This is a genomic window from Mycobacterium spongiae, assembly GCF_018278905.1.
Lineage (GTDB): Bacteria > Actinomycetota > Actinomycetes > Mycobacteriales > Mycobacteriaceae > Mycobacterium > Mycobacterium spongiae.
Map to the genome: position 1 here is coordinate 288,357 of NZ_CP046600.1, position 115,343 is coordinate 403,699.

Annotated in this window: 87 protein-coding genes, 1 pseudogene and 1 riboswitch (2 of these 89 cut by a window edge); of the genes and pseudogenes, 57 read left to right on the forward strand and 31 right to left on the reverse strand. The window is 64.3% G+C overall.

Features of this window, described 5'->3' with window-relative positions; all coding sequences use genetic code 11:
- Positions 1–261, forward strand: the 3' portion of a protein-coding gene (locus F6B93_RS01115; RefSeq protein WP_211697306.1) for an AMP-binding protein. Its footprint begins 1,395 nt before the window's first position; only the last 261 of its 1,656 coding nucleotides appear in the window; its start codon lies beyond the left edge, outside the window; the stop codon is at positions 259–261.
- Positions 262–272: 11 nt separating this feature from the next.
- Here the strand turns inward: F6B93_RS01115 and F6B93_RS01120 are convergent, their stop codons facing one another.
- Together F6B93_RS01120 and F6B93_RS01125 are read right to left on the reverse strand one after the other, a co-directional pair.
- Positions 273–5,096, reverse strand: a complete 4,824-nt coding sequence (locus F6B93_RS01120) for a cation-translocating P-type ATPase (RefSeq protein ID WP_246540956.1) — start codon at positions 5,094–5,096, stop codon at positions 273–275.
- A gap of 323 nt (positions 5,097–5,419) precedes the next feature.
- Positions 5,420–5,653 carry a hypothetical protein gene (locus F6B93_RS01125; protein ID WP_211697307.1) on the reverse strand — a complete coding sequence of 78 codons (234 nt, stop codon included), beginning with the start codon at positions 5,651–5,653 and terminating at the stop codon, positions 5,420–5,422.
- Between the two features lie 149 nt (positions 5,654–5,802).
- On the opposite strand from F6B93_RS01125, the gene F6B93_RS01130 reads away from it, so the two are divergent.
- The 3 genes and pseudogenes from F6B93_RS01130 to F6B93_RS01140 form a co-directional block, all read left to right on the forward strand.
- A complete protein-coding gene (locus F6B93_RS01130) occupies positions 5,803–6,657 on the forward strand; it encodes a rhomboid family intramembrane serine protease (protein WP_211697309.1) in 855 nt (284 codons plus the stop codon).
- A 51-nt stretch (positions 6,658–6,708) separates the two neighbouring features.
- The gene (locus F6B93_RS01135) at positions 6,709–7,170 is read left to right on the forward strand and encodes an SRPBCC family protein (protein WP_211697311.1); all 462 of its coding nucleotides are present in this window, start codon (positions 6,709–6,711) and stop codon (positions 7,168–7,170) included.
- Between the two features lie 359 nt (positions 7,171–7,529).
- Positions 7,530–7,967, forward strand: a pseudogene (locus F6B93_RS01140) (universal stress protein); the annotation flags it as partial.
- 160 nt (positions 7,968–8,127) lie between these two features.
- On the opposite strand, the gene F6B93_RS01145 reads toward F6B93_RS01140, so the two are convergent.
- Positions 8,128–8,916, reverse strand: a complete 789-nt coding sequence (locus F6B93_RS01145) for an SDR family NAD(P)-dependent oxidoreductase (protein ID WP_211697315.1) — start codon at positions 8,914–8,916, stop codon at positions 8,128–8,130.
- Between the two features lies 1 nt (position 8,917).
- Complete coding sequence (locus F6B93_RS01150; RefSeq protein ID WP_211697316.1) at positions 8,918–10,546, reverse strand: AMP-binding protein; 1,629 nt, start codon at positions 10,544–10,546, stop codon at positions 8,918–8,920.
- 385 nt (positions 10,547–10,931) lie between these two features.
- Between F6B93_RS01150 and F6B93_RS01155 the strand changes: the two genes are divergently transcribed.
- The 3 genes from F6B93_RS01155 to F6B93_RS01165 all read left to right on the forward strand — a co-directional run bounded on the left by F6B93_RS01155 (position 10,932) and on the right by F6B93_RS01165 (position 15,131).
- Entirely contained in the window at positions 10,932–12,104 is a 1,173-nt protein-coding gene (locus F6B93_RS01155) for a CaiB/BaiF CoA transferase family protein (RefSeq protein ID WP_211697318.1), read from the forward strand.
- Positions 12,105–12,410: 306 nt separating this feature from the next.
- A complete protein-coding gene (locus F6B93_RS01160) occupies positions 12,411–14,369 on the forward strand; it encodes an acyltransferase family protein (protein ID WP_246541185.1) in 1,959 nt (652 codons plus the stop codon).
- A gap of 77 nt (positions 14,370–14,446) precedes the next feature.
- A riboswitch (M-box (ykoK) riboswitch) is annotated at positions 14,447–14,617 on the forward strand.
- A 298-nt stretch (positions 14,618–14,915) separates the two neighbouring features.
- Positions 14,916–15,131 carry a hypothetical protein gene (locus F6B93_RS01165; RefSeq protein WP_211699679.1) on the forward strand — a complete coding sequence of 72 codons (216 nt, stop codon included), beginning with the start codon at positions 14,916–14,918 and terminating at the stop codon, positions 15,129–15,131.
- 95 nt (positions 15,132–15,226) lie between these two features.
- Here the strand turns inward: F6B93_RS01165 and F6B93_RS01170 are convergent, their stop codons facing one another.
- The gene (locus tag F6B93_RS01170; RefSeq protein WP_211697320.1) at positions 15,227–15,982 is read right to left on the reverse strand and encodes a L,D-transpeptidase; all 756 of its coding nucleotides are present in this window, start codon (positions 15,980–15,982) and stop codon (positions 15,227–15,229) included.
- Positions 15,983–16,462: 480 nt separating this feature from the next.
- On the opposite strand from F6B93_RS01170, the gene F6B93_RS01175 reads away from it, so the two are divergent.
- Positions 16,463–17,407 (forward strand): LysR family transcriptional regulator, encoded by a 945-nt coding sequence (locus F6B93_RS01175; RefSeq protein WP_211699202.1) that lies wholly within the window; start codon positions 16,463–16,465, stop codon positions 17,405–17,407.
- Here the strand turns inward: F6B93_RS01175 and oxc are convergent.
- The gene (oxc, locus tag F6B93_RS01180) at positions 17,391–19,181 is read right to left on the reverse strand and encodes an oxalyl-CoA decarboxylase (protein ID WP_211697322.1); all 1,791 of its coding nucleotides are present in this window, start codon (positions 19,179–19,181) and stop codon (positions 17,391–17,393) included. The genes F6B93_RS01175 and oxc overlap by 17 nt on opposite strands.
- Positions 19,182–19,590: 409 nt before the next feature.
- Positions 19,591–20,385, reverse strand: a complete 795-nt coding sequence (locus F6B93_RS01185; protein WP_246540958.1) for a bestrophin-like domain — start codon at positions 20,383–20,385, stop codon at positions 19,591–19,593.
- 689 nt (positions 20,386–21,074) lie between these two features.
- Between F6B93_RS01185 and F6B93_RS01190 the strand changes: the two genes are divergently transcribed.
- Entirely contained in the window at positions 21,075–22,766 is a 1,692-nt protein-coding gene (locus F6B93_RS01190; protein WP_211697324.1) for a FadD7 family fatty acid--CoA ligase, read from the forward strand.
- Here F6B93_RS01190 and F6B93_RS01195 read toward each other — a convergent pair.
- From F6B93_RS01195 to F6B93_RS01205, 3 genes are all read right to left on the reverse strand, one after another.
- On the reverse strand, positions 22,755–23,225 hold the full coding sequence (locus tag F6B93_RS01195; RefSeq protein WP_211697326.1) for a DUF2231 domain-containing protein: 471 nt from the start codon (positions 23,223–23,225) through the stop codon (positions 22,755–22,757). The two genes, F6B93_RS01190 and F6B93_RS01195, sit on opposite strands and share 12 nt — an antisense overlap.
- A gap of 34 nt (positions 23,226–23,259) precedes the next feature.
- Entirely contained in the window at positions 23,260–25,419 is a 2,160-nt protein-coding gene (locus tag F6B93_RS01200) for an elongation factor G-like protein EF-G2 (protein ID WP_211697328.1), read from the reverse strand.
- Between the two features lie 216 nt (positions 25,420–25,635).
- Entirely contained in the window at positions 25,636–26,067 is a 432-nt protein-coding gene (locus tag F6B93_RS01205; protein ID WP_211697330.1) for a TIGR03668 family PPOX class F420-dependent oxidoreductase, read from the reverse strand.
- A 58-nt stretch (positions 26,068–26,125) separates the two neighbouring features.
- On the opposite strand from F6B93_RS01205, the gene F6B93_RS01210 reads away from it, so the two are divergent.
- The 5 genes from F6B93_RS01210 (at position 26,126) to F6B93_RS01230 (ending at position 31,937) form a co-directional block, all read left to right on the forward strand.
- Positions 26,126–26,623 carry a nuclear transport factor 2 family protein gene (locus tag F6B93_RS01210; RefSeq protein WP_211697332.1) on the forward strand — a complete coding sequence of 166 codons (498 nt, stop codon included), beginning with the start codon at positions 26,126–26,128 and terminating at the stop codon, positions 26,621–26,623.
- Between the two features lie 110 nt (positions 26,624–26,733).
- Complete coding sequence (locus F6B93_RS01215) at positions 26,734–27,819, forward strand: S1C family serine protease (RefSeq protein ID WP_211697334.1); 1,086 nt, start codon at positions 26,734–26,736, stop codon at positions 27,817–27,819.
- 104 nt (positions 27,820–27,923) lie between these two features.
- The gene (gene treS, locus F6B93_RS01220) at positions 27,924–29,699 is read left to right on the forward strand and encodes a maltose alpha-D-glucosyltransferase (RefSeq protein ID WP_211697336.1); all 1,776 of its coding nucleotides are present in this window, start codon (positions 27,924–27,926) and stop codon (positions 29,697–29,699) included.
- Positions 29,700–29,801: 102 nt separating this feature from the next.
- Positions 29,802–31,181 carry a maltokinase N-terminal cap-like domain-containing protein gene (locus tag F6B93_RS01225; protein ID WP_211697338.1) on the forward strand — a complete coding sequence of 460 codons (1,380 nt, stop codon included), beginning with the start codon at positions 29,802–29,804 and terminating at the stop codon, positions 31,179–31,181.
- 51 nt (positions 31,182–31,232) lie between these two features.
- Positions 31,233–31,937: a YoaK family protein gene (locus F6B93_RS01230; protein WP_211697340.1), complete on the forward strand. Its 705-nt coding sequence runs from the start codon at positions 31,233–31,235 to the stop codon at positions 31,935–31,937.
- 159 nt (positions 31,938–32,096) lie between these two features.
- Here F6B93_RS01230 and ag85C read toward each other — a convergent pair whose 3' ends face one another.
- On the reverse strand, positions 32,097–33,131 hold the full coding sequence (gene ag85C, locus F6B93_RS01235; protein WP_211697342.1) for a diacylglycerol acyltransferase/mycolyltransferase Ag85C: 1,035 nt from the start codon (positions 33,129–33,131) through the stop codon (positions 32,097–32,099).
- Between the two features lie 210 nt (positions 33,132–33,341).
- Here ag85C and F6B93_RS01240 point away from each other — a divergent pair, with 210 nt between their 5' ends.
- Positions 33,342–33,797 carry a MaoC family dehydratase gene (locus F6B93_RS01240; protein ID WP_211697344.1) on the forward strand — a complete coding sequence of 152 codons (456 nt, stop codon included), beginning with the start codon at positions 33,342–33,344 and terminating at the stop codon, positions 33,795–33,797.
- Between the two features lie 71 nt (positions 33,798–33,868).
- Here F6B93_RS01240 and F6B93_RS01245 read toward each other — a convergent pair whose 3' ends face one another.
- Positions 33,869–35,164, reverse strand: a complete 1,296-nt coding sequence (locus tag F6B93_RS01245; RefSeq protein WP_211697346.1) for an acyl-CoA dehydrogenase family protein — start codon at positions 35,162–35,164, stop codon at positions 33,869–33,871.
- A gap of 212 nt (positions 35,165–35,376) precedes the next feature.
- On the opposite strand from F6B93_RS01245, the gene F6B93_RS01250 reads away from it, so the two are divergent.
- The gene (locus F6B93_RS01250) at positions 35,377–35,991 is read left to right on the forward strand and encodes a GNAT family N-acetyltransferase (protein ID WP_211697348.1); all 615 of its coding nucleotides are present in this window, start codon (positions 35,377–35,379) and stop codon (positions 35,989–35,991) included.
- A 327-nt stretch (positions 35,992–36,318) separates the two neighbouring features.
- Here the strand turns inward: F6B93_RS01250 and F6B93_RS01255 are convergent, their stop codons facing one another.
- A complete protein-coding gene (locus F6B93_RS01255; protein WP_246540959.1) occupies positions 36,319–36,993 on the reverse strand; it encodes a TetR family transcriptional regulator in 675 nt (224 codons plus the stop codon).
- Between the two features lie 70 nt (positions 36,994–37,063).
- Here F6B93_RS01255 and F6B93_RS01260 point away from each other — a divergent pair, with 70 nt between their 5' ends.
- From F6B93_RS01260 to F6B93_RS01275, 4 genes are all read left to right on the forward strand, one after another.
- On the forward strand, positions 37,064–38,149 hold the full coding sequence (locus F6B93_RS01260; RefSeq protein ID WP_211697352.1) for a ferredoxin reductase: 1,086 nt from the start codon (positions 37,064–37,066) through the stop codon (positions 38,147–38,149).
- A gap of 64 nt (positions 38,150–38,213) precedes the next feature.
- The gene (locus F6B93_RS01265; RefSeq protein ID WP_211697354.1) at positions 38,214–39,314 is read left to right on the forward strand and encodes a fatty acid desaturase family protein; all 1,101 of its coding nucleotides are present in this window, start codon (positions 38,214–38,216) and stop codon (positions 39,312–39,314) included.
- Positions 39,315–39,481: 167 nt separating this feature from the next.
- Positions 39,482–40,528, forward strand: a complete 1,047-nt coding sequence (locus F6B93_RS01270; protein WP_211697356.1) for an LLM class flavin-dependent oxidoreductase — start codon at positions 39,482–39,484, stop codon at positions 40,526–40,528.
- A gap of 161 nt (positions 40,529–40,689) precedes the next feature.
- Complete coding sequence (locus F6B93_RS01275; RefSeq protein ID WP_211697357.1) at positions 40,690–41,580, forward strand: alpha/beta fold hydrolase; 891 nt, start codon at positions 40,690–40,692, stop codon at positions 41,578–41,580.
- Positions 41,581–41,670: 90 nt separating this feature from the next.
- Here the strand turns inward: F6B93_RS01275 and F6B93_RS01280 are convergent, their stop codons facing one another.
- Positions 41,671–41,883 carry a TOBE domain-containing protein gene (locus tag F6B93_RS01280; RefSeq protein WP_211697359.1) on the reverse strand — a complete coding sequence of 71 codons (213 nt, stop codon included), beginning with the start codon at positions 41,881–41,883 and terminating at the stop codon, positions 41,671–41,673.
- A 313-nt stretch (positions 41,884–42,196) separates the two neighbouring features.
- Positions 42,197–42,823, reverse strand: a complete 627-nt coding sequence (locus tag F6B93_RS01285; RefSeq protein ID WP_211697361.1) for a TetR/AcrR family transcriptional regulator — start codon at positions 42,821–42,823, stop codon at positions 42,197–42,199.
- A gap of 127 nt (positions 42,824–42,950) precedes the next feature.
- On the opposite strand from F6B93_RS01285, the gene F6B93_RS01290 reads away from it, so the two are divergent.
- On the forward strand, positions 42,951–44,279 hold the full coding sequence (locus F6B93_RS01290; protein WP_211697363.1) for a cytochrome P450: 1,329 nt from the start codon (positions 42,951–42,953) through the stop codon (positions 44,277–44,279).
- A 64-nt stretch (positions 44,280–44,343) separates the two neighbouring features.
- Here F6B93_RS01290 and msrA read toward each other — a convergent pair whose 3' ends face one another.
- Complete coding sequence (gene msrA / locus F6B93_RS01295) at positions 44,344–44,871, reverse strand: peptide-methionine (S)-S-oxide reductase MsrA (protein ID WP_211697365.1); 528 nt, start codon at positions 44,869–44,871, stop codon at positions 44,344–44,346.
- A gap of 150 nt (positions 44,872–45,021) precedes the next feature.
- Between msrA and F6B93_RS01300 the strand changes: the two genes are divergently transcribed.
- From F6B93_RS01300 to F6B93_RS01310, 3 genes are all read left to right on the forward strand, one after another.
- Positions 45,022–45,528, forward strand: coding sequence for a nuclear transport factor 2 family protein (locus F6B93_RS01300; protein WP_211697367.1), 507 nt, complete (start codon positions 45,022–45,024; stop codon positions 45,526–45,528).
- Positions 45,525–46,568 (forward strand): NAD-dependent epimerase/dehydratase family protein, encoded by a 1,044-nt coding sequence (locus F6B93_RS01305; protein ID WP_211697369.1) that lies wholly within the window; start codon positions 45,525–45,527, stop codon positions 46,566–46,568. Before F6B93_RS01300 ends, F6B93_RS01305 begins: the two co-directional genes overlap by 4 nt.
- A 142-nt stretch (positions 46,569–46,710) precedes the next feature.
- Positions 46,711–47,091, forward strand: coding sequence for a DUF427 domain-containing protein (locus F6B93_RS01310; protein WP_211697372.1), 381 nt, complete (start codon positions 46,711–46,713; stop codon positions 47,089–47,091).
- On the opposite strand, the gene F6B93_RS01315 is transcribed toward F6B93_RS01310, so the two are convergent.
- Positions 47,072–47,494 carry a nuclear transport factor 2 family protein gene (locus F6B93_RS01315; protein WP_211697374.1) on the reverse strand — a complete coding sequence of 141 codons (423 nt, stop codon included), beginning with the start codon at positions 47,492–47,494 and terminating at the stop codon, positions 47,072–47,074. The two genes, F6B93_RS01310 and F6B93_RS01315, sit on opposite strands and share 20 nt — an antisense overlap.
- Positions 47,495–47,566: 72 nt before the next feature.
- Between F6B93_RS01315 and F6B93_RS01320 the strand changes: the two genes are divergently transcribed.
- Complete coding sequence (locus F6B93_RS01320) at positions 47,567–48,478, forward strand: DNA-3-methyladenine glycosylase family protein (protein ID WP_211697376.1); 912 nt, start codon at positions 47,567–47,569, stop codon at positions 48,476–48,478.
- Between the two features lie 104 nt (positions 48,479–48,582).
- On the opposite strand, the gene F6B93_RS01325 is transcribed toward F6B93_RS01320, so the two are convergent.
- Complete coding sequence (locus F6B93_RS01325) at positions 48,583–50,025, reverse strand: chloride channel protein (RefSeq protein ID WP_211697377.1); 1,443 nt, start codon at positions 50,023–50,025, stop codon at positions 48,583–48,585.
- Positions 50,026–50,195: 170 nt separating this feature from the next.
- On the opposite strand from F6B93_RS01325, the gene F6B93_RS01330 reads away from it, so the two are divergent.
- From F6B93_RS01330 to F6B93_RS01360, 7 genes are all read left to right on the forward strand, one after another.
- Positions 50,196–50,831 carry a TetR/AcrR family transcriptional regulator gene (locus tag F6B93_RS01330; protein WP_211697378.1) on the forward strand — a complete coding sequence of 212 codons (636 nt, stop codon included), beginning with the start codon at positions 50,196–50,198 and terminating at the stop codon, positions 50,829–50,831.
- Between the two features lie 84 nt (positions 50,832–50,915).
- The gene (locus F6B93_RS01335; protein WP_211697379.1) at positions 50,916–51,878 is read left to right on the forward strand and encodes a class I SAM-dependent methyltransferase; all 963 of its coding nucleotides are present in this window, start codon (positions 50,916–50,918) and stop codon (positions 51,876–51,878) included.
- A 48-nt stretch (positions 51,879–51,926) separates the two neighbouring features.
- Complete coding sequence (locus F6B93_RS01340; protein WP_211699204.1) at positions 51,927–52,859, forward strand: class I SAM-dependent methyltransferase; 933 nt, start codon at positions 51,927–51,929, stop codon at positions 52,857–52,859.
- A 153-nt stretch (positions 52,860–53,012) separates the two neighbouring features.
- Positions 53,013–53,762 (forward strand): maleate cis-trans isomerase family protein, encoded by a 750-nt coding sequence (locus F6B93_RS01345; RefSeq protein WP_281426122.1) that lies wholly within the window; start codon positions 53,013–53,015, stop codon positions 53,760–53,762.
- Positions 53,763–53,942: 180 nt separating this feature from the next.
- Entirely contained in the window at positions 53,943–55,454 is a 1,512-nt protein-coding gene (locus F6B93_RS01350) for an aldehyde dehydrogenase family protein (protein WP_211697380.1), read from the forward strand.
- Between the two features lie 69 nt (positions 55,455–55,523).
- Positions 55,524–56,384 (forward strand): SDR family oxidoreductase, encoded by an 861-nt coding sequence (locus tag F6B93_RS01355; protein ID WP_211697381.1) that lies wholly within the window; start codon positions 55,524–55,526, stop codon positions 56,382–56,384.
- A 6-nt stretch (positions 56,385–56,390) separates the two neighbouring features.
- Positions 56,391–57,359 carry an NADPH:quinone oxidoreductase family protein gene (locus F6B93_RS01360; protein ID WP_211697382.1) on the forward strand — a complete coding sequence of 323 codons (969 nt, stop codon included), beginning with the start codon at positions 56,391–56,393 and terminating at the stop codon, positions 57,357–57,359.
- A 32-nt stretch (positions 57,360–57,391) separates the two neighbouring features.
- Here the strand turns inward: F6B93_RS01360 and F6B93_RS01365 are convergent, their stop codons facing one another.
- From F6B93_RS01365 to F6B93_RS01380, 4 genes are all read right to left on the reverse strand, one after another.
- Positions 57,392–59,041, reverse strand: coding sequence for a PE family protein (locus F6B93_RS01365; RefSeq protein ID WP_211697383.1), 1,650 nt, complete (start codon positions 59,039–59,041; stop codon positions 57,392–57,394).
- A 153-nt stretch (positions 59,042–59,194) separates the two neighbouring features.
- The gene (locus F6B93_RS01370; protein WP_211697384.1) at positions 59,195–60,973 is read right to left on the reverse strand and encodes a PE family protein; all 1,779 of its coding nucleotides are present in this window, start codon (positions 60,971–60,973) and stop codon (positions 59,195–59,197) included.
- Between the two features lie 222 nt (positions 60,974–61,195).
- Positions 61,196–62,029 carry a tyrosine-protein phosphatase gene (locus F6B93_RS01375; protein ID WP_211697385.1) on the reverse strand — a complete coding sequence of 278 codons (834 nt, stop codon included), beginning with the start codon at positions 62,027–62,029 and terminating at the stop codon, positions 61,196–61,198.
- 2 nt (positions 62,030–62,031) lie between these two features.
- Positions 62,032–63,243: an acyl-CoA dehydrogenase family protein gene (locus F6B93_RS01380; protein WP_211699206.1), complete on the reverse strand. Its 1,212-nt coding sequence runs from the start codon at positions 63,241–63,243 to the stop codon at positions 62,032–62,034.
- A 147-nt stretch (positions 63,244–63,390) separates the two neighbouring features.
- Between F6B93_RS01380 and F6B93_RS01385 the strand changes: the two genes are divergently transcribed.
- From F6B93_RS01385 to F6B93_RS01400, 4 genes are all read left to right on the forward strand, one after another.
- The gene (locus F6B93_RS01385; protein WP_211697386.1) at positions 63,391–63,852 is read left to right on the forward strand and encodes a nuclear transport factor 2 family protein; all 462 of its coding nucleotides are present in this window, start codon (positions 63,391–63,393) and stop codon (positions 63,850–63,852) included.
- 109 nt (positions 63,853–63,961) lie between these two features.
- Positions 63,962–65,050, forward strand: coding sequence for a Re/Si-specific NAD(P)(+) transhydrogenase subunit alpha (locus F6B93_RS01390; RefSeq protein WP_211697387.1), 1,089 nt, complete (start codon positions 63,962–63,964; stop codon positions 65,048–65,050).
- Between the two features lie 14 nt (positions 65,051–65,064).
- Positions 65,065–65,388, forward strand: a complete 324-nt coding sequence (locus F6B93_RS01395; protein WP_211697388.1) for an NAD(P) transhydrogenase subunit alpha part 2 — start codon at positions 65,065–65,067, stop codon at positions 65,386–65,388.
- Complete coding sequence (locus F6B93_RS01400) at positions 65,385–66,812, forward strand: NAD(P)(+) transhydrogenase (Re/Si-specific) subunit beta (RefSeq protein ID WP_211697389.1); 1,428 nt, start codon at positions 65,385–65,387, stop codon at positions 66,810–66,812. The genes F6B93_RS01395 and F6B93_RS01400 overlap by 4 nt, the downstream gene beginning before the upstream one ends.
- Before the next feature lie 25 nt (positions 66,813–66,837).
- On the opposite strand, the gene F6B93_RS01405 is transcribed toward F6B93_RS01400, so the two are convergent.
- Positions 66,838–66,966, reverse strand: coding sequence for a hypothetical protein (locus tag F6B93_RS01405; RefSeq protein WP_211697390.1), 129 nt, complete (start codon positions 66,964–66,966; stop codon positions 66,838–66,840).
- Between the two features lie 212 nt (positions 66,967–67,178).
- Here F6B93_RS01405 and F6B93_RS01410 point away from each other — a divergent pair, with 212 nt between their 5' ends.
- Complete coding sequence (locus tag F6B93_RS01410; RefSeq protein ID WP_211697391.1) at positions 67,179–67,802, forward strand: TetR/AcrR family transcriptional regulator; 624 nt, start codon at positions 67,179–67,181, stop codon at positions 67,800–67,802.
- A 6-nt stretch (positions 67,803–67,808) separates the two neighbouring features.
- Here F6B93_RS01410 and F6B93_RS01415 read toward each other — a convergent pair whose 3' ends face one another.
- Together F6B93_RS01415 and F6B93_RS01420 are read right to left on the reverse strand one after the other, a co-directional pair.
- A complete protein-coding gene (locus F6B93_RS01415; RefSeq protein WP_211697392.1) occupies positions 67,809–69,308 on the reverse strand; it encodes a PE family protein in 1,500 nt (499 codons plus the stop codon).
- A 185-nt stretch (positions 69,309–69,493) separates the two neighbouring features.
- On the reverse strand, positions 69,494–70,990 hold the full coding sequence (locus F6B93_RS01420; protein WP_211697393.1) for a PE family protein: 1,497 nt from the start codon (positions 70,988–70,990) through the stop codon (positions 69,494–69,496).
- 537 nt (positions 70,991–71,527) lie between these two features.
- Here F6B93_RS01420 and F6B93_RS01425 point away from each other — a divergent pair.
- From F6B93_RS01425 to F6B93_RS01435, 3 genes are all read left to right on the forward strand, one after another.
- A complete protein-coding gene (locus F6B93_RS01425; RefSeq protein WP_211697394.1) occupies positions 71,528–73,051 on the forward strand; it encodes a DUF7159 family protein in 1,524 nt (507 codons plus the stop codon).
- Between the two features lie 35 nt (positions 73,052–73,086).
- Entirely contained in the window at positions 73,087–76,350 is a 3,264-nt protein-coding gene (locus tag F6B93_RS01430; protein ID WP_211697395.1) for an MMPL/RND family transporter, read from the forward strand.
- A 96-nt stretch (positions 76,351–76,446) separates the two neighbouring features.
- Entirely contained in the window at positions 76,447–77,799 is a 1,353-nt protein-coding gene (locus F6B93_RS01435) for an FAD-binding oxidoreductase (RefSeq protein WP_211697396.1), read from the forward strand.
- On the opposite strand, the gene F6B93_RS01440 is transcribed toward F6B93_RS01435, so the two are convergent.
- The gene (locus tag F6B93_RS01440; RefSeq protein WP_211697397.1) at positions 77,769–78,347 is read right to left on the reverse strand and encodes a TetR/AcrR family transcriptional regulator; all 579 of its coding nucleotides are present in this window, start codon (positions 78,345–78,347) and stop codon (positions 77,769–77,771) included. The two genes, F6B93_RS01435 and F6B93_RS01440, sit on opposite strands and share 31 nt — an antisense overlap.
- A gap of 261 nt (positions 78,348–78,608) precedes the next feature.
- On the opposite strand from F6B93_RS01440, the gene F6B93_RS01445 reads away from it, so the two are divergent.
- Positions 78,609–79,526 (forward strand): acyl-CoA thioesterase, encoded by a 918-nt coding sequence (locus tag F6B93_RS01445; RefSeq protein ID WP_211697398.1) that lies wholly within the window; start codon positions 78,609–78,611, stop codon positions 79,524–79,526.
- Between the two features lie 5 nt (positions 79,527–79,531).
- Entirely contained in the window at positions 79,532–80,452 is a 921-nt protein-coding gene (locus tag F6B93_RS01450; protein ID WP_211697399.1) for an LLM class F420-dependent oxidoreductase, read from the forward strand.
- On the opposite strand, the gene F6B93_RS01455 is transcribed toward F6B93_RS01450, so the two are convergent.
- Both F6B93_RS01455 and F6B93_RS01460 read right to left on the reverse strand, forming a co-directional pair.
- Positions 80,449–81,309, reverse strand: a complete 861-nt coding sequence (locus F6B93_RS01455) for a class I SAM-dependent methyltransferase (RefSeq protein ID WP_211697400.1) — start codon at positions 81,307–81,309, stop codon at positions 80,449–80,451. The two genes, F6B93_RS01450 and F6B93_RS01455, sit on opposite strands and share 4 nt — an antisense overlap.
- A gap of 31 nt (positions 81,310–81,340) precedes the next feature.
- Positions 81,341–92,533, reverse strand: a complete 11,193-nt coding sequence (locus tag F6B93_RS01460) for a type I polyketide synthase (RefSeq protein WP_211697401.1) — start codon at positions 92,531–92,533, stop codon at positions 81,341–81,343.
- A gap of 324 nt (positions 92,534–92,857) precedes the next feature.
- On the opposite strand from F6B93_RS01460, the gene F6B93_RS01465 reads away from it, so the two are divergent.
- Complete coding sequence (locus F6B93_RS01465; RefSeq protein WP_211699207.1) at positions 92,858–94,279, forward strand: condensation domain-containing protein; 1,422 nt, start codon at positions 92,858–92,860, stop codon at positions 94,277–94,279.
- A gap of 151 nt (positions 94,280–94,430) precedes the next feature.
- Positions 94,431–97,424: an MMPL/RND family transporter gene (locus tag F6B93_RS01470; protein WP_211697402.1), complete on the forward strand. Its 2,994-nt coding sequence runs from the start codon at positions 94,431–94,433 to the stop codon at positions 97,422–97,424.
- Positions 97,425–97,431: 7 nt separating this feature from the next.
- Here F6B93_RS01470 and pe read toward each other — a convergent pair whose 3' ends face one another.
- Entirely contained in the window at positions 97,432–98,577 is a 1,146-nt protein-coding gene (gene pe, locus F6B93_RS01475; protein WP_211697403.1) for an acyltransferase PE, read from the reverse strand.
- Positions 98,578–98,786: 209 nt separating this feature from the next.
- On the opposite strand from pe, the gene F6B93_RS01480 reads away from it, so the two are divergent.
- Entirely contained in the window at positions 98,787–99,956 is a 1,170-nt protein-coding gene (locus F6B93_RS01480) for a CaiB/BaiF CoA transferase family protein (RefSeq protein ID WP_211697404.1), read from the forward strand.
- A 56-nt stretch (positions 99,957–100,012) separates the two neighbouring features.
- On the opposite strand, the gene F6B93_RS01485 is transcribed toward F6B93_RS01480, so the two are convergent.
- The gene (locus F6B93_RS01485; protein ID WP_211697405.1) at positions 100,013–101,122 is read right to left on the reverse strand and encodes an alcohol dehydrogenase catalytic domain-containing protein; all 1,110 of its coding nucleotides are present in this window, start codon (positions 101,120–101,122) and stop codon (positions 100,013–100,015) included.
- Positions 101,123–101,136: 14 nt separating this feature from the next.
- Between F6B93_RS01485 and F6B93_RS01490 the strand changes: the two genes are divergently transcribed.
- Positions 101,137–101,631, forward strand: coding sequence for an acyl-CoA thioesterase (locus F6B93_RS01490; RefSeq protein ID WP_211697406.1), 495 nt, complete (start codon positions 101,137–101,139; stop codon positions 101,629–101,631).
- A 160-nt stretch (positions 101,632–101,791) separates the two neighbouring features.
- Positions 101,792–102,232 carry an SRPBCC family protein gene (locus F6B93_RS01495; RefSeq protein ID WP_211699208.1) on the forward strand — a complete coding sequence of 147 codons (441 nt, stop codon included), beginning with the start codon at positions 101,792–101,794 and terminating at the stop codon, positions 102,230–102,232.
- Here F6B93_RS01495 and F6B93_RS01500 read toward each other — a convergent pair.
- A complete protein-coding gene (locus tag F6B93_RS01500; protein WP_211697407.1) occupies positions 102,229–102,939 on the reverse strand; it encodes a GntR family transcriptional regulator in 711 nt (236 codons plus the stop codon). The genes F6B93_RS01495 and F6B93_RS01500 overlap by 4 nt on opposite strands.
- Before the next feature lie 138 nt (positions 102,940–103,077).
- Here F6B93_RS01500 and fadD5 point away from each other — a divergent pair, with 138 nt between their 5' ends.
- The 10 genes from fadD5 to F6B93_RS01550 form a co-directional block, all read left to right on the forward strand.
- Positions 103,078–104,748, forward strand: coding sequence for a fatty-acid--CoA ligase FadD5 (gene fadD5, locus F6B93_RS01505; RefSeq protein ID WP_211697408.1), 1,671 nt, complete (start codon positions 103,078–103,080; stop codon positions 104,746–104,748).
- A 215-nt stretch (positions 104,749–104,963) separates the two neighbouring features.
- On the forward strand, positions 104,964–105,761 hold the full coding sequence (locus F6B93_RS01510) for an MlaE family ABC transporter permease (RefSeq protein ID WP_211697409.1): 798 nt from the start codon (positions 104,964–104,966) through the stop codon (positions 105,759–105,761).
- 1 nt (position 105,762) lies between these two features.
- Positions 105,763–106,632 carry an ABC transporter permease gene (locus F6B93_RS01515; RefSeq protein ID WP_211697410.1) on the forward strand — a complete coding sequence of 290 codons (870 nt, stop codon included), beginning with the start codon at positions 105,763–105,765 and terminating at the stop codon, positions 106,630–106,632.
- A gap of 5 nt (positions 106,633–106,637) precedes the next feature.
- The gene (locus F6B93_RS01520; RefSeq protein ID WP_211697411.1) at positions 106,638–108,002 is read left to right on the forward strand and encodes an MCE family protein; all 1,365 of its coding nucleotides are present in this window, start codon (positions 106,638–106,640) and stop codon (positions 108,000–108,002) included.
- The gene (locus F6B93_RS01525; RefSeq protein ID WP_211697412.1) at positions 107,999–109,039 is read left to right on the forward strand and encodes a virulence factor Mce family protein; all 1,041 of its coding nucleotides are present in this window, start codon (positions 107,999–108,001) and stop codon (positions 109,037–109,039) included. Before F6B93_RS01520 ends, F6B93_RS01525 begins: the two co-directional genes overlap by 4 nt.
- Entirely contained in the window at positions 109,036–110,595 is a 1,560-nt protein-coding gene (locus F6B93_RS01530) for a virulence factor Mce family protein (protein ID WP_211697413.1), read from the forward strand. Before F6B93_RS01525 ends, F6B93_RS01530 begins: the two co-directional genes overlap by 4 nt.
- Positions 110,592–112,202, forward strand: a complete 1,611-nt coding sequence (locus F6B93_RS01535) for a virulence factor Mce family protein (RefSeq protein ID WP_211697414.1) — start codon at positions 110,592–110,594, stop codon at positions 112,200–112,202. The genes F6B93_RS01530 and F6B93_RS01535 overlap by 4 nt, the downstream gene beginning before the upstream one ends.
- 191 nt (positions 112,203–112,393) lie before the next feature.
- Positions 112,394–113,512, forward strand: coding sequence for a virulence factor Mce family protein (locus F6B93_RS01540; protein WP_211699209.1), 1,119 nt, complete (start codon positions 112,394–112,396; stop codon positions 113,510–113,512).
- Complete coding sequence (locus F6B93_RS01545; protein WP_211697415.1) at positions 113,506–115,053, forward strand: MCE family protein; 1,548 nt, start codon at positions 113,506–113,508, stop codon at positions 115,051–115,053. Before F6B93_RS01540 ends, F6B93_RS01545 begins: the two co-directional genes overlap by 7 nt.
- A 149-nt stretch (positions 115,054–115,202) precedes the next feature.
- Positions 115,203–115,343, forward strand: partial view of a hypothetical protein gene (locus tag F6B93_RS01550; RefSeq protein WP_211699210.1) — the 5' portion only. Its footprint extends 528 nt past the window's final position; only the first 141 of its 669 coding nucleotides appear in the window; it begins with the start codon at positions 115,203–115,205; its stop codon lies off the right edge, out of view.

Here is a 115,343-nt window from a genome sequence, read left to right on the forward strand (position 1 = left end):
TTCGGGCACCGGCTGGCCGCCTATGTTGTCTTACGCGAGGAGGCTGTCTCACACGAGGAGGCTGTCTCACACGAGGAGGCTGTCTCACACGAGGAGGCTGTCTCACACGAAGTACCTGAGGCGGACGCCGCGGCACTGCGGGAGTACCTCAAGGGCAAGGTTTCTCGTTTCGAGCAGCCCAGGGACATTCACTTCGTGACGAGCATTCCGCGAAATGCCGCCGGCAAGGTGTTACGCAGGGAGCTGGCGACCGAAATGTGAGCGCGTGAATCTCACTGCGGCTCAATCCCAATGGCACCAATGGTTTTAGTCAACCATTTGGGTGCCAACGCGGACACAGCCGTCGCTCCCGCGGTGGCGGTGAAAACACCGGTCCAGGCGACCGGTCCCAGCGGTGTACATCCGAAAAACTGGCTGAGAACCGGCGTTTGGACGATGCCGATCAAGGCACCCGCGCTGCCCAGGGCGGTCGCGACCACCAGCGGACTGTGGCTTCGGGTGAGTAGCGTTTGCCCCAGCTGCGTCGTTACCAATGCCGTCAAGCCCATTGTTGCCGTGCGCCTTTCGGAGCCCGGTGTCCACCTCCCGATGGCCCAGGCCGCAGTGGCACCGGCAGCCGTGACCACCCCGCGGTTGACAATCTGGCGCATCAGGGGTGTATCGAGCGACGGCGCCGGTTCGATCAGCACCGCGCGTTGACGCGCCCGCCGCGCCTGCTCCACTTCCTCGTCGGTGAGATCCCCATCTTCTTCGGGATCGTCATATTGGGAGGTGACGGCGATTGCCAATGCCGGGAACATATCGGTGAGCAGGTTCACCAACAGCAGTTGGCGGGTCCCCACCGGTGCTCGCCCGGGGCCAAATGCCGTGCCGATGATGGTGAAGAGCACTTCGCCCACGTTGCCGCCGACCAGGATCGTGACCGCGTCACGAACACCGGCCCACATGCTGCGGCCCTCGACCAGGGCATCGAGCAGCACGCCCAAATCGTCGTCGGTCAGGACGATGTCAGCGGCCCCACGGGCGGCCGACGAACCGCGACCGCTGACCCCGATGCCCACGTCGGCCATCCGAATGGCGGCCGCGTCGTTGGCGCCGTCGCCGACCATGGCGGTCACCCGGCCGGCGCGTTGCAGTGCGGCCACGATTTGGACCTTTTGCTCCGGGCTAACGCGAGCAAAGACCTGCACGTCGGCGACGAGTTTGGCGGACGCGTCTTCGTCAAGGCCGCTCAGCTCCGCGCCCGTCACCACGTGCGCATCTGCTGGCAAGCCCAATTGGCGGGCGATGGCTCGTGCGGTGGTCGGGTGATCTCCGGTGATCAACACGACGTGGCGGTCGGCGTCGAGGAGCTCTTCAATCAGTGGTCGCGCCGATTCCCGGGCGGTGTCTGCCAAGCCGACGTAGCCGAGCAATTCGAGGTCGTGCGCGGCGACATCGACGGCATCGGCGTCGGTCTCGTCATCATCGGTGGTTCCGTTGTCCCAAGGGCGTTGCGCCACGGCCAACACGCGCAGCCCTTGCGCGGCAAGGTCGTGCACCACAGATTCGGCATGTTCGACGTCGGCGTCGGGATCGCCGAACCGGCACCGCGGCAGGATCGTCTCCGGAGCCCCCTTGAGCATCAGTATCGGCGGCCCACTCGCGTTCGCCGTGCCGATCGCCGCGGCATAACCGCGACTGGATTCGAACGGGACCTCCGCCAGTAGCGTCCACTGCGCATCACCGTCTCCGGTCAGCGCATGAGCGGCCGTGAGGATCGCTTCGTCGGTGGCATGCGCATGTCCCCCGCCGTCGTGCGGCTGCGTCGAGGCCCGAGCGGCAGCGCGCAGCACCGCAGCGGATCGAGGATCGGTGGTGTCGGTAACCGGACTGGGCGCTTCACTGTTGCTCGGTACCGCCCGGACGACACGGAGCCGGTTCTCGGTGAGCGTGCCGGTCTTGTCGAAACATATGGTGTCGACCCGGCCCAGCGCCTCGACGGTGCGCGGAGAGCGGACCAGCGCGCCATGGGCAGTCAGCCGCTGCGCGGCCGCGAGCTGGGAGAGTGTCGCCACCAACGGCAGGCCCTCCGGGACCGCGGCCACGGCGATCGCAACGCCGTCGGCGACCGCTTGACGCAACGACGCCCGGCGCAGCAGCGCCAGAGCCGTCACCGAGGCGCCCCCGGCGAGCGTAAGAGGCAGGACCTTGCTGGTCAGCTCGCGTAACCGGGCCTGAACGCCGGCCGACGTTTCGACATGGGCGACTGCCGAGATGGCCCGCTGCGCTGCGGTGCCGACCCCGGTGGCCACAACAATCGCGCGGGCGTGCCCGGCGACGATCGTGCTTCCCTCGAACAGCATGCTGGCCCGGTCTGGGTCGTTGACGGCGACCGGGTCGGCCTGCTTGTCGACCGGCAACGATTCGCCGGTCAGGAAGGATTCGTCGACCTCGAGGTCCTCGGCCACCAACACGCGGGCATCGGCAGGCACGACCTCAGGGGCCGCAAGGTCGATGACATCGCCGACTCGCAGCGACTTCGCGGCAATCGTGACCGTACGGGTGGCGCGTCGCGCCGCATCCAGCCGACGCCGCGTCGTCGCTACCGCGGGGACGACCACACGGCGCACCAATTGGTCCTGCTCGGCGAATAGTTCAGCGGCCGCCGCTTCGGCACGCAACCGCTGTACCCCGCCGGTTATCGCGTTGACCGTCATCACGCCCGCGACCAGCAGCGCGTCGACATTGCTGCCGACGATCGCCGATGCGGCAGCACCGACCGCCAGGATCGGAGTCAACGGATCGGACAGTTCGTGCCGCGTGGCTACGGCGAGGCGTCCCAGGAAATCCGCGGGACCGCGCAGTGGCGACACCAGCGGCTCGTAGGACAGGTCGGACACAATGCGACGCCACGCCGGAGTACCGGGCTCCACCGCCAAGGGCCGTGCGCCACCGGCCAGGCGCGCGTAAACGATCTCGGGGTCCAGCGCATGCCAGGCGGTGAGCGGTTGGGGCGTGGGATCGGGCAACCGAACCACGTTGGTGGCCGACCACGATCCCGACACCAGCGCCGTAGCGGCGGCGGCGTTGACGGGATTGAGCCAGCGACGAAAACTGGCCGGGTTGGTGGTTCTGGCTTGCTCGCCGGTCACTAGAAGCAGCCCGGCCAGCGTCGTGCCGCCCTGGGCGAGGTGTACCGCCGATTCGCTCGCGGACCGGGCTACCGGGATCGCGGACAGGATCCGCACTGCCGCGGCGAGATCGGTGCCGGTAATGATGTCGGCGGTCCACGGTGTCGCGGCGCGGGGATCATCGAGGGCTACGCCGACGTCGGCGATGGCCAGTGCGGCCAAGGTATCGGTCGACGCGAAGTCGCCATGCACCGCCGTGATCAGCAAGACCGGTCCGCGATCCGCGCGCAGCTCGCGCACCAGCTGCAGCAGGGGTGTACCGGGCGGATGCATCGAACCGACGCTCGCAGAAAGATCTTCGGTGCCGGCGACATGGCGCAGAACCACACGAGACCCGGTTCGGTTCGCCGTCTGCAGCAGCGGGATCGCGTAGGGGTCGACCTCCCAGCCGACGTCAACACTGCCTACGCACTGTCCATCGACGACCAGGTCGGCGTGCTCGAGGCCCTGCGCCGGCGTTGCGGCCGGTCCTTGCGATCGAATCCACGCCAGCCGCGCGCCGGTGGCAGGCAGCTCATCGGGATCGGGTTCGGGTGCCTCCTCGCCATGCAGCAGCGCATCGGCAACTTCGTAGACGCGGTCGTCGTCCCAGCCGGGTTCATGACCCCACGCACACAAGACGGCGCGGTGGTCGCCCCGCAGCGCGGCGCCGTCGATGACGACCACCTGCACGCGGTCCAGGCGGCGCAGCGCGCCCGGGTCAAGAACCAGCTCGCCAGTCTGGGCGAGGCCACGACCTAGTACCGCCGCAAACGCCTGCCGGCCCATATGCGCCGCGCGTGGCACGCCGGCCAGAATGGCGCCGGCGGCGTCCTCGGTGCCACCGCCGGCCACCAACGCACTCGCCGCGGCGACCAACACCCCGTTCGCCGCCGAATCCGCGTATCTCTCCACCGGCCCGGCGATGGATCCCTTTTCGGTGTCGATTGCGGCGTCGACGGCACCACCGACTACGACGTGCGAAGCCTCCCCCGCCGCTGCGGCCGCCCAGCTGTGGCGCGGCTCCTGCGACTTCGCCCCGGCTGACGAGATGACGGGGACGACGGGAGCTTGTGGCCGCGTAGGCGAGGCCAGCTGAGGCTCCCGTTCCCGCCACACTCGGCGGTGCGCCGACGCCTCGGAGATCTGCAGGCTGCGCTGCACCAGATCCAGCAGCGGTGTGCCGACCGCTTGGGTGAGTCCGTTTGCCGCCGCGGTTGTCGCCGCCAGTGCTATGTCGGTGCCCACTCGACCGAGGCGGGACTCGAGCAGCGACACCATGCGGGGTTGATGGTTGATGAGAGCCGCCGCGGCCCGGGTGGTTTGCGGTGCCGCCGGCACTCGGGCAACCCAACCGGTGATTGACGCCCCCAGCGCGACCAGATCCATCGCCGCGGCGGTCAACGGCACCAGAATCGCCAACGGGTCACCAGGGTCGGCGAACGGCGCGGCCCTCGGCGCAGACGCCGACGGGCTCAAGTCGGTGGCTACCGAAGCGACTATGTCGCGAACGTCGTCCAACACAGCGTCGCTGTCCGCGTCGGCCTCGATCTCGACGACCAGCCGGCCCATTGCGCCTTCGACGTGCGCCTTGGCCACCCCCGGAATCCTGCGAACGGGTTCCTCGACCACCGCCGCGTGCTCTTGCCAGCGGGGGAATGGCAGCAACGGATCCAGATCAAAATGCACCCGCTGGCCGCTATGCCACCGCACCGGTGGTGCGGGTTGATCGCGCCTGCCGTCCGCGGAACTCCCCGTCCCGAGAAACCTGCCGGTGGTCTGCGCCACCGACTGCACCACCGGGGACGCCAGCTCCAGCACCGGGCTGGCTAGCGTCTGCACCGCGTCCGCAGCGCCAGCCGCGCCGTTCACCCCGGCCCGCAGGGCGTACGTCGCCCCGCCGGCGATCCCGCCGACGACGTCGGACACACCCGGAATCTTCACTCGGCTACCTCTCACCGACCGTTGCTCGGACCGTTTACGCGGACCGCTTCGCGCCTAATGATCCTGGCGTCTTGCGAAGCTGTCCACGCAAGGGCCCGGAGACAGACCGTGTTGTGACCTTCCGTATCCGGTGCCGCCACGAGCTTGCGCTGGCAGCATGCACCGTGACGCTGATCCGGTGAGCACGACCCGAAATGACCCCCGATGATCCTAGCGAGCCGCGGCCGCTGGGGAAGCGGACATGCAAATAGCTGGGCCGTTGGTAATCGCTGTGCGGCTCCGCGTCGCAATATCTGGCCGATTAATTCGGCATACAAGTTCGGTTATAGATAGCGGTGATTTGCCTTGCCGAAGTGGTAGCCCGCCGGGAATGACTTCTCGATGACCTGCAGCTGATGGTCCACCCTGGACTCCAGCTCGAGGACGACGCAGCTGTCGCCGACGGCCTTTGATTCCAGCACTATGTACCTCTGACCGCCACCGTTGACGTCGGTAACCGGGTCACCTGCGTGTAAATTCTCGACGGGCACCAATTCGGGGGTTCCGTTTGACTCCACGCGAATCACAGTAGGGCAATTCGGCCAACCAGGGAACACCCCGAGTCGGTGTGTGAAAGAGCGATCGAGATCGCACCGGCGGCGATCGAGCACCCGCGCCCGATGGCCGGGTTTGCACCGTGTCCGGCGGGCCAGGCGACAATGGTGCAATGAGTCGCCCCAGCTCACCGGATTCGCCGGCCTGCTTCCGACATCCCGGACGCGGCACCTATGTCCGCTGCACCCGCTGCGACCGCTACATCTGTGGGGAATGTATGCGCGCGAGTCCCGTCGGTCACCAATGCTTCGAGTGCGCGCGAGCCGGGGCCAAAACCATTCGACAACCTCGCACGCACTTCGGCGGGCTGCAGCGGTCGGCCACTCCGGTGGTCACCTACGCGCTGATCGCGGCGAACGTGCTGGCTTTCGTGCTGCAGGTGACGTTGGTGGGGGTGGAGCGCCACCTCGCCTTGTGGCCGCCTGCTGTCGCTGCCGGTCAGGGGTATCGGCTGGTGACTTCGGCGTTCATGCACTACGGCGTCATGCACCTGTTGTTGAACATGTGGGCGTTGTATGTCGTGGGCGCGCCGCTGGAGATGTGGCTCGGCCGGCTCCGGTTCGGCGCGCTGTATGCGCTGAGTGCGTTGGGTGGCTCGGTGCTCGTCTACCTCGTCTCGCCGCTGAACACGGCGACGGCGGGCGCGTCCGGGGCAGTGTTCGGTCTCTTCGGCGCCACCTTCGTGGTGGGACGGCGCCTCAACCTCGACGTCCGTTGGGTCGTCGCGCTCATTGTGCTGAACTTGGCGTTCACTTTCGTCGCCCCGGCGATCAGCTGGCAGGGCCACATCGGTGGGTTGATCACGGGTGCGGTCGTCGCCGCCGCCTACGTCTACGCGCCCAGACAACGCCGTGACGTCATCCACGCCGCAGCGACGATCGCGGTGGTCATGGTGTTCGTCGCGCTGATCTACTGGCGCACGGCTGATCTGCTGGCGATGTTCGGCGGACACATCTACCTGCGCTGAATCAGCCGCCGGCACACAGCGCCACCGGCGTGCTAAAGCTAGGTTGTCCCCATGGGCTGGTGGGTCGCGCACGCCGAGCGAACGCTGACCGAAGAGGTCCCCGCGCCACCTGCCGAGGTGCGCGATTTCTATGTGGACCTGGACAACCTGAAGCTCGTGCACCCGCTGATCGTGTCGGTCCGCGAGCTGTCGAGCGCCCAAACTCCCGACGGCTATCAACGGACCTATCGGGTTGTCGACCGAATTCCGCTGGGGCGGTGGACTGTGCGTGTCGGCTACCGGGCGCGTCTACGGGTGCCGGCGCGGGGCGAGGTGATCACCGAGGCCAATCGGTTCCCGGCGGTGCGGCTACGCGGAGCAGTCGCGTTCGCGCCCGTCGCCGCCGGCACCGCGGTGACCGAGCGAGTACGCATCTCGGCGCCCCGACCGCTGGCTGCGGTGATCATTCGCGAGGCGGTCACAGCGCATGTCGCGATGTTGGCCGGCATCCGGCGTCACTTCGAATCGTGCTGAGCGATCTTCCGCAGCGAGGTCAATACTCCCGGAGCCACTGCGTTGCAGTGTGAGGCGCACCATACTCCGCGTACATGCGCCGACTGAATCACACTGGCGTGCAATTCACGGCGTGCATGGGCAGACTTGCGGTCAAGAATGAATACATTGTTGGCCGGCCGACGTCAGACCCCGGTCAACGAGGTTGCTACCTAGCGGGTCCGAGCAACAAGACTCGCCCGCTTCGCCGGGCCAATGACCGCCAACATCGATGAAGAACCAGCGCGAGCACCGAGACGGGCCAACGCCCATGGAACGGCACTCGCTGCGCCCTTCTTTCTAGGGCTGCGCTGCAACGACACTCAGGAGGAACACGACACATGCCTGCCTATCAGACTGTCGTGGTGGGGACCGACGGTTCAGAGACATCGCTGCGGGCGGTCGACCAAGCCGCGGCGATTGCCGGCAAGTCCAACGCCGCGCTGATCATTGCGACCGGGCACTTCCCTGCTCCCGACGACCTGCGCGCGGCGGACTTGCTGAAGAACGACGGCTATAGAGTGTGCGGGCAGGCGCCGATCTACGAGTTATTGCGTGAAGCTAGCGAGCGGGCAAAGGCCGCCGGGGCGAAGAACATCGACACGCGAGCACCAGAGGGCAGTCCCACCAAAGTGCTGAAAAGGGTTGTGGACGAGGTCAACGCGGATTTGTTGGTAGTTGGCAACGTGGGACTTGACCGGACACTAGGTCGATGGCTGTCGATACCCGCGAACGTGTCCCGCAGAGCCAATTGCGAGATCTTGATAGCGAACACCACCGGCAAGGGCGGCGACTCTGTGTCCCAAAGGCGTTGGAGCGTTCGTGGGACCGCACCGGGCCCCAGTAAGCAGGCGTCGCTGACGAGTATCGGCCATTGGCCGCGGTGATCATTCGCGAGGCCGTCACAGCGCAGATCGCGATCGTAGCCCGCATCCGGCTTCAGTTCGAATCATGCTGAGCGATCGTCCACTCTGAGGTCAACGCGAAATCGGACAGGTATTTGGTGGAGCTCCAGCCGCCATCGACGACGATCGTCTGGCCGTTGATAAAGGCACCGCCGGGAGAGCACAGGAAGGCCACGGTGCTCGCCACATCGTCTACGGTGCCCAACCGCTGATGCGGCGTCATTTCGGTATTGATCCGCCGGAAACCCTTATCCTGCAAGCGTTGCTGGGTCATCGCGGTCTGGATGACTCCCGGAGCTACTGCGTTGCAGCGGATTCCCTCAGCGCCGTATTGACAGGCGATGTGGGTGGTTAGCGCGGTGAGACCACCTTTAGCGGCTGAGTATGCCCCGCCGCGCAGCCCGCCCACGACTGCGAACGTCGACGTGATGTTGATGATCGCCGAGCCGGGTTGCAGGTACTTCAGTACTTCCCGGGCTAGCCGGAATGGCGCGCGCAACATCAGATTCAACACGTAATCCAAGGACTCGTCGTCGGTTTCGTGGAGTGGCTTCGGGTTGCCTACGCCGGCGCAGTTGATCAAGAAGTCGATGCGGCCCCATCGATCGGTGGCGGCATCGGTGATCCGCGTGGGCGCGTCGTCATCAGTGAGGTCGGCGCGGTGGGTGGCCAGCCGATCGGGATCGTCGATGGTCGCGGCCAGTCGGGCGAGCTGGTCTTCGTTGCGTCCCGTCGCCAACACTGCCACGCCCATCTCGGCGAGCTTCGTCGCGCAACGGAAGCCGATTCCACCGGTTGCCCCGGTGATGATTGCTACCTGCATGTCACTGTTCCGCCTTCATGAGCGCCGCCTTGATCTGGTGTTTCAGAATCTTTCCGGCATCGTTCTTCGGGAGCGTGTCCCAGATGACCACCTGCTCGGGGACTTTGAAACGCGCCACGCCGGCATCCTCGAGAAAGCCACGCACGCTGCGTAGGTCTGGACCGGGCCTGGCTATGGGAACGATGACGGCGCAGGCCCGCTCACCCGTCTGCTTGTCGGGTACGCCGACGATAGCGATCTCCGCGACGCCTGGATGGGCGACGAGGATGTCCTCAATCTCTTTGGGCGAGATGTTTTCACCGCTACGAATGATGATGTCTTTGGCTCGTCCGGTAACCAGCAGGTAGTCGTCGTCAACCCAGCGCGCCAGGTCACCGGTGCGGAAGTAGCCTTCGGTATCGAACGACTCGGCATCATCGTCAGGGTGTTGGTAGCCCACCAGCATTTGCGGCCCGCGTACCCGGATTTCACCGTCGACGAGTTTGATGTCGGCAATTCCGGCGCGGCCGTCGGTGTCTGCGGCGTGCTGGTTGTGGTCGGGCGCCCCGATCGTGGTGAGCGGAACCTCGGTCGAGCCGTACACGCGGGTAACCACCGCGCGGTCGAAATGTGCTGCTGCCCGGCGTATCAGCGATGGCGACACCGATGCTCCTCCGCAGGCAAACACTTTTAGCTGCGGCAACCGGGTGCGATTGCGTTGGGCGGCAGCGAGCATCTGCTCGAGGAACGGTGTTGCTCCGGCCATGTGAGTGCACTGTTCGGTCTGCAAGAGGTGGACCGCGTCGTCGGCGTCCCAGGTATCCATCAGCACAGCGGTTGTGCCCAGCAGCAGCGGGCATTCGAACGCATAGATCGAGCCGCCGATGTGTGCGACCGGCGACGCGACAAGGAACGCGTCACCCGGCTCGACCAACCAGTGGTCCCGCATCTGACAGATGAGGGCGTGGATTGAGTTGTGAGTGTGCAAGACGCCCTTCGGGCGACCAGTGGTTCCGGAGGTGTAGAGCAGCATCCGTATGGCGTCGGGATCTATATCGTGCCGTGGTGTGGTGGCCTTCTGATCTACGAGCTGACCTCCGAGCTGATCTGCGAGCAACGACTCGAATGGAGTCTGACCGCCGGCGGAATTCCCCCGAACCACTACGACATCGGGTGGCGACTTCATTCCCGCGGTGAGCCGGTTCAACATCGAAATGTAGTCATGGTGGCGGAAGAGCGAGGGAATAAAGATCATCCGGCTATCGGCGTCTTCGAGGATGAAGCGGAGCTCACGATCCCGCAGTGACGGCAGGACCGGGTTGGCCACCATTCCGGCCAGGGTCGTGGCCAGGTAGATCAGCGCGGCTTCGTGCCAGTTGGGAAGCATGAATGTCACCACGCTGCCGGGAGGCATGCGCGCCGTTAGCGCCTGTGACAGCGTCATTGCGTGTTGGTGGAGGCTTCCACAATCGAGCCGCTGATCGGCGTCGACCAGCGCCACCCGACGGGGCGTCTGCTGCGCGGCCTCGCGCAACGAATCGGCCAGGGTGCGTCGGACCCACCAGCCCTGCGCGTAGGCATCGGCGGCGCGTTCGTCATCCCAACGAACCCATCGCCGGCCGATCAGCTTTCGGTTCCGATCCTCGGACATCGCTGCGCCTATCGCCCGCCCTCTCAGAGCATCGTGTCAGGAGGTCCCGTTCCGGCTGGTTCCGATCACCGGCCCACGCCACGCCGGCAATATCGCGGACCCCTATTCGCACTTCAGCTGCAAAAATACCGCCTCACCGGGTTCCACGTGCTGGCCGGGACGATCCGTCGGAACAGCCCGTGACAGCGGGGGCCTTCGCGCTGCCGCAGCAACCTACCCGACCGCGGCGAACGCCCAGTTGGTGTAATACTCCGTGTGACACAGCGCCGGGCCGGAGCCATCTGCGCCGCGCCTGTGCTCTTGCCCGCCGGCCCTGCCGGTCATGCCGGCCGTATGCTGGACGGCGTCCAGGTGGCCACGGGGACAAACCGGGAACGTGGGCGGGATGCCTAGCGTGGACGGCCGTGCGGGCCCCTTGGCAGGTGTGCGGGTCGTCGACCTCACCGCGATGGTGATGGGACCCTACTGCACGCAAATCATGGCCGATATGGGCGCCGACGTGGTCAAAGTCGAGCCCCCGCAAGGTGATGACATCCGGTACGTTTCGGTCGGACCGACGCGCGGCATGAGCGGCGTCTTCGTCAATGTCAACCGCGGAAAGCGCAGCGTCAGCATCGACCTGAAGTCCGACGCCGGCAAGACCGCACTGCAGGCGCTCGTTGCACAGGCCGATGTCTTTATCCACTCGATGCGATCGGAGGCGATCACCCGGCTCGGATTCAGTTATAGCGAGGTCGCGGCCATGAACCCGACGATCGTCTACACCAACTGCTACGGATTCAGCCGGCGCGGACCGAACCGGGCGCTGCCGGCCTACGACGACACGATTCAGGCGGCGTGCGGGTTGCCGTTCGTCCAGGAGCAGCTCACTGGTGAAGCCAATTACGTCGGAACGATCGTGGCCGACAAGGTGGCCGGCCTCACCGCGCTCTACGCCACGATGATGGCATTGTTCCACCGCGAGCGCACCGGGGAAGGCCAAGAAGTGGAAGTCGGCATGTTCGAGACGCTGGCGTCATTCATGTTGGTCGAGCATGCCAACGGCGCGATGTTCGATCCGCCGCTCGGTCCGGCGGTCTATCCGCGCTCGGTAGCTCCCAACCGGCGGCCGTACCGCACAAGTGACGGGTATATCGCCGTGCTGATCTACAACGACAGGCAATGGGCGGCCTTCATTGACGCGGTGCGTCCGGCATGGGCGTGCGATCTGTACTCCACGCTGGAGGGGCGCGCGAAACACATTGACAGCGTGTACGCGCGGTTGGCCGAGACGCTGAGCCAGCGGACGACCGGGGAATGGCTGGACCTGTTCCACGCGCTGGAAATACCCGCATCGGCGCTGTCCAGTCCATCGGCACTGTTCGACGATCGTCACCTCGACACCGTCGGCTTTTTTGAAACTGTCGACACCCCAAGTGGCCCGGTGCGATTCCCGGGCGTACCGACGTGGTTTTCGCGAACGCCGGGCCGGGTTGCGGGTCCGGCACCAGAGCTGGGCGCCGACACCGCGGAGGTGCTGGGCCAACTCGGGCTGGACGGCGGATCTGACCAGGGTTGATGGGAAACCCTCTGGCGATCCGGCATAGCCCGATATTCGCAAATCCGTTGCGTGTCTTCGCGTGTCTCGGCCAGTATCGCGCCGCGTCGCATCTAGGCTTGCTGGGGTCAAGAGGAGGGGCAGCGACGTATCGGCAGCAACGACGGCGCCAGGCGACGAGGTGGTCGGGGCGCACTAGCAGCAAGCGCTGAGCCGGGCGGGACGCATCCCGCACCGGCGCTTTCTGCGCGGCGGCGCCGATGGGTTGCCCCCGTTCGTCGTGCCGGTCGGCTCGCGGTCTGGGACCGCCCCGAGCGGCGCGCCGGAATTCCCGCCCTGGACGGCCTGCGTGCGATCGCGGTTGTCCTGGTGCTCGTCGGGCACGGCGGCATACCCGGGGTCGGCGGCGGGTTCATCGGCGTCGACATCTTCTTCGTCCTTAGTGGATTCCTGATCACGTCGCTGCTGCTCGATGAGTTGAGCCGCACCGGTCGTATCGACTTGACCGCGTTCTGGGTTCGCCGGGCGCGCCGGCTGCTGCCGGCTCTGGTCCTGATGGTGCTCGCCGTGGGTGCGGCGCGCGAACTTCTTCCCGACCAGGCCCTCGGTGGGTTGCGCGGCGATGCCCTCGCTGCGTTTCTGTGGGTGGCCAATTGGCGGTTTGTGGCCCAGCAGACCGACTACTTCACCCAGAGTGCCCCGCCCTCGCCGCTGCAGCACACCTGGTCGCTTGGCGTGGAAGAGCAGTACTACTTCGTCTGGCCGGTGCTGCTGATCGCGGTGACCTTACTGCTGGCATTTCGGGCCAGGCGCTACTTCCGACGCGCCACGGTGGGTGGGGTTCGGTTCGCCGCATTCGTGATTGCCACTGTGGGTGCGATTGTTTCCGCCACGGCTGCGATCATCTTCACCACGGATGCAACGCGCGACCGGATCTATTTCGGCACCGATACTCGCGCGCAGGCCTTGTTGGTCGGTGCCGCTGCGGCGGCGCTACTGATTCGGGATTGGCAATCGCTGAACCGGGGCTGGTGCCTGATCCGGACTCGGTGGGGCCGGCGGATTGCCTGCGTTCTGCCGGTTGTCGGGGTGGCAGGACTAGCGGCGTTGACGCACTACGCAACGGGCGGGGTCAGCGACTTCCGTCGCGGTCTATTGATCGCGGTGGCGGTTGCTGCTGTCGTCGTGATCGCCCCGGTTGCGCTCGAGCAGCGGTCGGCGGTTGCTCGCATCCTGGCCTGGCGGCCGCTGGTGTGGCTAGGCACCATTTCCTACGGAATCTATTTGTGGCACTGGCCGATCTTCCTGGCGCTCAACAATGAACGCACCGGCTGGACCGGGCTGAGACTATTCGCCGCTCGGTGCGCCCTCACGGTGGCCATCGCGGCTGCGTCGTGGTGGCTGATCGAACAACCCATCCGCCGCTGGCGGCCCGCTCGAGTACCGCTGTTGCCGTTGGCGGCGGCCACTGCCGCAACGGCAGCCGCGGCGACGCTGTTGGTTGTTCCGGCGGGAACCGGACCTGCGCTGCGCGAGGTCGGCGTTCCACCCGGGGTTTCCGCAGTGGCGGCGGTCTCCCCGTCGCCCCCGGGAGCGAGCCAGCGGGAGCCAACCGCTGCGCGGCGAGATCCGAACCAGCCGTTCACCGTTTCGGTGTTCGGCGACTCGATCGGATGGACTTTGATGCACTACCTCCCGCCGACACCCGGGTTCAGGTTCATCGACCACACCGTTATCGGCTGCAGCCTGGTGCGTGGGACGCCGTATCGGTACATCGGCAAGACCCTGGAGCAGAGACCGGAATGCGACACGTGGCCTACCCGATGGTCCACCCAAATAGGTCACGATCGCCCGGACGTCGCGCTGCTCATCATTGGGCGGTGGGAGACGGTCGACCGGGTCAACGAGGGAACCTGGACCCACATCGGTACGCCGACTTTCGATGCGTATCTCAACGCCGAGTTGCGGCGAGCCCTGAAGATCGTCAGTGCTACCGGGGTGCCGGTCGTGGTTGCCACCGCGCCCTACAGCCGGGGCGGTGAAAGGCCCAACGGGAAACTGTATCCCGAGGATCAACCCCAGCGGGTCAACCAGTGGAACACCATGCTGCGCAACACGGTTCGTCACCACCCGAACGTGCGGATCATCGACCTCAACAAGAAGCTATGCCCGGATGGCGTTTACACCGCCAAGGTCGATGGCATCAAGGTCCGAAGTGACGGTGTCCACCTCACTCCGGAAGGGGTCAAATGGTTGATCCCGTGGATCGAGGAGTCCGTACGGTAGTCGGCTATCGCGTAGCACGGCAGCGTGCGTGGGGGTCACGTTTGACGAATCGCGGCCTCGGTGGGAGCATGGAAGCGCAAGCACCTCGGTAGGTGAGGCGTCTGCATGGACACAGGCCACTGACCCCGAACGTCGAGAGACGCCCCGGGTCAGGACAGCTCTTCCCGGCCTAAGGGTTGAGCCCAAGTGGCTTTCGGGTAATCCGAATACGCCGTGCAGTGCCGAAGCTCCAACGAGAGGGGTGTTCGCCGGCTGGACGCCGGCTTTCGATACCTCTCCCGTGCAGGTGAATGTGGTGGCACCCGCTGGTGCCTTGGCATGAGGAGGTGAGGGCGAGATGAGCGACAGTAGTCCAAGCGGTAGTCCCTATCCGAAATCCGTCTTGTCCCGATCCGGTTCAGGCGTTCTTGCCAGGTCCACTGTGGGCTGAGCATTCTAGGGCGCTGGCGACTCGTGCGCTGATCGTGCTGCGGGTTGCCGAAGAGGTCCGGATGTCGTTTGCGTCGATGACGCACATCCCGATCGGGCTTCCGAGAGGAGGCAATCATGACTTTCGTTGTTGCGCACCGTTTTACCGGTGGCAAGAGGCTGGGCACACCGGCGATGAAGTGTGCTGGTCAGCGGTCGAAGAAGCGGTGGTTCGCACCGAAAAGGCTGACACCGCAAGAGCGGGCGAACCTCTACGTGTCGAGGATGCCGATCGCGGTGATCACGGCCTCGATGGGCGGACATCCGCCGCTCGGTGAGCGCGACGACCGCTAAATCCGTTCGGCGGCTGTCGATTCGGTGGCGGGCTCGCAATCTGTGTCCGCTAGTGGCGGCGTACACTCGGCGCACGCGGCGGTGATTGTGGACGACTAGTAGATGACCTCGATTGGATCGCCGACGGTTACGGTGTCGAAGTACCAAGCTGCGTTGTCCGGGCTCAAGTTGATACACCCATGGCTGACGTTCGCATAGCCTTGCGAATTCACCGACCACGGGGCTGAGTGCACGTACACGCCGCTCCAGGTGACCCGGACGGCGTAGTGGGCGGTTAGCAGATATCCGTCCCAGTGATTCAACGGGATGCCGATCGTCCGCGAGTCCATCACGACCGTGCGTTCTCGCGACAAAGCGCTGAAGCTACCGACCGGCGTGGGGCGGCTGGGCTTGCCCATGGACGCCGGCATCTCGCGGAGCACCTCGCCGTTTCTGCTGACGGTGAAGGTGTGCGCGGAGATGTTGGCCACGGCGACCAACGCATCGCCGGTTTCGAAGCCGGTCGATAGTTGCTGCACACCTACTGAGACACGGGTATGCGGTGGCCAATAGTGGTCCGGAACCCACTGCACGACGTTGGCGTCGACCCACTCGAAGCGACCGGTCATATTGCCCGGCGACGTGACTCTGATGGACCGTTGCGCGGCGTTGCGGTTGACGACCGGCGCATTGAAGGTCACCACCACCGGGTGCGCCACGCCCACCACCGCGCCATCGGCCGGCAACACCGAAGCAACGTCCGGAATCCGCGTGTCGACCGCGACTGCGGCCGTCACCAGGCTGCTCGACCCGGCCGCGACCATCGCCGTAATCGCGGTCATAACGAATAGATAACGAATCGCCCGACGCATGGCCCCCACCCTTCGAGATGGCGCGATCAACACGTTGACAGTCTAGTTGCTGTCGACGCTTCGCGGGCCATAGCAAACAATTCCGGCGCAACCAGGCGGTCGGTCGTGCGGGTGCGGCTGCCGGTGTCCACTCCGGCGAGTGGGGGCCGCCGGGCTCCGCGTCGCGCAGCCCGCGGGGGTCGTGCGCGCGCGGGGCGTGGGTGTGGGCGCGGGCGAAGGTGTAAATGGTGACCGACGCGCCCTGGTGCGGGTTCGTGCCCAGCCTGCTGAACGGATTGTGAAGGCAGAGCATCGGCCGAAGCAGTGGACACGCAATGCGGTTCGCCACCAGTGCGCCAGTGACACCCTGCGGGGTATTCTTGCACATCGTCCGAACGTGCCCGGATGTCGTCATCGGTCTGGTCGGACACCAGGTTGGCCCGCTCGGGCACTGACACGCCAACCCCAGTCCGATCGGTGCCCAGGACCGAGGAGGTGGGGGTGCTCTTCCGTCAGCTGGAGTACTTCGTCGCGGTCGCCCAGGAGCGACATTTCGCCCGTGCCGCCGACCAGTGCTACGTGTCGCAACCGGCGCTGTCGGCCGCGATCGCCAAGCTCGAACGCGAACTCAACGTCACCCTGATCAACCGCGGACACAGTTTTACCGGCCTTACTCCCGAGGGGGAGCGGTTGGTGGTGTGGGCGAAGCGGATTCTCGCCGAACACGATGCGTTCAAAGCCGAGGTGCTGGCTATGCGGTCGGGGATCACCGGAACACTGCGGCTGGGCACGGTACCTTCCGCCTCGACCACGGCTTCGCTGGTCCTCTCGGCCTTTTGCGCCGCGCACCCGTTGGCCAAGGCGCAAATTCGTTCCCGGCTGGCCTCTACCGAGCTCTACCGACGGCTGCGCGATTTCGAGCTCGACGCCGTGATCGTGCACCGTGCACCCGAGGACGCCGACGACGTGGACACCGTGCCGCTCTACGAGGAGCGGTATGTGCTGCTGGCGCCAACGGACATGCTGCCGCCGGGTACGCCTGGACTACGGTGGCCGGACGCGGCGCAACTCCCACTGGCGTTGCTGAGCCCCGATATGCGCGATCGGCAGATGATCGACGCGGCTTTTGCCGATCATTCCCTCACAGTCGCCCCGCAGGTCGAGACCGATTCCGTCGCTTCGCTTTTTGCCCAGGTCGCTACCGGCAATTGGGCGTCCATCCTTCCGCACACCTGGCTCTGGACCATGCCGGTGAAGGGGCCGGCCGGGAGCGAGATCCGCGCCGTCGAGCTTGTCGAACCCGCTCTTACGGCGCAGATCGCCTTGGCCACCAACGCTGCCGGTCCGGGATCCCCAGTCGCTCGCGCGCTCGTCGCCTGCGGCCAGGAGCTGAAGCTGGATGAGTTCTTCGACGCGCAATTGCTGGGGATCACCCCGCGGCGCTGACCGGCGGCGAAGACGCTGTGAGAGCGCTGGTGACGTTCCGGCTCGCGAGATGTCCGCTTTCCTGCCCGGCGGCTGGGTCCAGCTCACAGTCGATGATCGCCGGTCCGTTCGACGCGATCGCCTCGGTCAGGGCCGCTGTCAACTCGGACGGGGTGGTCACGTGGTATCCCTTGCCGCCAAACGCTTCTGCGATCAATTCATGCCGCGCCTGAGAGTTCAACACGGTGGGTGCCGGGTCGCTACCGCCGGGAGCGGCAGTGTTTTCGGCCGTGGTGACTTCGTCACCGCGATAGACGCCGCCGTTGTTGAGAATGACGACTGTCACCGGCAGTCGGTACCGGCAGATGGTTTCGATCTCCATGCCACTGAAGCCAAATGCGCTGTCGCCTTCAATGGCAACGACAGGACGCCCCGTTTCGACGGCGGCGGCGACGGAATAGCCCATACCGATGCCCATCACTCCCCAGGTGCCGGTGTCAAGCCGGTGTCGCGGCAGCTCCATGTCGATGACGTTGCGCGCAAGGTCCAAGGCATTCGCACCTTCGTTCACCACATAGACATCCTGATTTCGTTGCAGCACGGTGCGAATCGCGGCGAGTGCATTGTAGAAACGCATCGGGCGCGGATCCTCGGCCAGCCGGCTGCGCATCGTAGCGTCGTTACGGGCCTTGCGGGCGGCGAGCTCGGCGGACCACGTGGTCCACGACGCCGGGGCGACGGTAGTGTGCGCGGTCAGGCCGCCGACCATCGCTGACATCACAGAGCCGATGTCGCCCGTCAGCGGCGCCATGATTGGCCGGTTGCTATCGAACTCCGAAGGTGCGATATCGACTTGGATGAACTTCGCATCGGCTGACCACTGCGGCGACTCGCCGTGGCCGAGTAGCCAATTCAGCCGGGCGCCAACCAACAACACGACGTCCGCACGGGAAATGGCCAACGACCGGGCGGCGGCAACCGATTGTGGGTGCGAGTCCGGCAGCAGCCCTTTGGCCATCGACATCGGGAGAAACGGAATCCCGGTCGCCTCCACAAACCGCCGGATCTCGTCTTCAGCCCGGGCGTATGCCGCTCCCTTGCCGAGCACGATCAGTGGGCGCTGGGCCTGCGAAAGCGCATCCAGAGCGCGTTCGACCGCGTCCGTTGCCGGCAGTTGTCGCGGAGCTGGGTCGACCAGCCGCCAGATACTGTCCAAAGCGGCCGACGTCTCAAGAGTTTGACCCAGCACCGCGGCGGGGATGTCGAGGTAGACGCCGCCCGGGCGCCCCGAGATTGCCGTGCGGATGGCGCGGGCGACGCCGACCCCGATATCGGAGACCTGCCCGATCCGGTAGGCCGCCTTCACGAAGGGCCTCGCCGCGTTGAGTTGGTCGAGGTCCTGGTAATCGCCGCGCTGCAGGTCCACAACCGACCGGTCGCTCGATCCGGAGAGTTGAATCATCGGGAAGCAATTCGTCGTGGCGTTCGCCAGCGCCGGCAGGCCGTTGAGGAAGCCGGGGCCCGACGTCGTCAGACACACGCCGGGTCGCTGGGTGAGAAAACCCGCGGCCGCGGCGGCATTGCCGGCCGAGGCCTCATGGCGGAAGCCGATGTAGCGGATACCGGACGTCTGGGCAGTTCGAGCGAGGTCGGTGATCGGAATGCCAACCAACCCGTAGATGGTCTTGATCTCGTTCGCTTTGAGCGCGTCTACCACGAGGTGAATGCCGTCAGTCAGTGCAGTTCCGCTTGATTCGGCCGGCTCTTGACGTGCGTATGCCGAACGTGTGCTCATGGTGGCGGCTCCTCGTATGCGTATCGCGGATGGTTCTCGACGGTTGCTGGGCCGCCGGCGTCCCGGTCCTCACTGTGGCGTCGTGCCCCGCCGATGTCCAAGACCGAGTTGCTATGCAGTGATTCACGGTGTCTATTGACTGGAGAAGCCCGGCGGGACAACCCGCATAAGCGAGGTCACTGGCCAAGCGGAGTGTGCACAATGCACAACGGTGAAGCTATGGGCGGCGCACTGCGCTACTCCGTTGCCTCTTTAAAAGTCCTTGTGCCCCAACTCATTGTAAGGCTGCGGCGCGCAGGCTTTCGCACCGGCGATCGGTCGGTGGCAACCGCACAGTCTCCGGCTGCGGTGGGCCGGCGGCAACGTCGGGGACCGGCGGTGACGGCGGTCACTCGGGCAGACATCGCCGCTACGTCGGCGGCGTCGACAGCACCTCCACGACATGGTGCAGCGGCTGCGAGGACGTCGCAAATCTGCCGATGAATGGGTGTGAGAGTTCCAAGACGAGAAACAGGTTGGCCGCTACGAGCACGGCCACAGTCGCGACCAAAGGATAGTGCATTCTGGATTGCTCGACGCCGTAGATGATCGCACACGCGAGGACCAGCCCGCTGGTCAGCAAAATCACCACCCAAATTGACCAGGGCATACCGGTATCGATGCGTGCCTGGATGACTCGTTCGGTGCGGGCTTGGCTGATGCTGTTGAGGTTACTGAAAGAAGTTGTGAGGAAGGCTTTTTGGATATCGTTGCGCGGTCGCACTTCGCTGTACGCAGCGTAGAGGCGTTGTAAGGCTTTGTCGGCCTCGGGTAAGGACCTACCGCGTGCGGCTAGGGGCCATTCCGCGAGGGCCGCACGTTCGTACTCCAACAGACTCTTTCGGATTCGGTCTCTGTCGACCTCGTCGAACGCGTTGACGTCCCTGGCAAGCTGCACTCCGCCGGCACCCTCGATCCGCGCTTGAGCATCCTCGGTCTTTATGTGACTCCATAGAGCAGAAACGACGAAACCGATGAAGAATGCATACACGAATCCGACAACCCCGTATGCGAACCTAGTGACATCATTGTGGGCGTCCTGTTTGATCTGGGGGAAGCGATGCCGGACATAGGTCTGGATGACGAGTGCGCCGCCTACGATCAAAATTAGGAGTCCGAGTAGTAGCAGCCATAGTGGGATGCTGCTCACGAGCCAGCGACTCAAGATCAACTCCTCGCGACATCATGCTGGCGACCCTGTGCGGGATTGCCTGACCATGCCGGGCCGGTACGTGGCTGGGCCTTTTCGCATTTAGCGCTGACGCCGTGCCTCACGTGCACTTTACGCCGCACATTGCGGTACTGACCTAGCACGTGTGTTGATCGGCGATTATCAGCCCGACACGGTTGCAGACCAGCGACCCGGGACGGTCAATTGCGACGGAGGCTATAGCACGCCCGATTCCGGTCGTGCGGAAAAAACCATGGCCAAGGTGCGTGATTGCGCAACGGTCCTTGCCGTGGCCACGCGGTGGCGCATTGGCCAACGTCTGACAACTACTCGGTGCGGCCGAACCATGCTGGCTTCGAGGCCTCCGAACCCGCTGAGGACGTCGCGTGCCTTACCGCCATCCACCAAGCGCGAAGGCACGATCGTCCCTGGGTCTGCTGGTGGCCCGCCGGGCGTACACCGGCCCACCTGCCGGCGTGCCCTACCTGCGCGCCTGATACCTGAGCCAATGCAGCTCCGCTTGGTCCGCGCGTTCCCGCCGCTCACGGCCGTATCGACCCGGGTCGATAGGCAGTGCCTATTGACCGTTAGCGGAACGGTATTGGACGTCGCCCGCTGCGTCCCGGCATCGTGCTGACGGGGTGCCAATCTCGAACCCCGGATGCTTGAAGGGAGCGCACACAATGACACCGAACCCGACCAACAGTGGCCAGGCGGTGACTCACCAGATCGAGGCGTACCGGTCCCCCGAGACGCCCGCATCGCGCGGCCCGCGCATCGCCGACCTGGTGGAGGCGGCGGCAGCCGGGGTGCCGGAGGCGCCGGCGCTCATCGTCGCCGCTGAGCGCACGCCGATCGCCTACCGCGACATGGTCCGTCTCGCCGATGACCTGGCCGGGCAGCTGGTGGCCGCGGGCCTGCGGCCAGGCGACCGGGTGGCCTTGCGTGCAGGCAGCAATGCCGAATTCGTCATCGCCCTCCTGGCGGCGTCACGGGCACATCTGGTGGTTGTCCCGTTGGACCCGGCCTTGCCGGTCCACGAGCAGGGTGCCCGCTGCCAGGCGGCGGGAGCACGGGCACTGCTCGTGGACGGCGCCGCAAGGGACGATGGGGAAGAGCCGTCGATCCGGAGCTGGCCGGTCGCTGTCAGGGTCGGCCCCGACGGTAGCGCCGCGGACAGCCCGCTGTCTGTCCATCTCGGCCCGGTCACCGAACCACACCCGGTCACGTCGACGCCCGACGGACTCCGGGCAGACGACGCCATGATCATGTTCACCGGCGGGACGACGGGGTCGCCCAAGATGGTCCCCTGGACCCACGCAAACATCGCCACCTCCGTGCGCGCCATCATCGCCGAGTACCGGCTGGGGCCGCAGGACGCGACAGTGGCCGTGATGCCGCTCTACCACGGCCACGGGTTGATCGCTGCGTTGCTGTCCACTCTGGCGTCCGGAGGCGCGGTGCTGCTGCCCGCGGGCGGCCGGTTCTCGGCGCGCACCTTCGCCGACGACATGGACGCCGTTGGGGCCACCTGGTACACGGCGGTGCCGACGATTCACCAAATCCTGCTGGAGCGCCTGCGATCCGAGTCGGGCTCCGAACCCGCCCGGGCGAAGCGTGCATCCCTGCGTTTCATCCGCAGTTGCAGCGCGCCGCTCACCGCGGAAACTGTCCTTGCCCTGCAAAGGGAGTTTTCCGCTCCGGTGCTGTCGGCTTTCGGCATGACCGAGGCCACCCACCAGGTGACCACGACAGGCATCGAGGGGAGCCGAGACGGCGCAAACCCGGCGAGTGGTGCAAGCCTGGCGCTGTCACCAGGTCTCGTAGGCCATTCGACGGGTCCACAGGTCGCCATCGTGGGATCGGATGGAGTGACCCAACCAGCAGGCGCGATCGGGGAGATCTGGCTGCGTGGCGCGACCGTAGTGCGCGGCTACCTCGGCGATCCGGCGATAACCGCCGCGAATTTCACGAACGGTTGGTTGCGCACCGGCGATCTGGGGACTCTGTCGAAGGCCGGCGAGCTGAGTATCCGCGGCAGGATCAAAGAACTCATCAACCGCGGTGGCGAAAAGATCTCACCCGAACGCGTCGAGGGTGCACTAGCCGGCCATCCTGGCGTCATGGAGGTAGCCGTGTTCGGTGTTCCGGACCCGATCTACGGGGAGTCTGTCGCCGCAGTGATCGTGCCCCGAGCAGCCGCATCGCCTACCCTGGAGGAGCTTCAGGAATTCTGCCGGGACCGGTTGGCGGCCTTCGAGATTCCGGCTAGCTTCCAGGAAGCAGGCGAGCTACCCCACACCGCGAAAGGTTCGCTCGATCGCCGCGCGGTCGCCGAACTGTTCGGCCGACAGCCGCAGCAGTCACATAGCTGAGGCCGTGATTCCTCCCCAGGCCGCCCGCGCACCCGATTCACCGACGCGGTACGTCTGGACCAGTGTGGCGGCGGCGGCGGTGATCACCAACCCGACGATCAGTGCGTGCACGGCGAGTTTCACTGTGCGCCCGCGTGATTGTTGGATGTGGAGAGCCACAAGCAAGGCGACGGTAGCGACCAGCGCCGCCATCATGTAGACGAGGGTCTCGCCGAGTTCTATGTGGGTCTCGATGGCGGGGGTGGTGCCGATCTGCCCGGCTAACCAGGTTCCCGCATTCGTGGTCAGCGGGGTCAGGATCAGGGCAACCACCGACAAAAAAAGGACCGGCCAGATCAGTCGCTGCCGCGCTGCCGGCCACAGCGCACAGAGCATGGCCAGGATCGCTGCCAGCGGGCCTAGGACAATCACGAAGTGGTTCAACAGTATATGAGCGGGAAGTCCGTTGATGGTCGACATGATGGTGGCGTTCAGGCCGTGTTCAACGGCGCTATCACGCCGATGTCTTCACGCGGGTGGCCGCGGATTCCGGCATTGGTTCGTAGCGAATAAACGTACGGGTGAACGATGCGGCGCCGTGCGCCAGTGAACGCAAGTCGATCGCATACCGAGTCAGTTCTACCTGGGGAACCTCCGCCCTGACCAACGTGCGCTCGTTTCCGGCGGTCTCGGTGCCCGATACGCGACCGCGACGACTGGAGAGGTCACCCAACACCGCGCCGACGTAGTTGTCAGGCACGAGGATTGAGACTTCGTCGAGCGGCTCGAGCAAGGTGACCCGCGTCGCCGCCGCCGCCTCGCGCAACGCAAGCGCACCCGCCGCTTGAAACGCGAAGTCCGACGAGTCGACGCTGTGGGCCTTGCCGTCGAACAGCGTCACACGGATGTCGACTACCGGATACCCGGCGTGCACCCCTTTCTCCATCTGTGCGCGGACACCTTTCTCCACACTCGGGATGTAGTTTCGCGGCACCGCCCCGCCGACCACCTTGTCGACGAACTCGAACCCGGAGCCCTCCGGGAGCGGCTCCACCTCGATATCGCACACCCCGTATTGGCCATGTCCGCCGGACTGTTTGATGTGGCGGCCGCGGCCTTTCGCCTTGCCGGCGAACGTTTCCCGCAGGGGCACCCGCAGCTCCATCGTGTCTACGGTGACGCCATATCGGTTGGCTAACGCGTCGAGGACAACGCCGGCATGGGTCTCGCCCATACACCACAGCACGATCTGATGGGTCTCTTGATTCTGTTCGATCCGCAGCGTTGGGTCCTCGGCCGCTAACCGGCCCAACCCGACCGACAGCTTGTCCTCGTCGGCCTTGGCGTGTGCCTCAATGGCGATGGGCAGCAGCGGTTCGGGCATCGTCCAGGGTTTGAGCACCAGGGGTTCGGACTTGTCCGAGAGTGTGTCGCCGGTTTCGGCCCGGCTCAATTTGCCGATTGCGCAGATGTCGCCTGCCACGACGGCCGGGGCTGGGCGCTGCTGCTTGCCGAGTGGGAACGACAAGACTCCGATGCGCTCATCTTCGTCGTGGTCGGGGTGCGAGTGAGCGGCCCCGCCGCCATTGCCTTCAGGCCCCCCAAAAAAGGATGAGAAATGTCCTGACACATGAACTGTCGCGTCGGGCTTGATGGTTCCGGAGAAGACGCGTACCAAGCTGACGCGGCCCACATACGGGTCCGACGTCGTCTTCACTACCTCCGCCAGCAGCGGCGCGTCGACGTCACAGGCCAACTCTGCATGGGGAGCACCCTGCGGGGTAAAGACCTCCGGCAGTGGGTGTTCCATCGGGGACGGGAATCCGCGAGTCGCGATCTCCAACAACTCGATGGTGCCGACACCGGTGTTGCTGCACACCGGAATCACCGGGAAGAACGAGCCCCGGGCGACGGCTTTCTCCAGGTCTTCGATCAGCACGGATTCCTCGATCGCTTCGCCGCCCAGGTAGCGCTCCATCAGGGACTCGTCTTCGGACTCCTCGATGATTCCTTCGATCAGGACTCCGCGCGCCTCATCGATCCGGTCGGCGTCCGACGGGTCTGGCGATCGCGTGGTGCGCGCGCCGCGCTCATACTCGTACTGCGTCTGTGACAGCAATCCAATAAGGCCGTCAGTGATCGGCAAGTACAGCGGCAGAACCTTGTCGCCGAACGCGTCTTGCGCGGCTGTCAGTGCCTCCGAATAATTCGCCCGGGCATGGTCGAGTTTGGTGATCACCACGCACCGCGGCATGCCCACCTGGCTGCACTCTTGCCACAGAGACTTGGTGGGCTCGTCAACACCTTCGTTTGCCGCGATCACGAACAGCGCACAATCGGCGGCTCGCAGTCCCGCTCGCAGCTCGCCGACGAAGTCGGCATACCCGGGGGTGTCAATCAGGTTGACCTTGATGCCGTCGTGTGACAACGAGGCGACCGCAAGGTTCACCGAACGCTGTTGTCTGATTTCCGCCTCGTCGGAATCGCATACGGTGGTGCCGTCGACGACCGAACCCGGTCTGGATAACACTCCAGCAGCGACGAGCAGAGCCTCGACGAAGGTGGTCTTGCCGCCCCCTGAGGGCCCTACCAGAACGACGTTGCGAACGGTGTCGGGTCCGTCCGCGGTGGGAGCGGTCCCCGCGCCCTGGGAAGCAGTCGCTCTGTCGGCCATGACGTTCCTCCAGTTCTGCCCGGGGTTGTCCGCCTACTCCCGAACGCGGTGTCTTCCAGCCCACAGGACGCAGTAGCCCAACCTTTCCCCCAACCGCGGCTCAGCACAAGGGTCAGGCGGACCGGTGTGCACCGCCTGGGCATGCCGCTATCGCCCGCGGGCTCGACTGGTACGTCCGATCGCGTTGGTGGACAGGTGCCGATCGCCGGTCTCGGGTTAGGCGTGCCAGCTGGTCCACTTGCTCACGGCGACCGCAATAACCGGTCCGCTCAACGAAACACTTTGGTACTGACTATATTTGGTGCGCAGTAGGCGGTATCCCGCACGTGCTGCCTCGCCATCGCGGTATATCGTTGCCAGCCCGTCAGCCCGGATCCACCACAACTGTGTCCAGTTATCGGTGTAGTGGTCGACGAGCACGCTGACGTGGGGATTGTTCTCGATGTTGGTGAGGCGGCGCAGCCGCTGCGTCGTCTTCGGCTTCGCGTCGACAGCTGTATAGATGACGGCTTCACCGGCGGCGTCGCCGAGGTCATCGCCGACGGCGAACACCACTGGGACCAGGTGCGGTTTGCCGCCGGGCGTGATGGTGGCCAGCCGCGCCACCGGTGACTGGTTGAACATCGCTTTCGGATCGAATTGCCCCACCAAATCAGCTTAGGAGCCGGTCTGTGCCCACGGTCGGTTCGCGCGCTAACTTTGCGGCATGTTGGCGGAGACGCAGATCACTAACCTCCTCTATCGGTACGCCGAATGCATCGACACCGGCGATCTGGCGGGTGCCGCGGCCCTCTTCGCGCATGCCCGCCTCCGGGTTGGCGGCCCAGACCCCGGCGGCGAGACGATCGGTGCGGACCGGTTGCTGGGGATCTGGAAGTCGCTGATCGTGCTGTATCCGGATGGGACGCCACGAACCAAACACGTGGTCACCAATCCGATCATCGAGGTCGACGGCGCTACCGCAGTTTGTCGAAGCTATTACTCGGTTCTGCAGCAGACGGAACAGTTTCCCCTGCAGACCATCGTCGCCGGCCGTTACCACGACCGCTTCGAAGATGTCGACGGGCAGTGGCGTTTCGTCTATCGCGACTTGACACTTGTCGACATGGTCGGTGATATCAGTCACCATCTCACTATGCCCAGCACGGCCCATCGCGCGGGTTTAGCGAAATCCGCGCAGGATCCGCCGGAATTTGGGTTATGACGGCCGTCTGAGGTGGCTGTTTTGAGTTACGGTGATGGAGACAAATGCGTGCTGCCCAGAGCCTACTGCTGGGACAATTCGATGCTTATGCCGATGCAGGAGGTTATGGGATGAGCGAATCGCACCACCGAGCTACACGGTGGTCGTGGTTGATCGGCGTGCTAGCCGTCATTGGATCGGTCGTTGGGTTCAGCCTGGTCACGACGCTGCCACTGGCGCATGCGGCGCCGGTCACCTTTGCGCTCGATCGGTTCGCCGAGTACCCGGCGCCGCCGCTCGACCCGTCGGCGATGGTCGCCCAGGTGGGACCGCAGGTGGTCAACATCGACACCAGACTGGGTTACAACAACGCCATCGGTGCCGGCACTGGCATCGTGATCGATCCCAGTGGTGTCGTGCTGACCAACAACCACGTAATCTCCGGCGCCACCGAAATCAGTGCATTCAGCGTGGGCACCGGCCAGAACTACGGTGTCGACGTCGTCGGCTATGACCGCACCCAGGACATCGCGGTGCTACAGCTGCGCGGAGCCGCTGGTCTGCCGGCCGCCGCGATCGGTGGCGGTGTGTCGGTCGGTGAGCCCATCGTCGCGATGGGCAACTCCGGTGGTCAGGGCGGCACGCCTCGGGCCGTGCCGGGCCATGTGGTCGCGGTCGGTCAGACGGTCGAGGCGTCGGACGCCTTGACCGGAATTGTGGAGACGCTCAGTGGGCTGATCCAGTTCGATGCCGCCATCCAGCCAGGGGACTCGGGCGGGCCCACCGTCAACAGCATGGGGCAGGTAGTCGGCATCAACACGGCCGCTTCCGACAACTTCCAGCTCTCCCAGGGTGGACAGGGCTTTGCCATCCCGATCGGTCGCGCGATGGGGATCGCTGGCCAGATCCGATCCGGCGCCGGGTCGCCAACCGTCCATATTGGGCCCACGGCGTTCCTTGGTCTGGGCGTCGTCGACAACAACGGCAACGGTGCGAGCGTCCAGCGCGTCGTGGGTAATGCTCCCGCGTCGGCGCTCGGGATCTACAACGGCGATGTGGTCACCGCCGTTAATGGCAAGCCGATCAACTCGGCGGCCGCGATGGCCGATGCGCTCAATGCGCATCATCCCGGGGACACTATCTCGCTGACCTGGCGATCCAAGTCGGGCGCCACCCATACCGCCGACGTCACGTTGGCTCAGGGTCCGCCGGCCTGACCGCTGGCGGATCCGGACCATCGATGAGCACGCCGGCGGCTAGCCTCGAATCGGCGTGCGGCGCCTAGAGTTCCGCGGCGGATAACCGTGGCATCGTGGAGTTGATGAACGACGTACCGGGTTCCGTCGAGCACGATCCCGCGGCGGGCAGTCACGTCGAAGGAGGCGTGGTCGAGCACCCGAATGCTGCGGACTTCGGCAACGCGGCCGCGCTCCCGGCTGATCCGACGTGGTTCAAGCACGCGGTCTTCTATGAAGTCCTCGTCCGGGCCTTCTTCGACGCCAATGCGGACGGTTCCGGTGATCTGCGCGGACTGTTGGACCGCCTGGACTACCTGCACTGGCTGGGCATCGACTGCATCTGGCTGCCGCCGTTCTACGATTCACCGCTGCGGGACGGCGGCTACGACATCCGCGACTTCTACAAGGTGCTTCCCGAATTCGGCACCGTCGATGATTTCGTTGCCCTCGTCGACGCGGCCCACCGCCGGGGAATCCGAGTCATCACCGATCTGGTGATGAATCACACGTCCGAGTCGCATTCGTGGTTCCAGGAGTCTCGACGCGATCCCGACGGACCGTATGGTGATTATTACGTCTGGAGCGACACCAGCGAGAAGTACACCGACGCCCGGATCATCTTTGTCGACAGCGAGGAGTCGAACTGGACGTTCGATCCGATCCGTCGCCAGTTCTACTGGCACCGGTTCTTCTCCCATCAGCCGGACCTGAACTATGACAACCCGGCTGTGCAGGAGGCGATGATCGATGTCATTCGCTTTTGGCTGGGCCTGGGCATCGACGGGTTTCGCCTGGACGCGGTGCCCTACTTGTTTGAGCGTGAAGGCACAAATTGCGAGAACCTGCCGGAAACGCACGCGTTCCTCAAGCGGGTCCGAAAGGTGGTGGATGACGAGTTTCCGGGCCGCGTGTTGTTGGCCGAAGCCAATCAGTGGCCGGGCGATGTCGTCGAGTATTTCGGTGATCCCAACACCGGCGGCGACGAATGCCACATGGCGTTCCACTTCCCGCTGATGCCGCGCATCTTTATGGCCGTGCGCAGGGAGTCTCGATTTCCGATATCAGAGATCATTGCCCAGACACCGCCAATCCCCGACATGGCTCAATGGGGCATTTTCTTGCGGAACCACGACGAGTTGACCTTGGAAATGGTCTCCGACGAAGAGCGCGATTACATGTATGCCGAATATGCCAAGGATCCGCGGATGAAAGCGAACGTCGGAATCCGTCGTCGGCTTTCGCCACTGCTGGACAACGATCGCAACCAGATCAAGTTGTTCGCTGCGCTCCTGTTGTCGTTGCCCGGCTCGCCGGTGCTCTACTACGGCGACGAGATCGGTATGGGCGATGTTATCTGGTTGGGCGATCGCGACGGGGTGCGTACGCCAATGCAATGGACACCGGACCGCAACGCGGGCTTCTCGACGGCGAACCCGGGCCGGCTCTACCTGCCGCCCAGTCAGGACCCGGTCTACGGGTACCAAGCGGTCAACGTCGAGGCGCAACGCGACACGTCAACATCGCTGCTCAATTTCACCCGGACCATGCTGGCGGTCCGACGTCGCCACGCCGCGTTTGCGGTCGGGACGTTCGAGGAGTTAGGTGGGTCCAACCCGTCGGTATTGGCTTATGTGCGGCAGGTGGCCGGCGTTGACGGTGACACGGTGCTGTGTGTAAACAACCTGTCGCGGTTCCCGCAGCCGATAGAGCTGAGCCTGGAGCACTGGAACGACTACACGCCGATAGAGCTCACAGGGCAGGTGCGATTTCCACGGATCGGCCACCTGCCCTATCTGCTGACACTTCCGGGACATGGGTTCTACTGGTTCCAGTTGTCCGCATTGGGGGAGGGGCAGTGACTCCCGCCGGCGACGATGCAGCGCGCAGCGCTGAGGAGGAGTGGCGCCGATGACCCCCGCCGGCGACGATGCAGCGCGCAGCGCTGAGGAGGAGTGGCGCCGATGACCCCGCCGGAAAAGCTGCCATGGTCCGAATGGCTCCCGCAGCAGCGGTGGTATGCCGGACGCAGTCGTGAACTGGCTACCGCAGAGCCTGGCGTCGTGGTCTCGCTGCGAGATGGGCTCGACCTGGTGCTGGTCGACGTCGCCTATACCGATGGTTCCGCCGAGCGCTACCAGGTGATCGTCGGGTGGGATTCCGAACCGCTCTCCGAATACACCGCGAAGGCCACCATCGGCTCTGCCGATGATCACACCGGTTTCGACGCGCTGTATGACCTGGATGAGCCGCAATTTCTGCTGTCGCTGATCGCCGCGTCGGCCTCGCGTGCTTCGGCGGCCGGTGTGGTGACGTTCACCAGTGAGCCCGAGGTCGACCTGCCACCCGACTCGCAACCACGGGTCTTCGACGCCGAACAGAGCAACACCAGTGTGATCTTCGATCGCCGGGTCATCCTCAAGGTGTTTCGCCGCGTCAGCAGGGGCATCAACCCCGATATCGAACTCGGCCGAGTGCTCGCCCGCGCGGGCAACCCGCATGTGGCCCGGCTGCTTGGCAGCTACGACATAGCCATTAAAGACCCCGAAGACCCCGAAGACCCCGATGCTTCGCTACCCGACGATGTGGTGTGGCCGCTTGGTATGGCGACCGACTATGAGGCCAATGCGGCTGAAGGCTGGGCGATGGCGACCGCCAGCGTTCGTGACCTTTTCGCGGAGGGCGACCTGTATGCCCACGAGGTCGGTGGTGACTTCGCGGGCGAGTCGTACCGGCTCGGCGAGGCTGTCGCGTCCGTTCACGCGACGCTGGCTGACAGCCTCGGAACCGCACCGGCAGCCTTCCCAGTCGACCATATGCTGGCGCGGTTGTCGGCAACGGTGGCGATGGTGCCCGAATTGGGCGAGTTCACGGCAACGATCGAACAGCGGTTCCAGAAGCTGGCGACCGAGACCATCACCGTCCAGCGGGTGCACGGTGACTTACACCTGGGTCAGGTGCTGCGGACCCCGGAAACCTGGGTGCTGATCGACTTTGAAGGGGAGCCCGGCCAGCCCTCGGACCAGCGGCGGGCACCGGATTCCCCATTGCGCGACGTCGCGGGGGTGCTGCGGTCCTTGGAGTATGCGGCCTACGGGCCGCTGGTGGACCAGACCGCGGACAAGCAGCGGGCCGCCCGTGCCCGCGAATGGGTTGAGCGCAATCGCGGTGCGTTCTGCGATGGCTACGCCGCTGCGTCCGGAACCGATCCGCGAGACTTTACGTTGCTGCTCAACGCCTACGAACTTGATAAGGCGGTCTATGAGGTGGGCTACGAGGCCCGGCACCGGCCAGGGTGGTTGCCCGTGCCGCTGCGGTCGATCGCACGCCTGACGAGTGCCTGACCCTGGACCTCGTTTCTGCACCCGCGGCGAACATCTGCAAGCATTGTCGTTGTGGGAAATGAGATTTTTGACAGCGAAGCAAGGTTGTCGTGGTTGTTGGCCGGGCTTGCGGGGGTGCTGGGAGCTGCGGCTTTTACCCACTCGGCCGGCTACTTCGTGACGTTTATGACCGGGAATGCTCAGCGCGCGGTGTTGGGGTACTTCCGCCACGATGTGTGGCTATCGATTGCCGCGGGGCTGATCATTCTGTGCTTCGTCGCCGGAGTGGTGACCGCCTCGGTCTGCCGGCGGCATTTCTGGGTGGACCATCCCCACGGCCCTACCGTGCTCACCACCTTCGGTCTGATGGGGGCAACCGCGCTCGACATCCTCATCGGCGGATGGGACGAAGGCCAGCTTGATTTCTTGCCGATCGTGCTCGTTGCCTTCGGCATCGGCTCGTTGAACACGTCGTTCGTCAAAGATGGCGAAGTGTCGGTCCCCTTGAGTTACGTGACCGGCACCCTGGTCAAGATGGGGCAGGGGATCGAACGGCACATCGCGGGCGGAAAGGCTGCGGACTGGCTCGGCTATTTTCTGGTGTTCGCCAGCTTCGTGTTGGGCGCCACGGTGGGCGGAGTCATCAGCCTGGTGGTCAGCGGAACCCAGATGCTCGCGGCTGCCACGACCGTATGTGCGGCGACAACGGCCTACACGTACTTCCATTCCGATCGGCGGGCTCTGTTGAAGGAGCCCGCGTCGCAGAAGCGTCCCTAACGCGAGACCTCCTCGTCGCGCGCGGGGAGCTGACCCAGACAGGTCGCCCTATGCGATCGGCTACGGCGTGGTGCCCGCGAAGAACAACCCCGCGAGGGTGCCAGAAGAAGCATCGGCAGCAGCGCTGGCCGTTGCGCTGCTGCCGATGCTGGCTGATATTTACTGAGGTTGTTCTGTTGGCTGAGGCTGTTCCACAAGCGGAGTGGCTCCGACCGTGGCGCGGTTGAGCACCCGCTGCATGTCGGGCTTCATGGCCACCAGCTGCTGGTTCCAGTAGGGCCATGAGTGGGTTCCATTAGTCGGGAAGTTGAACACCCCGTTGCGCCCACCCGTTGCCGCGTAGGTGTCGCGGAAGGTCTCGTTGGTGCGCAGTGTCAGGCCTTCGAGGAACTTTGCGGGCATGTTGTCGCCGCCGAGGTCGCTGGGCGTGCCGTTACCGCAGTAGAGCCAAATCCGGGTGTTGTTGGCAACCAGGCGGGGAATCTGAAGCATGGGGTCGTTGCGCTTCCAGGCCGGGTCGGAGGACGGGCCCCACATGCTGTTCGCGTTGTAGCCGCCCGAGTCGTTCATCGCCAGACCAATCAACGTCGGCCACCAGCCTTCCGACGGGTTGAGGAAGCCCGACAGCGACGCGGCGTAGGGGAACTGCCGTGGGTAGTAGGCGGCCAGGATCAGCGCGGAACCACCGGACATCGAAAGTCCAACTGCCGCATTGTCGGTCGGGGTAACGCCTTTATTGGCCTGAAGCCAGAGGGGCATCTCCCTGGTCAGGAATGTCTCCCACTTGTAGGTGTAACCCTGTCCGTTGCCCTGTGAAGGCTGGTACCAGTCGGTGTAGAAGCTGGACTGACCGCCGACCGGCATGACTACCGAAAGCCCCGATTCGTAGTACTCCTCGAAGGCCGGCGTATTGATGTCCCAACCGTTGTAGTCTTCCTGCGCTCGCAGACCGTCGAGCAGGTAGACCGCGTTCGGTCCGCCGCCCTGGAACTGCACTTTGATGTCGCGGCCCATGGACGGCGACGGCACCTGTAGGTATTCCACCGGCAGACCCGGCTTGGAGAACGCCCCGGCGGTCGCCGAGCTGCCGACGGCACCAATTAGGCCGCAAAGCAGGGCAGCCCCGACGACCGCGATAGTCAGCCGATGCGGCACCTTTGCCGCTGCGCCGCGAAACTTTTCACCGAACTTCATAGCTTCTACCCATCCCAACTTTCATCTGTCGCTAGGTTGCCGCCAGGAGCGATCGAATCTGTTCTGGGCGAGTGAAACACAGCGGCAAGGCGCGGTCTGGCTGTCACGGCCGCAAAAGGACGTCGCGGTTGGCTAACGATTGAGAGTCGGCCTGGCATCGGCCCCGCCGAGGGGTTCTTCTATGCTGACCCAGGACCAGAGGAGAGACCTATGCGCGCCTTCGAGTCGGTTGCTGACCTCGCCGCCGCTGTGGGCGAGACTATCGGGCACAGCGACTGGGTGACCATCACTCAGCAGGACGTCAATCTGTTTGCCGATGCGACCGGCGACCACCAATGGATCCATGTCGATCCGGAGCGCGCGGCTGCGGGTCCGTTCGGCAAGACCATTGCCCATGGCTTCATGACGCTGGCACTGTTGCCGCGGCTGCAGCAGCAGATCTACCGGGTCAACGGGATCAAGCTCGCAATCAACTACGGCCTCAATAAAGTTCGTTTCCCGGCGCCGGTTCCGGTCGGCTCCAGGGTGCGTGCCACCAGCACGGTGGCCGCCGTCGAGGACCTCGGCGATGGTGCAGTGCAGGCCACGATGGCGACCACGGTGGAGATTGATGGGTCGGCTAAGCCGGCATGCGTGGCAGAGAGCGTCGTCCGCTTCATCTCTTGACGGTTTGGGCACCATGCCGCTAAACGTCAACTGCGGCTAGGATTTCCGGAAAATGCGGCGGCAGGCGTAGTTCAGTATTCAGCGATCGAGTGCTCTAGCTGTTCGGCCAGCCGGGCCTCGGCATCCGCGCGCCGGGTCGGGATGTGTTGGGACGGGAAAAGAGTTGTCACCGGCTGGTATTCACGCAATGTACGACGAGCTACCGTCATCTTGTGCAGCTCGGTGGCACCGTCGGCAATGGCCAATGATTCGGCGGCCACCATCATCTTGACGAACGGCATCTCGTCGGAGACGCCGAGCGCACCGTGGAGATGCATGGCCCGCTGCACAACGTCGTGCAGCACCTGAGGCATGGCGACCTTAACGGCCGCGATGTCGCGCCGAACCTTCTGGTAGTCCTGGTGCTTGTCGATCAGCCAAGCGGTGCGCAGTACCAGCAGCCGGAACTGCTCGATCTGGATCCAACTGTCAGCGATCTTCTCCTGGGTCATCTGAAGGTCGCTGAGCCGCCCATGCCGAGTCTGCCGCGAAATCGCACGTTCGCACATCATGTCGAATGCCCTGCGTGCCAATGCGATCGTCCGCATTGCGTGGTGGATGCGGCCGCCGCCGAGCCGGGTCTGTGCGATCATGAACGCCTGCCCTTCGCCCCCCAGCACATGATCGGCCGGCACACGCACATCGTTGTAGCGGACGTAGCCATGGCTTGCGTGCTTCCCTGACTCGGTCCCCACACCGACATTGCGCACGATCTCGATACCGGGCGTTTCCGCGGGCACGATGAACAGCGACATCTTTTCGTAGGTATGGGCTTCGGCATTGGTGACGGCCATGACGATGAAGAACGACGCGTGCTTGGCGTTGGTGGAAAACCACTTCTCCCCGTTGATAATCCAGTGGTCGCCATCCCGGGTAGCGGCGGTAACGAATAGGCCGGGATCAGACCCACCCTGGGGTTCAGTCATCGAGTAACACGAGGTGATTTCGCCGTCCAGCAGCGGCTGCAGGTAGCGCGCCTTTTGGTCGTCCGTGCCGAATACTGCCAGGATCTCTGCGTTGCCCGAGTCCGGCGCCTGACAACCGAACACCGATGGCGCCCATCGGGAGCGCCCGAGGATCTCATTGAGCAGCGCGAGTTTGACCTGGCCGAAACCTTGCCCGCCAAGTTCAGGTCGCAAGTGGGCGGCCCACAACCCCTGGTCTTTGACCTGCTGCTGCAATGGCCGCAAAACGGCCATTGTCTCGGCGTTCTTCTTGTCATAGGGATTGAGGGAGACCAGATCGAGCGGCTCGAGCTCGTCGACCATGAATTTCTCAACCCAGTCCAGCTTCGCCTGATATTCCGGGTCCGTTTCGAAGTCCCACACCGTCGCCAACCGTTCCCCGACGCGTCATTGCGCCGCCATAGATTGATGGAGCCAATCCATCGTAGATGTGATGTCGCGATCTGCAGGTAGAACGGGTTGACCGCGCTCCACTGAGGTGCGGACGGTACGGCAAGTCATGTCGTTCAACACGGCGGTCCTGCAGCGGCAACCCCGAGCAATTACCCTACTGGCAGGGCAATCGAAGGAGGTTCATGACTCAGGTCACCCCGGCCGTACGCCCAGCGCAGCGGGGCGATGTCCGAGAGCTATCGCGCACCATGGCCAGTGCGTTTTTCGACGACCCGGTGATGCTGTGGTTGCTTCCTGACAGCAAGACCCGTAGGAACCGTCTGTGTCGGATGTTTGCCACGATGACCCGCCACCACCACCTTGCGCTGGGTGGCGTTGAGGTCGCGTGCGCCGGGTCGGGCATCGGTGCGGCCGCGCTGTGGGACCCCCCAAATCAGTGGCGGGAAACACGCCGGGGGCAACTGGCAATGGCCCCCGCATATTTCCGTGTGCTCGGCTTCCGGGCGGGCATTGGACGTGCCGTTCAGGAAGCGATGAAGCAAGCACATCCGGAAGAACCCCACTGGTATCTGGCTGCCATCGGCAGCGACCCGGCGGTACGTGGGCGAGGCTTTGGTCAGGCCTTGATGCGATCACGGTTGGATCGCTGCGATGCCGAACACTGCCCGGCCTACCTCGAATCCAGCAAGCCCGAAAATGTGCCCTATTACGAGCGTTTCGGATTCACCGTGACCGGTGAGATCGTGCTGCCGCACTGTGGGCCGTCGATATGGCCCATGTGGCGCGAACCCCGGTAGCGCGGTCGTGGTGGCGTTGCCCCCAGCGGTGCAAGCAGCTCGTCGGGCAACAGCCGCGCCACGTCATAACGCCGACGGCACCAACACCGCCGGCCGAGTCGGCAAACACGATGACAGGACGCCAGGTGCGTAGCTACGGCGCAGAACGCTGTCCACGCCGTCATAGGCCGGCGCAGCTGAGGCTCGAGCGCAGAGCTATCGCGGGCTCGGCTGCCGCGGACTGCTGCGTGTAGAGCTGGTCCCGAGGTCAGGGGCTTTTAGAAACACGGCGGCGGAGCACCCAGCCGGCAAGCCGCGTATCGGACGCCGCGCGCGCCCAACAGGTGTTCAGGATCGGCTCTTCCACCCGGCGACACCGATAGCGATCATCCGCAGCTGCTTGACGGCGATCCGCCGGATCTCCTCTAACGCCTCGGCGCCCTGGGCATCCTCGATTGCCTCGGCGGTCACGATCATCGCGTTGACGAATAGGGTTGCCAGAACGTTGAGATCCTCGGTGCTCCACGAATTCAGCCGAGGGAACCGGGCCAAGTCAGTGGCCAGTTCGCTGGTGAGAAGTCGGATCTCGGTGCGGATGGCGTAGCGCAACACGCTGAGCCCGGTAGAGCGTTCGCGGACAATGAAGCGCCAATGCTCACGCCGGTCGGCGACACTGGCGACCAAGATTTCGACCGACGACTCGATCACGCGGTTCGGGTCGAGCTTGCCGGAGCGCGCCCCCCGCAAAGTATCGCGCAGGCTACGAAACGATTCGTCGATCAGGACCAGGCCTAGCGCTTCCATGGACTCGAAGTGACGGTAGAAAGCGGCGGGCACGATCCCGGCTTCCCGGGTGACCTCGCGCAGGCTCAAGCCGCTGAAGCTGCGGTCGTTGAGCAGTTTGAGTGCGGCGGCAATGATGGCGCGCCGCGTCGCCTCCTTGCGTTGCTCGCGCGAGGGGCTCTTTTGGCGGCGATCGTGGCCAGATCGCCGCGAGTGTGTGCTGGGAGTACGACCGTTCACTATGTGAACCGTAGCACATACCGGCGCTTTTCCCTTGACCACCCCCATTGGAAGACGTATTAGTGTACATATGTTCACTCAAACTCTTCCTCGGGCGCTCGCCCAGCGCGTGTTGGGTTCCGATCTGGTTGATCTGCTCACCGGTCCCCATGGCGTAGACCGCTACACCGAGCTGGTGACCCCGACATGGACCTTGGGCGAGGCCCGGGCCAAGGTCGTCGACGTGCGGCGGACGACGCCGCGCAGCGTCACCCTGACGCTCGCGCCCAACGCTGCGTTCGTTTCTCGCAACACCGTCAAAGCGGGTCAGTACGTCAACCTCACTGTCGAGATCGACGGGCGTCGGCACACCCGGTGCTACTCGCCGGCAAACGCAGAAGGCCGCTCCCATCTCGAGCTGACGATCGGTCGCCACGACGGCGGGCTGGTCTCGACTCACCTCAACGACCACGCGTACCGCGGCATGGTGGTTGGCCTGGCCGGTGTCGGTGGGGACTTCGTCCTTCCCGCGCGACGTCCGCGCCGGATCCTGTTCGTGTCCGGTGGCAGCGGCATCACGCCCGTCATGGCGATGCTGCGTACCCTGGTCGCCGAGGGTCATACCCAAACCCGTGGTGCCGAGATCGCCTTTGTTCACTACGCGCCGAGTCCGGCGGAGGCCTGCTATCGCGATGAGCTCGCCGCTATGCCCCGAGTGCGGGTCTTGCACGGCTACACCCGGTCGGGCGACGGCGACCTACTCGGCCGGTTCGGTGCGGAGCATCTTGCCGCGGCGATGTCGTCGCCGGATGTGGTGTTCGTTTGTGGCCCAAATTCTTTGGTCGAGGCGGTGCGGGAACACTGCGATGATGTGCGCTCCGAGAGTTTCGCGCCTCCCGTCTCCCGGTCGCGGGCGAATCCCACCGGCGGCCGAATAACATTCGCAGGCAGCGGTATTGACGTTGTCGATGACGGCCGCTCCTTGCTGGAACAAGCTGAATCAGCTGGTTTGAGGCCGCAGCATGGATGCCGGATGGGTATCTGCCACACGTGCACGCGGCGGAAGACCGCCGGCACCGTGCGCAACGTGATCACCGGGGCGGTGTCGACCCAACCCGACCAGGACGTCCAGATCTGCGTATCTGTGCCCGTCGGCGACGTTGATATGGCCCTGTAGGTGCCTTCGCGGAATAGCTGCCTGCGCTGCCGCCGATGCACCCAACTTCTTGAGAGGAAATGTTATGTCACAGAACAAGATCAGCCTTACCCCAGAACAAGCCGACGCGCTTGGTCGTGAGCTCGACGCCATCAGGGAACGCGTCATTGCCGACCTCGGCGACGAGGACGCCGCCTACATCCGCCGGGTCATCAAGACCCAGCGTGCGCTCGAAGTCGGTGGACGCGCTCTGTTGTTCGCCGGTGTGCTGCCGCCGGCCTGGCTGGCCGGCACCGCGATGCTCGGCCTGTCGAAGATCCTGGACAACATGGAGATCGGTCACAACGTCATGCACGGCCAGTACGACTGGATGGGGGACCCCGCTATCTCCGGCCGTTCGTTTGAATGGGACACCGCATGCCCGGCCGACCAATGGCGGCACTCGCACAACTACATGCACCACACCCACACGAACATCGTCGGGATGGACCGCGACATCGGCTACGGCATCCTGCGGATGAGTGCAGATCAGCCCTGGGAACCATACTTCCTGGGTAACCCGCTCTACGCGTTCTTGTTGATGGTGCTGTTCCAGTACGGCGTTGCGTTGCATGAGCTGGAAACCGAACGCATCCGTGGCCGCGAGATCAGGCTCGCCGACAAGCGTGAGGTTCTTCGGGCGATCTGGACGAAGACGCGTAGGCAGACGTTGAAGGACTACGTCGCCTACCCGCTGCTGGCCGGGCCGATTGCGCCGTTCGTCTTCACCGGCAATCTCTCTGCCAACCTGATGCGCAACGTGTGGTCCTACATGATCATCTTCTGCGGCCACTTCCCGGACGGTACGCAGGAATTCACCGTCGAGGAGGCCCGGGATGAGTCGCGAGGGATGTGGTACTTCCGCCAGGTCCTGGGTTCGGCGAATTTGACCGGAGGCAGGCTCTTCCACTTGCTGTCCGGCAACCTCTCGCACCAGATCGAACACCACTTGTTTCCGGACGTGCCGGCTCGCCGCTACGCCGACATCGCGCCCGAAGTGCAAGAGATCTGTGAACGCTATGGCATCCCGTACAACCGCGGCCCACTGCTGCGCCAGTTCGGCACCGTCGTCCGTAAGATTGTCAAGCTGACCTTTCCCGGGACCGCTTCGGCGACCAACGTCGCGCCACTCGCTGCTGCCGCATAGGGCGCACTGCCTAGCGCGGCAGAGCACAATGGGCCCATGAACTGGACTGGCTCGCGAAACACGGCCACCTCAACACCATCAGGCTCGACGTCCATCGACGTCGAGCCGCCCAGTGCATGGAGTGTCATCTCCGTGATCGCGCGGCTGGACGAACCTGGGGTTCAGTGATGCGAACCGCGACAACCGTCGAATTGTCGGGTGGACCGGATGTTGGTGAGTTCGTTGTCGAGGCTGAAAAGCTGGGTCTCGACGCCTGTTGGGTCGCGGAGGCATGGGGAGCAGATGCGCCGTCGGCCTTGGGCTACATCGCCGCGAGGACGCACCGGATGCTCTTGGGGTCCGGTGTCCTGCAGATCGGCACAAGGTCGCCAACACTGGTGGCCCAGACCGCGATCACGCTGTCCAACCTCTCGTCCGGGCGGTTCTTGCTCGGCTTGGGCGCCTCCGGCCCGCAGGTGATCGAGGGTCTGCATGGAATTGCGTTCAACCGGCCGGTAGCTCGGGTCCGAGAGACCGTCGACATCGTGCGAGAGGTGTTCGCCGGAGGAAAAATCTCTTACTCCGGCAAGGAGTTTCGCATTCCTCGGCCGGATAGTGAGGCGGTGCCGATGCGGGTGTCCATTCGGTCCGAGCATCCCATCCCGATCTATCTGGCCGCTATGTCGCCGGCAATGCTGCGGCTGACGGGCGCGATCGCCGACGGCTGGCTGGGCACCAGCTTCGTTCCAGAAGGAGCTGCGGACGCGTACTTCGCACACCTCGACGAGGGGCTGGCCGCCGCGGGTCGCAGTCGCGCCGATATCGACATTTGCCAAGGTGCCGAAGTCGCATTCGCTTCCGACGAAGATGAACTGCGCGCCATGGTTGCCGATCGCAAGAAAGAGCTCGCCTTCAGCCTTGGCGGGATGGGGTCGGCGAGCACCAACTACTACAACCAGGCCTATAGCCGGCAGGGTTGGACCGAGGTGGCAGCCGCCGTGCGTGAGCGCTGGCAACGAGGCGACCGGGAGGCCGCTGCCGGGCTGGTCACCGACGAGATGGTACTGGCCACCACCCTGATCGGGACTGAGGAGATGGTCCGGACGCGGCTTTCGGTGTGGCACGACGCAGGTGTGAACACCGTGCGGCTCTATCCCGCGGGCGAGACCTTGGCTGCCAAGCTGAACACGTTGGGACGGGCCATCGAACTCGTCTGCGAAACCGGTCCCCGCTGACTCGGCGCGGTCGTGGGCGCTCGGACACCAACCCAGCCCGCTTGCGACCATAAACACTGGCGAGATGTTCAGGCCGGATCTGGATACTCGGTGAACGCTTGATCCCGGACGTCATGCGGTACCTGGCATAGGTCGGCCGTGAGCCGCTACCTTAACGAAGCATGACTACATTGCCCGCCTTGGCAGGCGTCGAACACCGTTTTGTCGATGTCGCTGACGGTGTCACCATCCACGTGGCCGATGCTGGCCCGGCCGATGGGCCAGCGGTGATGTTGGTTCACGGCTTCCCGGAGAACTGGTGGGAGTGGCGTGAGCTGATTGGTCCGCTCGCCGCCGACGGCTATCGGGTGCTGTGCCCCGACCTGCGCGGCGCGGGGTGGAGCTCGGCGCCACGCTGCCGATACACCAAAACCGAGATGGCAGAAGATCTAGCGGCCGTGCTGGACCATCTCGGCGTCGCAACAGTGAAGCTCGTTGCCCACGACTGGGGCGGCCCGGTCGCGTTCATTATGATGCTGCGACATCCGGAAAAGGTGACCGGGTTCTTTGGCCTGAACACGGTGGCGCCGTGGATGAAGCGTGATTTGCGCATGGTGCGAAACCTGTGGCGAATGTGGTACCAGATTCCCATGTCGCTGCCGGTGATCGGCCCCCGCCTGATCAGCGATCCCAAGGCCCGCTACTTCCGCCTGCTCGCGTCCTGGGTCGGTGATGGCTTCACGGTGTCCGAGGACGATGTTCGCCTGTACGTCGAGCGCATGCGTCAACCCGGGCACGCAGTGGCCGGTTCTCGGTGGTATCGCACATTTCAGACCGGTGAGGCAATGCGCTGGATGCTCGGCGAGTACGACGATGCCCGCGTCGATGTCCCGGTGCGATGGCTGCATGGCACCGGTGATCCGGTGATCACGCCAGACCTTTTTGCAGACTATGCCTCCCACGCTGCCGATTTTGAGTTCGAACTGGTCGATGGCGTCGGCCACTGGATTGTCGAGCAGCGACCGGAGCTGGTGCTGGACCGGCTTCGGTGGTTCCTCAACACCGAGACCTAGACCCCGGGGTCGCGATATCCACGAGCCTTCGGTGTGGCTTTCTGTGTGTATCGGCTGGTACTCACAAGGCGGGTGTGGCCCTAGGAGTCGTCACTCGACGCCGATCGTCACCGCCGTCGACTTCACGTACACCGTGGCGGGCTGACCGACGGCAAGGCCGAGGTCGACTGCGGCGTCCTTGGTTACCGAGGATGTGACGATCTGGTCGCCGCCGTCGAGCCGAACCTTCACAATCGCCATCACGTTGCCGAGTTCGACCTCGGTGATGATGCCTGTGAGTTGGTTCCGGGTCGATAGCCGCATGGCAGACCTCCAATAGTCGACAGTTTGGGAATTGATGCTAGCCCGGCGACGATTCGGGCCGTAGGCCCGATGAGGAGTGGGCGAATTGGGGCTAGCCCGGCGACGATTCGGGCCGTAGGCCCGATGAGGAGTGGGCGAATTGGGGCTAGCCCGGCGACGATTCGGGCCGTAGGCCCGATGAGGAGTGGGCGAATTGGGGCCAGCCCGGCGACGATTCGGGCCGTCCGCCCGAGAGGCGCGGGTCTGCTGATGGGGGTACCGCCCGCTGGGGCGAGCTTGGCACCGGGGCCTCGCCGACGGTCCGAAGGAGAACCTAGTATCGCGGGCCGAGCAGTGCGATCGATGCATCCACCGCCGGTTCGACGATTTCCCGAACGTCGCGTTGATCTTCGACGGCGAGCGCCGCCAACTCCCGCAGACCTCCCAGCAAGATCACGGCCAGCGGTGCCGTTATCGGTGGCAGATCGGCCCGTTGAAACCCTGGGCTGGAGCTGAGACTCACCAGCAGATTGGTCAGCAGGTGCAGTCCTTGGCCCTGGACGGGACGAGCAGCAGCACCGAGTGAGGGGAGTTCTCGGATCCAGCTCAACGTGATGGCCGGGCGAGCCTCGATGTAGCCGACATAGGCCTCGACCGCTTGCCGAATCTGGTGGCGCCAGTCAGCCTCGGGATCGACCGCCTCCCGGATGGTCATGGCGAGATTCTCGGTATCGGCCCGCAACAGTTCCAGAAAGCACTGTTCCTTGCTGCTGAACTGGTCGTAGAAGGTGCGCTTCGAGGTTCGAGCGTGGCGAACGATGTCGGCGACGGTGGTGGAGCGGTAGCCCCGCTCACCGATCGAGGTGGCCAGGCCGTCGAGCAGGCGTAGCCGGAACGGTTCACGGTTGGCTGGGGGGCCGTCGAGAACCGAGCCGCCAGCAACTGCTGTCCCTGGTGTCATGGCGGGTGCACCCTTCGGGTGAATACAGAACCTTGTCAAAGCTTGGTACCACAGAGTACCGTACCAGGAAAGGCCAAACGGTACACCGTGGTACCACCCGTCTCGGGGCCAAATTTGGGAGCACGCCATGAGCGAAGTCATCAGCGCCGCACCTGCGCCGCCCGCTGTCAGATTGCCCGCGGCGGTCCGTGGGCCGAAGTTGTTCCAGGGCCTGGCCTTCGCGATGGCGCGACGGTGGCTGATGCGGCGGCTGGTGCGCAAGTACGGTACGACCTTCACGGTCAATATGCCGATGTACGGCCGAGTCGTCGTGGTCGGCGAGCAGCAGCTAGCCAAGCAGGTGTTCACCACCAGCCCGGACGAACTGGGCAACATCCAGCCCAATCTGAGTCGGATGTTCGGCTCTGGCTCGGTGTTCGGGCTCGATGGCGAGGATCACCGGCGCCGGCGCCGGCTGTTGGCGCCGCCGTTCCACGGCAAGAGCATGAAGAACTACGAGACCATCATCGAAGAAGAGACCCTGCGCGAGACCGCCAACTGGCCGGAAGGCCGGCCGTTCGCCACGCTGCCCTCGATGATGCACATCACGCTCAACGCCATCCTGCGGGCGGTCTTTGGTGCCGACGGCGCCGAACTCGATGAGCTGCGCCGGATCCTTCCGCCGTGGGTCACGCTGGGCTCGCGCCTGGCCGCGATCCCGAAACCCAAATGGAACTATGGCCGCTACAGCCCGTGGGGCCGGTTGGCCGAATGGCGGCGCCAGTACGACCTCGTGGTCGACAAGCTGATTGACGCCGAACGCGCGGATCCCGACTTTGCCGATCGGACCGACGTGCTCGCGCTGATGCTGCGCAGCACCTACGACGACGGTTCGGTGATGTCGCGCAAGGATATTGGTGACGAGCTGCTGACCCTGCTCGCCGCTGGCCATGAAACCACCGCGTCCACGCTGGGCTGGGCGTTCGAGCGGTTGAGTCGCCACAGCGAGGTGATGGCGGACCTGGTCGAGGAGGTCGATTCCGGCGGTGACGAGCTTCGTCAAGCGGCGATCCTGGAAGTGCAGCGGGTCAGGACGGTGATCGACTTTGCGGCTCGCCGGGTCTATCCACCCGTTTACCAGCTCGGCGAGTGGGCGATCCCCCAAGGGGATTCGATCATCGTCAACATCGCCCATATCCACAGCGATCCCGACGTCTTCCCTGACCCGGATCGCTTCGACCCGCAGCGCTTCATCGGAGGCAAGCCGTCGGCATTCGCATGGATCCCGTTCGGCGGCGGGACCCGCCGTTGTGTCGGGGCAGCCTTCGCCAACATGGAAATGGATGTGGTCTTGCGAACGGTGTTGCGTCAGTTCACCATCGAGACCACCACCGCGCCCGACGAGGCGTGGCACGGCCGCGGAGTTGCATACACCCCGAAGGACGGCGGGCGGATCGTCGTACATCGACGTCGCTGACGGCCGGCACCTGCGCTGACCGGATCCCGTGAGAATGTCGCCCCAGGTTCAGCGGTGAAGTCCCTCAGCCCAGATTGGCTGTCCGTCGCGGCAGCTTCCAGTTGGGCCGGACAAAGTGGCAGGTGTAACCGTTGGGGTAGCGCTGCAGGTAGTCCTGGTGCTCGGGCTCAGCCTCCCAGAAGTCGCCGGCCGGGCTGACCTCGGTGACGGCCTTGGCCGGCCAGAGGCCGGACGCGTCGACATCGGCGATAGTGTCGAGCGCTATTCGTTCTTGTTCGTCGTCCAGGTAAAAGATCGCCGACCGGTAGCTGGGTCCCGTGTCATTGCCCTGCCGGTTCTGGGTCGTCGGGTCATGTATCTGGAAGAAGAACTCCAGCAGCGTGCGGTAATCGGTGACGGCGGGATCGTAAACGATTTCAACGGCCTCAGCGTGGGTCCCGTGATTGCGATAAGTCGCGTTGGGGGTGTCGCCACCGCTGTAGCCGACTCGCGTGGAGAGCACGCCGGGCTGCTTGCGAATCAGTTCTTGGACTCCCCAGAAGCAGCCACCGGCAAGGAGAGCCCGCTGCGTCGCCTTGAGGTCATCAGCCATTTCGGTTCTCCCAATCTGCCGGCACGCCCGAGAATCCACGACGCCTTCAGGTTACACTCCGCCGATGAGGTGTAACGGGGCGCGAACGCCGGGCGTGGAACCGCGAGCCGGCCGAAACATGCGCTCTAGCTGCACATTCAGGGACCGCCGGTGAGCACCCCGAGGTTCTCCCGCGGCGAGCTGTCGTCGGCATTCGAGAAGTTCGAGCAAACGGTGGCCCGTGCCGCCGAATCACAGGACTGGGAGGCCTGGGTCGAGCACTACACGCCCGACGTTGAGTACATCGAACATGCGGCCGGCACCATGCACGGCCGCCAACAGGTCCGCGACTGGATTCGGCGAACGATGACGACCTTCCCAGGCAGCCACATGGTGGCGTTTCCCTCGCTGTGGTCGGTTATCGACGAATCCACTGCGCGGATCATCTGTGAATTGGACAACCCGATGCGCGACCCCGGCGATGGCACCGTGATCAGCGCGACGAACATCTCGATCATCACCTACGCCGGCGACGGCCAATGGTGCCGGCAAGAAGACATCTACAACCCGCTGCGGTTCCTGCGGGCGGCGCTGAAGTGGTGCCGCACGGCGGAGGCCCTGGGCACGATCGACGACGACGCCGCGCGGTGGATGCGCCAGTACGGAGGATCCGAATGAACGCACCCAAGCTGGTCATTGGTGCCAACGGCTTCCTGGGTTCGCATGTGACCCGCCAGCTGGTCGCCGACGGCTCTGGGCAGCCGGATCAGGTGCGAGCGATGGTACGGCCCACCGCGAATACCCGGACTATCGACGACCTGGCGGTCACCCGGTTCCACGGCGACGTGTTCGACACCGCCATCGTGCGCGAGGCGATGGCCGGCTGCGACGACGTTTATTACTGCGTCGTCGACACTCGGGCATGGTTGCGTGACCCGGCGCCGCTGTTTCGCACCAACGTGGCGGGCCTGCGCAACGTCCTCGATGTCGCCGTCGAGCAACCCAACCTGCGCAGATTCGTCTTCACCAGTAGCTACGCAACCGTGGGCCGCCGCCGTGGCCAGGTAGCGACCGAAGACGACCAGATCGATTCGCGCCGGCTGACGCCGTACGTGCAATCCCGGGTTCAGGCCGAGGACCTGGTGATGCACTACGTGTCGCACGCCGGATTGCCCGCGGTCGCCATGTGCGTCTCGACGACCTACGGCAGCGGTGACTGGGGGCACACCCCGCACGGCGCCTTCATCGCCGGCACAGTGTTCGGCAAGCTGCCCTTCACGATGAAGGGGATCCAGCTGGAGGCCGTGGGTGTCGATGATGCCGCCAGGGCAATGATCCTGGCGGCCGAGCGCGGGCGGATCGGCGAGCGGTATCTCATCTCCGACCGGATGATCTCGTTGCAGGAGGTGGTGGAGATCGCGGCGGACGAGGCCGGCGTGCCGCCGCCGCGACGGTCCATATCGGTATCGACGCTGTATGCCCTGGGCGCACTGGGCAGCGTGCGAGCCCGGCTGACGGGCAAAGATGCCGAACTCAGCCTGGGGTCGGTGCGCATGATGCGTGCTGAGGCTCCGGTCGATGCCAGCAAAGCGGTTCGGGAGTTGGGTTGGCAGCCTCGCCCAGTTGAGGAATCGATCCGGGAGGCCGCCCGGTTCTGGGCCGCGATGCGGATACCACGGAATAGCACCGAGAACACCGCGGCCTCGCCATCAGAATAGGAACGACTCGCCGCCCGAGTTCTCCGACGTCTCGCCGCCACCGGCGCGCCCGCGCACCCTGACGACTCATGCGCCAACATGGGAAGTCTGCACGGCCGGTTGGTGTTGAACCCCATACCTGCGTCTGAGAAAGGTATCAACCATGAGCCACCGCAAAGTCTTGGAACCTTCGGCTGGGCATCCGATCACCATCGAGCCGACGAAGGGACGGGTCCAGGTTCGAGTCAAGGGCGAGCTGGTCGCGGACACGACTGCGGCCGTAGCGTTACACGAGGCTACTTTGCCTGCGGTGCAATATATTCCGCTAGCAGATGTGGTTCAGGATAGGCTGACTCGCACCGATACCAGCACCTACTGCCCGTTCAAGGGCGACGCCAGCTACTACAGCGTGGCCACGGCGGCCGGCGAATCTGTCGAGGATGCGATCTGGACCTATGAGCAACCATTCCCGGCGGTGGCGGCGATCGCGGGGCGCGTTGCCTTCTACCCCAACAAGGCCGACATCACCGTTGTGCCTGCGTAGGCCAGGCGGCGGGGAGCACCTCTGCTAACGCCTGGGTGTCAGTGTATTCGCGCCAGGAGACGATCAGGCCGTCGCGCGTCTCGAAGATGCACGCAAAAGGGCTGTTGTATCGGACTCCGTCGGCCGTGGTGCCGTCGACCTGGCCCTCGATCACCGCGGTTTCTCCCTCGTTGACGCAGCGGATGAGCTCGATGGTCACCTCGAGAACCTTTTTGCGTTCTTCCACTGCCCGCCGCAGCGTCTCCTTGTCGAACTCGCGGCGAGTGACGATGCTCCAGTACGTGAAGTCGTCGCTGAGTAGGGCGAAGCCTTCGTCGACGTCCCCGCCTTCGCAGAGGCATTGCATGAACATCCATGCGAGTTCGGCCTGCGGGTCGTCGAACGGTGTCGTCACGTGGTTCATCCTGTCTCGCGACGTAGTTCGTGGTCAATTGGCGCGAGCGTCGAATGGCCGGTCAGGCTACCGAGCCCGCGGATGACGGCAGCGCGCACGATCACCTTCACGGGGGCCGGCGGGTTCGGCCACGCGATAGCCCCGCTGCGCCGCGGCCGAGGCGACCCGTGCTTTCGGGTCACCCGGGATGGCACGATTTGGCGGACCAGCCTGCTGTCGTCGGGACCGGTGGCCGCACGGATTAGCCGCACGGCTCCCGATGCCGCCCACTGCATAGCGTGGGGCAACGGTGCCGAAGAATTTGTCGACGTCGTGCCTGCGATGCTCGGCGCCGACGACGACCCCTCCGACTTCGTTCCCAGGGAACCGACAGTTGCCGCCGCGCACCGACGGCTTCCCAATTTGCGGCTGGGCCGCACCGGACACGTCCTGGAGGCCTTGATTCCCGCCGTGATAGAGCAGCGCGTGCCCGGGGCCGCTGCCTTCCGATCGTGGCGGGTGTTGGTCACCAAGTACGGAACGCCGGCCCCGGGTCCAACGCCGACCGGGATGCGGGTGCCGCCCTCGGCGCAGGTGTGGCGGTCCATCCCGTCCTGGGAGTTTCACCGCGCCAACGTTGACCCGGGGCGCGCTCGGACGGTGGTGGGCTGCGCGCAGCGGGCCGCCTCGCTGGAACGATTGGCAGCGCGACCCGCGCAGCAGGCCCAAAAAGCGCTGCAATCGCTACCGGGAGTAGGGGAGTGGACCGCGGCGGAGACGGTCCAGCGAGCCTTCGGTGACCCTGATGCCGTGTCGGTGGGCGACTACCACATTCCCAAAATGATCGGTTGGACGCTGCTGGGTCATCCTGTCGATGATGCTGTCATGCTCGAGCTGCTGGAACCCATGCGACCGCACCGACACCGGGTGGTGCGCCTGCTCGAAGCAAGTGGATTGGCGCGCGAACCGCGCCGCGGGCCGCGGCTCGCGGTGCAGAATATCCGTTCGCTGTAGGAACAGCGACAAAATATGGTGGGCAAGCGCTGGGCGTGATTCGTTCAGCTCGACGCGCCGGGCTGGTAGCAGCGGAGGTCTGGCCGGGCAGACTTGAGCGCGGATCAGTCCCGGCCGGCAGCCCGACCCGCGCGTTCGGCAAGGGCGGTCTCTCGATTCAGCCGCTGCGACTCGTAGATCGTGACGTTGGTCAGTGACATCAGCAACGATGCGATCCCGACGGCCAGGATTGCGCCCGGCACCACCGAGAACGAACCGGTCATCTCGGCAACCATGATCATCACGGCGAGCGGCGCGCGCGAGACACTGCCGAAACAGGTCATCATCGCAACGACCACGAAAATTCCGGGTGCGTCGGGCACCCCTGCCAGCCCGGTCAGCTCACCCAAGCGCCAAATTGCGGCTCCAACGAACGCGCCGATCACGATTCCGGGCCCGAACAATCCGCCGGAGCCGCCGGTGCCGATTGACAGCGATGTGGCCACGATCTTGGCGATCGGGAGAACAACGATGATCCACAACGGGATCTGCATCAGCGCATCTTTGTCAGAGGCCAACTGCGCCCAACCGTAGCCACTGCTCAGGATCTGCGGGATCAGCAGTCCCATCAGCCCGACCAGTAGTCCGCCGATGGCCGGCTTGATCACCGGACCGCCGGGAAGCCGATGCGTGAGTGCCACCGACGCGTGGAAGATTCGCGCATACAGGTACCCGACGGCGGCGGCGATCACCCCGATCACCACAAACCACAGCAGCGGCCACGCCTTTTCGAAGCGATACTCGGCGTCGATGTAGCCGAACAGCGGGTCAAAGCCTAGTAACGCGCCAAGCACGGCGTAGGCGGTCCCCGAGGTGATGAAGCCGGGCAGCAGGCTCTGATAATCGAAGTCATCGCGGTAGATGATCGAGGCGGCCAACACCGCTCCGCCCAATGGCGCGGCGAAGATGGCGCCAATGCCCGCGCCGATGCCCAGTGCCACCGCGATCCGGCCGTCGTCGTCGGACAGTCCCAGCCGGCGGGTCAGCAACGAACAGAAGCCAGCCGAAATCTGTGCCGTGGGTCCTTCACGGCCACCCGAACCGCCCGAGCCGATGGTCAGCGCGCTGGCGACCATCTTGACCAGCACCGCCCGGCCGCGGATGGCGCGCGGGTTGCTATGGACCGCTTCGATCGCCTCGTCGGTGCCGTGACCGGTGGCTTCCGGGGCGAACTTGGCCACGATCAACGCCGACAACAGCGCCCCTCCAGTGGTCACCAATGGAATCGCCCATGGACGCATGAAACCGGCGGACCCCCGGTTGCCTCCCTCGCCGACCGGGGTCGGGATCTGATAGCCCGCCAGGTAGCCGAGGAGAAATTCGGTGGTGTATTTCAGCGCAAGGTAGAAGACAACCGCTCCCAGGCCGGAGATGACACCGATGGTGATGCCCAATAGGAGCCACTTGCGCAGGTAGCCCGCGTTCCTGAGGGTAGCGCCGAATCGCCCACCGGCCGCGTCCGGTGGGGCGGCTGTTGGCTGGGGATCCTGGCGTGGTCGATCCTTCATCGCGGCGGCCCGACCTTCGACTCTCGCAACACGGCCGCAAGCACCCGCCCATCTTATTCAGTAGGGACTACCCGCAATGCGACCTGCCGGTGGAGGAACCAATCTGTCAAGTTCCGTAGCGTTGGATCCGGCTAAGGGGCTCCGCACCGCCGACGTGGCACACTCTAATGATGTCGATTACGGCTAGTCGCGGCCCGGGTCGTCCCCCAGCAGCGAAGGCAGACGAGACACGCAAACGCATTGTGCGCGCTGCCCGCCAGGTGTTCAGCGAACGCGGCTACGACGGCGCCACTTTCCAGGAGATAGCTCTACGCGCCGACCTGACCAGGCCGGCGATCAATCACTACTTCGCGAGCAAACAGCTGTTGTACGGCGCGGTGGTGGACCGAACCAACGAACTGGTCGTGTTGGCTGGCATCGAACGCGCCCGTACCGAGGTGACCCTGATGGCGCGGCTCGCGGCGTTTCTCGCCGTCGCGCTGGAGGCGGACATTCAGAATCCTTCCACGGCGGCATTCTTGGCTACCGAAGTGATGGAGGCGCACCGGCATCCCGAGCTCAATCGAGGCGACAACGATGCGGTACAGATCAGCCGGGAATTCCTCAGGTGGGCGGTCGCCGAGGCCATCGCGCGTGAAGAACTTGCCCCTGACACCGACCCGGGTCCGTTGGTGGAGACATTGTTGCTCGTGTTGTGCGGGGTCGGGTTTTACGCCGGTTTTGTCGGGAGCCACCGGGAGATGGAGAAGATCCTCGCGACGGTAGGGCAGGCGCTGGCCGGCATCCTCTGGCGACCCGGGGGGTAGTCTGCGCGCGCGTTTCGTGACGTGACGTGACGTGACGCACAAAACATATAGACTGCCTAACTTATTGGGTAGCATAGGCACGACATGACCGACCTCGACCACTCCCCACGGTCGCACCCATCCAGGCGGACCGCCGGCGACACCTGGGCGATCACCGAAAGTGTCGGCGCCACCGCGTTGGGGGTCGCCGCCTGCCGCGCCGTGGAAACGGCCGGAGCCGATCCACTGATTCGCGACGAATTCGCCGAGGTACTGGTGTCGTCGGCCGGTAGTGCATGGGCACGGCTGGCCGACGCAAGCATGGCCTGGCTCGAGGGCGACCCGCGCGGACAACGACTGCATCGGATTGGCTGCGACTACCTGGCGGTGCGCACCCACTTCTTCGACGAGTTTTTCCGCGCCGCTGTCTCGGCGGGCATCCGGCAAGTGGTGATTCTTGCCGCGGGGCTCGACTGCCGCGCTTACCGCCTGACGTGGCCTGCAGACACCGTGATCTACGAGATCGATCAGCCCAAAGTGCTGGAATACAAGGCCGAGATTCTTGGCTCGCAGGGTGCGATCACGACAGCGAAACGTGCTGCGGTCGCGGTAGATCTCCGCGACGACTGGCCCGCGGCGCTCACCGCCGCGGGATTCGATCGCTCGCAACCGACAGCGTGGCTTGCCGAAGGTTTGCTCGCCTATCTGCCCAGCGACGCAGTCGACAACCTCCTCGAGCTGCTGACGGCACTAAGCTCACCGGGTAGTGAGATCGCGGTCGAGGTGTTCGGCATGAACTCGAGTGGAAACACCCAGCGCTGGAATCGGATGCGGGACCGGCTCGGGCTGGACATCGATGTCGAAGCGTTGACCTATCACGAACCGGACCGTTCCGACGTCGCGCAGTGGCTGGTGGCGCGCGGCTGGCGGGTCCACAGCGTGGGTAGTCGCGACGAGATGGGCCGATTGGGCCGGCCGATCCCGCACGATCTGGTTGACGAGACCGTTCGCACCACGCTGCTGCGTGCGCACCAGGTCGCCCAGCGAGACCCAACGACACCCGACTAGACCCAACGAGACCCAACGAGATATCTAGGAATTCATACGATGAGCACAATGCGCACCCACGACGACACCTGGGACATCAAGACCAGTGTTGGTACCACCGCGGTCATGGTGGCCGCTGCCCGAGCCGTCGAAACCGACCGGCCCGACGCACTGATCCGCGATCCCTACGCGAAGCTGCTGGTCACCAACGCCGACGCCGGCGCCATGTGGGAACTCATGCTTGACCCGTCCTTGGTTGCCAAGGTGGAAGCTATCGACGCTGACACCGCAGCCACCGTCCAGTACATGCGCAACTACCAGGCAGTGCGGACGAACTTCTTCGATACCTACTTTGCCGACGCAGTCGCCGCCGGGATCCGTCAGGTGGTGATCCTGGCGTCTGGACTGGATTCTCGGGCCTATCGTCTGCCCTGGCCGGCGGGCACCGCGGTGTACGAGATCGATCAGCCCAAGGTTCTGGCCTATAAGTCCACCACGCTGGCGGCAAATGAGGTGGCGCCCGCTGCTGATCGCCATGTGGTGCCCAGTGACCTGCGGCAGGATTGGCCCGCCGCGCTTCGCGACGCGGGCTTTGATCCGACGGCGCGGACAGCGTGGCTAGCCGAGGGGTTGCTGATGTATCTGCCGGCCGACGCTCAGGACCGGCTGTTCACTCAAGTCGGTTCGCTGAGCGCGCCGGGCAGCCGGATCGCCGCGGAGACCTCGCCGCTGCACGCCGAGGAGCGCCGAGAGGAAATGCGGGCGCGGTTCAAGAAGGTCGCCGAGGTCCTGGGCTACGAGCAGACCGTCGATGTGCAGGAGCTGATTTACCACGACGAGGATCGGGCGGCCGTCGGCGACTGGCTCAACAACCACGGTTGGCGGGCCACGGCGCAAAGCGCGCAAGACGAGATGCGCCGGGTGGGCCGCTGGGTAGAGGGCGTGCCGATGGCCGACCACAAGGACGCGTTCGCTGAGTTTGTGACCGCGGAGCGGTTGTAGCGGTTTGGGTGCCGGGTGCGGCTGCCCGCGTTGTCGGGCTCGACCTAGGTACCTCGCTGCTCACCTCGCTATGTACCGGGGAGGAGCTCGACTCTTAAGCTAGGACTGGCCGGCTGCCACGGCGACCGGACGCGGCTACGCGGAGGAGACGACATGTCGAACCATCGCATTGGGTTGCTGGTCCCCAGCTCGAACACCACGATGGAGACGGAGTTGCCGCGGGTTTTTCGCCGCAGCGCGGCCATCTCCGGCGAGCGGTTTTCCTTCCACGCGGCACGGATGCGAATGAAGACGGTCGAACCCGGCGAGCTGGCCGCAATGAACGCCGACGCGCAACACGAAACCTGCAAACTGGCCGATGCGGCCGTTGATGTGATGGCCTACGCCTGCCTGGTCGCGGTCATGGCGGAGGGCATCGGCGCGCATCGCGTCGTCGAGGCGCGGCTCACTGCTGCCGCACGGGCGGCGGGCTGCGCCGCCGAGGTCATATCCAGCGCTGGCGCATTGGTCGAGGGTTTTCATCAGCTCGGGGTGCGAAGCACCGCCATTGTCACGCCCTATACCAAACAGACCGCCACGCAGGTCGTCGACTACATCGAGTCCGAAGGTGTCCACGTGCACGACGTCATTAACTTAGAGGTTGCCGACAATCTCGCGGTGGGCCGGCTCGACCCCGCCCAATTGCCTGATATCGCCAGTGGGCTCGGAACACGCGGGGTGGATGCGGTGGTGCTGTCGGCGTGTGTCCAAATGCCCTCGCTGTCGGCCATCCCGGATGCCGAGAAGGCGTTGGGCCTACCAGCGGTGACCGCCGCCACGGCGACGTCCTGGAAGGTCCTGCGTGCCCTAGGGCTCCCGGCGATCGCCGAGGGTTCGGGTGCGCTGCTGCGGGCTGCGGCTTGACCCTGGACCCGCCGCGGCAGGCCGCCTCGTAGTCCACGGTCCGATCCGATCGCGTGGTTGGCTTCGGGCGATAGGCAGATCTTTCCTACTCCCGTTCGAACTGGGTGATTAGTATCGCGGTTAGCACGGATTTGCGACTGCCCTACGACGTGCGGGCGACTCCGGGAAGGAAGCACAACGATGACCACCGAATCGGTTGCGCCGAAGACTCAGCAACCCGACACCCCCGAGACGCCGACGGCACGAACAGCTGAACCAAGCGCGGGTGCGCCGCCAACAACTCCGCCCGCCACCCCTGCAGCATCCCAGGTCGCCACAATCGTGGCTGGGCTTCGCACCACCTATGCCACCGGGCGCACCCGCAGCATCGAGTGGCGCAAGGAGCAATTGCGGGCGCTGGCCAGGTTGATGGAGGAGAACGATGCCGCGATCACTGACGCGCTGAGCCAAGATCTGGGACGAAACCAGTTCGAGGCATACATCGCCGACATCGCGACCACGGTTGCCGAGGCGAAGTTCGCGGCCAAGCGAGTGCGCAGATGGACGCGTCGGAGGTATCTGCTGCTCGAGGCACCTCAGCTGCCCGGGCGTGGCTGGGTGGAGTACGAGCCGTACGGCACTGTGCTGATCATCGGTGCCTGGAATTACCCGTTCTACCTGACCCTGGGTCCGGCGGTCGGGGCGATCGCCGCCGGAAATGCGGTCGTCCTCAAACCGTCGGAAATTGCCCCAGCGTCGTCGCGATTGATGGCCGAATTGGTGCCGCGCTATCTCGACAACGATGCGATCGCGGTCATCGAAGGCGACGGCTCGGTAAGTCAGGAGCTGATTGCCCAGGGCCTGGACCGGGTGATGTTCACCGGCGGCACCGAGATCGGCCGCAAGGTTTACGAAGGCGCGGCGCCGCACCTGACTCCCGTCACACTTGAGCTTGGCGGCAAGAGCCCCGTGATCGTCGCCGACGACGCCGATGTGGATGTCGCGGCCAAGCGCATCGCCTGGATCAAACTGCTCAATGCTGGTCAGACGTGCGTTGCGCCCGACTATGTGCTGGCTGACGCAAAGATCCGTGACGAGCTGGTCGGCAAGATCAGTGCCGCCATCACGAAGTTCGGGTCCGGGGAGCCGGGCGGAATGCGGATTGTCAACCAACGCCAATTCGACCGGCTCAGCGGCTACATATCCGATGCGAAAGCCCAAGCCGAAGCTGGCGGAAAAAACGACGTTGTCGTGGGCGGCGGGTGCGACGCATCCAAGCTGCGGATCCAACCGACCGTGGTTGTCGACCCCGATCCCAACGGGCCGTTGATGAGCAACGAGATCTTCGGGCCGATCCTGCCGGTTCTGTCGGTCGACTCCCTCGACGATGCGATACGGTTCGTCAATTCACGGCCCAAGCCCTTGTCCGCCTACCTGTTCACGAAGTCGCGCCACGTGCGCGAGCGGGTGATCAAGGAGGTGCCAGCCGGCGGGATGTTGGTCAACCATCTCGCTTTCCAGGTATCGACTGCCAAATTGCCCTTCGGCGGCGTCGGCGCGTCGGGCATGGGTGCCTACCACGGCCGCTGGGGTTTTGAGGAGTTCAGCCACCGCAAGTCGGTGTTGACCAAACCCACGCGGCCCGACCTGTCGAGCTTCACCTACCCGCCGTATACCGAGCGGGCGTTCAAGCTGGCCCGCAAGCTGTTCTGACATGAGCCGGCAGCTGCCGGCGCGGACCGACCGCAACAACCCCGTCTGCTAATAGCTGAGAGGAACCTGATGCCCGGAGTGCAGGATCGCGTCATCGTCGTCACCGGAGCGGGTGGAGGTCTGGGCCGCGAATACGCCCTCACCCTCGCCGGTGAGGGCGCCAGCGTCGTCATCAACGATCTCGGCGGTGCCCGCGACGGCACCGGCGCCGGATCGGCGATGGCCGATCAAGTCGTCGCGGAGATCCGCGACGCGGGCGGCCGCGCGGTCGCCAACTACGACAGCGTCGCCACCGAAGACGGCGCGGCGAACATCATCAAGACCGCGCTCGACGAGTTCGGTGCGGTGCACGGTGTGGTAAGCAACGCCGGGATCCTGCGCGACGGCACGTTCCACAAGATGACCTCGGAGAACTGGGACGCGGTCCTGAAGGTGCACCTGTACGGCGGATACAACGTGCTGCGCGCGGCCTGGCCGCATTTCCGCGAACAGAGCTACGGGCGAGCGGTGGTCGCGACCTCCACCAGCGGCCTGTTCGGCAACTTCGGTCAGACCAACTACGGTGCGGCCAAGCTTGGCCTGGTCGGCATGATCAACACGCTGGCGCTCGAGGGCGCCAAGTACAACATCCACGTCAACGCGCTCGCCCCGATCGCGGCCACTCGGATGACCCAGGACATCATGCCGCCTGAGGTCCTCGAGAAGCTCACGCCGGATTTCGTCGCGCCGGTCGTCGCCCATTTGTGCACCGAGGAATGCTCCGACAATGGATCGGTGTTCATCGTCGGCGGCGGCAAGGTGCAGCGGGCCGCGTTGTTCCAAAACGACGGAGTCAACTTCGACAAGCCGCCGTCTGTACAGGATGTGGCGGCGCACTGGGCCGAGATCACCGACCTGTCCGGGGCGAAAAAAGCTGGATTCAAACTGTAGCTGTACATGAAAGCTTGTGTCGTAAAAGAGCTTTCCGGCCCGTCCGGCATGGTGTACACCGATATCGATGATGTGTCCGGTGACGATGGGAACGTGGTCATCGACGTTCGCGCTGCCGGAGTGTGCTATCCCGACCTGCTACTGACCAAGGGCGAGTATCAGCTGAAGCTGCCGCCGCCGTTTGTGCCTGGCATGGAAACCGCCGGTGTGGTGCGGTCCGCGCCGCCGGGATCGGGTTTCACTGTGGGCGAACGAGTTTCGGGGTTCGGAGTTCTCGGCTGCTACGCCGAACAAGTGGCTGTTCCAGTGGCCAATGTGGTCCGTAGCCCCCCGGAGCTCGACGACGCCGAAGCCGTGTCATTGTTGGTCAACTACAACACCATGTACTTCGCCTTGGCGCACCGCGCGGGTTTGCGGCCTGGCAACACCGTGCTGGTGTTGGGCGCGTCCGGCGGGGTGGGCACCGCGGCCGTGCAGATCGCCAAGGCGATGGGCGCCGCCGAAGTGATCGCCGTGGTGCACCGCGAGGCCGCGATTGACTATGTCGCGGCGCTTGGTGCCGACGTCGTGGTGACGTCGACGGATGACTGGACTCAGCGGGTGGTGGACAAGACTGCCGGTAAAGGAGTCGACATCGTTGTCGATCCCGTTGGCGGCGAGGCCTTCGATGACGCGCTTAGCGTGCTGGCGATCGACGGCAAGTTGCTGGTGATCGGCTTCGCCGCCGGCGATATTCCCACCCTCACGGTCAACCGCTTGCTGCTGCGCAACGTCAGCGTGGTGGGCGTCGCCTGGGGCGAGTACCTCAACCAAGTTCCCGGTTCGGCCGCCCTGTTCGCCTCGGGCCTGGGCCAACTGGTTTTCTTGGGGCTCAAACCGCCTCCGCCGCTGCGCTATCCGCTGTCGGAGGGCCAGGCTGCGCTGCAGACGTTGGCCGACGGAGGGGTGCTGGGCAAGGTCGTCCTCGAGCCGTAGCTCATCGTGCCGCCGGTAGCGCGACCTGAGCCTTAGGTAAAGAGACTCTCAACGTCGCTGACGGTGTCGGCGGCGGCGGAGAGGAGGACGAGGAATTCCACGCCACCCGCAATTGAGGTCAGACCTGCGGTGGCCGCCAACGGTAACCCGATCGCGTTAATCAGATTGCCCTGGGCGAGCTGGCTTGCGAACAGTTGGGTGTTGTACAGCGGCAGCGAGGTTGCCAGCGCGAGGCCGATGTCCGCGGTCGGCAGCAGAACGGCATAGTTGGTCGAGATGATTGAGGTGAGCGTATTGACCACCTCGGCCGGGGTCGGCGCGGCGGCCAAAGCGCTGGCAAAGTCCGCGGGTTGCGGCGGCTGGAACGTCGGGAGCGTGATCGGCTGGGCCAGCAATGCCTGCACATCGGCGGTGAAGTCCTGGATGCCTTCCTGCGTTCCCGCGACCAGGGCATCGCCGATGACCTGCGGGGGCACGTCGGGCCAGATCCCGAATGGCGTCTGCACGTCGGCCGGGCCGGTCGAATAGCCGAAGTTCGGATCGCCGTAGCCAAGATTGACGATCACTTCCAGGTTCGGCTGAATCAGGTTGGCCAGCGGGTTTCCGATGACGGGTATGGCACGCAACGGTTCCAGAAGCGGCAGGTTCTCTGTGGGAATCATGTAGTAGTCGGTGACCCCGGTGTAGCCGGGCGATGTCGGTAGTTCGATGGCGGCGTCGACCTGTGCCGGTGTGAGGTCCATATACCCCGTATGTACGAACACGATTCCCGCAATCGCATTGAGGTTGGAGATGATGTTGAGCGGGTACTGGGGGAAACTGGCGAACCCGTCATACTCGCGGGTGTAAATGGCCGTTGGATAGATCGTGTCCGACGGCGTCGCGCCATAGAACGTCAGGCCCAAGCTCGGGAGCGTCAGACCGGGGAATCGCGCCAGCATACCGCCGTTGGGATTCATTTCGTTGCCAACGAGTACGAAGTTGAGGTCGGTGGCCGGAGGGGCCGCCGGACCCATGGCCGCGAGCTGTTGCATTTCCAGTGACGCGATGATGGCGCTTTGTGAATAGCCGAAAACGGTGACGGTGTTTCCGGGGATCGCGAGCTGGTCCAGGATCGCGTTGTGCATGATGGTCAAGCCCTCTTCCACCGAAGTGTTGAGGACAGATGATCTAACGCCGGTGATCGGATACAACTCTTCGGGTGTGAAGATCGCTTGTAGGGGGTTGAGCGTACGGAGGTAGAGCTCGTTGGCGGCCGCGAGGTAGGCCGGCGACGGCAGCGGAACTCCGGTGGGTCCGAAGATCAAGTTCGTCAGATTCGCCGGGAAGGGTGGAATCGCCGCCGCCGCCGGGGTTGTCGGGGCTGCGGGCAAACCCAACCCGGATTGCAGGGTGTTGGCGATGGCGGCCTCGGCATTCGCGTAGGCGTTGCCGGCGGCGGCCAACGTCTGGTGGAACTGGCTATGAAACGCCTCCACCTGGCCGAGGACGGCTTGGTATTCCTTGCCGTGCGCCGTGAAGAATTGCGCGATGGCCGCCGACACTTCGTCGGCTGCGGCGGTAGCCACGGCAGTCGTCGAGCTTGCTGCTGTCGCGCTGGCCACACTCACTGCCGAACCGATTTCCTCCACCTGCGCGGCAACCGCTCCCATGATCTGTGGCTCAGCGATCAGATACGACATGTGACGCCTCTCAGCTCGAAACTCCGGTGAACCCCGGGTTCCCGTCAGACTAGATCGGTCACCGACGCCCGACGGGCATTTCCGCGAACGAGAGTTGCCCGATTGCGTTTTCCGCATGCTGGGCAGCGCACGATCCAGCCAGATCCTTGAGGGCTAGACGATCGATCCGACGGCATCCACAACGACCCCGAGTTGGAAGCCGGCCGCGAGCGTCAGCATCGCCGTGCTCGCGGCAAGCGGAGCGCCGAAGGCATAGATGAGCCCACCGGTAGCGTCTCCGTTGAGCACTTGCTTGATCCCGTCCAGGAACAGGTTGAGGTTGTAGGACGGCAGGGTGGTCACGACCTCGTTGACAATGTCCGCTGTTGCCAGCAGTGCAGCAGATGTGCTCGCCACTGCATTCGTGATCGACCGGGTGACGTCAGTGTTGAGCGCTTGCACAGCATCGATAAAGCCGATCGGCGAGAACCCCGGCGCAGGCGCCGAAATAGGCGTGTCGGGCAGCGAACTGCCAGATCCGTCCGTGCCGCCCGATCCCAGCAGCGAGTTTGGAAACCCGGACACTGACGGCGCCACCTCGGTGGTGATGGTGGTGGCGAAATCACCGATTCCCTGCTGGGCTCCGCTGAGCAGATCGATACCGATGGTCGCCGGGATTGGTGGGAGTACCCCGAATGGGGTAGCCACGTCGGCATACCCGGTCGAATAGCCATAGTTGGGGTCGCCGTAGCCCAGGTTGACGAGGTAGGTCAAGTTCGGTTGGACCAGGTCCGCCACGGCATTGCCGATCACCGGAATCGCCCGCACCGGGTCTAGAAGCGGCAGACCCGGGTGCGTGATCATGAAGTAGTCGGTGCCGCCGCTGTAGCCGGGGGATGTCGGCAATTGAACAAGGTTGTAACCCGGGGGGAGATTCGACGGATCCAGGTCCGGATAGATGCCATGCACGAACTGGATCCCTGCAAAGGCGTTGAGCACCGATAGAACATTGATCGGGTATTGCGGGAAGGAGGCGTAGCCGTCGTATTGCAGTGTGTAGACGTCGGTTGGGTAGCCCGTGTCGGCGGGCGTCGCGCCATAGAAATCGAGTCCGATACCCGGCAGGGACAAGCCTGCGAAGCGCGACATTAGCCCACCGTTGGGATTCATCAGATTGCCCAGCAGGGTAAAGCTGAGATTAGCCGTGTTCGGGCTGCCCATCGCTGCGAGGTTTTGCATCTGCAGCGAGGCGATGATGGCGCTCTGTGAGTAGCCCACCACGTGCACGTCGTTGCCGGCGGCGAGTTGCTCCGCGATTGCGCTATTCAGGATCGTGACGCCACGGGCAACGGACTCGGTCAGGGTCAGGTCCTTGATGCCGGTGAGCGGATACAACCCTTCGGGGGTGAACAAAGCTCGTGCGTGGGCGGCAATGAAATCGGGGAAATTCGGTGTGACGTATTTCGTGACGAGGTCGTTGACGTAGGTCAACGGAGGTATGGGCAAGCCGCTGCCGCCCATCACCAGAGTGACGTCGGTCGCTGCCGCCGCCGGTGCGGTGAGGGTGCCGCCGCTGAGAGCCCGGTTGAACCCGCTGACGACGTTCAGTGGGGACAGCAACGCTGGGGCACTTGCGGTGAGGACGCTGACGGCGCGGGATGCGGCGGCGGCATTGGCGGCCTCGGCGTCGGCGTAGGCGCGCCCCGCGGCGGCCAATGTCCGGGCAAACTGGTCGTGAAAGCCCGCCATTTGTCTGGTGATCGCCTGGTATTCCTGGCCGTGTGCGCTAAACAGCGTCGCGGCGGCCGCTGATACTTCATCGGCTGCCGCCGCTGCCACAGCGGTTGTCGGCCCCGCCGCGGCCCCATTGGCCTGATTCAGGATCGAACCGATCCCAGCCACCTCCTCGGCGGCTACCACCATGCTCTCGATACCGGCCACGAGGTTTGTCATTGGCACATCTCCCTCACCAAGCAGGGCAGTTATTTGGGATGTGGCGACTATTGGGCTATTCGGTCGAACCGAACGACGAGGTGATCCGCCGGCACCAAGGCCGCCAACCGTCAGCCTAGAAGCATCCGGCCACCTAGTCCCGCGATTGGGCAGTCGAGCTACCCGCGGCCCGGGGGGCGTTAGCGAATGGGTCGGAGGAAGTCGTTCCTGAACGTGGTCGGGTCAGCCGAGGAGCACGCTGCGCAACTGGTCCACTGCAGCCTCGTTGATGCCGGAGTCGCGCAAGTAGCCGTCCAGAGATCCGTAGGTGTCATCGATCGTCTGCCGCGCGGCGGCCAGGTACTCTTCGCGAACGCCGAGGACTCCGTCGGACAGGCGCGCCTGGGTGAATGTGACCACCTCCGGGGTCAGTTCGGTATCCGCGCGTTGTTGGATCATCTCGGTGATCCTGTCTCGCAGCTGCGGTACGGAGTCATTGCTGCGCAGAAAATCCGCCCGGATAGCCGCGCGATCGACACCTATTGCTTCCAGCACGATGGCTACCACGAATCCCGTGCGATCCTTGCCGGCGAAACAGTGGGTGAGCACTGGCCGGCCGGTGGCAAGCAGGGTGATGACGTGGTGCAGGGCGCGTTGGGCTCCGCTACGTGTTGGAAACTGCCGGTATTCGTCGAGCATGTAGCCGACGGCGGCATCGTTGATCGACTCGCTACTTTGGCCCGATTCGTCGGCCGTCTCGGTGATCAACCGCCGAAATGCGTGTTCGTGCGGCGCTTCGCTGTCACTGGGCTCGTCGTCGGCGAGATCCGCGAACGGCAGCAGATGGACGTCGATGCTGTCCGGAACACGGCCAGGGCCACGCCGGGCGAGCTCCCGGGACGACCGGAGGTCAGCCACATCGGTGATGCCCAATCGGCTCAGGGCTTGTCGGCCGTCGTCGTCGAGGCGGCTCAACTCGCTCGACCGGAACAGCCGGCCGGGCCGCACCACGGTCGCGATGTCGGCGACGTCGCGGAAGTTCCACGCGCCGGGAAGATCCCGCAGAGTGGCAGCCATGGCTACGTCACCGCCGCAGCGAACGCGGTTTTTTCGCGTCCTAGCTCGGCTCGGGCGATGGATCGCAAGTGCACCTCGTCGGGTCCATCGAAGATGCGCATGGCTCGATGCCAGCTATACAGGCGCGCCAGTGGCGTGTCGTCGCTGACGCCGGCTGCACCGTGCACCTGGATGGCACGGTCGATCACATCGCAAGCCACCTGCGGGGCCACCGCCTTGATCATCGCGACCAAATGCCGGGCCTCCTTATTGCCGTGCTGGTCGATCGTCCAGGCGGCCTTCTCGCACAGCAGCCTGGATTGGTCGATTTCGTTGCGGGACTTGGCTATTGCGTGTTGCACAACGCCCTGCTCGGCGAGCGGGCGGCCAAACGCCACCCGGTTGCGGGCCCGGTCGACCATGAGCGCCAGTGCGCGCTCCGCCCCGCCGAGTGCTCGCATACAGTGGTGGATCCGGCCGGGGCCCAGCCGGGCCTGGGCGATTGCGAAGCCGCTGCCCTCTTCGCCGAGCAAATTGGTGGCCGGGACTCGGACGTTGTCGTAGACCACCTCACAGTGGCCATGCTGGTCCTGCCAACCGAACACCGGAGTCGAGCGCACGATCGTCACACCCGGGGTGTCCATCGGCACCAGGATCATCGACTGCTGCTGATGAGCGGCCGCGGTGGGATTGGTGCGGCCCATCACGATGAGGATCTTGCAGCGCGGATCCGCCGCGCCGGATGTCCACCACTTCCTGCCGCTGATGATGTAGTCGGCGCCGTCGCGGGAGATGGTGGTTTCGATGTTGCGGGCATCGCTGCTGGCGACCGCCGGTTCGGTCATCGAGAACGCGCTGCGGATCTCGCCGCGCAGCAGCGGACTCAGCCACTGCCCGCGCTGCTCGTCGGTGCCGAACATGTGCAGGATCTCCATGTTGCCGGTGTCCGGTGCCGCGCAGTTGAGCGCCTCGGGAGCGATTTCCAGGCTCCACCCGGTCAGCTCGGCCAGCGGCGCGTATTCCAGGTTGGTCAACCCCGATTCCGCCGGCAAGAAGAGGTTCCACAGGCCCCGTTCTTGCGCCTTGGTCTTAAGCTCCTCGATGATCGGGGGCGCGGTGTGGTCGTCGGGACCGGCCCCGCGGCGGTAGTCATCGTAGGTGGCCTCGGCCGGAAAAACGTGCTCGGTCATGAAGTCGGACAACCGCTGGTGGTAGTCAATCGCCTTGGCCGACATCGCGAAGTCCATGTCCGCCACGATAGGCCACCTAGGGTGTGGTGCCGGCAGATGTATCGGACGCGACACTTAAATCACGCACACGACGCGCCGCGACTCCGGACCGTGGCTTAAGTCTCGCGGTCGCCATCGCGCACGATGGACGTCATGACCGAGAGCCGTCCCCCTTTTCCTCCGTTCACCCTCGAATCGGCAACCCAGAAAGTTCAGGCCGCTGAAGATGCCTGGAACACCCGTGACCCCGAACGTGTCAGCTTGGCCTACACGGTCGACTCACAGTGGCGAAATCGCGACGAGCACATCGTGGGTCGGGAGCAGATCGTGGCGTTCCTGACCCGAAAATGGCAGCGCGAACTCGACTATTCGCTGCGCAAGAGTTTGTGGACCTTCCACGACAATCGTATTGCGGTGCGCTTCCAGTACGAGTGCCATGACCGGACGGGTCAGTGGTACCGCAGCTACGGCAACGAACTGTGGGAATTCACGCCGTCGGGGTTGATGTCGCGCCGTGAAGCCAGCATCAACGACGTGCCGATCGCAGAGACCGAACGACGCTTCTTCGGTGCACGCCCAGCATCGGAGCATGGCAGCGATATCCCGGTCTGGTAGCGGTGGGCGGAGCCAAGGTGGGCTGCCAGGTTAGGGTGGCTGAGCGCGTCGGCAACCAACCGGCCCGGCAAATCCATCGAAGGTAGTAGGGAAAGTAGAAGTACGCGCCATGACAGATCCGCAGACGACAGTCGGGGTGGTCGCCGAATCGGGACCGGACGAGCGGCGCGTTGGGCTGGTACCCAAGGCGGTCGCGTCGCTAGTGAACAGCGGTGTGGCCGTCGTGGTCGAAGCTGGCGCGGGTGAGCGGGCACTGCTTCCCGACGATCTCTACTCGCAAGCCGGCGCCGCGATCGGCGATGCCTGGGCCGCTGACATCGTGGTCAAGGTCGCACCACCTACCCCGAGCGAGATCGGCCGACTGCGCAGCGGCCAGACGCTGATCGGCTTCCTTGCGCCGCGCAACGCCGACAACTCGATCGGCGCGCTCAAGCAAGCCGGTGTCCAGGCGTTCGCACTGGAAGCGATCCCGCGAATCTCACGGGCTCAGGTGATGGATGCGTTGTCGTCGCAGGCCAACGTGTCTGGCTACAAAGCCGTCCTGCTGGCGGGCGCGGAGGCGACCCGGTTCTTCCCGATGCTGACTACCGCGGCGGGCACGGTAAAACCGGCGAGCGTGCTGGTCCTGGGCGTGGGTGTGGCTGGCCTGCAGGCACTGGCGACGGCCAAACGCTTGGGCGCCCGCACCACCGGGTACGACGTGCGCCCCGAGGTTGCCGATCAGGTGCGCTCGGTGGGGGCACAGTGGCTCGAGGTCGGTGTCACGGCTTCGGGTACCGGCGGGTACGCCCGCGAGCTGACCGATGACGAACGCGCGCAGCAGCAGAAGGCTTTGGAGGAGGCGATCGCCGGGTTCGACGTGGTGATTACCACCGCACTGGTTCCAGGCAAGCCCGCGCCACGCCTGGTGACCGCCGCGGCGGTGGAGGCGATGAAGCCCGGCAGCGTGGTGGTCGACCTCGCAGGTGAGACCGGCGGCAACTGTGAATTGACCGAGCCGGGCCAAACGGTGGTCAAACACGATGTCACCATCGCGTCACCGCTGAATCTGCCCGCGACGATGCCCGAGCATGCCAGTGAGCTCTACAGCAAGAACATCACGGCGCTGCTCGACCTATTGATCAAGGACGGCACGCTAGCCCCCGATTTTGACGATGAAGTCATCGCGGAATCGTGTGTGACCCGCCAAGGGGACTGAGAGGACTCCCAAAGATGTACGACGAACTGTTGCAAAACCTGGCGATCCTGGTGCTGTCCGGATTCGTCGGCTTCGCGGTGATCTCCAAGGTGCCCAACACCTTGCACACCCCGCTGATGTCGGGGACCAACGCCATTCACGGCATTGTCGTTCTCGGGGCGCTGGTGGTGTTCGGGAGGGTTGAGCACCCGTCGCTCGCGGTGCACATCATTTTGTTCGTCGCGGTGGTGTTCGGCACCCTGAACGTCATCGGCGGCTTCATCGTCACCGACCGAATGCTCGGGATGTTCAAGGGCAAGAAACCCGCCGCCGGCAAGTCGGATGAGGTCGCCCGATGAACCTGCACTACCTCGTCGAGATTCTCTACCTCGTTTCGTTCTCGCTGTTCATCTACGGGTTGATGGGCCTAACCGGACCCAAGACCGCGGTGCGGGGCAACTTGATCGCCGCGGTCGGCATGGCCATCGCCGTGGCGGCGACGCTGGTCATGATCCGGCACACCACTCAATGGCCGCTGATCATCGCCGGTCTGGTCGTGGGTGTGGTGCTGGGCGTACCGCCGGCACGGCTGACCAAGATGACGGCCATGCCGCAGCTGGTGGCGTTCTTCAACGGCGTGGGCGGCGGGACGGTCGCGCTCATCGCGCTGTCGGAGTTCATCGAAACCACTGGCTTTTCCGCGTTCAAGCACGGCGAGTCGCCGACGGTGCACATCGTGGTGGCCTCGTTGTTCGCCGCGATCGTCGGGTCGATCTCGTTTTGGGGGTCGATTATCGCGTTCGGCAAGTTGCAGGAGATCATCTCCGGTCGGCCGATCGGGTTCGGCAAGGCGCAGCAGCCGTTCAACCTGTTGCTGCTGGCCATCGCTGTGGTCGCCGCGGTGGTCATCGGCCTCAACGCGCATCCCGGTACCGGCGGGGCGTCACTGTGGTGGATGATCGGCCTGCTGGTGGCCGCCGCCGTGCTGGGCCTGATGGTGGTGTTGCCCATCGGTGGCGCCGACATGCCGGTGGTCATCTCCCTGCTGAATGCGATGACCGGTCTGTCGGCGGCGGCGGCCGGTTTGGCATTGAACAACACCGCGATGATCGTGGCGGGCATGATCGTCGGCGCATCGGGTTCGATCCTGACGAACCTGATGGCCCAGGCGATGAATCGCTCTATCCCCGCGATCGTCGCCGGCGGGTTCGGCGGGGTCGGTGTGGCTCCCAGTGATGACAGTGGCGACAAGCACGTCAAAGCCACGTCGGCGGCCGATGCCGCGATTCAGATGGCATACGCCAACCAGGTGATCGTGGTGCCGGGTTACGGCCTGGCCGTCGCGCAGGCCCAGCATGCCGTCAAAGACCTGGCCAGCTTGCTGGAAGACCGCGGGGTACCGGTGAAGTACGCGATCCACCCGGTCGCGGGCCGGATGCCCGGGCACATGAATGTGTTGCTGGCCGAGGCCGAGGTCGACTATGACGCGATGAAGGACATGGACGACATCAACGACGAGTTCGCCCGCACCGACGTCACCATCGTCATCGGCGCCAACGACGTCACCAACCCGGCGGCCCGCAACGAGACCTCCAGCCCGATCTATGGCATGCCGATCCTCAACGTGGACAAGTCGAAGTCGGTGGTTGTGCTCAAGCGGTCGATGAATTCCGGTTTCGCCGGCATCGACAACCCACTTTTCTATGCCGAAGGGACCACCTTGCTGTTCGGCGATGCCAAGAAATCGGTGTCCGAGGTCACCGAAGAACTCAAGGCCTTATAGGCCGCCTGATAGGGCGCGAGCCGCCTTAGACGGGCGGGTAGCCCGGAGGTGGCCAGCCGTCGCCGGTGTCGACGCCACGAAGACCCCAGGTCAGGTACCGGAAGAACCATTCGATCTCGTCGCTGGCGTCGTAGTCCGGATTCGGATCCATCATTCACCTCTCGACTCGCGACTTGGCTCGCTTGGAAGCTTAGTCGCATCCGCGTCGGTACGACAGACCCGCGACACGAACGCCACGCAACCCATGCGACCCGCTGCCTGACCCTGTGGCGCGGAGGAGTATCTAGACTGTCCAACTAGTTGATTGATACTGAGTTGATTCGGGTTCATCCTGTGCCCGCCCTGCAGCGACGATAGTGAGAACAGATGCCGTCCGAAAGTGGTCTTTCGCGCCGTGAGGAATTGCTGGCCGTCGCCACCAAGCTATTCGCGGCCCGCGGCTATCACGGCACCCGGATGGACGATGTGGCTGACGTCATCGGGTTGAACAAGGCCACGGTCTACCACTACTACGCCAGTAAGTCGTTGATTCTGTTCGACATCTATCGCCAGGCCGCCGAGGGCACGCTGGCCGCCCTGCACGACGACCCGTCCTGGACGGCCCGTGAGGCCCTCTACCAATACACCGTGCGACTGCTCACCGGGATCGCTGACAATCCCGAGCGGGCCGCCGTGTATTTCCAGGAGCAGCCATACATCACCGAGTGGTTCACGGCAGAACAGGTCGCCGAGGTCCGCGAGAAGGAAGCGCAGGTCTTCGAGCACGTGCACGGCCTGATCGATCGTGGCATTGCCAGTGGCGAGTTCTATCAATGTGACTCGCACGTGGTCGCGCTGGGCTATATCGGGATGACGCTAGGCAGCTACCGTTGGCTGCGGCGCAGCGGACGGCGCACGGCCAGGGAAATCGCGGCCGAGTTCAGCACTGCGTTGCTGCGTGGGCTTATCCGCGACGAGACGATTCGCGAGCAATCTCCGCTGGGACCCTAAAGCCGCTCACGGAAAGACTGGCGGGGGAATCAGCCGAAATACGTCGCCGAGGGCGCCACTGAGCATCGATAGTGCCGTCACTTGCCGCTGGCCGAAGTAGAAGTTCAGGCCCGGGCTTGTCGAGGGCACCCAGGGATAGGTGTTCGGCAACCACTCGGGCCCGAGAAGGCCAGCGTCTACCCCGATGTCGACGATGGCGCCGTACGGTGCCTGTAGCGACCCTTTGAGCAGGTAGTAGCTGACAGCGAACGGGTTGGGTACCGAGAACAGAGCGGCGGGGGTGGGCACATCGGCATAGTTGCCGCCTGGTCCGTAGTCGGCGTAGCCCAAGTCGACCAGAACGCGTAGCTGCGGCTGGATCAGGTTGGCGAGCGGGGGACCCACAACCGGGATGTCGCGAATGGGCTGCAGCAGCGGCAGATCTTGGGTCAGGAGCATGAAGTATTCCGTGTTGCCGGTGTAGCCCGGAGACGTCGGTAGCGGCACAGCGTTGGCTAGCTCGGCGGCCGTAAGACCGGGATACGTGTTGTGCACGTAGAAGTAGCCCATGATGGCGTTGATATCCGACAGGATATGCAGCGGGTATTGGGGCATGTGGGCGACGGGGTCGTACTGGGCGGTGTAAATCGTTGTGGCGTAAGGATTGTCAGCGGGAGTCGCCCCATTGAATGACACATCGAGGAATGGGATATAAAAGCCCGGGAAACGTGCGAGGAGCCCGCCGTCGGGGTTGTTGGGATGACCGGTCAGCACGAACGCCAGGTCGCTGGGATCGGGGGCGCCCGCACCGAGTGCCATCAGCGCGTTGATCTCATAGTGGGCTATCGCCGCGCTCTGCGAGAAACCAAAGACAACCACGTCGTTCGCTGCGGCCAGCTGGGTGGTAATCGCATTGTGCAACAGCGGCACGCCTTGGGCGACGGACTGGTTGTATGTCAGGTTGCCGAGGTCGGGGGTGACCGGCCAGAACTGCTCGGGCGTGAACAGGGCTTGTCCGATGGCCCCTGGGAAGACGGGCTGAATGTAGTTGGTGAGGATCTCCGTGACGTACTCCGCGTCCGGTAGCGGGAGGCTGGTGTGGCCCATGACCAACGCGACGATCGGGTCCTCCAGCGCCGCCGCGCTCGCCGTGGCGGGTGTGTTGATGCCGCCGGACTCGCCGACTGGCGAGCGCCCCAATAGCGATTGGATCGGTGTGTTCACCGCGTTCACTGCGTGTGAGACTGCGGCAGCGTTGGCCGCCTCGGCGTGCGCGTACGCCGCTGCTGCGCCTGCCAATGTTTGGGTAAACGAGCTGTGGAACGCCGCCGTATGCTTGACGATCGCCAGGTACTCCTCGGCGTATCCGTTGAACAGCGCCGCCGCAGCCGCAGACACCTCATCGCCGGCCGCTGCCAGCACATTGGATATCGGGCCTGTCGCAGCCGCATTGGCCGCACGGATCGCCGCAGCGATCCCGTCGACCTCGGTGGCCGCGGTCCCCAAGATCTCGGGGGTAGTGAGCACGTAACCGACAGTAGAACGGTCCCGCCCCTACGTCCGGTAATTGGGCCAGCTTTTCTGGGCTTGTCACGCCAGGCCGAGTTCGGCGAATGGACGCTTCCGACGGCCCGCCGGTCGGCGCGGGCGTCGAATCGCTTGGCGCCCGGCCATTCTCGAAGTGCGGGCCGGCGGCCCCGGCGGTTGCTGCCTTAGTGGGGTGGCGGAATCAGTTCGAGTAATGGTCCGACGGCGCCGGTGAGCAGAGAAATCCCGGTCACACTCGACTGGCCAAAGCTCACGTTCAGACCAGGCGATAGTGAGGGAACGTAGGGGTAAATATCGGGCCGGAAGGACTCGGGCAAGAATCCAAGATCGACCAGCGCACCGGTGGGCCCCTGCACCGCCCCGAGGGTCAGGTAGTACCCGAGCGCGAACGGGTCGACAATCTGGATGATCCCGGCAGGGGTGGGTATGTCGGCGTAGTTGCCGGTTGGTCCGTAGTCGGCGTAGCCCAAGTCCACGAGTACCCGCATGCTGGGCTGGATCATCTCGGCCAACGGTTGTCCGATATACGGGATCTGACGAATCGGCTCCAGCAACGGCAAATTCTGGGTGGTGAGCATGTAGTAGTCGGTATTGCCGGTGTAACCCGGCGATGTCGGCAACAGTTGAGCGCTCGCAAGCACCTCTGGCGAGTGCCACGGGTGCTGCCAGTGGAGGAATTGGAAGCCGAATAAGGCGTTGAGGGTCGCGAAGGGGTTGAGCGGGTATTGCGGGGCATGGGCGGCGCCGTCGTATTGCATGCTGTAAATGGCGGTCGGATAGGGATTGTCCGCCGGGGTCGCACCGTTGAATGGCACGTCCAGCAGCGGGATGTAAAAGCCGGGGAAGCGCGCGAACAAGCCGCCAACGGGATTGTGGGGGCTGCCGAGCATCAGGAACGAGAGGTCGCCGGGATCGGGCGCGCCGGTTCCCATGGCCATGAAATCGAGGATGGCTTCGTGGACGATCGTAGCGCTCGACGAATAGCCCAGCACGTTGACCTTATTCCCAAAGGCCAGTTCGGTATTGATCGCGGCCTGCAGCAGCCTTAGGCCTTCTCGGTTCGACTGGTTGAACGTCATGTCGCCGACTTCGGGATTGTTCGGCCAGAATTCCTGGGGCGTGAAGAGCCCTTGTCCGTTGGCCCCGGGCAATAGCGGCTGGATGTAGTTGTTGTTGATGGCCGTTACATATTCGGGAATGGGTAGGGGATTCCCGGTGCCGCCCATGATCAAGGCCGTCAATTCGCCCGTGGCTGCCTGCGCGAGCATCGCTTGCAGACCGTTGCCGCTACCGGGCGCAATGGTGCCGGTGGACGGGCGTTCCAGCAGGGATTGGAGCGGCGCACTGAGCGCGCCCAGCGCGTTGGAAACGGCTGCCGCGTTCGCGGCCTCAGCTTGCGCGTAAGCGTTCCCCGCCGCGGCCAAGGCCTGATTGAACTCGCGATGGAACGCCGCTGCGTGCCTGATGATCGCTTGACCCTCCAGGCCATGCGTCTGGAACAGGGCGGCGATCGCTGCCGAGACCTCGTCGATGGCGGGCGCCAAAGCTGCTGTTGTGGGGCCGAGGGCGGCCGCGCCGGCCGCATCGATAGTCGAACCAATCCTCGCCACAGCGTTGGCCGCCGTTGCCAGCATGTCGGCGTTCGCGACCACATGCGTCATCGCCTAGATCCTCCTTGCTCACAGCGATCAGCGCGGGTATCGCAGAGCGTAGAGCCTATCCGCCGGGAAGTCTGGCGTTTTCGCCAAGCGCTCCGTTCGTGCCGCGCCTCGCGAGGGTCATCACGCTCGTCGTGCATTCGTCTTCCATCCGTCTCAGAGGCGCCGAACGCCGGTGGTCGGGGCCTCTGAGACGGATGGAACCCAGTGCGGGCAATTCTGGCCACCAGCTAAGCCTGCCAGCTGAGCCCACCAGCTGAGCGAGTAACCGGGATCACCGCGCGGTCCGGACGTTCGCCGGATTGCTGGGAGACGTGTAGCCTTTCACTAGTCACTTTGTCCCCAATTTTCACAAAAGTAAACACGCGTCACAGCTGGCGGCTCAAGAGCCAGCTCGTGGGGCCGCCACTCCGCGCGAAACCGGTGCAGACTCGGTCCGCAGATGAGAGAGTGGGTGGCAATTAGGGACAAAGCTAGGAATGACTCGCGGGGGGTGAGTCAGATCACACCCTATGTAGCAGCGCGGAGGGGAGATTCTTGGTGCAGCTGACACTAGGCCTGGCGATGTCCGTGAAGTCGGTCCGGTTTCTGCTGGTAGAAGGCCCAGATGGATCCGGTGCGACGTTGGAGCACGACGAGTTTGAGGTAAGCCGTGCCGGCGGGGTTTCGGCGCCCAGCATCTCCGAGCACGTGGTTTCGGTTGTTCTCGGCACCCAGGCGATAGCTGTGGCCCGAGGCCACACCCTGGCGCGGGTCGGGGTCACCTGGACAGAGGATCTCGACACCGAAGCGTCGCTGGCTTTGGAATCGCTCGCCAACCTGGGGATCAGCAACATCGTCTCGGTGTCAATGATCGACGCGGCCGAGGCATTTGCCGGCAAGCTCGCGGAGTCCTCGGGCAGCCGTCGCCCGGCGGTGTTTGTCGTGGAGTCGGATTCGGCGATCGCTACCGCCGCCACTACGAGCGACAGCGGTGCCGTTTTGCACATGATCAGCCAGGTGTACCGGGGCCGGTTCACGCTCGGGGAGGCGCCGAAAAGCCTTGCGGTGTCAATGTTTTCGCACCTACCGGACGAACCTGACGTGGTGTTTGTGGCTGGGGCCGATGGTGACGTGGACGAGGTCGTCACCCAACTCGACGAAGTATCCGAGCTTGCGGTGGTGGCGCCCGCAGAGGCCGGCTTCGCTCTTGCGCGAGGTGCCGCCATCGCCGCGACGTGTCCAACCGCCGCAAGGGTGTCTCCGGACAGCGACACTGCCCAGGCGACAACGCGGGAGGACGCGACCCTGCCTGTGCCCGATGACGGGCCCACGCAGCCCCTGTTATTCGTTCCGCGCACAGCGAGATTGGCGTCGTTGGATGACGGCTCGGAGATCGAGCGGGAGCCCGCGTTTGTGCTGCCATTTCGGAATCGGCGGGCACTCACCTCGGCGCACGCCCTCAGCGCCGTGCTCATCGGGGCGGTCGTGACCTTTCTGGTATCGACAACGCTCGCCTTTACCAACTCGGCTGCCCCCAGCCTTTCTCCGCCCGACCAGCCCGGGTCCGGGGAAAGTCGGCTGGCGGCAAGCTCGGCTAATCCGCCGGCGCCGATCGCCCGGCCCAGCACGGTCGCCACGGCGGGGCAGCCTGGCGCCCATACCGGGCAGCCGTTGGTTATTCCTGGTCTGAACGGATTTTCGCCGGGCGCAACGGCATCCACGCCACCTGTATCGGTGCCGCCAGCGCCCGCCTCCATGCCCCGCGGTGTAGTGGAAGAGAGCTATACGACGTCGCCTGCCCCTGCGGCGCGATCCGCAACCCCGGTCGCTCGCAATCCGCAGGTGGCACCGGACGTCGTCGCAATGCTGCGGAGTTTGTTCGATGGAGCGGCCCCAAACCCGAATGTCTTGGGGATTCCGAATGGGCCGCTGCCGCCACGTTCGCCATTTGATGGCGAAGTTGGTCCGGGTTCGCCGGTGGCACCCCTCACCGAGCCGTTAATGCTGGCGCTATCAGACCTTTCCAGAATTGAGATCCCCGATGCGAACCTCCGCGCGCCGGACCCGACCGGCACGCGATAGCGGCGACTGAGTATTCCCCACCATGAGGCGCGATCGTGACTCTCGTCAGTAGCCGCATTCTCGGTGTCGGTAGCCGCATTTTCGGTGGCGTTCGGCGCAGCCAGAGCGGTGCGCCGGTCGAAGAGCCGGTTGCGCCGGCTCAGGTGGTAGCGACCAGTAGCCGTGAGGAGTCCTCGCGCGTCGGATGGGCCGACACCGTCGGGTTTCGCCGGTTAGCCGAGCTTGCAGTGTGCCGGCCGGCAACAATCATTGGCTTCTGGATCGTTGTCTCGGCGGTGCTGATGCTGACGCTTCCGTCGCTGCGACAGATGGGCAACTCCAATCTCGTGGCGCCGCTGCCATCGGACGTGCCATCCAAGGTGGCCGCGCAGGCAATGGCCAATGCCTATGGCGAGTCGGGATCTTCGAACCTTCTCTTGGTGGTCCTGACCGACGATCGGGGCCTGAGCCCCGGCGACGAGGCGGTCTACCGGAAGATCGTCGACACGTTGTCCGCCGACAAGCACTCTGTGGTGGCGTTGCAGGACTTCGTGACAAAGCCGGACATGCGCGACTTAATGACCAGCGCCGACAACAAAGCGTGGATATTGCCGGTCAGCCTCGCCGGTGATCCGGGTACGCCTGCAGCTGGTGGCATCTATAAGCACGTCGTCTCGACCGTCAAGGCCGCCCTAGCTGACACCTCGGATACCGGGGATACCTCGCTCACCGTGAACTTCGCCGGCCCCGCCGCAACCGCCAGCGAGATGGCAACCCACGGAGAGCACGAAGTGCACGTGATCGGAATCACGTCCGCGATAGTCGTGCTGGCTGTCCTGTTGATCGTCTACCGCAATCTGGTAACCGTCTTGTTGTCCCTGGCCACGATTGGCATCTCGAACGTGGTGGCGCATCGAAGCGTTGCCGGTCTTGCTGAGCTCGGGTTGGTCGTGTCCAGCCGAACCCTCATGTTCATGACCGTGATCATGATGGGTGCCGCCACGGGGTATGCGGTTTTGCTTACCAACAGCTACCACGAGTACCTGAAGGCCGGGTCGTCGTCTGACGACGCGGTGCGGCGCGCGCTCACCAGCACGGGCAAGGTGTTGGCGGCCTGGGCGGCGACTTTAGGTGTCACGTTCGTGGCCATGAGATTCGCCCGGCTAGGCGTGTTCTCCAACGTCGGGCTCGCGCTCGCAGTCACCGTGGCGGTTGGTTTTCTGGTGACGATCACCCTGCTGCCGGCCCTGCTCTGCCTGGCGGGCAGGCGCGGCTGGGTCGCACCGAGCCGGGACCGTACCGGCCAGCTCTGGCGCCGTTCGGCGGTCAATGTCGTGCGGCGCCCCGTTCGCCATCTGGTGCCGAGTTTGGTCGTCCTGGCTGCGTTGGCGGCCGGCACCATTTTCCTTCGGCCCGACCATGACGACCGCAACATGCTCCCGTCCAGCTCCGAGAGCAATCGTGGATACGCCACATTGGATCAGCACTTTCCGGCGAATTCGGCGATCCCCCAATACCTTTTGGTGCGCTCGCCCCATGATCTTCGGACGGCGCGTTCGCTCGCGGACCTGGAGCTCATGGCCCGGCGGGTGAGCCAGGTACCCGACGTGAGTTCGGTTCGCGGCCTGACAAGGCCCACCGGGCAGCCACTCGAACGGGCCAAGGTTTCCTATCAGGCCGGCCGGATCGGCACGCAGTTGTCGGGCGCGGCCGACCACATCGCGGACACTGACGGCCAGCTCGACTCGCTCAGCCAGGGTTCGCGGGTGCTCGCGGACACGCTCGCGAATATCAGTGCCACCGCCGACAAATCATTAGGGATGGTCGGCGCTCTCGTCGATGCGGCGGCCGACCTGGCCGAACAAATCGATAGCGCAAAAACGCTCGAACTTATCGATGCTGCGCTGGCGCTGGGGAATAATCTGCACCTGATTGGCGACATGTTGGGCGTGAGCCTGGCCGACCAACGCGGCTTTTTCGACGTGCTGGTGCCGGTGGTGGATGGCCTCAATGCCAGTCCGCTGTGCAACGTCAACGCGTCGTGCTCGGCGACCAGAGCGTACCTGGTCGGGCTGGTCCGTGCGCGCGACGACGGCACGTTCGCCACGATCAGCGATTTTGGCAGCAAATTGAAGGCAGTCCACCTTGACGGCAATCTCGATCAGGCGGTGCGCAAGCTTCAGGAGTTCGTGCGTACCGCTATCGAAGCCGTGCGGTCGTTGGGTATCCACGGGACGGCCGAATTGCGTCGGCAAATCGATACCTGGCTCACGGCCGCCACCGGTCTCGCACACGGATCCAACGAACTGGCTGAAGGCGTTCAAGCGCTCGTCGAGCGAACCAGGACCATGGGCGTCGGCCTCGATCAAGCAGGAGAGATCCTGAGCCTGATCAAGAGCGACGCCTCGCAACCATCGATGGCGGGCTTCTTTATCCCGCAGCAAGCCTTGTCCTCTCCCGATTTCAAGAAGGTCGCCGCGGCGACGGTGTCGCAGGACGGCCACGTGGTCCGCTATGTGGTGCAATCGGAACTAAGCCCATTCAGCACGGCCGCCATGGCTCAGGTAGATGCGATCCAGAATGCGGCCCGCAGCGCGCAACCGAACACCACCTTGGCAGACGCAACCATCTCGATTGCCGGCCTGCCGGTGGTGAATCGCGACGTGCACGACTATTCGGGCAATAGCCTCAGATACGCAGGCATCGCGATGATCGTTGTGGTGCTGGCGTTCCTGATCATGCTGCTGCGCGCTGTCGTCGCGCCCTTGTACCTGCTCGGATCGGCAATCGTCGCCTACCTGGCGGCCCTCGGAATCGGGGTCGTAGTGTTCCAACTCGCGTTGCACCAACCGCTTTCGTGGACCGTGCCGGGCGCTGCCTTCCTGGTGATGGTCGCTTTGGGTGCCAATTACAACGTGCTGCTGACGTCGCGCATCCATGACCGATTCCCACATGCGATCCGTTCCGGTGTCATTCGCTCGGCGACCTCGACGGGAGGAGCGATCGCCGCCGCGGGCGTGATCTTCGCGGCATCGATGTTCAGTCTGTTGTTCAGCAGCATGACCGCCGTGGCTCAGGTCGGATTCGTCGTCGGAGTCGGATTGCTGCTCGACACCTTCCTAGTACGGACGGTCACCGTTCCAGCGGTCTCCGCACTGGTCGGCCGGGTCAACTGGTGGCCGTCCGGGGCGCTGGCCGCACTCCGACGCAGGCGAGCCATCCGTGAAGCGGTCACGGCTGTGGTGTATCGGGGCGAGTTGTTGCGGCCGGAAGACATCCGGCCCGTGTTCAGTCGGTCATGGCGCCGAGCCGACGATTGAAGCTCAGGCCGTTGTTCTGGCTGCGGTGCGGCACACCATGCCTATGACCATGCCAATGACACGGACACTTTCCGTGTCCGCTGATACATCGACGCCATGAGCGTGAGCGTTCCGCAGGGCCTGGCGACCGTCGTGGGGTCGAGCCACGTCATCACCGACCCGGACATCCTGGCGGGCTGTAGCACCGACCACACTGGCCGATATCGGGGCCGGGCTAGCGCCCTTGTGCGGCCGGGTTCGGCCGACCAGGTCGCCGCCGTGTTGCGGCTGTGCCGCGACGCGGGAGCCCACGTGACCGTGCAGGGCGGCCGTACATCTTTGGTGGCGGGCACCGTTCCCGAGAACGACGACGTGCTGCTGTCTACCGAGCGCCTCTGCGCCGTGGGTGATGTGGACACCGTCGAGCGGCGCATCGGGGTTGGTGCCGGAGCCACTCTGGCGGCGGTCCAGCGCGCGGCGACCTTTGCCGGCCTGGTGTTCGGTGTGGACCTGTCGGCTCGCGACACCGCGACGGTCGGCGGCATGGCCTCGACGAACGCTGGCGGCCTTCGCACGGTCCGCTACGGAAATATGAGTGAACAAATCGTCGGCCTGGACGTGGCGCTGCCCGACGGATCTGTGCTGCGCCGGCACAGCCTGGTGCGCCACGACAATAGCGGCTACGACCTGCCGGCGTTGTTCGTCGGTGCCGAGGGCACGCTCGGGGTTATCACCGCAGTAGATCTGCGCCTATACCCAGCGGCGTCGCACCGGGTGACGGCAGTCTGTGGATTCGACGATCTCGAGGCGCTTGTCGATGCCGGGCGGGTGTTGCGGGACGTTGAGGGTATAGCTGCGCTGGAGTTGATCGACGGGCGGGCGGTGGCGCTGTCCGCGGAGCATCTCGGGGTGGGCGCCCCGGTGGCGGGTGACTGGCTGCTCTTGGTGGAGCTGGCGGCCGACTGGGACCAGGTCGGTCGACTCGGCGACCTGCTCGCGGGCGTGGCGCTGCGTGGGTCACCCGCGGTGGGCATCGATGTTGCTGCACGACAACGGTTGTGGCGTACTCGCGAATCCCTCGCCGAGGTGCTGGGCGTGTACGGTCCACCGCTGAAGTTCGACGTTTCGCTGCCCTTGTCTGCGATCGGAGGATTCGCCCGGGACGCGGTTGCGTTGGTCCGCGGACTCGTCGACGACGCGCTTCCGGTGTTGTTCGGCCATGTCGGTGAGGGCAACCTGCACCTCAACGTGCTGCGCTGCCCGCTCGATGCCGAGCCGGTTCTCTACACGGCGATGATGGATCTGATCGCCGGGAGCGGCGGCAACGTTAGCTCTGAACATGGGGTGGGCAGCCGCAAGCGCCCCTATCTCGGCATGTCCCGGGAGGCCGCAGACATCGCGACAATGCGAACGATCAAGGCGGCGTTGGACCCGACGGGTTACCTCAATGCCGCGGTATTGTTCGACTGAACTGGTGGCAGGGCGTCCACCGGCATCTTGATCCCGACGGCGTGGCGCAGCTGCGCAAGGAACTGATCGGCGTCGTCGCTTCGGACCAGATAGTGCGATACCGCGATCCGGATCACCGTTGCCGCTTTCACCGCGGCGTTGGGTCCCGGAAGGAGCCGTTGGAGACCCGCTCGCATCTCCGGAATGGCGCCGGCGACCTGCGTGAGGACGTGTTCGGGCTCGACATCGACCATGCGCACTCCGGAGTAGGAATGCTGGTAGTCAACGATGAATCGAAGGGCGGCGTCGAGCTTGTCCGTACCTTTCAATCCTGCTGTGGCCCTGGCCAAACCGCGTTCGAATACCTGCCGCTCGTAGTGCGAGAAGGCGGACAGCAAGTCGTCTTTGGACGCGAACCAGCGGTAGAGCGTGGGGCGTGAGACCCCGGCCTCGGCGGCGACCTCGGAAAGACTGAGTTTGGTTTGGCCGTTGCGACCCAGAACCTGGGCGGTTGCGGTCAGAATCCGCTGGCGAGTCGACGTGTCGGCCGTATCCGCCGGGGAACTCATCACTGCCTTCTCGCCGGCCGGTGTGCCCGGGCCGAGGGCTTGGTCGCGACCAGCGCGGCCCGCCGCGTCTGGATCATCCGGTCATGCCTCGACACAACACCGGACCCTTGCCAAACACCGGACCTTTACAAAACACGGGAAAAGTGTCATGTACGTCGGGTGCCGCTGTCAACGCGACCGGCACTGGGGGCTCCCTTTACAAACCGTGCCCGAAGTATCACGCTGTGCCGTGAGCTGCTACCGCGACCTGCCGGTCAATGGATGGCGAGAGGTGGGCTGATTGTGACGACAGATTCGGAAGAATCGGGTCAGGCCGAGTGGTCCTTAGCCGGCTTGCTCGAGCTCTTCGACCTGCGGGCCGCTGGTCCCGACCGGTTCACTGGCGACACTGCTGCCAACGGAGCGGGTCACGACGGCCGGCAGGTGGTAGAAGGCACCCAGCTAGTGGCGCAGGCGATCGTCGCTGCAGCGAAACGATTTCCCGACAAGTCGGTTCGGTCGATACACGGCGTGTTCTCCCGCGCCGTGACTGTCGGCCCACCCGTTGAGCTCGTCATCGACGTTGTGCACGAGGGTCGGTCCACCGCTACCGCGATCGTGGCCGCGCACCAGAATGGCCGACGTTGCCTGAACGTGACGGTGCTCTCCGATGTCCCGACCGCCGATGTGATTCGCCACCATCTGCCCCGGCCCGAGGTGGCCGCCCCGGCCGATGCCAACCACTGCGGGATGGGAATGTCTGGCCGCGAACTGCGGCTCGTCGACGTTGTCGACGTCAACAGCCCCGATGAGGTTGGGCCGCCGGAGCTTTACGCTTGGGTGCGCTACGCCCCAATCCCCACGCGTGACGACCTCGCCAAAGCACTCGTCGCGTACTTCACCGGCCATCTCGGGATTGCCACCACGATGCGCGCGCACCCGGGTATCGGTACCAGCCAGGCTCACCGCACCGTGTCCACCGCGCCGATGACGATCTCGGTGGCCTTTCACGAGCCGGTGCGCTGGAACGGCTGGTTGCTGTACGCGCACGAGAGCACCCACGTAGGCGCGGGGATGTCGTATGTCCGGGGCACAGTGCACACCGAAGAAGGAGAGCTGGTCGCGTCTTTTGCCCAGGAAGCCTTGATCCGGCCCATGCGCACCAGCGACACGTCGATCGATTCCCGGTCTCGCCTGTAACCGCTATGCGCTTCACCATTACCTACCCGATGCACAGTCATCCCTACAACCCGGAACTGCTCAGCGGGGACAGCATCGCGAAGGTGGCCGCGGCCGCCGAAGCGGCTGGGTTTCATGGCTTCGGCTTCACCGACCATCCGGCCCCATCGCACCGATGGCTGCAGACCGGCGGGCACGACGCCGTCGATCCTTTTGCGGCCTTGGGTTTCGCCGCGGCTCGGACCACGACTCTGCATTTGATTCCCAACGTCGTCGTGCTGCCGTATCGAAACCCGTTCCTGGTGGCCAAGTCTGCGGCCACGTTGGACCTCTTGTCCGGCGGCCGTTTTATCCTCGCGGTGGGTGTGGGCTATCTCAAACGCGAATTCGCGGCATTGGGCGTGGATTTTGACGAACGCGCCGAACTGTTCGAGGAAGCACTGCAGCTGATCCGCAGGGTGTGGACCGCCGATGACATCTCTTTCGAGGGTCGGCATTTCAGCGCCAACGGAATCACCGTGCATCCCCAGCCCGGCACTGCGTCGAGGCCGCCGATATGGATCGGCGGCAATACGGGTGCTGCCCGCCGGCGAGTGGCGAGATACGGTGACGGCTGGTGTCCGTTCCCGGCACCCGCACAGTTGGCCCAGGCTGCTGGCACGGCAGCGATCGACTCGATGGATCGACTCGGCGAGGGCATCGACGACCTGCGGCGTCAATGTGACGCGGTCGGGCGGGATTGGTCGGGAATCGACATCACGTTCACCAACCTCGAGGGCGGTCGCCTCGCCGGCGACGACTTCAATGCGGATGCCTACCTGCTTGGCCTGGAAGAACTTACGGCACTCGGAGTGACCTGGGTGCATGTTGGGCTACCCGGCGACAGTTTGGCGCATGTCCTCGACAGCATCGAGCGATTCCGACATCTTGTCATCGATGCGATCTAAACAGCGGGCACGTGAGATCTGACTATTCGGTACTCCCAGGTGCGCGCCCGCAGCTGCTCGTACATCGAAGACCCGGGTAGTGCAAGAAAGTTGGCGACGCGAGGACTCCCGTCGCCGAAGACTCGATCCCAACTATCGCTGGCTTGATCGCGGGCTGCCAATACGTTGGCGGTGATATCGCGGTCGCATTCGGTTATGAAACCCAGTGCCTTCAAACGCATTCGGACGTGGTCCCAGTCCTCAACGCCAAGTAGATCCGAATGCAAGAACCAGGCACCGGGACGACTGATCCTCCGGACTTCATCCAGGAATCGGGTCAGATTGCTATATGAGTGCGAGGACTCCAGATTAATGATGACATCGCAGGATGCATCGTCCAGCGGAATATTCAATGCGTCGCCCACCATGAAGTGGGCCGACGGGTTGAGGTGTGTCTTGCGGCAGAATGCGATCGCCTCTGACGACATGTCAACGCCGGTCACGTGCGCCTTGAAATTATCCGCGACAAGTGCGGCAGTGCCTCCGCGGCCGCATCCGATATCCACGATTGTGCGGCCATTGAGGTCAAGCGAGCCGATAACTTCGAACACCAACCGGACCGAGTCGGCATTGAAGGTGCCGTCACGAATAGTGAACGAAGATTCATTGTTGGAATCCGTCGGAACGTAGCCGTAATTCAAGAAAAACGATACCGGGGCCAATCCGGCGGTCTCCAGGCGACGGCTAAGCAAGTCGTAGAAGGTGTGCCACTCACCGGCGGACGTGGACATCAGGTCGTCGGCCAGGTGCGCCGACAGCGCATCTGCTGAATTACTCGACGATTCAGCGTGCACCGAAGGGTCGCTCGGGTAGTCCATTGGTGTTGACCTCAATCGAATTACGTATCGATCATTCTGTGGGCTCGGGCGCTCCACCGGATTCCGTTGCGCTCGATTCTGCGCTCGACTCGGTGCTCGATCCGGGGTTCGATTGTGAGGCCGACTCCGGCACCTGTCCGGCGAGGTACTCGGCCAGCGAGCCGATAGTGGGATAGTCGAACACCGCGGTAGCGCTGATCGTGAACGCGCCACCGAACTGGCCGAACAACCGGTTGCGGAGTTCGACCGCCATCAGCGAATCCGTACCCAGATCGAGGAACCGGCTGGTTGCGGGCGGCGGTTGCGCGAGCCGCAGGAAACTCTGCACCTCCTGCTGGAGGAATTCGGTCAGGAAACTGGCGCGCTGCGCCTCGGGCACCTCGTGCAGTTTCCGGAGCAGCTCACTGTCGCCGGATGCCGCCGCGACAGCGCTTGGCAACACGTGGTCGAGAATCGCTGGGCGAGAACCGCCTAGCGCCTTCGCGGCACGCTGCCAATTCGCTTTGATCACGGTCGCCTGGCCGGTTCCGTGAGCGAGTACCTCGGTGAGCGCGTTGAGGGCGGCGGTGGGTTCCAGCGGAACCAGGCCTTGGGCTCCGAGATTGGCCTGCGCGGCGTGCGAGGTGGCCATGCCGCCCTTGGCCCAGGGGCCGAAGTTGACGCTGGTCGCGGGGAGGCCACGCGCCTTGCGGTAGGCAACTAGCCCGTCAAGTAGTGCGTTGGCCGTCGCGTAGTTGGCCTGGCCGGGTGAGCCGAGCACGCTCGAGGCCGACGAGTACATGATGAAGAACTCAAGGTCGTCATCCTTCGTCAACCGATGTAGGTGGAAGGCGCCCAACGCTTTTGGCAGCAGAGTCGTGCGGAAACGTGCCGGATTCTGCTGTGGTAGCAGCGCATCGTCGAGCACACCTGCCAGGTGCGCCACCCCCGCGAGCGGTGGCAACTCCGCCCTGATCAGCTCCAACAACTCTGCGACCTGGGTCTCGTCGCCGACGTCGGACGCGAACGTGTGAATCCGACACCGGTAGCGCTCCATGATGTTGGCGATTGCCCGTTGTGCGTCGGCGTCGGGCGTGCTGCGACTGGCCAATACGATGTCACTTGCCCCGAGCTGGGCCAGATGCGACGCCGTGTGCAGGCCTAGCGCACCGAGACCGCCGGTGATCAGATAGCTCCGATTGTCGTGCGGCTGTAGCGGATTCGGCATCTGCAGCACGATCTTGCCGATGTGGCGGGCCTGCTGCATGCGTCGGAACGCGGTCTTGGCTTCCGTGAGCGGATAGATCTCGACGGGTAGCGGCGCTATCTCACCGGTGGCCAGCCAGTCCGACACGTCAGCAAGCAATCCCCGGATACGCTCCGGGTCTTGGACCATGGTCACGTCGAGCGCGACGATTTCGTAGGCGATATCGGGACGCGCTGCCGCCATCTGCGCATGCGTCCAAATATCCCGCTTGGCGATCTCAGCGAACCGGCCGCCTTGTGCCGTCGCCCGCACAGTCGCGGCGACGAAGCCCTCGTTCGTCAGGCTGTTGAGTACCACGTCAACGCCGGCACCGTCGGTGTCCGCAAGGATCTGATCCGCGAAGTCGGTGCTGCGCGAGTCGTAGACATATTCCACACCCATCTCGCGCAGCGTCGCCCGTTTGTAGGTGCTGGCGGTGGCAAAAACGATCGCACCGCGTTGGCGCGCCAACTGGACCGCGGCCAGTCCGACGCCGCCACTGGCGGCGTGGACAAGCACCCGGTCGCCGGGCTGCAGCTGTGCCCAGTCGAACGCGAGCCGTGCCGTCAGTGCGGCGGCGGGTATGCTCGTCGCGGCTACGGCGCTGAGATCTTTCGGTGCCCGTGCTAGCAACTGCGACGGCACATTCACCCGGCTCGCGAACGCCCCAGGAGTAAAACCGAAGACGCGCTGACCAACCTCGAATCCGGTGATGCCGGGCCCTAGTTCCGTCACTATGCCGCAGAGGTCGCCGCCGATCGGCCCAGGGTCACCGGGATATAGGCCGAGCACGTTGAGCACATCGCGGAAGTTGAGACCGGCGGCCTCTACCCGGACCTGCACCTCATTGGCGACCGGCGGTGATACTTCCGACTCGGTCAACCGAAGGTTGTCGATCGCACCGCGCTCGGTCGGTGCCAACACATAGTCAGGTGCGCGGGGCACTGCGAGGTGCCCGCTGCGTGCCCATGGCAAGAGCCGCGATACGAGGAACTTGCCTTGTCGCAGCGCAAGTTCGGGTTCCTGCACGCCTGGGCCGGCGGTTCCGGGTGCGCTGGGTATGCCGAGCAGGCCGGCCAGGCACGGCACGGTGCCGTCGGACCCGTCGTGATCTACCAATCGACACCTCAGGGTCGGCTGCTCGGCGATGATCGAGCGGCCGAGCCCCCAGAGCGCCGCCTGCACCGGGTCGACCGGCTCGCCGGGCTCGGTCGCCACGGCGTGTTCGGTGATGAGCCATAGCCCACCGGGGAGCTTCACCGCGTCCTCAGTGAGCAGGGCTTGCGTGGCGCTGAGCAGGTTGGCGGTCTCAGTCTGTAGGCGCGCGGCGAATTCGGCGCTCGATTCTTCTGCGCTTGGGTGTCCGGCGCTGCGCCAGACGATGCCGGAGACCGGCGCACCGCGCTCGTGCGCTTCAGCGAACATCTGCTGCCAATGCGCCGGATCCATTGGATCCAAGTGCTCAGGGAACCGGAGGCCATGTGGCAGCTGGGCCGCTAGCTCGTCGAATCCGGCGATCAGCCAGGTGGCATTCGTGCTTTCAGCAGCCGCGGAATCGGCGGTTGCGGCCGGCGGCGGCACCTCATGCCAGCCAAGGGCATACAGCAGCCGGGTTGCATCGCCGCCGAGCCCACGCAGCAACGCTTCCCGGGGCGCGCGCTTCACCGTGAACTCGCGAATGGCGCCCAGGTGGTGACCATCGGGATCCACGAAGTCGAGATCGAACACTTGGGTTTCGCTGTCGATGCCGCCAGCCTGCCATCGTGCACGGCAGGAGAAACGCCGTGGCATCGGGCCTCGTAGCTCCACCTGCCCGTACCGCAGGGGCAAGAACAGGTCTGCCACTGCCCCTGCGTGTTCGGTCGCCGCGACAACCGCGGGGAAGGCCGGGAAGGCGATTCCGGTGCACAGGTCCAGCAGCACTGGGTGGATGGGCTCGCTTCCGAGCTGTTCGGCGAGTTCGTCGCCGACGACAATGTCGCCGACTGCCTCACCGTCACCGACCCATAGTGACTTCAGCGAAGTGGACCAGGTAGGTCCCCACGTCAGCTCCATATCAGCGAAGGTTTCGAACAGATGCGTCGTCTGCGTGCGGGTCAACCGCTCGCGTAGGGCGTCGATGGAATCCGCCGATGGTGGATCTTCGCCGGAATCGGTAGTGCCACTGATCACGGTGCCATCGGCGTTCAACGACCAGTCGGCATCGCGGACGCCGTACGGGCGGCTGTGTACTCGGAAGGTCCAGCCGCCGCCATCTTCGATCGGATGCAGCGCAAGTTGAACCTCGCGAGAATGCTTGTCGCCCAGAATGATCGGCTCGTAGAAGAAGACATCGCGCACTCGCGCCGGCGTTCCGACCGCGGCTAGGGCCATTGCGGCGTACGTTGCACCCGGAACGACAACCGTCCCGTAGATGACGTGATCGGACAGCCAAGGCTGCGATCGTATCGACAGCCTACTGGTGTAAACGGCATCGCCGGAGGCGAGATCCTTTGCACTACCCAAGATTCCGGACGCCGCAGTGCCTTCGACGGCGATTCCGGAAGTCTTCGGCCAGAAATGACGGCGCTGGAACGGATAGGTCGGCAGTTCCAGTCTGTGGCGTGGTTGCTGGTGTAGTGCAGAGAAGTGGGGGCGATGTCCGGAGACGTAGGCCGCGGCAAGTGCCTCGGCGATCTGTCGCCGGGCATCGGCGCCTTTGCGTAGGGAAACGATCGCGCGCGGCGCGGCCGTGTGTTCCGGCCAGACCTGCACGGCGGCCGCGGTCAGGACTGGTTGCGGCCCGATCTCCATCAGCACCGAGCATCCCAGTTCGGCCACGGTGCGCACGCTCTCGGCGAACTGTACCGGCTGGCGAGAATGGCGCCGCCAATACTGAGCGTTCAGCGGGGCGTCTGCCGCGACGACCGCGCCGGTGCGGTTGCAGACCAGCGGCCGGGTCGGGGTGGCGAACTGTAGTCGCGCTGCATAGGATTCGAATTCCCCGAGCACCGGTTCCAACAACTCCGAATGAAAGGCATGGCTCGTGTCCAGCCAGGTGCAGCGGATTCCGTTATCACCGCACGCCGCGACGATCTGCTCGAGATCGGATGCTGGACCCGACAGCGCCGTATTGGGACCGTTGTAGGCGGCGACCGAAACTCGCGGGAAGGTGTCGGCAACCTCCTTCACGTGCTCGGCGTCGGCGAACACCGCGACCATTCGGCCGCCCTCGGGAAGGCTGCCGAACAGCCGGCCACGCTCCGCCACGAGCCGTGCCCCGTCCTCGAGGCTGAACACGTCGGCCACACATGCCGCCGTGTATTGGCCCACGCTGTGCCCAAGCACGACGTCGGGCTCGATCCCCCACGACTGCCACAGCCTGGCCAGTCCCATCCCAACGGCGAACAGCGCGGGTTGAGCAAAAGAAGTGTGCCGCAGCGTTTCTGCGGCATCGTCGCCAGAGCCCCCATCCGTGGCGAACAGCACATCCAGCAACGGACGCGGCAGTATGGGGTCCGTCGCTTCTGCACACCGTGTCACGGTGTCGGCGAACACGGGTTCGGCGTCGAACAACTCGCGGGCCATCCCTGGGTACTGGCTGCCCTGCCCAGTGAACAACCACGCGGTCGCCGGCGGGTCAGCGCACTCGCCACGCACCATTCCAGGACGTAGCCGGTTCTCGCTGAACTCGGCCAGTAGGTTGCGAGTCTCCGCCACGGTGTCAGTGACAAGCGCTGCGCGGTGTTCGAAATGCGAACGCCCGACGCCGACCGTGAAGCACACGTCGGTGATATCGACCTTTGGGTGCGCTTCCAGCCAGGATCCGTAACGCTGCGCCAGCTCCACCAGCGCCTGCGGCGAGCGCGCCGACAGTGGCAACACACTGACCGGATCATCGCGCACGTCCGACTCCGTTGCTGCGGTGACGTCGGGCACGACGTCGGTTGCCGGGTACTCGTCGGCGGGAGTCGATTGTGCTGGCGCCTCCTCGATCAGCACGTGCGCGTTCGTGCCGGTGAACCCGAACGAACTCACTCCGGCACGCCGCGGTCGGCCGTTGGCCTGCCACGGGATTGCCTTGTCCACGACCCGCACCGGCAACGAGTCCCAGGGAATATGCGGCGACGGAGTCTCAAAGTGCAGGTTCTGCGGGAGAACTTCATGCTGCAACGACAACACGACCTTGATCAGCCCGGCGACCCCCGCGGCCGATTCGAGGTGCCCGATATTGGTCTTCACCGATCCGATCAGCAGCGGCCGGTCCGGCTCGCGGCCGCCACCATAGACGGCCGCGGCGGCCTGGACCTCGATCGGGTCACCCAGCGCCGTTCCGGTGCCGTGCGCCTCGAGGTAGTCAACGTCGCGACCGTCGACACCTGCACGAGCCAGCGTCGCGGAGATAAGCCGTTGCTGTGCACCACCATTGGGCACGGTCAAACCGCTGGAAGCCCCGTCTTGGTTGACGGCGCTACCACGGATCACCGCGCAGATCCGATGGCCGTCGCGTACCGCATCGCTCAGCCTCTTGAGTACGAGGATCCCGCATCCTTCGCTGCGAACGTAGCCGTCGGCCGCGGCGTCGAAGGTCTTGCATCGTCCGTCAGGAGACAGCATCCGTGCCCGCGAAGCGGCAACGATGGACGCCGGGCTCAATAGCACGTTCACCCCACCAGCCAGCGCCAGATCGCAGTCGCCAGCGTGCAATGCCTGGCAGGCTTGGTGGACGGCGACCAGCGAAGCACTGCAGGCGGTATCGACCGCCATCGCGGGTCCTTCGAGTCCGAGGGCGAACGCAACTCGACCGGCGATGGCATTGAGCGCATTGCCGGTGATGAAATGGGCTTCGATGCTCTCGACCGGGTCGGCGGACAGCAAGTGTGAATACTCGTTGGCCGCAACCCCCACAAAGATGCCGCTTCGGCTGCCGCGCAACCCCGCGGGGGAATACCCGGCGCGTTCCAGGCCTTCCCAGGCGATCTCGAGCATCAACCGCTGCTGCGGATCCATCCACACGGCCTCACGGGGGGAAATTCCGAAGAACTCCGGATCGAATCCGTCGATCCCGTCGAGGAATCCACCGCAGCGGCTGTAGATCTTGCCCGGCGTCTCTGGATCCGGGTCGTAATACTCGTCGACGTCGAAACGGTCATCCGGGATCTCGCGGATCGCATCGATACCACCGGACAGCACGTCCCAAAAACCATCGCAATCGGAAGAGCCCGGAAATCGGCAGGCAACCGAGACGATTGCGATCGGTTCATCGGTGGGCCGTTGGATTCCGGAGGCCGCTACCGCGGCCGGCCGCGCACCTGAGGCCGTCCCTGAACTGGCGGAAGCCTGTTCGCTGATGCCGAGGACGTCGACAAGCAGATACGTGGCCACGTCGGTGAGTCGCGGATAGTCCATGGCGAGGGTCGTCGGGAGCTCGCTACCCACGGCCTCCTCAACCCGGCGCCGCATTTCGACCGCCATCAGCGAATCCATGCCGAGGTCGAAGAATCCGGCCTCTTCGCGGATCTCCGCCCTATCGATTCGCGTCACTTCCGCCACAACGTCGCGCAGGTACTCCACGACGAGTTTCTTCCGCTGTTGGGCCGGAGCCAGGGTGAGCCGCTCAACCAATCGGGTGGTCTCGGGTCCTGCCGGTGCGGGCGCGGAGTCCGGCACCTCGCGCTCCAACTCCGCCAGAAATGCGCGTTTTCCCGCCTGCTGGTAGAGCGGTAGGAAGCGAGCCCAGTCGATCTGGGCCACAACACCCTGCGCCGCTTCGGGTGGTGCCCCGGGTGTCGCCGGAGCCGCCATGAGGTCGGCCATCCCCGCTAGTGCGTCGGCAGGCTTCAATGTCGTGACCCCGCGCCGATCTAGTTGCGCACGGGCTTCAGGGTCGGCCATGCCCGCCGACCACGGACCGAAGTTGACACTGATCCCAGGAACACCCTGCTCACGCAGGCGCCAGGACAATCCGTCGAGGAAGGCGTTGGCCGCGCTATAGGCGGTTTGGCCGAAGCTGCCCCACACCGCGGCGATCGACGAGGTGCTGAGGAAGAAGTCCAGCTGCATGTCCGCTGTTGCTTCGCTCACATGCCAAGCACCCCAAACCTTCCCAGCGAAGACTCGATCGACTTCGGCGTCGTCCAAGGTTCGCAGTGGGGTGTTGCCGATCTCGCCGGCGGCATGCACGACTCCCGCCAGCGGCGGTAGCTCGGATCCCACGGTTGCCATGAGCCGAGCGACATCGTGCGGGTCGGCGACATCGGCCCCGATCACCCGAAATTCGCAACCGGACTGGTCACGCATCGCGTCGATGCGCTGTTGGGTCACATCGCTGGGGGTGCGTCGGCTGGTCAGCACCAGGTGCCGGGCGCCGTGCGCGGCAAGATATCCGGCGATTTCCAGCCCGACCGCACCCAGCCCGCCGGTCACCAAATATGTTGCGTCATCACGCAATACCGGCGGTGTTGTGGCCGGTTGTCCGGCGCGTCTCGTCAGCCGCGCCACATAGATCGCGTCATCCCGCACCGCGACCTGGTCTTCCCTGCCGGATAAGTCTGGTGATGCTGCCAGCAGCTGATCGATCACGCGCGACCACTCGTCGGCGTCGCCTGCGGACAGATCTGCCAGTCCGCCCCACACGTGCGGATGCTCCAGCGAGGCAGCGCGACCGAACCCCCACAGGCAGCTCTGCACCGGCGACACGGTGTCTGAGTCGCTGACTCGTTGTGCACCACGGGTGACTAGCCAGATAGGCGTCCGCAGCTCGGCAGCGGTCGCAGCCCGGAAGAGGAGCCTGGTTCCTACCAAGACTCGATGCTGCATCCGCAGCAACGACCGCATCGATGTCTCACTGTCGTCGAGCGCCCCGAGGTACACGATGCGCAACGTCGATTCCTCTGCCACCGCGGCGCGCAACGCGACCTCGAGCCCGTTTTCATCTGTCTCGGATGTCGGCACTCCGATGATCTGGTGTCGGTCGCCCCGTGCGTTCAGCACGTCGACCACTGGCTCAATCACCTCGGCGCGATCACCGATCAGGAGCCAAGCAGACCGCTCGTCGGTATCTGCTTGTCTGGTGGTTGCCGCAGTGGCTTTCTCCCAACGAATCTCGTAACGGGCATCTGCCACCGACAGTGCGTCACGCTGTTGGTTGTGTTGCGCAGCAAGCTTTGTCAGCACGTCGAGGGTCTGCTGATTGGCGCCCGCTCCGTCAAGCAGCGCGGCGAGTTCCTCGATCTGGCCATCCTCGAGAAGGCGGACGGCTTCGGTAGGCGCGGCTGATGTCGGATGGGAGGTCTGGCTGGAGATCTGCGTGGGTGGGACCCGCTTCTCATGGAACCAGTACTGGCGATGCTGGAACGGGTAGGTCGGCAGGTCGAGCTGACGCACGGGCGGTTTCTGGAGGGCACCGAATTCGGGCACGTGGCCGACGATGTAGGCGTCGGCAAGGGCCTCGGTGATCTGGCGTTGGTCATCGGCGTTGCGACGCAGCGACGCGATCGCTCGTGGCGCGGTTGCCGGGTCAGGCCACGCCCGCAGGGCTGCGGCGCTGAGTACCGGTTGTGGACCGACCTCCAGCAATACCGCGCAACCGAGCTCCGCGAGCGTGTGCACGCTCTTGGCGAATTCGACCGGTTGCCGCGCATGGCGGCGCCAATAGGGACCATCCAGCGTCACGTTCCTGCCGAGGGCCGTGCCGGTGCGGTTGCACACCAAAATCCTTTGTGGCGATGCGAACTCGAGCCGGCTCGCATACGACTCGAATTCATCGAGCACAGGATCCAACAGCTCGGAGTGGAAGGCGTGGCTGGTATCCAGCCAGTCACACCGGACACCGTCGGCCATCAACCTGGCCACCGCCCGGTCCAGATCTTCGGCTGGCCCCGACAACACAGTATTGGCGCCGTTGTAGGCGGCCACCGACAGCCGGGGGAACTCGTCGGTGAGGGCCTCGACCCGCTCCGCGGCAGTGAACACCGCAACCATCCGACCGCCAGCGGGCAAACTACCGAAAAGGCGGCCACGCTCGGCGAGCAACAACGCTCCGTCTTCGAGACTGAACACACCGGCTACGCAGGCCGCCGAATACTGGCCGACGCTGTGGCCCAGCACCACATCAGGTTCGAGGCCCCACGATTGCCAGAGCCGGGCCAGGCCCATTTCCACGGCGAACAGGGCGGGCTGAGCGTAGCTGGTCTGGCGGAGAGTGGCTTCGCTATCCGGACTGTCCGTGTCGAAGATGACGTCCAACATGGGTCTTTCGAGCACGTCAGCGACACTCGCGGCGCACCGGGTCACCGCTTCGGCGAATATCGGCTCAGTCTCGAATAGCTGTCGGGCCATGCCCGCGAGCTGGCTGCCTTGACCCGGGAACAACCAGGCTGTCTTCGGCCTATCAGCGCATACTCCCCGCACCAAACCCGGTGCCGGGCGATCGTCGGCGAGCGCGCCGAGTAACTCCGTGGCCGATTCCGTCGACCGCACCACCAACGCTGCGCGGTGTTCGAGATGAGATCGCCCGACTCCGGCGGTGTGGCACACATCCGACAACCTCGTCTGCGGGTGTGCGCTCAACCAATTGCGGTATTGGTCAGCGAGCTGCGCCAACGCGGCCGGGCTGCGTGCCGACAGCGGCAATACGTGGAACTTTCGATCCTCGGGCTGCTCGAGCGGACCTGGCGCCGCGACAACCCGGTCTACCTCATCGGGCGCTTCCTCGACGATGAGGTGCGCGTTGGTTCCGGAGAACCCGAACGAACTGACTCCGGCAACGCGGCGCCGACCGTCGCGTTCCCAGGCTGTGGCCTCCTGCACGACGCGCACCGAAAATTGGTCCCACGGAATATGCGGTGACGGATTCGAAAAGTTCAGGTGCTTGGGCAAAACCTCATGTTCGAGCGACAGAATGACCTTGATCAGACCCGCAATCCCCGCCGCGGCTTCCAGATGCCCGATGTTCGTCTTCACCGATCCGATCAGCAGTGGGTGGCTTGAGTCGCGCCCGCCGGCGAGTACCGCGGCGGCTGCCTGGACCTCGATCGGATCGCCCAGGGATGTCCCGGTTCCGTGCGCCTCCAGGTACCCCACGTCGGTGGCCGCCAGGCCGGCGACTCCGAGAGCCTCGGTGATGACCCGTTGCTGGGCGATGCCGTTTGGGACCGTCAGACCCCCTGATGCGCCGTCCTGATTGACCGCGCTGCCCCGGATCACTGCCCGAATCCGGTCACCGTCACGGATCGCGTCATCAAGGCGCTTCACGACGACGACCCCGCAACCCTCGCCGCGTACGTAGCCGTCCGCGGCTGCGTCGAACGTCTTGCACCGACCGTCGGGAGCCAGCATTCGCGCCTGGGAAAAGGTGATCATGGTCCCTGGGCTGATCAGGACGTTCACGCCGCCGGCCAGCGCGAGGTCGCACTCTCCCAAACGCAGCGCTTGACATGCCTGATGGATTGCCACCAGTGACGAGCTGCACGCCGTATCGACCGTGACCGCTGGGCCCTGCAGCCCCAGCCGATAGCTGATCCGGCCCGCTCCTGCGGCAGCCGAGGTCCCAATAGCCATATATGGTTCGATATCGGCGTAGTCCAGCTCATCCGACATCATTCCGAGGTAGTCATGCGTCCCGAGGCCCACGTACACGCCGGTCTGGGTGTTCTCCAAGGCCATCGGCGCTGTCCCTGAATGCTCCAGCGCCTGCCACGCCGTTTCGAGCAACAGCCGATGCTGTGGATCCATCAACATGACCTCGCGGGTCGAAACCCCGAAAAAAGGCGCGTCGAACCCTGCTATGTCATCGATGAACCCCGCCCGGCGGGTGACGATCTTTCCCGGTGCCCCGGGCGTCGGGTCGAAGAACTCCGTGACATCCCAACGGTCCTCGGGGACCTCCGACACCGCATCCCGCCCCTGGCGCAGCACCTCCCAGAACTCGTCCGCATTTGCCGCACCTGGGAAACGCGCCGCATAGCCGACGATCGCAAAACCCGATGCCGGCTCCACCAGTTCTTCGGCGGTTGCCATGCGGTTGTCCTCTCTGCCTCTGCCAGCGAAGATTCGATCCTGCGGGCCTTGCCCGGTTGCCCAGCCGAAGCACCCTGCCGCTGGCAAGTATTACAAGTATGAATAATTCGCCGCGTTGGCACCGGAAAATACGGCCAGCGGTAGCTGCCGGCCAGCGTCCCGCCGCCCTGGTCGCGGGGGTCGTTGTGCCACCGCCGCGGCCTGCGGTGCCCGAGCTGCTGCAAGCGTTTCCGCTCATGCCGCCGACGGCCACCGCCGAAAGGGCTATCTTGATCTCACCACCAGCGTGGCCGGACTGCAGCCGTGGAAACCGGGGAGAAGATATTGCGCATCGGGAAAGTTACGATCGGCTCCATTGCTCAATGGACGCTGAGCCCAGGCTTAGTAACCTCCTGGCACCCAACAACTGCGTCGTGCGAAAAGGCCCGGCAAGCGCCGGTCAGCTCTGTGCCGGTCAGCTACATGCAAACCCAACATCTTCGCGGCTATTACGAACGAACCGCCGCCGGCCTCGACTATTCACGGCAAATCATCGCCACCTGTGAAGTGCCCGGTACGTGCGATATTGACGCTATGACTTATGGTCTCAACGCGTACCTGCGTCGGCACGACACGTACCGCAGTTGGTTCGACTACGCCGGTGCCGGAGACATCACCAGGCATACCATCAGCAACCCTGCCGATATCGAATTCACGCCAACCGATCATGGCGAAATGACCATTGACGAAGTGCACAACCATGTGGTTGCCATACCGAATCCATTGCAGTGGGGTTGCTTCACCTTCGGCATTATCCAAGCCGAGAGCCACTTCACTTTCTACGCCAGTATCGACCATGTCCATGGGGATGCGACATTGATTGGTGCAACCATGTTGGAAGCCCATGGCCAGTACGCGGCGCTGACCGGTGGCGGTGAGCCCCTTGCGCTGCCCGACGCCGGCAGCTTCGACGACTACTGTGACCGCGAGCGCCGGTACACCTCAGGGTTGACGGCAGATTCGCCCGAGGTACGCGCCTGGATCGACTTCGCCGAGAATAACAATGGAAGCCTTCCCGACTTCCCACTTCCGCTGGGTAACCCCATGGAGCCGACCGCGGGCGACATGGTGATGGAGCCGCTGATGGACGCCGAGCAGACGGCGAGGTTCGAATCGGCCTGCGCGGCGGCCGGCGCTCGCTTCGTCGGCGGGTTGTTTGCCTGCCAAGCCCTGGTGGAACACGAGTTTACGGGCGCTGTCACCTATTACGGACTCACTCCCAGAGATACACGTCGAACGTCAGAGAACTTCATGACCCAGGGTTGGTTCACCGGACTGGTTCCGATCACCGTCCCAATAGCTGCCGCGTCGTTCAGTGATGCGGCGTGGGCGGCCCAGGTTTCCTTCGATGCAAATCTGGACTTGGCGAAGGTGCCATATTATCGAGTTTTGGAATTGGCACCGTGGTTGCAGCGGCCCCGACCCAACTTTCCGGTTTCCAACTTCTTGCATGGCGGCGCCGCCCCACTCAACGCCGTGCTCGCGGCAGCTGAATTGGGCTACGCGAATAATATCGGGATTTACTCCGACGGGCGGTACTCCTATCAGCTGACCATCTATGTATTCCGGTACGAAGAGGGCACGGCGATGGCGGTGATGTTTCCGGACAACCCGGTCGCCCAGAAATCGGTCGCGCGCTATATGGCGGCGATGAAGTCCGTGTGTGTGCGGGTCGCTGATCGCGGGCATTGGGGACGCGTTGCATAGTGTCGCGTAGTTCGATGGCCGCTCTGTTCCTGAAATTCCCCATTGTGACCGGGGGCGGTACGACACTGCCCGGTCTGACGCTATATGTCGACGTTTCAACGAGCGTCGCTGACGGGAGAACGCGGCCCCGGAGGCCGGAGGTGAGGGACGCGTGCAACGGCTAGCCGATTTTGTGGTGCGGTGGCCCTGGGTGGTCATCGGGATGTGGGTCGCGATTGCGGTGGCGCTGCCCCTGACGTTCCCGTCCCTGGGCGAGATGTCCCAGAGGCATCCGCTCTCGATTTTGCCCAGCGACGCACCATCGAGCGTTGCCGCTCGAAAGATGACCAAGGCGTTTCATGAATCGGGCGCCGAAGACCTCCTCTTGGTGGTCCTCACCAATGAGAAGGGGCTCGGACCTGCCGACGAAGCCGCTTATGAACGGTTGGTAGCCGCGCTGCGCGAGGACCGGCGCGATGTCGTGATGGTGCAGGATTTCATCAGAACACCGTCCCTGCGACGAGTCTTGAGCAGCGAGGACCACAAGTCCTGGGTGCTACCGGTCGGCATTGCGGGTGAGTTGGGTACTCCGAGGTCGCATGCTGCTTACGTCCGGGTTGCCGAGTTGGTCAAGGCGGCCGTTGCGGGAACGCCGCTGACGGCAAACCTTGCGGGACCCGCGGCTACCGTCGCTGATCTCACCGTGGCCGGCGAGCGGGATCGGATTCCGATTGAGATTGCCATCGCTGTCCTTGTGCTCGTCGTGCTGTTGTTGGTGTACCGCAACCCGATCACCATGCTGCTGCCGCTGATTGCGATTGGGATGTCCTTGATGATCGCCCAGGCCGTGGTGGCTGGATTCTCGCAACTGAGCGGCTTGGGCGTATCGAACCAGTCCATCGTATTTCTGAGCGCGATCGTGGCCGGCGCGGGGACGGATTACGCGGTTTTTCTGATTAGCCGCTACCACGACTATGTGCGGCTCGGTGCTGATTCTGATCAAGCAGTGAAGCGGGCGATGATCTCAATCGGAAAGGTGATCGCTGCTTCCGCGGCCACAGTGGGAATCACCTTTGTCGGGATAAGCTTCGCCCGGATGGGCGTGTTCTCCACGGTCGGTGTGGCGTCTGCGATCGGGATCGGGGTGGCATTCCTGGCGGCGGTCACATTGCTGCCGGCGATTCTGGTGCTTGCCGGCCCACGGGGCTGGATCACCCCGCGACGCGAACTGACGGCTCGATGGTGGCGGCGTTCGGGGATACAGATTGTGCGCCGGCCGAAGGTCTATCTGGCAGCCAGCGTGGTTGTGTTGATCATTCTGGCCTGCTGTGCGGGGCTAGTGCGCTTCAACTATGACGATCGCAAGGCGTTACCGTCTTCCGCCCCAAGCTCGGTCGGGTATGCCGCGCTAGACCGCCATTTTTCGGTGAATCAGTCCATCCCGGAGTACCTGCTCGTCCAGTCACCGCATGACCTGCGGACACCGCGAGCCCTTGCGGACTTGGAGCAAATGGCAAGCCGAGTCAGCCAATTGCCGAATATCGCTATGGTCAGCGGCATCACTCGACCCGCGGGTGTGGTGCCGGAGCAGTTCAGAGCTACCTATCAGGCCGGGGCTATCGGTGCCCAGCTAGGCGGCGTGTACAACCTGATCAACGACCATAACGACGATTTCGGCCGACTCGTCGACGGGGCCAACACGCTGGCCGACAATCTTGTCGATGTCCGCGGTCAGGTCTACCGCATCGTTTCCAGCATCGAGGATCTGATCGACGCTTTCGCGTCGATGAGAGCCCAATACGGCGGCGACAAGATGGTCAAGGAGGTCGTTACCGCGGCCCGGCTCGTCAGAAGCATCAATTCGCTGGGCAATTCCATCGGCGTGAACTTTTCGGCCGTCAAAGACATGTTCGCCTGGGTGGCGCCGGTGCTGGCAGCACTAGAGGCCAACCCGGTCTGCGATGCCGACCCCTCCTGCACCGCTACCCGCGGTCAGTTTGAGCGGATCGTCTCGGCGCATGGTAACGGAAGCCTCGACGAGATCAATGATCTTGCCCGACAACTGCGGGAGATGCAGGACAGGCAGACTCTCAAAGCGACGGCAAACCGCCTGCGCGGTGCACTCGCCAACTTCGTCAACGCCCTGCATTCGATGGGGCTGGACCGCCCCGGTGGCTTGCAGGCGGGCCTCACGGATCTCCAACACGGTGCTGACCGATTCGCAGGCGGCAGCCGCCAAGTGGCCGACGGAGTGGAACGACTGGTCGACGAGATCGAGCAGCTGGGTGCCGGCCTGGGTAAGGCATCGGCGTTTCTGCTGACGATGAAGCGGGACGCGGCACAACCGTCTATGGCGGGGTTCAATATTCCGCCTGAGCTACTGCGCATGGACGAATTCAAGAAAGCGGCCACGATGTTCATTTCGCCGGATGGTCACTCGGTGCGCTACTTGGTTCAAACCAAACTGAATCCGTTTAGCGCGGAGGCCATGGATCAGGTCGATGTCATCAGCGACACCGCGCGGGGAGCGCAGCCGAATACCACATTGGCGGATGCCTCGGTGTCGATGGCGGGATATCCAGTTACGTTGCGGGACACGCGCAACTACTATGAGCACGACATCCGATTCATTATCGCCGTAACCATGGTCGTTGTGTTGCTGACCTTGATGGTGCTGCTGCGCGCGATTGTCGCTCCGCTGTATCTGGTTGGTTCCGTTGTGATTTCGTATCTGTCGGCGGTCGGCATAGGCGTCCTGACGTTTCAATTCGTACTCGGCCAGCAGTTGCATTGGAGCGTTCCGCCGCTAGCCTTCGTGGTGTTGGTCGCGGTGGGGGCCGACTACAACATGCTCTTTGTCTCGCGAATGCGTGACGAGTCTCCACGCAGCATGCGGTACGGGGTCATTCGCGCACTGAGTTCGACCGGCGGTGTGATCACCGCGGCGGGTTTGATTTTCGCGGCCTCGATGTTCGGTCTGCTGTTCTCCAGCATAGGCACGGTGGTCCAGGGCGGTTTCGTGATCGGTATCGGAATCTTGTTGGATACCTTCTTAGTACGCACCGTAACGGTGCCCGCTATAGCTGCTCTCGTTGGGCGCGCGAGCTGGTGGCCATCGCGTCTGCGATTGCCGGGGTCACTGCCGCGGTCACCGGTGCTCGACTGAACTCGCGTCAGAAATTGGCCTGAGATAACGCATACAGGGCACCAGAGAGTATCTGCGAGAAAGGATCGCCGCCGCCGCCGAAGGTGGCCTGAGTGGCGGGCGCGGTGACGGCGGCGGGGTCGAAGCCGTTCACCGGGTCCACGGAGATCGGAGCGGTGAGCGGATCGTCGTTTCGCGAATAGCCGGTATCGACCATAGGCTGTAATTCGGCATCCAGCTGTGTCAGCACATCGTCGGATACTCCCAGGTATCCCAAGGGCAAGATCAGCGGAAGATGTCTTTGGGGAATCAGATACGTCGTTGTCGTCGCGCCCCGAGAGTTGACGGTCGATCTGATGTTCTGTGGTGGCACCATGTCCGGGTTGGTGAAGGCGACGGCAGTATGGCCAGTTACCAGGCCCATGAACGTGTTGGCGAGGGCTAGCAGGTTGTCCGGTCTGTCCGGAAAATCTGCGAGCGAATCGTATGCGGCGACGAAAACCTTGGTGTCGTATTGGCTCTCCACCGGAGGTGGTATGCGGTAGTCGAGTATGGGAACGACGGCGCCAACCGGAAACACCGAAGTCAGGAAACTCTCACCGAAGGCGTGCCGCGCAATTGGGTCACCAAACGTGGCGAACGTCAATTGATCTGGCGGTGGGGCGGTCGGATCGTCGGCGAGTCGCGCCTGCTCGGCATCGAGCACGAGCGAACCCTCGGATAAACCGATCGCGGTACCGGGGCCACCCCTGCGGATCGCGGCATCCAGGTTGTCCACTCCGACGACCACCGACTCCCCGATGCTGGGGCCGTCCATACCCAGGCCGGGAAACACTTCATCCAGCTGGCTGATGCCGGGGAAGAGTTTCTCCGGCACATGGCCCTGAACCTGACCGGCGGGATAGTCGACAATTTCCCGGTTCAGGTTGGGGAACCATTCGCTACCTTCGCGGCGGATGTACTCCTCGTACGGGATTCCCAAGACGTGGGCGCCCCCGAGGGCGTATGCCATCCCGCTGGCGGGTGTCGGTTCGGCTGGCGTTGCGTCGGACAGTCCGGCGTCGGCGATTGCCGGGTCGGCTGGCGTCTCGTCGGCTGTCGCAATCCCGAGACCGAAACATCCTGTGGCCCCAGCAATTCCCAGCGCGGAAACTCCTGCGAGTAGTTTCTTCATCGCTACACCTCGCTAGCCGGTCTAATCTTGTAGTTTGGCATACCTGGCGGGTCCTCACTAGCGCGGTCGGTTGTTTCTCTGCTGCGTCCTCCGCCCGACCGGCCACGACGCCGATAGGCTCGAGACGAACAATCCTGAGATCGGGCAAGCCAGCGCCGGACCGCGGTCTGGTGGGTAAACCCGCCGAGCTGTGGGGTGACAATACGACCATGTCGGGGCCGGTTGACGGCATCAAAGTCGTCGAGCTGGGCGTCTGGGTCGCCGGCCCGGCCGCGGCCGGGATCCTGGCCGAGTGGGGCGCCGACGTCATCAAGATCGAGCCGCCGGCCGGAGATCCCGGCCGCAGTTTCGGACGGATGCTGGGATGCGATCTCGGCGTGAACCCGCCGTTCGAAATGGACAACCGTTCCAAACGCAGCGTGGTGCTGGACCTCACGACCGCGACGGGTCGCGAAGCTGCGTTCGAACTACTGTCTGATGCGGATGTCTTTGTGACCAACCTGCGGACGACGGCGTTGCAGCGACTGGGGCTCGACTACGAATCGGTGGCCGCGCACAATTCCCGTCTCGTCTATGGCCTGATCACGGGGTACGGCGAAGCCGGACCCGACGCCGACCGGGCCGCTTACGACGTGGCGGCGTTCTGGTCACGGGCGGGCGTGGCCCAGCTGCTTACCCGTCCCGGCGATACGCCCCCTTTCCAGCGGGGCGGCATGGGGGACCACTCGGCCGGCATGACGTTGGTCGCCGCCATTTGCGCGGCTCTGCTCTCCCGCGAACGCACCGGAGCGGGTCAACTGGTGAGCACATCGCTGTACCGCCAGGGCGCCTACACGGTCAGCTTCGACATCAACACCTACCTGTTGACCGGCCAACCGATCGCGATCGGCCAACGCGAGTTGATGTCCAATCCATGCATGAACAATTACGCGGCGGGAGATGGCCGGCGGTTCTGGATCGTCGGCCTCGAGGCCGATCGCCACTGGCCCGCGTTGTGTCGGGTGGTGGGTCACCCCGAGTGGCTCACCGATCCCCGGTTCTGCGACGGCCGCGCCCGCGCCGCCAACGCGGTGGCGCTGATTGCCCAGTTGGACGCGATCTTCGCGACCAGGCCACTCGAGGAGTGGGCCGACGTCTTCGCCGACGAGCCGGATTTTTTCTGGTCGCCCGTTCACTCCGTCGAGGACGTGGTCGCCGACGAGCAGTTTCATGCGGCGGGCGGGATCGTCGACGTTCCCGACGGAGAATCCGGCGTCGCGATGGTAGCCACACCCGCAGATTTTCATGGCACGCCGTGGGCGCCGCGGTCTGTGGCACCCGACCTCGGGCAGCATACTTCCGAGGTCCTCGCCGAACTCAAGGCTCGCCGCAACGCCTGACCGGCCAGCGCGCCACTACGGGCGGCCCTTGGGCGGCGGGGCACCGCGAGTGCGGTTCAGTCGAAGGTGATGAGCTGGCGCACGGCGGTGCCGTCAGCCAGATGGTCCATCGCCTCGTTGATGTCGTCCAGTCCGATCCTCGACGACACGAGCGCCTCCACCGGTAACCGGCCGGACCGCCACAACGAGACAAATCGTGGAATGTCACGCGCGGGCACCGCCGAGCCCAAATAGCTGCCGATCAGCGAGCGGCCCTCGGCGACAAGCCCTAGCGGCGACACGCTGATCCGGGCGTCGGGCGGGGGGAGTCCGACCGTAATGGTGCGCCCGCCGGGTGCCGTGAGGCCGATCGCGGTCTGTAGTGCGGCCGGATGTCCCACGGCCTCGATGACGACGGCGGCCTTGATGCCAGCGTCGGTGGCCTGGTGTGGGGTATAGGTCTGGTGTGCGCCGAGCGTCTTTGCGGCGTCCAACTTTGCCGGTAGCTGATCGACTCCGACGACGACAACGTCGTCATAGGTCAGGGCGGTCAGCATCGCTGCCATTCCAACGCCCCCGAGGCCGACGACGACGACCGTCTGTCCCGGCCGTGGATTGCCGACGTTGAGCACCGCACCTCCGCCGGTCAACACCGCGCACCCGAGCAGGGCGGCGACCTCGGGCGGCACGTCCGGGGGTACCGGAACCACACTGGCCCGGTTGCTGACGGCATGCGTCGCAAAACCCGAGACGCCGAGGTGGTGGTACACCCGGCCGCCAGGGCGGCCGAGCCGGATCGCACCTGTCAGCAGTGTGCCGGCGGCGTTGGCTGCGCTGCCCGGTTCGCACGGCGTGAGACCTTCGGTCGCGCAGGCCGTGCAGTGGCCGCAACGCGGCAAGAACACCAGCACAACCCGCTGGCCAACGACGACATCCGTTATTCCGGGACCGACCTGCTCGACGATTCCGGCGGCTTCATGGCCTAGCAGCATCGGCACCGGCCGAACCCTGTTGCCGTCCACCACCGACAGATCGGAGTGGCAGACGCCTGCTGCCTCGATACGAACGAGGACCTCACCATCGCCGGGCGGATCCAGGTCTAGGTCGACGACGCTGATCGGCTGCGACTCCGAGTAGGGACGCGGCGAACCGATCCGGTTCAGCACCGCGCCCCGGATACGAAGCATGTTGGAATACAACCATGGCCTCAAATCCGCTGGTCCCGCGGCCACCTACGCGGAAGAACCTGACCAGCAATGACTTCCCGGTCCAATGGCCGGTGCTTACCCGGTGGGCCGATAACGACATGTTCGGCCATCTGAACAACGCCGTGTACTACCAGCTTTTTGACACCGCTATCAACGCCTGGATCAATACGACCACTGGCCTGGATCCGATTACTGCACCATCGCTGGGCATCGTGGCCGAGTCGGGCTGTCGGTATTTTTCGGAGCTGCATTTCCCGGAGAGGTTGGTGGTCGGTCTTGCGGTCACGCGGCTGGGGCGAACCAGCGTGACCTACCGGCTGGGAGTGTTACGGGCCCGCAGCGAGACGGCATCGGACGAAGAAGAACCGCAGCCGATCACCGCACTCGGGCACTGGGTGCACGTCTATGTCGATCGGACCAGTCGCACGCCTGTTCCGATTCCCGATGCCATTCGCTCGCTGCTGTCGACGGCGTGTGTGACCGACTGAACAGGGTCGAACAGACCGGGTAGGTGGACGCAGATGTGCTTGGTGCAAACAGCCTGGTGCCGGGAAAAGACCGAGATGGCATCCGGGGGTGGGCCTTTCGGTGAACGACCGCCGTGATGGCACTCTCAGGGCCGGTCAAACCCGCGGGTATGCTTCGCCAATGCCAGTTTTGAGCAAGACCATCGAGGTCGGTGCCGATGCCGAGTTGATCATGGCCATCGTCGCCGACATCGAGCGCTATCCGGAATGGAACGAAGGGATCAAAGGGGCCTGGGTGTTGGCTCGCTACGATGACGGGCGTCCCAGCCAGGTCCGGCTCGACACTGCTGTTCAAGGCTTTGAAAGCACCTACATCCAGGCCGTGTACTACCCGAGCGAGAACCAGATACAGACCGTCTTGCAGCAAGGCGACCTGTTTTCCAAACAGGAACAGCTGTTCAGTGTGGTGGCCAGCGGCGCCGCCAGTTTGCTCACGGTGGACATGGACGTCGAAGTCACCATGCCGGTGCCCGCACCGATGGTGAAGATGATGGTCAACAATGTGCTGGAGCTGTTGGCCGAGAACCTCAAGCAACGCGCGGAGCAGCAGGCAGCGAACTAGAGATTCGGCCCGGCCGAGCTAAAGATCCCGTTCCTATCCAGGGTCTCGGTCAGCCGGCGTGCCGCGTCGGTGAATTGCCAGACGGTGTGCTCGACCACCGCCGTGGTGTCGCGTCGACGCAATGCGGCGATCAGCCGTCCGTGATGGTCGACCGTGGCCGCGCCCCATTGCGGATCGGTGGCAAAGACCTGCGCCGGCATGTAGCGCGCGGCGTTGAGCATGAACCAGGCCAATTTGATCCGGCGACTCGCTTGGTTGAAGGCCCGATGGAACGAGAACTCGATGGCCGCGATGGCCTCCGTGTCACCAGAACCGACCGCCCCGGCCAAGGTCGTATTCAGGCGGTCCAGCTCGTCGATCTCGACGTCGGTGATGCGGTCGGTTGCCGCAGTGGCCAGTTCGCGGGCGATCGTGGCCTGCAACCAGAAGATGTCCTCGATGTCCTGTTCGGTCAACGGGAGAACGACGTGACCGCGGTGCGGCTCCAGCTGCACCATTCCCTCGCCGCGCAGTTTCAGCAGGGCCTCGCGCACCGGCGTGATGCTGACCCCGAGCTCGGCAGCGGTCTCGTCGAGTCGGATGAAGGTTCCCGGGCGCAAGCTCCCCGACATGATGGCAGCCCGTAGGTGACCTGCGACCTCGTCGGATAGTTGCGCGCGGCGCAGGCGCCGTCCGCTACGCGGCTGAGCTGACAGTGGCGCGTTCACGTGGCCTGCCAGGACTTTCTGGGTCGTGTTAGGGGCTTGTCAGGGCGACTGCTGAGGCCATAGTGTGACCCACACAACACCATGTTTTATCAAATATCAACCTGACGCAAGCGGTGCGCGAGTGAAGGGACGGGATAGTTGACCGCGCAACTGGCCAGTCACCTGACTCAGGCCGCAACACCAGCCCACGAGCAGCCCTACCTTGCTCGGCGGCAGAACTGGGTCAACCAGCTCGAGCGGCATGCGATGATGCAGCCGCACGAGCCGGCGCTGAGGTTTCTGGGCAGTACCGTGACATGGGCCGAGCTGCGGCGTCGAGTTGCAGCGCTAGCCAGTGCCTTGAGTCGCCGCGGTGTCGGTTTCGGCGACCGGGTCATGATTCTGATGCTCAACCGCACCGAGTTCGTCGAGGCGGTGCTGGCCGCGAATATGATCGGGGCCATTGCGGTTCCGCTGAACTTCCGGCTGACCCCAACCGAAATCGCTTTCTTGGTCGAGGACTGCACGGCCCGGGTGATCATCAGCGAAGCTGCGCTGGCTTCGGTGGCCACCGGTGTCCGCGACATCCAGCCGGCGGTGAACATGATCGTGGTCGCCGGCTGTGCAACCGATGACACGGTGGTCGGCGACGCCGATGTGATCGCGTACGAAGATCTGATCAGCGAGCCCGGGGATGGGCTCGATCCGCTGGACATCCCGAACGACTCGCCGGCGCTGATCATGTACACCTCGGGGACGACCGGCCGCCCCAAAGGGGCCGTGCTGACCCACACCAACTTGACCGGCCAGACGATGACCGCGCTGTACACCAACCGTGCCACTGTCGGTAGCGAAGTCGGTTTCATCGGCGTCCCGTTCTTCCATATCGCGGGAATCGGCAACATGCTGACCGGGATGTTGCTTGGCGTGCCCACCGTGATCTATCCGGTCGGTGCGTTCGATCCCCAGCAGCTGCTCGACGTTCTGGAGGCTGAAAAAGTCACGGGTATCTTTCTGGTCCCCGCCCAATGGCAGGCGGTCTGCGCCGAACAGGAAGCACGACCGCGAGATCTCAGCTTGCGGGTGATGTCGTGGGGAGCCGCGCCGGCGCCGGACGCGTTGCTGCGTTGGATGTCGGCAGTCTTCCCTGGCACCCAGATCCTGGCCGCGTTCGGCCAGACCGAGATGTCGCCGGTCACCTGCATGCTGCTCGGCGACGACGCGATCAGGAAGCGTGGATCGGTCGGCAAGGTGATTCCGACAGTCGCCGCCCGCGTTGTCGACGAGGACATGAACGACGTCCCGGTCGGCGAAGTTGGTGAAATTGTCTACCGGGCACCGACGTTGATGCGCGGCTACTGGAACAACCCGGAGGCGACCGCGGAGGCCTTCGCGGGTGGCTGGTTTCATTCCGGGGATCTCGTTCGCATGGACGAAGACGGGTATGTCTGGGTGGTGGACCGCAAGAAGGACATGATCATCTCCGGTGGTGAGAACATCTACTGCGCCGAGCTGGAGAATGCCCTAGCCAGTCATCCCGACGTCGTCGAAGTCGCGGTCATCGGTCGGGCCGATGAGCAATGGGGCGAAGTGCCGATCGCGGTCGCCGCCGTAACGAATAGCCACCTTCGGATCGAAGATCTAAGTGAGTTCCTGGCTGAGCGCCTTGCCCGCTATAAGCACCCCAAGGCGCTCGAGGTCGTGGACTCTTTGCCGCGCAACCCCGCAGGGAAGGTGCTCAAGACAGAACTTCGTTTGCGTTACGGCGGCGGGACAGATTCCGAAAGCCGTTCTGTGCCAGCTAATTCTGTGACGAGAAAGGACGATTGACAGAAGTTGTAACGTTTGCCAGCGATTGACGAAGGGTTAATTGTGAGGTCGCAGTACACGCCGGGGTGGCCATCGGGTACATTCCTGTGGTCTCCATTACTCCGCGTGAGCAAGGAGATGGCGGTCACACAAGATGGGTCCGGGCAAGGAGGAGGCGTGCGACATGATTCGCCGCGGCGCCGCAGTTCCCACCGTGTTGGCTTGAAGGGGTTGCGGTGACCACTTCCACAACGCTTTCGGGCTACGTTCGCAATCAAGTCCAGACCCCACTGACACTCGTCGGCGGCTTTTTCCGGATGTGCGTGCTCACCGGAAAAGCGCTGTTCCGCTTACCTTTCCAGTGGCGTGAGTTCATTCTGCAGTGCTGGTTCATCATGCGGGTCGGGTTCTTGCCGACCATCATGGTCTCGATCCCGCTGACGGTGTTGCTGATCTTCACGCTCAACATCCTGCTAGCGCAGTTCGGCGCGGCAGACATCTCCGGCTCCGGCGCGGCGATCGGTGCGGTCACTCAGCTCGGCCCGCTCACGACCGTGCTTGTGGTGGCCGGCGCCGGCTCCACAGCAATCTGCGCCGACCTGGGCGCGCGCACCATCCGCGAGGAAATCGACGCCATGGAGGTGCTGGGCATCGATCCCATCCACCGTCTGGTCGTGCCCCGGGTGCTCGCCTCGACGCTCGTTGCCACGCTTCTCAACGGCCTGGTGATCACCGTCGGCCTGGTCGGTGGCTTCCTCTTCGGCGTCTACCTGCAAAACGTGTCCGGCGGCGCCTACCTCTCCACGCTGACCCTGATCACCGGCCTGCCCGAAGTGGTCATCGCGACAGTCAAGGCCGCGACGTTCGGCCTGATCGCGGGCCTGGTCGGCTGCTATCGGGGTCTGACCGTGCGCGGCGGTTCCAAGGGCCTCGGCACCGCGGTCAACGAGACCGTGGTGTTGTGCGTCATCGCGCTGTTCGCGGTCAACGTGATCTTGACGACCATCGGTGTGCGATTCGGGACGGGGCGCTGACATGTCGACTGCCGCTGTAGTGCGCGGCCGCTTCCCGCGGGCGGTCGAGAATCTTCAACGCTACGGCGGCTCGGTGGGCCGTGGACTGGATGAGGCCGGGCGACTGACGTGGTTCGCCCTGACCAGCATCGGGCAAATTCCGCACGCGCTGACGAATTATCGCAAGGAGACGCTGCGGCTGGTCGCCCAGATCGGCATGGGCACCGGTGCGATGGCCGTGGTTGGTGGCACCGTCGCGATCGTCGGCTTCGTAACGCTGTCCGGCAGCTCGCTCGTCGCCATCCAGGGCTTCGCCTCCCTGGGGAATATCGGTGTCGAGGCATTCACTGGTTTCTTCGCCGCACTGATCAACGTGCGCATCGCCGGCCCGGTCGTCACCGGTGTCGCGCTCGCTGCCACAGTGGGGGCCGGAGCTACGGCGGAGCTGGGCGCCATGCGGATCAGCGAGGAAATCGACGCCCTCGAAGTAATGGGCATCAAGTCGATATCGTTCCTGGCGTCGACCCGGATCATGGCCGGACTGGTGGTCATCATTCCGCTGTACGCGTTGGCGATGATCATGTCATTCCTGTCTCCACAGATCACCACAACGGTGCTCTACGGACAGTCCAATGGCACCTACGAACACTACTTCCGAACATTCTTACGCCCGGATGACGTTTTCTGGTCCTTCCTGGAGGCCCTCATCATCACCGCGATCGTCATGGTCAGCCACTGTTACTACGGGTATGCCGCCGGTGGTGGTCCGGTCGGCGTCGGCGAGGCAGTTGGCAGATCGATGCGCTTCTCGCTGGTCTCGGTGCAGGTCGTCGTCCTGTTGGCAGCGTTGGCACTTTACGGTGTCGACCCGAACTTCAATCTCACGGTGTAGCCGCGATGACGACACCGGGGAAGCTGAACAAGCCGCGCGTCCCGCCGTACAAGACCGCGGGTGTAGGTCTAGTTCTGGTCCTCGCACTCGTCGTGGGGTTGGTGTACCTGCAATTCCGGGGCGACTTCACGTCCAAGACGCAGCTGACGATGCTCTCCGCCCGGGCCGGTTTGGTGATGGATCCGGGAGCGAAGGTCACCTACAACGGGGTGGAGATCGGCCGGGTGGATACCATCTCGGAGATCACGCGCGACGGCGAGCCGGCGGCCAAGTTCATCTTGGATGTGAATCCCAAGTACATGCACCTGATCCCGGCGAATGTGAACGCCGACATCAAGGCGACCACAGTTTTCGGCGGTAAGTATGTCTCGTTGACGACGCCGGAAAACCCCACCAAGCAACGGATCACGCCGAAGATCCCGATCGACGCGCGGTCGGTGACCACCGAGATCAACACGTTGTTCGAGACGCTCACGTCCCTGGCGGAGCAGGTGGACCCGGTCAAGCTGAATCTGACGCTGAGCGCGGCCGCCGAAGCGTTGGCCGGGCTGGGTGACAAGTTCGGGCAGTCGATCGTGAACGCCAACACCGTGCTCGATGAGGTCAATGCGCGAATGCCGCAGTCGCGCCGCGACATTCAGCAATTGGCGGCTTTGGCTGATGTGTACTCCGACGCGTCGCCCGACCTGTTTGACTTTCTCGACAACACGGTGACGACCGCCCGCACCATCAATCGGCAGCAAGCGGATCTGGATGCGGTGCTGCTGGCGGCAGCCGGATTCGGCAACGTCACGGGAGACGTCTTGGATCGCGGTGGACCGTATTTGCAGCGGGGGGCCGCGGATCTGGTTCCTACCGCCAACCTGCTGGATACCTATAGCCCGGAACTCTATTGCACTATCAAAGGGTTTTACGACACCGATCCGCTGGCCGCAGCGGCGACCGGCGGCGCTAACGGCTACTCGCTACGGTCGCACTCCGAACTCCTGTCGGGGTTGGGTATTTCGTTGGGGTCTCCCCTGGCACTGGCCACCCAAGGGGGGGCACTGATCGGCGGACTGATCGCCGGATTGATATTCCCGCCCATCTCCCTTGGCCTGACTGCGGCGGCGGCGATACCCGGCCTCGCCGGCGGGGCACCCAACCCCTACACCTATCCGGAAAACCTGCCGCGGGTGGCCGCTCACGGCGGGCCCGGCGGCGCCCCGGGGTGCTGGCAGCCAATTACCCATGACCTGTGGCCCGCGCCGTATCTGGTAATGGACACCGGCGTCAGCCTCGCTCCGTACAACCACTTGGAGGTCGGTTCGCCCTGGGCGATCGAGTACGTCTGGGGCCGTCAGGTAGGGGATAACACGATCAACCCATGAAAATCACCGGAACCATTATCAAACTCAGCATCTTCTCCTTGGTGCTGCTGTTTTTCACTGTGATGATCTTCGTGATTTTCGGTCAGATGCGCTTCGACCGGACCAATGCGTACTCGGCGGAATTCAGCAATGTCAGCGGGCTGCGCCAAGGTCAGTTCGTCCGTGCGTCCGGGGTAGAGATCGGCAAGGTCAAAGCGCTGCACTTGGTCGACGGTGGCCGCCGGGTCCGGGTGGAATTCGACATCGACCGATCGGTGCCTCTCTACCAGTCGACAACCGCGCAGATCCGTTATTCCGACTTGATTGGCAACCGCTACGTCGAGCTCAAGCGCGGTCAGGGCAAGGGCGCCAGCGAAATCCTTTCGCCGGGCGGACTAATCCCGCTGTCGCGCACCTCACCGGCTTTGGACCTCGACGCGTTGATCGGTGGCTTCAAGCCAGTGTTTAGGTCGCTGGACCCCGCGAAGGTCAACAACATCGCCAGCTCACTCATCACGGTGTTCCAGGGTCAAGGTGGCACCATCAACGACATCCTTGATCAGACCGCGCAACTCACCAGCCACATAGCAGAACGCGATCAGGCGATCGGAGAGGTCGTCAAGAACCTCAACATCGTGTTGGACACCACGGTCAGGCATCGAAAAGAGTTCGACCAGACCGTGAACAACTTGGAGAATCTGATCACCGGATTGAAGAACAACGCCGACCCTGTGGTTGGCGGCCTCGCGCACATTAGCAACGGCGCCGGAACGGTGGCCGCGCTGCTGGCCGACGACCGCGAGTTGCTGCGCAAGGCCATTAGCTATCTGGACGGGATCCAGCAGCCGATCATCGATCAGCGCGTTGACTTGGATGACCTGCTTCACAAGACGCCCACCGCGCTGACGGCGATCGGACGCGCCAACGGCACCTACGGCGACTTCCAGAACTTCTATCTCTGCGACCTCGAGATCATGTGGAACGGCTTCCAGGCCGGGGGGCCGGTTCGCACGGTGCGGCTATTCCACCAGCCGACGGGTAGGTGCACGCCCCAATGAGAACACTGGAACCGCCCAACAGGATGCGCATCGGGCTCATGGGCATCGTCGTTACGCTGCTCGTTGTCGGTGTGGGCCAAAGCTTCACCAGTGTCCCCATGCTCTTTGCAAAGCCGAGCTACTACGGCCAGTTCAATGACACCGGTGGTTTGCACAAGGGCGACAGGGTGCGTATATCCGGGCTCGGGGTGGGCTCCGTGGAAGGGCTCAAGATCGACGGCGACCATATCGTCATCGAGTTCTCCATCGGCACGAACACGATCGGTACTGACAGCCGGCTATCTATCCGTACCGACACCATCCTGGGTAAGAAGGTGCTCGAGATCGAGCCGCGGGGTAAGCAAACGTTGCCGCCCGGGGGCGTTCTGCCACTTGGGCAAAGCACCACCCCGTACCAGATTTACGACGCGTTTTTCGACGTCACCAAAGCCGCGTCCGGCTGGGACATCGACACGGTCAAGCGGTCGCTGAGTGTGCTATCGGAGACCATTGATCAGACCTATCCGCACCTGAGTGCGGCCCTGGATGGCGTGGCGAAGTTCTCCGACACCATTGGCAAGCGCGATGAGCAGATCACGCACCTACTCGCCCAGGCCAATCAGATTGCAAGCGTTCTCGGTGACCGCAGCGAGCAGGTCGACCGCCTGCTGGTCAACGCGCAGGCGCTCATCGCCGCGTTCAACGAGCGTGGCCGTGCATTCGACGCTCTGCTCGGGAACATCGCTGCGTTCTCGGCGCAGGTACAGGGATTGATCAATGACAACCCCAACATCAATCACGTGCTGGAGCAGTTACGCATACTCAGCGACGTGCTGGTGGATCGCAAGGATGACTTGGCCGAGACGTTGACCATCTTGGGCGGCTTCACTGCGTCCTTCGGTGAGACCTTTGCGTCGGGTCCGTACTTCAAGGTGCTGCTGTCGAACCTCGTGCCGGGCCAGATTTTGCAGCCGTTCATTGATGCGGCATTCAAGAAACGCGGTGTTGACCCCGAGGACTTCTGGCGTAGCGCTGGGCTACCGGCGTATCGGTTCCCCGACCCCAATGGCACCCGATTCCCCAACGGTGCACCCCCACCGCCACCGCTGGTGTTGGAAGGCACTCCCGAGCATCCTGGGCCGGCTGTTCCGCCTGGAGCGCCCTGCTCGTACACACCGCCCGCGGACGGTTTGCCCAGGCCTTGGGATCCGCTGCCGTGTGCGCACCTCACTGAAGGGCCGTTCGGTGGACCCAGCTTCCCGGCACCGCTTGACGTCCAGACGTCACCGCCGAACCCAGATGGCCTACCGCCGAACCCGGGCGTAGCAATTTCGGGACGTCCAGGTGAGGTCCCGCCGAACGTGCCTGGCACACCGGTGCCCATTCCGGAGGAGGCTCCTCCGGGGGCGCGGACCCTCCCGCTGGGGCCGGCGCCCGGCCCAGCTCCGCCTCCTCCGGCAGCGCCGGGGCCGGCTCCAGGTCCGGCACCACCGGGTCCCGGACCCCAGCTGCCGGACCCCTTCATCAACCCGGGCGGCACGGGTGGGAGCGGCGTGACGGGAGGTAGCCAGAATTGAGCACCGTCTTTAACATCCGCAACATGCGGCTTCCGCAGATGTCGCGGTCCTCGGTCATCATCGGATCCGTTGTGGTGGTGCTGGCCCTGATCGCGGGAATTGTTGGCTTTCGTCTCTACCAGAAACTGACACACAACACTGTGGTGGCGTACTTCACCGCCGCAAACGCGCTGTATGTCGGAGACAAGGTCCAGATCATGGGCCTTCCGGTCGGCAGGATCGACAAGATCGAGCCGGCTGGCGACAAGATGAAGGTGACCTTCCACTACCAGAACAAGTACAAGGTGCCTGCCAATGCGTCTGCGGTGATCCTCAACCCCACCTTGGTGGCCTCGCGAAACATTCAGTTGGAGCCGCCTTACAAGGGTGGTCCGGTGATGGGCGATAACGCGGTGATCCCGGTCGAGCGCACCGAGGTGCCGGTGGAGTGGGACGAATTGCGCGACAGTGTCGCCAATATCATCGACAAGCTCGGTCCCACACCGGAGCAGCCGAAGGGGCCTTTCGGTGAAGTCATCGAAGCGTTCGCCGATGGGCTGGCCGGCAAGGGCAAGCAAATCAACACCACGATCGACGGCTTGTCGCGAGCATTGAACGCGCTCAATGAGGGCCGGGGCGATTTCTTCGCGGTGGTGCGCAGCTTGGCTCTGTTCGTCAACGCATTGCATCAGGACGACCAACAGTTCGTCGCATTGAACAAGGACCTCGCGGAGTTCACAGATCGGTTGACTCACTCCGATCAGGACCTCTCGAACGCCATCCAACAGTTCGACAGCCTGCTGGCGGTGGCACGCCCGTTCTTTACGAAGAACCGCGAGGTGTTGACCTATGACATCGACAACCTTGAGACCGTGACGACCACGTTGTTGCAGCCCGAGCCCTTGGATGGATTAGAGACTGTCCTGCACGTTTTCCCGACACTGGCGGCGAACGTCAACAACATTTACCACCCGGCCCACGGCGGCATCGCATCGATTTCGGCGTTTTCGAATTTCGCTAATCCGGCGGAATTCATCTGTAGCTCGGTTCAGGCGGGTAGCCGGCTGGGTTTTCAAGAGTCGGCTGAACTGTGCGCGCAATACCTCACGCCGGTTCTCGATGCGATCAAGTTCAATTACTTTCCGTTTGGCGCGAACGTCGCCAGTACCGCTTCGACACTGCCCAAGGAGATCGCGTACTCCGAGCCCCGACTTCAGCCACCGGGAGGCTTCAAGGACACGACGGTCCCGGGTATATGGGTGCCCGATACCCCCTTGTCGCATAAGAATACGCAACACGGCTGGGTCGTGGCTCCGGGTATGCAGGGGGTTCAGGTGGGCCCGATCACGCGGGGTTTGTTGACGCCTGACTCGCTAGCTGAGCTGATGGGCGGTCCGGACATCGCACCTCCACAGTCTGGATTGCAGACGCCGCCGGGGCCCCCGAATGCTTACGACGAGTATCCGGTATTGCCGCCGATCGGTGTGCAGGCCCCGCAGGTGCCGATACCGCCACCGCCGCCGGGACCCGATGTGATTCCGGGACCAGTGCCGCCAACGCCGGCGCCGGGGCCTGCGCCCCTGCCGGTTGGCGCGCCGCTGCCTGCTGAGGCAGGACTGGGCCAGTGAGGGGCGCGACGAGCGCGGGACGCGCGAGGAGTAACCCGAGCCAACCGGCCCCGAGGGGCGCGACGAGCGCGGGACGCGCGAGGAGTAACCCGAGCCAACCGGCCCCGAGGGGCGCGACGAGCGCGGGACGCGCGAGGAACAACCCGAACCAACGGTTGGCGGGATTGCTGCGCCACACGGCATGGCAAGGCATGGTTCTGCTGGCGATCGCCGTGATGCTGAGTTCGTGCGGCTGGCGCGGTATTTCTAATGTGGCAATCCCCGGCGGCCCGGGCGCCGGGCCCGGTTCCTACACGGTCTACGTGCAGATGCCGGATACCTTGGCGATCAACGGCAATAGCCGGGTCATGGTGGCCGACGTCTGGGTCGGATCGATCCGTTCGATCAAGTTGAAGAATTGGGTGGCAACGCTGACGCTGAGCCTCAGCAAGGACGTCAGGCTACCGAAGAATGCCATCGCCAAGATCGGACAGACCAGCTTGCTGGGTTCGCAGCACATCGAGCTCGATGAGCCGCCGAATCCGTCGCCGGTGCCGCTGAAGGATGGTGACACCATCCCACTGAAGAATTCGTCGGCTTATCCCACGACCGAGCAAACGTTGGCCACCCTTGCCACGTTGCTCCGCGGTGGCGGTCTGGCGAACCTCGAGTCCATCTCGAACGAGGTCAACAGCATCGTGACGGGTCGGGCAGATCAGATTCGTGCGTTCCTGGGCAAGCTCGACACGTTTACCGACGAGGTCAACCAGCAACGCGACGACATCACTCACGCCATTGATTCCACCAACCGGCTGCTGGCCTACGTGGGTGGCCGAGCGGATGTTGTCGACCGAGTGCTCACGGATATACCGCCGTTGATCGAGCACTTTGCGGATACGCAGGATCTGTTGATTGACGCTGCAGGTGCCTTGGGCCGAGTGAGCCAGGCCGCCGATCAGTATCTGGGCGCGGCACGGGGTGACTTGCACCAGGACCTGCTTGCGCTGCAATGTCCCCTCAAGGAACTCGGCCGCGCTGCCCCGTACTTGGTCAACGCGCTCAGGTTGATCCTCACCCAGCCCTTCGACATCGACAGCGTGCCGAAGCTGGTCCGGGGTGACTACATGAATCTGTCGCTGAAGCTGGACTTGACCTATAGCGCCATCGATAACGGGTTCCTTACGGGGACCGGATTCTCCGGTGCGTTGCGCGCGCTCGAGCAATCCTTTGGTCGCGATCCGGAGACGATGATGCCCGACGTCCGGTACACGCCGAACCCCAACGACGTGCCGGGCGGCCCGCTAGTGCAAAGGGGGTCACGCCAGTGCTGACTCGCTTCATCCAACGCCAGTTAATCCTGTTTGCGATCGTTTCTGTGGTCGCAATCATCGTGCTGGGCTGGTACTACCTACGGATTCCGAGTCTGGTGGGTATCGGCCAGTACACCTTGAAGGCCGACCTGCCCGCGTCCGGTGGTCTCTACCCGACGTCCAACGTGACTTATCGTGGGATCACGATTGGCAAGGTCACTGCGGTCGAGCCAACCGAGCAAGGCGCGCAAGTGACGATGAGTATCGCGTCGAATTACAAGATCCCGGTGGATGCCTCGGCGAACGTTCATTCGGTATCGGCAGTCGGCGAGCAGTACATCGATCTGGTGTCAACGGGCAATCCGGGCAAGTACTTCTCATCCGGACAGACCATCACCAAGGGCACCGTGCCGAGTGAGATCGGGCCGGCGCTGGACAACTCCAATCGAGGCTTGGCCGCATTGCCCAAGGAAAAGATCGGTTCGTTACTCGACGAGACTGCTCAAGCAGTCGGCGGCCTAGGACCCGCGTTGCAACGGCTGGTGGACTCCACCCAGGCGCTCGTCGGTGACTTCAAGACCAACATTCAAGACGTCAACGACATCATCGAGAACTCCGGGCCGATTTTGGACAGTCAGGTCTCCACGGGTTCCGAGATCGAGCGCTGGGCGCGAAAACTGAATAGTTTGGCCGCACAGACCGCAGCGAGGGATCAGGACGTGAGCCACGTCTTGTCGCAAGCGGCACCGACCGCCGATGAGGTGGCCGCGGTGTTCAGCGACGTCAGCGATTCGTTGCCGCAGACGTTAGCGAATCTGGAAGTCGTATTCGATCTAGCCAAGCGCTATAACGCCGGTCTCGAGCAGTTGCTGGTGTTTCTGCCGCAAGGTTCTTCGATCGGGCAGACGGTGCTGACGTCCTTTCCGGGTGAAGCATCGCTTCCGCTGGCACCGACAATCAACTACCCGCCGCCGTGTCTGACTGGCTTTCTTCCGGCGTCGGAGTGGCGGTCTCCGGCGGACACCAGTCCGCGGCCACTGCCGAAGGGCACCTATTGCAAGATTCCGCAGGAGGCCCAGCTGCAAGTTCGCGGAGCGCGCAACATTCCCTGCGTCGACGTTCCGGGCAAACGAGCGGCGACCCCGAAGGAGTGTCGCAGCAACGAACCGTACGTTCCGATGGGCACCAACCCGTGGTATGGCGATCCCAACCAATTGCTCACGTGCCCGGCACCTGCGGCGCGTTGCGATCAGCCCGTGAAGCCGGGCTTGGTGGTACCGGCGCCATCGATCAACACCGGCTTGAATCCGGCACCGGCCGATCAGGTGCCGGGGTCGCCACCGCCGATGAGTGACCCCGTTCAGCGACCGGGTTCGGGTACTGTGCAGTGCAATGGCCAGCAGCCCAACCCGTGCGTCTACACTCCAACACCGGGCCCGTCGGCGATTTATAACCCGGCCAGCGGCGAGCTGGTAGGGCCGGATGGTGTCAAGTACGCCGTCGAGAACTCGATTACAACAGGAGACGACGGATGGAAGGAGATGCTGGCGCCAGCCAGCTGAACCCTGCTGACGCCGACAAGTCGTCGCCTTCGGAGGTGAAGGCACCGGATTCAGGTGAATCCGGTGCTGGAACCGACCAGACCAGCACCGAGGTGAAGGCACCGGATTCAGGTGAATCCGGTGCTGGAACCGACCAGACCAACACCGAGGTGAAGGCACCGGATTCAGGTGAATCCGGTGCTGGAGCCGACCAAACCAACACCGAGACGAAGGCACCGGACTCTTCCCCAGAGACGAATGCCGAGGATTCGACGACGGACCCTGCACCGGCGCCTGGCGACGATGTGGGC

What these genes read in the sequence shown, in the direction of transcription:
- F6B93_RS01130 (WP_211697309.1), top strand. Translation starts at nt 5,803, where the DNA reads ATGAGTCGCCCCAGCTCACCGGATTCGCCGGCCTGCTTCCGACATCCC.
- F6B93_RS01135 (WP_211697311.1), top strand. Translation starts at nt 6,709, where the DNA reads ATGGGCTGGTGGGTCGCGCACGCCGAGCGAACGCTGACCGAAGAGGTC.
- F6B93_RS01145 (WP_211697315.1), bottom strand. Translation starts at nt 8,916, where the DNA reads ATGCAGGTAGCAATCATCACCGGGGCAACCGGTGGAATCGGCTTCCGT.
- F6B93_RS01150 (WP_211697316.1), bottom strand. Translation starts at nt 10,546, where the DNA reads ATGTCCGAGGATCGGAACCGAAAGCTGATCGGCCGGCGATGGGTTCGT.
- F6B93_RS01155 (WP_211697318.1), top strand. Translation starts at nt 10,932, where the DNA reads ATGCCTAGCGTGGACGGCCGTGCGGGCCCCTTGGCAGGTGTGCGGGTC.
- F6B93_RS01165 (WP_211699679.1), top strand. Translation starts at nt 14,916, where the DNA reads ATGACTTTCGTTGTTGCGCACCGTTTTACCGGTGGCAAGAGGCTGGGC.
- F6B93_RS01170 (WP_211697320.1), bottom strand. Translation starts at nt 15,982, where the DNA reads ATGCGTCGGGCGATTCGTTATCTATTCGTTATGACCGCGATTACGGCG.
- oxc (WP_211697322.1), bottom strand. Translation starts at nt 19,181, where the DNA reads ATGAGCACACGTTCGGCATACGCACGTCAAGAGCCGGCCGAATCAAGC.
- F6B93_RS01190 (WP_211697324.1), top strand. Translation starts at nt 21,075, where the DNA reads ATGACACCGAACCCGACCAACAGTGGCCAGGCGGTGACTCACCAGATC.
- F6B93_RS01195 (WP_211697326.1), bottom strand. Translation starts at nt 23,225, where the DNA reads ATGTCGACCATCAACGGACTTCCCGCTCATATACTGTTGAACCACTTC.
- F6B93_RS01200 (WP_211697328.1), bottom strand. Translation starts at nt 25,419, where the DNA reads ATGGCCGACAGAGCGACTGCTTCCCAGGGCGCGGGGACCGCTCCCACC.
- F6B93_RS01210 (WP_211697332.1), top strand. Translation starts at nt 26,126, where the DNA reads ATGTTGGCGGAGACGCAGATCACTAACCTCCTCTATCGGTACGCCGAA.
- F6B93_RS01215 (WP_211697334.1), top strand. Translation starts at nt 26,734, where the DNA reads ATGAGCGAATCGCACCACCGAGCTACACGGTGGTCGTGGTTGATCGGC.
- treS (WP_211697336.1), top strand. Translation starts at nt 27,924, where the DNA reads ATGAACGACGTACCGGGTTCCGTCGAGCACGATCCCGCGGCGGGCAGT.
- F6B93_RS01225 (WP_211697338.1), top strand. Translation starts at nt 29,802, where the DNA reads ATGACCCCGCCGGAAAAGCTGCCATGGTCCGAATGGCTCCCGCAGCAG.
- ag85C (WP_211697342.1), bottom strand. Translation starts at nt 33,131, where the DNA reads ATGAAGTTCGGTGAAAAGTTTCGCGGCGCAGCGGCAAAGGTGCCGCAT.
- F6B93_RS01240 (WP_211697344.1), top strand. Translation starts at nt 33,342, where the DNA reads ATGCGCGCCTTCGAGTCGGTTGCTGACCTCGCCGCCGCTGTGGGCGAG.
- F6B93_RS01250 (WP_211697348.1), top strand. Translation starts at nt 35,377, where the DNA reads ATGACTCAGGTCACCCCGGCCGTACGCCCAGCGCAGCGGGGCGATGTC.
- F6B93_RS01260 (WP_211697352.1), top strand. Translation starts at nt 37,064, where the DNA reads ATGTTCACTCAAACTCTTCCTCGGGCGCTCGCCCAGCGCGTGTTGGGT.
- F6B93_RS01265 (WP_211697354.1), top strand. Translation starts at nt 38,214, where the DNA reads ATGTCACAGAACAAGATCAGCCTTACCCCAGAACAAGCCGACGCGCTT.
- F6B93_RS01270 (WP_211697356.1), top strand. Translation starts at nt 39,482, where the DNA reads ATGCGAACCGCGACAACCGTCGAATTGTCGGGTGGACCGGATGTTGGT.
- F6B93_RS01275 (WP_211697357.1), top strand. Translation starts at nt 40,690, where the DNA reads ATGACTACATTGCCCGCCTTGGCAGGCGTCGAACACCGTTTTGTCGAT.
- F6B93_RS01280 (WP_211697359.1), bottom strand. Translation starts at nt 41,883, where the DNA reads ATGCGGCTATCGACCCGGAACCAACTCACAGGCATCATCACCGAGGTC.
- F6B93_RS01285 (WP_211697361.1), bottom strand. Translation starts at nt 42,823, where the DNA reads ATGACACCAGGGACAGCAGTTGCTGGCGGCTCGGTTCTCGACGGCCCC.
- F6B93_RS01290 (WP_211697363.1), top strand. Translation starts at nt 42,951, where the DNA reads ATGAGCGAAGTCATCAGCGCCGCACCTGCGCCGCCCGCTGTCAGATTG.
- msrA (WP_211697365.1), bottom strand. Translation starts at nt 44,871, where the DNA reads ATGGCTGATGACCTCAAGGCGACGCAGCGGGCTCTCCTTGCCGGTGGC.
- F6B93_RS01305 (WP_211697369.1), top strand. Translation starts at nt 45,525, where the DNA reads ATGAACGCACCCAAGCTGGTCATTGGTGCCAACGGCTTCCTGGGTTCG.
- F6B93_RS01310 (WP_211697372.1), top strand. Translation starts at nt 46,711, where the DNA reads ATGAGCCACCGCAAAGTCTTGGAACCTTCGGCTGGGCATCCGATCACC.
- F6B93_RS01315 (WP_211697374.1), bottom strand. Translation starts at nt 47,494, where the DNA reads ATGAACCACGTGACGACACCGTTCGACGACCCGCAGGCCGAACTCGCA.
- F6B93_RS01320 (WP_211697376.1), top strand. Translation starts at nt 47,567, where the DNA reads ATGACGGCAGCGCGCACGATCACCTTCACGGGGGCCGGCGGGTTCGGC.
- F6B93_RS01325 (WP_211697377.1), bottom strand. Translation starts at nt 50,025, where the DNA reads ATGAAGGATCGACCACGCCAGGATCCCCAGCCAACAGCCGCCCCACCG.
- F6B93_RS01330 (WP_211697378.1), top strand. Translation starts at nt 50,196, where the DNA reads ATGTCGATTACGGCTAGTCGCGGCCCGGGTCGTCCCCCAGCAGCGAAG.
- F6B93_RS01335 (WP_211697379.1), top strand. Translation starts at nt 50,916, where the DNA reads ATGACCGACCTCGACCACTCCCCACGGTCGCACCCATCCAGGCGGACC.
- F6B93_RS01340 (WP_211699204.1), top strand. Translation starts at nt 51,927, where the DNA reads ATGCGCACCCACGACGACACCTGGGACATCAAGACCAGTGTTGGTACC.
- F6B93_RS01345 (WP_281426122.1), top strand. Translation starts at nt 53,013, where the DNA reads ATGTCGAACCATCGCATTGGGTTGCTGGTCCCCAGCTCGAACACCACG.
- F6B93_RS01350 (WP_211697380.1), top strand. Translation starts at nt 53,943, where the DNA reads ATGACCACCGAATCGGTTGCGCCGAAGACTCAGCAACCCGACACCCCC.
- F6B93_RS01355 (WP_211697381.1), top strand. Translation starts at nt 55,524, where the DNA reads ATGCCCGGAGTGCAGGATCGCGTCATCGTCGTCACCGGAGCGGGTGGA.
- F6B93_RS01360 (WP_211697382.1), top strand. Translation starts at nt 56,391, where the DNA reads ATGAAAGCTTGTGTCGTAAAAGAGCTTTCCGGCCCGTCCGGCATGGTG.
- F6B93_RS01365 (WP_211697383.1), bottom strand. Translation starts at nt 59,041, where the DNA reads ATGTCGTATCTGATCGCTGAGCCACAGATCATGGGAGCGGTTGCCGCG.
- F6B93_RS01370 (WP_211697384.1), bottom strand. Translation starts at nt 60,973, where the DNA reads ATGACAAACCTCGTGGCCGGTATCGAGAGCATGGTGGTAGCCGCCGAG.
- F6B93_RS01375 (WP_211697385.1), bottom strand. Translation starts at nt 62,029, where the DNA reads ATGGCTGCCACTCTGCGGGATCTTCCCGGCGCGTGGAACTTCCGCGAC.
- F6B93_RS01380 (WP_211699206.1), bottom strand. Translation starts at nt 63,243, where the DNA reads ATGTCGGCCAAGGCGATTGACTACCACCAGCGGTTGTCCGACTTCATG.
- F6B93_RS01385 (WP_211697386.1), top strand. Translation starts at nt 63,391, where the DNA reads ATGACCGAGAGCCGTCCCCCTTTTCCTCCGTTCACCCTCGAATCGGCA.
- F6B93_RS01390 (WP_211697387.1), top strand. Translation starts at nt 63,962, where the DNA reads ATGACAGATCCGCAGACGACAGTCGGGGTGGTCGCCGAATCGGGACCG.
- F6B93_RS01395 (WP_211697388.1), top strand. Translation starts at nt 65,065, where the DNA reads ATGTACGACGAACTGTTGCAAAACCTGGCGATCCTGGTGCTGTCCGGA.
- F6B93_RS01400 (WP_211697389.1), top strand. Translation starts at nt 65,385, where the DNA reads ATGAACCTGCACTACCTCGTCGAGATTCTCTACCTCGTTTCGTTCTCG.
- F6B93_RS01405 (WP_211697390.1), bottom strand. Translation starts at nt 66,966, where the DNA reads ATGATGGATCCGAATCCGGACTACGACGCCAGCGACGAGATCGAATGG.
- F6B93_RS01410 (WP_211697391.1), top strand. Translation starts at nt 67,179, where the DNA reads ATGCCGTCCGAAAGTGGTCTTTCGCGCCGTGAGGAATTGCTGGCCGTC.
- F6B93_RS01420 (WP_211697393.1), bottom strand. Translation starts at nt 70,990, where the DNA reads ATGACGCATGTGGTCGCGAACGCCGACATGCTGGCAACGGCGGCCAAC.
- F6B93_RS01435 (WP_211697396.1), top strand. Translation starts at nt 76,447, where the DNA reads ATGAGCGTGAGCGTTCCGCAGGGCCTGGCGACCGTCGTGGGGTCGAGC.
- F6B93_RS01440 (WP_211697397.1), bottom strand. Translation starts at nt 78,347, where the DNA reads ATGAGTTCCCCGGCGGATACGGCCGACACGTCGACTCGCCAGCGGATT.
- F6B93_RS01445 (WP_211697398.1), top strand. Translation starts at nt 78,609, where the DNA reads ATGGCGAGAGGTGGGCTGATTGTGACGACAGATTCGGAAGAATCGGGT.
- F6B93_RS01450 (WP_211697399.1), top strand. Translation starts at nt 79,532, where the DNA reads ATGCGCTTCACCATTACCTACCCGATGCACAGTCATCCCTACAACCCG.
- F6B93_RS01455 (WP_211697400.1), bottom strand. Translation starts at nt 81,309, where the DNA reads ATGGACTACCCGAGCGACCCTTCGGTGCACGCTGAATCGTCGAGTAAT.
- F6B93_RS01460 (WP_211697401.1), bottom strand. Translation starts at nt 92,533, where the DNA reads ATGGCAACCGCCGAAGAACTGGTGGAGCCGGCATCGGGTTTTGCGATC.
- pe (WP_211697403.1), bottom strand. Translation starts at nt 98,577, where the DNA reads ATGAAGAAACTACTCGCAGGAGTTTCCGCGCTGGGAATTGCTGGGGCC.
- F6B93_RS01480 (WP_211697404.1), top strand. Translation starts at nt 98,787, where the DNA reads ATGTCGGGGCCGGTTGACGGCATCAAAGTCGTCGAGCTGGGCGTCTGG.
- F6B93_RS01485 (WP_211697405.1), bottom strand. Translation starts at nt 101,122, where the DNA reads ATGCTTCGTATCCGGGGCGCGGTGCTGAACCGGATCGGTTCGCCGCGT.
- F6B93_RS01490 (WP_211697406.1), top strand. Translation starts at nt 101,137, where the DNA reads ATGGCCTCAAATCCGCTGGTCCCGCGGCCACCTACGCGGAAGAACCTG.
- F6B93_RS01495 (WP_211699208.1), top strand. Translation starts at nt 101,792, where the DNA reads ATGCCAGTTTTGAGCAAGACCATCGAGGTCGGTGCCGATGCCGAGTTG.
- F6B93_RS01515 (WP_211697410.1), top strand. Translation starts at nt 105,763, where the DNA reads ATGTCGACTGCCGCTGTAGTGCGCGGCCGCTTCCCGCGGGCGGTCGAG.
- F6B93_RS01520 (WP_211697411.1), top strand. Translation starts at nt 106,638, where the DNA reads ATGACGACACCGGGGAAGCTGAACAAGCCGCGCGTCCCGCCGTACAAG.
- F6B93_RS01525 (WP_211697412.1), top strand. Translation starts at nt 107,999, where the DNA reads ATGAAAATCACCGGAACCATTATCAAACTCAGCATCTTCTCCTTGGTG.
- F6B93_RS01530 (WP_211697413.1), top strand. Translation starts at nt 109,036, where the DNA reads ATGAGAACACTGGAACCGCCCAACAGGATGCGCATCGGGCTCATGGGC.
- F6B93_RS01540 (WP_211699209.1), top strand. Translation starts at nt 112,394, where the DNA reads ATGGTTCTGCTGGCGATCGCCGTGATGCTGAGTTCGTGCGGCTGGCGC.